Raw genomic sequence first — 115,343 nt, forward strand, 5'->3', positions numbered from 1 at the left:
TACTTGTCCCATAATGCTTCCTTCCATTTCAACGAATGGATCGCACCATCAAACCTTGGGATCAAACACCTAGGCAACGATTTCGCCGCTGTTTGAATTGAAAACAATGTGTAACTTACGCCAAGGTTCCCTTGGATTCTTCAACTTGGGTTTCTTGTCGCAGCATATTTTCAAGTCAGTGCTGTCCATTTTCAGTGTGATTGAGCCATCTGAAAGACGCCTCGAAGCCGGAGGCTTTCGCCAAAATCCGCCCAGTTCGTGACACCCTATTTTGCTTCCTCGAACTTGCCTCGATGGGCATCGTTGTATTTGTACGGTATTGGTCGTTCCTGGCACCAGCGAAACATCGGCGCTATGGCACGTCGTCGATCTGTGCAACAAGGTCACGCACAGCCATTGAATTGTGATCAACCCGGTCTCTGAGGCGCTGCCGAATTAGGTGATTTCAATCCTATGGTTGAGCATCCTCGGCGGATCATCGCGTACTGGGCGATTGGTGTTGGTCTGTTTTCCCGCGACGAATTAGCCTTGTTCATGACGACTCGCTTCCCTGCAACGGAGTAGTTCCAGTCATGATCAAACATCGCATACGGGTCTTTTTTTCGGCGACTGCATTAATGGCCGGTTTCGCCGCACCATCTGCTGTGGTGTCTCAGGAAGGTGCTTCTTTTTTTGAACCCTTCGACCAGTTGAATCAAGGCAGGTGGTACGTTTCGAGTGGTTGGACCAACGGCAGCCATCAGAACTGCCTCTGGCACAAAAACCGGGTCAAAGTTGAAAACGGCAAGCTGCTATTATCACTGACCGGAAACGCAAAACAGGGGTTGGATTTCAGTTGCGGAGAGGTGCAGACCAACGACCACTTGGGATACGGCACCTTCGAGGCGCGTATGAAAGTCCCTTATGCGCAAGGGATGAATGCCAATATGTTCACGTTCGTCGGGTCCCCGCAAGATCGACCGCATAACGAGATCGACTTTGAGTTCATTGCACCGAAAACACCGACCTTGCAGACCAACTTTCATTTCAAAGGAGATAGCGACAACACGGGTATGAAGAAGATGCCGGACGATGATGCATTCCACGATTACGCATTCATCTGGGAACCGGGACGGATACGCTGGTTCATCGATGGTAAGCTGATCCGGGACCAAAGTGGCGATGATTTGCCGAACGAGCCGCAGAAAATGTATCTTAGCCTATGGTCCACCGACACACTTGTCAGTTGGATGGGAGCGTTTCAGGCAAAATCTGCGCCTCAGGTTCTCAAGGTTGAATGGGCGGCCTACACAAAGCTCGGAAGCGCCTGCGCGTTCGAGCAATCTGTGCTGTGCAAAGATGGGATCGATTCCCCCTGATGACTGCTCAGGCCCTGAAATTGAAGCTGGGTGACAATTGTCTGCACGCGGATTTCATGGGACGCCCAATTGCTGGCCATCAAGGGCTGGTGGGCGTTCTCAAACGTCAGAATTGCTTGTGTTTGCGCGACCAGCCTTGTCAGCCTATTATGTACAATACGATATCGGAGAGCTGTGGGGCACGCTCTGGGTATGATCATTGCCAGAGCATGACTGATCGGAAATCGCCACCAAGTCTGGACGCAGCAGAACCCGTATTCACCAGACGATGGGCAAGGCCCGGATGAATATCAAACTGGCATCAATCGTCGACCCCGAACACAACACTGCCTACGTTGTTCCCGCGGTAGTGCTGTCGATGATCGTGTTTGCTTATTCGGTGAATTTCGGACCAATTTCGATCCTGGCCTTCTATGGATGCTGGTTGTTGCCCTTTGCGCTAGCCCCGCAGAGTCTGATCGGGCGTCCGTGGCCTGTGATCCTGCTGTTGCTGACCCCTCTTTTTTTCGTATTCTCAACTGTCTGGAGTGATGCGCCGTCCACTACCTTACGTGCGTCGACACAATACACCATCACCGTCTTCGCCGGTCTGGTTGCGGCGCGGATTTGTTCGATCGGAAACCTCGTGCTTGGGGGTACTATTGGCGCGTTGATCGTGCTGCTTTATTCGGCGGCAAACGGGGGTTACTCATACGACTACATCGATGGTGATTTTGCCTTTAACGGCGCATTCTCATCCAAAAACCAACTGGGGTATTTCGCGACCCTCGCGATCATATTTTCATTTTCGCTTGCGGCTGCTTTCCGTATCCCAAGAGCACTCTTGCCGGTTTGCGCCGCGACTGCCGCGTTAGGACTCATCATGCTGTGGATGTCTGATTCCGCGACATCAGTGCTCTCGGCCATGGCCGCCTTTGCTGCAACTGTGTTTGTCGGTTTTATCATGCTTCTGGCGCCCTGGCTGCGGCGCGCTTCGGTTTTGCTGGCGGTAATGACCTTTGCGGCGCTGGCGCTGGCCGCATATCAGTTGGGGGCCTTTGATGCTGTACTTGCAGCGTTCGGGAAGGATACGACCCTGACCGGTCGGACATACTTATGGAGCACCGCCTTTGAATTTGCGGCCGAGCAGCCGGTTGTGGGACTTGGATACAACGCATTCTGGATACGCGGTCGCCCCGAAGCGGAAACCCTGTGGGAGGCATTCTACATAACCGGAAGGACTGGATTTCACTTCCACAATGCGCTGATCGAAACCTATGTCGGAACCGGTTTGATTGGATTAGGTCTGGTCACGGGACTTTGCGTGTTGCTGATCATCATGCCACTCAACGCCGCGTTGGGCCGAGGCGGTTTTGGATCGCTGACGTTTTTTGCCGGCCTTTCCATTCTGTTTGTTTTGCGTTCCGCCGCCGAGGTCGATTTCGTCACCCCGCATACTGTTGGTTCCTTTTTGGTGGCTTTCATTCTTTTGCGCTTGTTCGATCACAATCGCGATGCCCGGTGCGCGGCACGCCTGTCGATGCCCGCACGACAGGCGAGACATCCATCCATTGGCAGAAATTCCGGAGTCTTCGAATGAGTGCTCCGTTACACAGAATGCGCCAATGCACCGCAATGCAGATTCAGCTCGGCCTATCCGGGAAATCATGGAGATTCTGACATGAACGAACCCGTTAAAGAAAGGCGCATTACCTGGACGAAAGACAACGCCCATCTGCTTGCCGGATATCGGGACGAGCCGCGGCTCGATATGGGGGCAATGATACGTGCTGTGCGGCGGCAAGCCCCTTTGGTGATGACATGCGCAATTGCTGGTGTGGTGATTGCGATACTCATGATTTTGGGTTCTGTTCCTCGCTATACGGCTGTCGAGACGGTGCTACTGGATGAAGAGCGGGCTGAACTGCTTGACGAAGTTTCGCCGCTACCCAACGCGGTCCGCTCGGACACCGCGGTTCAAAGCGAGATCGAGATCATCAAGTCCCGCGCCCTCGCATATCAGGTTGTTGACCTGCTGAAGCTCGACCAGGACGCGGATTTTCTGTCACCACCACTTGGTGTGACCGAGAAATTGAACCGCATGGTTTCGTCGGTGACCCGCCCGATCGCGCAGCTGCTCACACCCGACCCGCCTGTGCGCGAAAACAGCGGGCCCACAGAGTCGGATGAAACCGGTGCAGCGGGGTCGCAAATTCCAATCTTCAACCTCGAGGTAACGGACCGTGATCGGGCCGTGCGAATATTGCGTGACAGGCTTTCGGTCTCAAGGTCTGGTCAAAGTCTGGTGATCGAAATCGGGTTTTCCGATTTTGACCCAACGCGCGCGGCGTTGGTCGCACGGGGCTACGGGGCGGCCTATGAAAGCTTTCAGCTTTTGACAACCAACGAAGTCGCCGCAAAAGCCGAGGCGTGGCTGCGCGAGCGTTTGGAGGTGCTGGAGCAAAAAAGCATCCAGGCCACCTCGGCCCTTCAGGAATTTCGCACCGAAAACGATCTTGTGCAGGTACGTGGCGATTTGCTGACCGAACAGCAACAATCTGAACTGGCCACTGAGCTTGTGAACGCCGCGGCGTCTTCTGCCGAGGCCGAAGCATACCTAAGCAGCTTGGAATCGCTTTTGGCCCGAGCCAATGGCAACGAAGACATCATCGCGGTCCCGTTTGTCGAAGGCCTCGTTGCCGGTGTCAGCGATGAATTGCGGCGTGAGTATCTGAACGCGGGTCAAAGCTACCGCCGGATCGTCGAGCAGTTTGGCGAAACCCATCCACAGGCTCAGCTATTGGATGAGAGAATTCAGGAATTAGCAGATACTTTGCTGGTCGAACTGGAGCAGGCGACCGAAGCCGCCCGTATTGCGTACAACATCGCACGGGGACGGGAACGGTCGCTGCGCGCGGACCTAGAGGCGACGACTGGAACAACCGACCTGAATGTTGCGCTCCGTGGCAGGCTGCAACAGCTGGAGGCTATCTCGGAAACCTATGCGCAGGTCTACCGGGATTATCTGGCCCGGCTCGAGGTCACAATGCAGCAACAGAATTTCCCGATCGCATCGGTAAAGATCATCTCGCCCGCAGAAATTCCCAAAGACCCGTCCAGCCCCCGTAAAAAAGCGATGTTGTTTATCGGCCTTTTGTTGGGCGGCCTATTGGGCACGTTGGCGGGGACGGCTCGCGAACTGATCCCGAAACCAGTGCGGACCGTATCGGAGCTACGACAAGAGGTGGGTTTGAGCTGCGCAGGAATGCTGCCCAACGCCGGGAGCCTCGGCAATTCGGGCGCGATAGATACATATACGCAGACCATCGAGCGCCTCGCGCAAGCCTGTGAGGCAAACGCGCTGAAATCAGATGGCTTGCTGATCGCAATCGCCCCGCTGACTCAGGGTTTGAAAAGGACATATGATCTGCCTTTGGAACTGGCCAACCGGTTGTCGCGCAACGGTACGCTGCGGGTTTTGGTTGTTTTTGAACACTCACCACCGCAGGCTTTGCCAGCCACCGCGCTGGCCGACATCGAAACCGTCAGCTTGCAGGATGCCCTTGGAGGCGTGCAGGCATCCGCTGCCGCAGGTTCCGTCGACAGCGATCAAACTGTGTTGACCAAGGAACTGCGTGCCAATTTCAGCTTCGTCCTGCTTGTCATGGACCCGCTGAGCCAGTCCGAGCAGTCGGACCCACACGCATGGGCCTATGATATGACCCTTCTGCGTATCCCTTGGGGAAAGGTCCTGCCAAGCTTTGTCTCGGACGCGCTGCTTGATCATCCCCGCTTCAGCGAGGCTTTGACAACAACGGTTCTCGAAGATGCCGATCTTGGCAAGGCACGGCGATACCTAAGCACCGGCAGTTATGAGGAGCTCAAGATCAATGGCTAGAGATATCCTTTTGAAAACCCTATCCGCCCTGCGCGGTATACCCAGAATTCTCGGGCTTTGCCTGCTGATCGCAGGCGGCAATTCGGTATCGGTGCAGGCGGAAACCAGCACTGCGGCGACCGAAACACTCGGACCGCAACAGACAATAAGTGTCCAGATTGGCCGTTGGGATTCGGTGGATGAGGTCTTTGTTCCGTTTAACGCAATTGCCGGGTCTTACCAGATCAATGCAAACGGCACAGTGTCGTTGCCCCTTATCGGAAGCGTGCAGGCAACCGGGCGAACTCCGGACGAACTGGGCACAGAGTTGTCGCAGCGTCTGCAGGATCGTATGGGGCTGCGCAGCGATGTGCAGACTATCGTTATCATCCTCGAATTCGCCCCGATTTACGTGCTGGGCGATGTGAAAGCGCCGGGTACTTACCCACATGTGCCGGGGATGACCGTGCTTCAGGCGCTCAGCCTATCGGGTGGCATTAATCGCGCCTCTTCTGCGCTTGTACGAGGCGAGCGCAACTCGGTGAACGCGCTTGGAAATTATCGTGTGATGGAGCTTGACCAGATACGGCGGCTGGCACGGCTGGCACGGCTCGAGGCAGAAGAGGAGGGCAAGGATATTGACGTTCCACCCGAACTGGCCGCTTCGCCTCTGGGTGCCGAACTGATTGAGCAAGAACGCGAGATCATGGTGTCTCAGCAATCGGCGTTTGCATCGAACCTTGCGCAGATTGAAGAGCTGGAGGCCTTGTTGCTGGAGCGCATTGCACGGTTGCAGCAACAGGCGGATCTACGTCAGCGGCAATTGAGTTTGCTGAACGAGGAACTTGAAAACGCCGCGAGTCTTGTCGAACGTGGCCTGTCCACCGTTTCCAGGGAGAGCGACCTTCAGCGCGCCGTCACGGACCAACAGGTGAGGTTGCTGGAAGTTGAAACTGCACAGCTAAGCGCCGAACAACAGCTTAGCGAAGCGCGACGGGACAGATTGGACCTTACCAACCAACGTGATCGCGAGCGGGTTCAGGGGTTGCAGGAACAACGCGCAGCTATCGCCGAACTTGGTGTAAAAATGGAGACCGAAGCCGCGCTTTTTGCCGAGGCAGAGCGCACTGGAAACGGACTGGTTGAGCTTTCAGCCCTGACGTCACTGACCCTGCAAATCACCAGAACCGGGCCGGACGGATCCATCACTTTTGTGGTTGGGCGCAACGATCAGATCACCGGCGGCGACGTTCTTGAAGTTGTCCTGACCCGTCCAGGGCCAAATGGCGCAATCCCAGTGCGCCGGCTGTCTCCCGAAACAGTCGGAACCGTGACACCAGACGAACCATCGTCCTCGACCAAGACCCAACCGGCCACCGGCCTTCCGCCTTCCTGACAGGTCCTTTAACTATTTATCCGGGCGGGCGGTTCAGGATCTCCAACAACCTGTCGACTTGACGGTCCGGAGCCATCTCTGGACGTCCAGCGTGTTCAAAGGCTGCAGCGGACAGCCGTTCATAGACTTGTTTGTCGTGCCATAAGGTTCGCACCGCCTCGACCCAGGTTTCGATCGGAGCGTCCCTGTCGACCAACACTCCGCCCGGACCGACAGCCTCGGGCAGGCCGCCAATCTTGGATGCCACAACCGGAATGCCGCTGATTTGCGCTTCGGCGGCGATCCGGCCAAAGGCCTCTTCCCACTGACTGGGTGCGAGAAGGATGCGGGCCTTAGAATAAACGCTGCGCATATCATCCGTTGACGGCTTCAACGCAACATTCGGTAGCCCGGAAAGAGCGGTCTGGAGGTGTGTTTCTTGCTCGGGAGTCAACCCCCAACCCCTTTGAAAAACAAAGGGGATATCCGGACACGCCTTTGCAATTTTCAGTGCAACGTCAACGCCTTTGTTCGGGTGGGGATTGATAAAGGTTACGTTCTCACGCGTGGTTGTGACACGGTATTTCTCGGCCTCGATCATCGGATAAATCACATCGGCCGCAACGCCTTGCGTCTCAGCATATCGTCGCGCAGTGAATGCCGAGTTTGCGATAAAGCCGGTATCCGACAATCCCACCAAGGGACCGCCAAGGTCTTTGTCTTCGACATTGCGCAAGTAGATAAAGGTCTTTGTCCTCGTGCGATTGATGGCCTGTGCCAGCTGTACTGGAAGCCGGGATTGGAACACCGCCACGTCGGCATTGAAATCCGACACAACCTGCCGCGCAACCTCCTGAGCGAACCAAGCGCGAAACACCGGATAACCAAGGCTAACATCACGAACGTAGCCACGTCGCCTCAGTTTCAAAAGCAGTCTGCTGCGCAGGCCCAGCCAGCCATCTCCAGTCAGGCCGGACAACACCGCCGCTGTATGACCACGCGCGCGCAATCTTGTGACCAATTCATGGGTGCTGGCCTGAGCGCCGCCGTACATTTGGGGCAAATAGGGATGGGCGCTTCCAAAGAGAATACGCATGCGCGGGACTACCTCATTGTCGACGCTGAACCACTCTCGCTTTGCGCGAGTCGCGCCTGGATTAATTTGGAAGATGCGGCGGAAAAAACGTCCGAAACTTGCCTACGATTCGGACATGCAAGCGGTTTGGTGTCAAAAGATAAGCACGGAACGCGCCCCAATGTGCGGAATTCGGGTCAAAGCTCTAGCAACCATAGGCGGTGCTTCGCTTGATTCAATATTGGGGTTTGTAATCGCAGCGTTTGTCGTACCCAACTGACCTGCGTGCATCAGAATGCACGTATTAGTGATGTTAACCAGGTACAGATCACTTTCGCACTCATCGTTTGATGCTTTGCGATGATCGTCTTTGAAACTTTAGGTGGCATGCGCGCTGTACAGCCGCGCAAGGCTCTTAAGACAAAAGGATGGACTGTGATGAAACCGATTGAGACAGAAACAGCCCCAGTCGAGGGTATGATTTCGTCAATCCCATCAGCGCGCCATGTCATTTGGACGCGCCCTGCGTTGCAGGAAGAACCTGTAGGCGGGCGGACCAAAAGAGCAATCGACATTGCGGTGGCGCTCGTCATGCTTGTCGTGCTGTCGCCGCTTATGGTCGGGCTGGCGCTGTTGATATGTGGTACATCACCCGGACGTGTCCTGTATCGCCATCGCAGGGTCGGCTATGGAAAGCAGTCCTTTTCCTGCCTTAAGTTCCGGACAATGGAAGTGAACAGCGCCGAAATTCTTCAACGGCATCTCCAACAGAGCCCGGAGGCGCGATGTGAATGGGAGCAGACGCAAAAATTGCGGGACGATCCCCGCGTGACGCCGGTGGGTCACGTGTTACGCAAATTCAGCCTTGATGAGTTGCCGCAGCTTTACAACGTGCTGCGCGGAGATATGAGCCTTGTTGGTCCTCGCCCTGTTCTCAGCGAAGAATTGCACCGATATGGGCCTTCCAGCCGTTATTACCTGAGGGCGCGACCGGGCATCACCGGACTGTGGCAGGTAAGTGGTCGCAGCACGACGTCCTACAGACGCAGGATTGCCTATGATCGCGCCTATGTCGCAAACATCAGCACGGCCAATGACATCGCAATACTCGTTCAGACCCTGCCAGCGGCGATGCGCTCGGACGAGACCTCTTGAACCATTGCATCAAGGTCGCCGTTGCAAAATGACAATCGGTGCGCTGAACGCATAGCGATGAACGACCAGATGAAGACTGAAGCTAAAACAAAGCGTTATGAAGCAACTACCGGACCACTGGTTTCGGTCGCCATGTCCAATTTCAATGGATCCGCCTATCTTGAAGCGGCGATCACGTCTATTCTCAACCAATCCCATACGGCGCTTGAACTGATCGTCGTTGACGACGCCTCGACTGATGACAGCCTTGAGATTTTGCACCAAATGGCCGCTCTCGACGACCGTCTCATACCAATTGCTCTGAATAAGAACCTGGGCCCCGCAGGCGCCCGCAATGTCGCGTTGGAGGCGGCGCACGGAGAGTGGGTCGCAATTATCGATGCCGACGACCTTATCCACTCACAGCGGATCGAACGTCTGCTTGCCGCGGCAGAGCAATTGGGGGCAGATGCGATTGCCGATGACCTGCTGAGTTTCGGATCTACGGATGTCGCAGGTCAGACCCTGTTGGGGCATGATCAGACTCAGGGCCCTCAGCGCCTGACGGCTGCAAGACTGATCCACAGCGACACAGTGGTCACTGGACTGGCCTCTCTCGGCTACCTGAAACCGATGGTTCGCCGCGACGCTCTGGGTTCGCTTCGATATGATGATACCCTGCGGATTGGCGAGGATTTTGATCTCTATTGCCGCCTGCTGCTCGGCGGCGCCAACTTTGTGATTCTGCCGGATCCGACCTATCTATATCGGCGGCACGCAGGATCGGCGTCGCATCGACTGTCTACCGGGTCGCTTAACCGGCTGATCGCAGCGCACGAGACATTGGCCGAAAGTGCTGCAACCAAACACCCAAACGACGATGAACTGCTGTTACAACTTGCCCAACGCAAGGCGCGTCTTGAGAGGGCACTGCGCTATCAACATCTTGTCGCCGAGCTCAAGACACATGGAGTGCTGACCACTGGGCGGCACCTCTGGCGCGATCCTGCTCTGCTGCGTAACATCCTCAACAGTCTGAATGACCGCAGACGACGCGTAACCCTGTCAGCCCGGCGCCAGCGCTCGGGCGACACTAAGACCATTGTACTAGCCGCCCCGGATCGACTGGATCATGTGTCCGCCCCGCCGGATGCTGTGCGCATTTCGGTGAGCGTTGCACCCACTCTGGATAACAATACTTGGCCCGCACGGGGCACAATGGCTCGCCAGCTTGTTGAACTGGCAAGCCGAGGACCAATCGACGTCATTGCAGAAGGCCTCGCGGGTGTGGACGCGTTGGGGTATCTGCCCACATGGCGCTCGACCCGCCTTTCGATAAGAAAGCAGGACACCGGCACCACCTTAATCCCCCGCAACGTGGTTTTGGAGCTTTCATAGAGGCAGTCATAACCCGTCTGGGGGCAACAGCAATCTTGATCCGTCTTTCGAGGCCGTATCCCCGGCCATCTGGTCCAGATTCAGTTTATCCCGCACGATTTGACGAACCACCGGCCAGGCACGATCCCCTGCACCGAACAAGTATTGAAGCGCCGCCACAATCCCCTGCCGTCGACGCAGATCAAGACAGACACGGTGGTCTCTCTTGTACCGAACGTCCCTGAGATGTGCTTGCATAGCTCGGGTCAAATTCGGAGATTGCCCCCCCGCGTCGAGATGGGATTCAAGCGCCGTCTGCAACGCCCCCAAATCCGCCGCGCTGTGCTGCGCGCTGATGGAGTCGGACCGTACCACTGCCGCATATCCGGGCCGGCAGGTCACGCGCATCCGCGCGCCAGCCAGCATCATCCGGACATAGAGATCATAGTCTTCGCCAAGCCTCAACGAGGGATCGTAGCGCAGCTTGTGTTTGTCCAGAAACGCGCGTGAAAGCACCGGTTTCAGAAAACCCAGCTCTCCGCGCGAAACGCCATTTTGGCGCAAGTTGCCCAAAACAAACTCGGTCGGTTCAAGCAGGGTGAAGTCGGGCGCAATCGTCGACCAGTCTTGCGAGATTGCCGTTGTCAGATACTCCGGGGTCACGAACGCGATGTTATCGGCGACCATCTCGCAATGCTGGCAAGATAAAAGTAGGTCTAGCCGCCCCGGTATGAACACATCGTCCGAGTCCAGTATTGCGACATATTCGGACATCGCTGCATCCAAGGCACGGTTACGCGCTGCCGCAGGTCCCTGATTGACGGCCTGCCGAATCAACCGCACGCGCAGGTCGCGTTCGGCTTCCTCGTTTGCGGCCGTACATGTGCCGTCGTCGGATGCGTCATCGACAACAATTACCTCGGCCGTTTGCGGCTGTTCCAAAGCGGAACGGATCGCCCGTGCCAAGGTGGACTGCGCATTGAATGCAGCAATTATGACTGTGACGCATGCAGACATTGGATTCAGTTCAGCCGGTGCAAAGTAAGAGGGCGGCCCCTAAGGACGCCAACGGGATAGAGTATCCCCAGCCGCTGTCCAAGCGCCTCTGGTAAAAGACATGCAGCGTCAGCATTCCTTTGCCTGCTTTGCGCCTGTATCATGCATTCCCGACGATCAGACCGCATTCGTGAAGCCGGTTGGATCATCTTGCTACCGTCAGACGTCAGTCTCCTGAGAGGCCCGCGCAGACGGTGCAGTTGGTGTTTCGTCTTCCGATGCGCGCATCTTGCGCTTTCGCTCAATCGCCAGCAGCGCAATGATCAAGACAAAAGCAAGCTGCAGTGCGATCGTGATGGCAACAACGAACAAAATCAGCTGGGGTGTCTCGAATCCGGCCAGTATGCCAATCACCGCCGAAAGGATGATGGACAGAAAGAGACCCGCGATGAATATCGGTAACTGCATCGATTTCCCCAAGGCCCAGACCCTTATTCGAGCCTCGTTGCCCACATCGTTTGAGCAAGCCTACAGCAAAAATACCGCAGGTCACCACTCAAATCTCGACCCAGCTCTCGCTGTCTGATGGATAATTCCAAGTGGCTACGAAACAAATCCAGAATTTTGTGGCCTCAGCGGCCCTGTCACCCGAGCTAACCCGCCACCAGGTCAGCCTGCGCGCGCCTTATCCCGAGGCGCGCCGTATACCGCCACCTCTCGAAACCCGATCAGAGCGGCGATTGTGCCGAGATGGAGCGCTCCGCGCAACAAGTTGGAATTGCGCCGGGCAGTGAAAGGCGCGTTAAGAAGTGCAAAAACAATGCAATAGAAAACCTTGGCAAATGCAAGCGGCAGCATCAGCAGACGTGCTTTGAATCCACGCCGGTTGCGCAACAGGCTTCCGTGCGTTTGACCCATCCGGAACCGCCGCTTCACCAACCAAGAGATCGTTGCTCGCTCTGGCGCAACTGGTTCTTCCACAGTGGCACATGGTGCAAAGGCAAGCCGTGCGCCGTCCTCCATTGCCTCTTGGAAGAACGCCGTATCTTCGCCGCCGGAAACGCCGCGTGCCAAGTCGAACCGTCGACCGGCGAGAGTCTGGCTGCCAAGGTCCATGATCACATTGCAGCTATGGCCGACAATCGGTCGACCGTCCTGAGTGCGCTCGGGGTTGGTGTCGTGAATACGCAGAGACCTCATCCAAACAGGCGCGTCCGGCCCATAGACTGCGCGGACGGGTCCGACGACCACCTCGGCATCTGTTTCGAACAATCTTGTGACAAGTGTGTTCAGCCAATTCGGCGGGGCCAGCTCATCATCATCGATAAAGGCGAACGCCCGCAACCCGCGTTGCTCGGCCTCCTCCAAAGCAGCATTGCGCGCGATTGAGATGTTGCCGCAAGGGGCGAAGCGGTAGACCACGTCATGCCGAGAACCATTGGCAAATCGATCCACGAGGCCACGCGCACTGGGGCCGTCGTCGTTGTCGACTACAATGATCGTAAGGCGCGTACCGTCTGGAAGGTTCTGAAGCTCCAGCGTGCCGAGCGTGTCGAACAAGCTGGCCCGCCGGTATGTGCAGATCCCCACCGCGATCTGATCAACGGGAAACGCTGTCTCTCGGGCGATGAATTGCGGTTCGGGAATGCCGCCAGCCCTGGCTGGGCGTTTCAACAGCTGTCGCCAGAATCCGGTCGACCATCCAAGGTGCATAACAGCCGCAATCGGCCCGCCCCACAGTGCCATTGGATCACGGCATGACAACGCCAGTGCAGCGCCGCCAGTCAGGCATGCAGAAATCCACATCAAAACGGGCAGCGCAAACAAAAGGAATAGCGGGGCCAGTACCACTGACACCAGCATGGGCGCGATGGATATCATCGCCAGTTGGCGCAAACGAGGCCTTTGACGATGTTTCAGCATGGTACGCGCCCGGCCAGCGCCAAAGTTGAAATACTGCCAAAAAAGCGCGGATATTGAGTTTCGCGGTAGGTACTCGAGCCGAGTGCGCGACGTCATCCAGATCCGATACCCCGACTGTGTCAGCCGCATATCCAACTCGGCATCTTCATTATGTGCAAACCCTGCGTCATAGCCACCAACAAATCGGAACGCATCAAGTCGCATCAAGGCGTGATGCCCATGATCAACAAACTGCTCGGAACCGCCACGCCGATGCGCCGCGCCGCCGTTCCCCAGCCGTGAATTCTGTGTCAGGGCTATGGCACGTTGTATTTGCGTCGTTCCAACCGCATGCATCGACACAACAACGCTGGCGGCTCCGGTCCTGCTGGCCTCTTCCAACAGAATGTCTGCGTAATCCTCTGGATAGCGGGCATGCGCATCCATTCGGATCAACCAATCCATACCTTCCCCGTGCAGGTCGCATGCGGCGTTCAACGCCGCACTTTGCAGACGGGCCGGGTTGTCCATCAGTCGTATGTCGAAATCCGGCAAAGCCGCAATCCGATCCCTGACGATATCTTGCGTGCCGTCATTTGAACCGCCATCCGCGATCACCAATCGCACTGGTGCGCCGAGGATTTTCTGGCGTTGAAAAAATCCGACCAGCCCGTCGATCACATCGGCAATATGAGGCGCTTCGTTCAAGGTTGGCACTACAATCAGCACGGCAGCTCGCGACATGTCACACGGCGCGCTGATCAAGCTGACACTTTTGCCAGTGATAGCATCAACAAGATTGCGAGCCTCGTTTGGTGTGGTCCTCCACACGTCGTCTGGCACGGCATTCTGTACCGATCTCAATCGATCCATGGCGGCAGGGGTTAACCTGTCGAACATGTCAATCACCGCTGCCTCATCGGCTGTGTCGAGTATCAGGCCAGTTCCAAGATCACTCAGACGTCGCGCGGTTTCTGTCCCCGCCAGCGCGATCGGCGGAACGCGGTTCAGACCGCTTTCGTATAGGCGGTTCGGCAACAGCCAGTCCGAATTCTGTCCCTTGTCGTACCGGTCAACCAACCACGCCAGATCGACGTCACCATAGATCGCTTTCAGGTCGGACGGATAGGAATAGGGACCATCGAACACCAGATCAGGGTTGCTCTCCACGACTCTGTGAAACTCGGGCATCTCGTCAAGCGCCGGTATTCCACGTAAAACCACCCTGAAACGCCCGGGCCTTGCGCGCGTCTGTGCATCAAGGCAATGCAGAGAAAATTGGCACCTGAGAATCCCGAACCAGCCGATCTGCAGCGGGTTATTTTCCGCAATTGCATGGCGCCTTTCACGTGATCCAGAGGGTTCCAGATCCACGGTCACCACTTTGTTTTCAACCAAATGCACGGGGGCATCGCATTGCTGATAGGCGTCAAAATGCTCTCGCTGAAAGGCCGGGGACGAAACTATGACAGTATCGACGTGACGACACAGTCGGCGTTCGACCGCACGCATGGTTTTTGCCTTGAACGATTGTCCGACCATGAGGCGATGAATGTCGAGAACCTCATATACCAGCCGTACGGGGTGGTTTGACCACATCATTCGCTTTAGCGGTGCAGCCAGCGCCAGCATCTCAAGATTGCGGCACAAGATCGTGTCCGGGGCTGGCAAGTCCTTGAATGTCGCACGCAATTTCAGGCGTTGCCGCAATACGGTCAGCGCACGCTGCATCATCCGGCCATTATGGGTTTGACCAAGTTCCATCGCGGTTTCCGGAAGGGCGCTAGATCGGCGCCGGAACCCGGCGACCGAGACATCCGCGCCACCCATGCGCAGAGTGTCCACCCGGCGCCAGATGGCCGCGTCATCAAGATCATGCGCGAGATAAAGAATGCGTATTTTAGACCTGAACGGTTCGCAGACCCGCCCGGTTTCGCTGTTTCTGACTGTCGCCATGGATCGTACATCCCGTCGCAGAAAAGCCCATGAACCGCAGCTAGAAGGTCGCGCTGGTCATTGTCAAAGCAGAGTCATGCAACCGGCGAAACCGAGCCGGTCCGGTGTCACTGAATGAGCAAGAAACCGTCCATCATGAGAGATTTTCGGCATGTTAACGAATTTACGCACGCAACTTGCAGATGAGTGATGTTCAGAGCCCCTGCACGGCACGCAGGCACTATTTTGTCACTGTCGGTGTCTAGTTTGGCAGGAAGTCGCTGAAAAAGATGCTGCGTCTGCAAAGGGCGGGCGAGTCCCGGCAGGCCATGCAATTCTCGGCGAGTCAGCACGACGGAAAGACCTAGTACATGGCTCAACGCGAATCTCATGAGGCGGTCGAAACGGCTGCTCAGGATACCTACGGCGGAACCGTCGTGCGAGGCAGCCTTTACACCGGACTCAGCCAATGCGTTGCAGTCGGGTGTCAGATCGGGTCGGTCCTTATTCTGTCGCGGCTGCTGATGCCCGCCGATTTCGGACTGATCGCGATGATTGGCCCGATCATTGCTTTTTTGTCTCTGTTCAAGGAAATGGGCCTTTTGCAGGCCGTCATACAAAAACAAACACTGACATACGGGCAGCTCAACGCGCTGTTCTGGATCAATTTGGGTGTCAGCCTCACTCTGACAGTTCTTTTGATTGCTTTGGCGCCGCTGGCCGCAGCATTCTACAACCAGCCCGACCTGACATGGTTGATCCGGGTCATGGCGCTGAACATGGTAATCACCGCCCTTGGCGCACAGCATTTCGCCTTGCTCAATCGTCGCATGATTTTTGGCAGGATCGCCATAACCGCAAGCGTCGCTTCGCTGTGCACCCTGTCGACATCGATCTTCTTTGCGCTTGTTTCACCCACGCCCTGGGCGCTGGTGGCAGGCACGCTGGTCGGCGGAACCGTCGGGGCAATGCTGGTTTGGATCTGGGTGCCATGGCGGCCATCGCGTCCGGCGCTGGCGCCCGGAACGGCTGAACTGCTGGGCTTTGGCGCCGGGGTAACAGGATTCAAACTGGCAAATTTTCTGTCGCGCAATCTCGACAACATCCTGATTGGCCGCGTCTGGGGCGGGGCTGCATTGGGGTTTTATGATAGGGCCTATAAGCTGATCCTGTTCCCGCTGGACCGTGTCGCGCAGCCGCTTTCACAGGTTATGGTGCCGGTTCTGTCTCGGATGCAGGACGAACCCTATCGATATGCGCATGCGTTTTTCCGCGTTTTCGGGCTTATGCAACTTGCTGTTCTGCCGGGTGTCGCGGCCATGACAGGGATGGCGGACACAGCCGTTCCCTTCCTGTTGGGCGCGCAATGGGCAGACAGCGCCCCGATCTTTGCGGCACTGGGCATCGCCGCGCTGGCGCAGCCGCTGGCGAATCCGACAGGCTGGCTGTTTGTTAGTCAGGGGCGCACGACCGAAATGGGCTGGTGGGGCCTGACCGCTGCTGTGGTCACTTGTGGCGCATTCGTTTGGGGTGTGCAGTACGGTGTTCAGGAACTGGCGATGGCCTATGCCGGGGTCACGATGTTAAAGCTGTTTCCACTATGGCTCCTTGTCAGTCGTAAGGGACCTATAGGCCGCGACAGCATTCGCAAGCGCATTCTGCCGATCTTTTGCGCGGGGCTTGCGGCTTATGTAATTGTTCTTACCGTTCAATCTTCGTTGCCGGGTCGCGCCGTTCTAAAACTGCTGTGCGGTGTTGCCATCAGCTACGCGGTTTTCGCGGGCGTACTGACCCTCAGCCAATATGGGCGGGAGATTTTGGTCGAGTTGAAAACCCTCATCTTCAAAGCGCCGCAAGAGATACGCAAACACCGCGCAAAGAGGCCAGCATGATCCGAACCGAAACCCTCCCTTCCGCTACGCTGCGTCCGCACGAGTGCCGCTGCATCCCAAGATCGGAGTTTCTGTCTTGATCGGAGTTTCTGTCTTGCCGGGCCTGACTCAGATTACAACCGAGCTTGGCTGGAGGGTCTCACCCGGTCGAATGATCGACCGGGCGCATCCCAGAGCCGATCCTCAGCTTGAGGACGTTTATCTCCGGCGAGGGCTTATTCTGATTCACATCCCCAAAAATGCGGGCACTTCGGTTGAGGGCGCACTGTTTGGATACCGGGTCCGTCATCGGACATGGCGAGAGATCAGCGCTATGTGCCCACGCGCCTGGCGGAGGCTTCCAAAAATAGCAATCTTGCGCGATCCAATTGATCGGTTTCTGTCTGCGTTCGATTATCTCAAGACCGGCGGACGCAATGAAACAGATCGCAGGTTCAGTGCCAGACTCATCGGCTCGCAGACCATCGATGCGTTCATCGACCGGCTGTCAACCAGCAGGACCTTTCGCAACACAACTATGCGCTATTTTCACTTCTGCCCTCAGGTAGATTATGTGTGCGACAGCAAAACCGTTATGGTCGATACATTGATCCCGTTTCCAGATATGGCCAGAGGACTGTCTGAATTCACGGGTGTCGATCCCGGCCTGTTGACCCATTCAAACAAAACGTCCGGCCCGCGCACGCTTAAATCTGATCTTACGCAATCGCGGATTGACCAACTCCTCACCTTCTATTCTGCGGATGCCGACCTATACGCTCAGGTTTGCAAAGAGTGGCCGGCGACCCCGCAACGAAGGGCTCATCGTGAAAGCGGGGTTGCCGGACAATGAAAAGCGCCACGTTTCGTAAACTGTCGATACGCGCAGCATGCCTGCGCCATAAAGCAAGGGTGTAAACATGCGAATTCTCTTTGCCGGTGGGAATGGCTGGTTGCCCGAAGCCAGCGGCGGCACTCAGAACAGCACCGATCATCTGATCCGACAAAGTATCGCGCAAGGGCACGATTGTGCAGTCTATTGCGGGTTCTCAGGCCGCGGCATGTTCGGGTTTCGTATGCGCGCGCAGCGCAAGGTAACGGGGCGACCGTTCAGTGTGGATCGCAGCCAGGGCTATGAGACGATGCGCACCTGGGAACCGATCGACCCCGTGCGGATCGCTGCCGCGGTAAAGCGGTTCCGACCCGATATCGTGGTGATACAGACCCGCCATTCAGCCCAATTGGGATTGGAGTTTTCGAAACTTGGTCTGCCTGTTGTGCTGTATCTTCGCAACGTTGAATTTGCAGAAAACGAAGGTGATGTCAGCGCGATCCCGGGGGCAAACTTCATCGCCAACTCTGACTTTACTGCCGGTGCGTATCGTGATGCGTATGGTATCGACTGCACAGTGATCACGCCGACGATCAACTTCGAAGAGTACAGGTGCGAAACCACCAAAGAATACGCAACGCTGATCAACATACATCCAAAGAAAGGCTACGAGGTGGTGCGCGAGATGGCCCGCGCGTGTCCCGACATCCCCTTTCTGATGGTCGAAGCCTGGACGTTGTGGGATGAATTGCTCAAACAGATCATGGCTGAAATAGACGCGCTGCCGAACGTCACCTTCATGAGCCGCACCTCGGACATGTCGAAGGTCTACGGGTGCACGCGGGTGCTGCTGGCGCCCAGCCAGTGGGAAGAAGCATGGGGGCGTGTCGCATCCGAGGCCCATTGCAGCGGTATCCCGGTAATTGGATCGAACCGGGGCGGCCTGAGCCAAGCGATCGGGCCGGGCGGAGTTGTCCTGTCCCATGACGCACCGATCGACGAATGGGTGGCCGCGTTGCGCACGCTGTGGTCGGATGAGGCCGCCTATACCGATCTGTCCCAAAAGGCGCTGGACTACGCAAGGCGCCCCGAGCTCGATTTCCATCGCCAGCACGCAGCGTTCTTGGCGGTATTGGACCGCGCCGTTTCACAACACAACGCCCGCCGTTCCGCTTGAGACAGGCCACACAAACAAATCGGAGCCAGCCGATGAAGATCTGCTTTTGCGTCTCAAGCTTTCCGGCCCTGTCTCAGACGTTTGTGACTTCTCAGGTGCTGCACGCAGTGCGGCAAGGGCATCAGGTGACAGTAGCGTGCAAATCCTTCGACCATGGAACACCGCTGGCACCTGACCAGGAACACGATCTTCACAACGTCCGCATCGTGATTTGGCCACCGAAACGGCCGGATTTTCTGCGGACGCTTCCGACCCGCCTGTCTGATCGCATGGCCGCCCGGCTTGACCGATCCGCATGGCGACGGCAGATCGATGCAGATATTGTCGTCGCGCATTTCGGATACCGTGGCGCGGCGGTCGAGCGCGCACAGCGGGGATGGAAACGCCGCCCGCGACTGGTGACAGTGTATCATGGGCGTGACGTCAGCGTTGAATACCAGCGCGACGCCATGTCCCGCTTTCGCAACCTGTTCGCCGAAGGAGATCTGCACGTGACCGTCAACGCCCAGTTCGGTGGGTGTCTTGTCGAATGCGGTGCCCCAAAGGCGCGGGTCGAAACACGGCATTTGGGAATCCCGGTGTCCAAGTACCCGTTCTCTACCCCCAGTTTTCACACGCCGATGCGGTTTCTCAGCGTTTGCCGGCTGGTTCAGAAAAAAGGGCTCGGGACCGCCATTGAAGCGCTCGCGCTGCTGCGAGACAGGCAACCCGACATTGATTGGCGCTATGACATTGGCGGCGACGGCCCTTTGTTAGATGAGTTGCGCGCAAAGGTTATGCGCAAGCATCTTCAGGATCGCATAACCTTCCTCGGGGCATTGCCACATCAGAACGTGTTGCGCCGCATGACGGACGCGGATGTGATGCTGGTTCCGAGCTGCACGGCGGATGATGGAGATCAGGAGGGCATCCCGGTCACGCTGATGGAAGCCATGGCACTGGGTACCCTGGTTTGCACAACGCGCCATTCCGGCATCCCGGAACTGGTCGAACACGGCGAAACCGGGTTGTTATCAGATGAGCGTGATGCGGAAGGGTTGTATCGGAACATCCTGTTTCTCGCGCAAGACTCTGATTGGGCGACTATTCTGGCAGATGCCGCACGTCATAAAATTCTGAGTGATTTCAATGAAGATCGACAAAATCTCCAGTTTTTGGAGCGGTGCCATGCCATTCTCTGAGACACCCATAGAAGAACCATCCGCCGTAACTTACCTGAGCATTCTTCGAGCCTGCAGGGCTCGGTTCCAGTACCGGAGGCGATCACGTTGACACTTCCGGATTTCATCATTGGGGGAGCTCCGAAATGCGGCACGACATCACTACATCAGGTGCTGGACCAGCACACGGACGTTTGGATGGCCAAAAACGAGCTTTATTTTTACGATGCGGATGATCCGGTCGCGCATGCTGACTTCCTCGGGGAAGACGGGAATGACCTTGCATGGCGGACGCCACAAGACCCTGCCTTGCAGGAATGGTATCAGTCCCGTTTCAAGGACGCTCCGGATGGATGCCTGATAGGTGAGGATACCACAACCTACCTGATGTCCGATGTCGCCCCATTTCGTATCAGTGCTGCAAACCCTAACGTAAAAATCTTGTTCATGCTGCGCGATCCGGTCCAGCGCGCCTTCTCGCAATACTGGCACCTTCTGCGCAGTGGGCGGACTTGCGTGTCGTTTGAAAAGGCACTGAGCAGCGAACCTTCTATCATTTCGGGATCAACCTACGCCCCCCGATTGCGGCAGTTCCAACACGCGCTTGGAAAGGACCAGATACACGTTGTGGTGTTCGAGGAGTTCCGGACCAACCAGCAGGCAGTGTTGGATGGTGTTACCACTTTTTTAGGAGCGCCAAACCTGCCATTGGCGCAAGTTGACACCTGGCACAATCGAACAATGTACCCGGCCCGCGCCGAAACTCTGCTGTTACTGAACCGGATCGGGCGGATACTGGTGCGCTATCGGTATGCACGGCATTTCGGTAGAGATCATGGAATCCTGTCGCGTGTTGCGCACAAGGCTTACCGCCACTGGTTCCGCCTGGTGGAAAAACACGTTCTGACCCAGCCCCGGCCACCATCCGAGATGCGCGATAAGACACGTACCTATCTTAACCGGCATCTGTCGGACCGAAACGCCGGGCTCTCGGTCCTGCTCGGGAAGGATCTGAGTGTGCATTGGCCCGGGTTCTCCCAGTAAACTGTGGCAGAGGATTGCAGGACCTGATCGTCTTTGCGCGCAATGGCAATGTCATCCGCAGATGGGGCTGATCATTAGCCTCCAACACGTACATTGCGCGATTCAATTCTTGAGATTTTCTGAATTAACCACTTTAGGTCTTGGGATATGAACAGCAGAACTGGCACCAGGAAGAGTGTGATCAATGTGGCAAACAACATACCATACGCAATAGAAACGGCCGCCGGGATCAGAAACTGCGCCTGTTCAGATGTTTCATACAGTAATGGGGCAAGACCAAAAAACGTCGTCATGCTGGTCAGCACTACAGCGCGGAACCGGTTTGTTCCGGTGTTCATAAGAGCGTCCATCGTACGCGATGTCTTATCGGTGGCGTTGTAGGTTACAACCAACAGCAGGCCGTTATTCACGATCACGCCGGCCAAGGCGACAATGCCATTGGCCGACAGAATGCTCAGCGGGAGATCGTGCAGCCAATGACCCCAGATTGCGCCAACCAAGCCAAATGGCACCACCATCAAGATTAAAGCAGACTGCAGGTAAGACCGCAGAGCAGCGGCCAATAGCCCGAAAATGATCAGTAGAGCCATACCAAAGGCTTGCAACAGACCAATGCTGGCGTCTTCTTCCGCTTCGGTTTCGCCAAAATAGGCGACCTGCACATCGGGGTAGGCACTCAGTATCGGTGGCAGGATACGGGAATTGAACGTTTCGCGCAGCGCGAAGCCGTTCGTTACGGCATGGTCCACCGACGCGGACAAAGTTACCACCCGCCCTTGTCCGTTGCGATTGATTTCCTGGGCAATGAACCCGGTGGACAGCTTCACAACCGATTTCAGCTTCACGCGCTGACCATTGGATGTCACAACCTCAAGTTGGCCGATGTCGCCGGCCGTTTGCCTGGATGTTTCGGGGGTCGTCAACGTGACTGATATCTCTTTGTTTTGGTGCATGAATGTTGTGATTTCTATGCCATCCAGCAGGCCTTCGATTTGCTGTGCAATGTCTTCAACTTCCAACCCCAGGGTTTCACCCAGAGGGGTCATGTGCAACTGTACTTGCGGCTGGCTTGCGTCCAGCGAGGACTCTGCCAGCGTCACGCCGGGCACGGCTTGTAACTGCTGGATGACATCTGACGAAATCTTTTGAAGCGCGGCGCGATCAGCGGTCGAAATCTCGACACTGAAATCGGGAAAGCTGCCAAAGCTGTCCGTAAACGACAGCTCACGCGCACCTTCAATTGCGCCGGTACGTTTCTGCCATTGGGCAAGGATCTGGCCTGCATTGGCGTCCGCAGAAAGCTCGGCCAGAATGGTCGCGCGACGATCCAGTGCATCCAGTTCCACAGCCGTGATCACGTCCTTGCCCGAAGCGGCTTTCAGTTCGCGCTGTAGCCTGGTGCCGATCCGGGCAATCCGGGAAACCTCATGCTGAAACAGGGTCTGTCCCAAATCGGGTTCCGCCACATAGGTCACGGTCAGGACACGCAAGGGTATATCGGGAAAGAATGCTTGTCGAACGACACCGTTCGACACCGCGAGAAGCGAGCCCGCGAGAATACCGAACATCAGTAAAAGGCTGATATATCTGAGTCGCAAAGCCTGTTGCAGACAGGGCCGGTATATCCGGGTTGCAACCCACCGCAGGGCCTGCGTGCAATGCTCCGAAACAGTCGTAAGACTACGCCATATGCGCCTGCTGCGCCCCAAGCCTGTGTCGACAAGATGTGCAGGCAGGATCAATTTGGTTTCAACCATGGAGAACAGAAGTGTAAAGATAACGATGGTGGAAAACTGGGCCAGCACGCGGGCCAGATCACCATCAATGACGGTTATCGGGTAAAAAGCAGCGATTGTGGTCAACATGCCAACGATCGTGGGCATGTTGACGGCCTTTACGCCCGCATACACGGCGCGGGTGCCCGGACCCCGAGCAGCGATCGTATCACTGACGCTTTCGCCAACAACAATGGCGTCATCCACCACAAGCCCGAGGGCCACAATGAAGCCAAAGGTGGTCAGGTCATTTAGTGTAAAGTCGAAGAACGCGGGTCCCATCAGGATCAAGGCCCCGGCAAAGCTTACCGGCAGACCTAAGGCGACCCAAAGCGCAACGCGGGGATGCAGAAACAAGGCAAGGATCAGCGCCACAAGCAAGGCGCCCTGTAGCCCATTCTTTTTCAACAAAGACAGGCGATCTTCAATAAATTGGCTCTGATCATTCCAGATATGGAGTGTCACCCCCTGTGGCATACCGGGACTGTTGGCAAAGGACTCAACCGTTTCGCGCGTAGCCCGCGCGGCGGCAATGATGTCAGACGCGGCCCCCATCTCGACCGTCAGTCGAAGGGCTGGTTCGTCGTCAAAGCGCTTCAACGCCTTTGGAGTTTCATAGTCCTTTCGAATTTCGGCAATCTGTCCCAGCGTGATGACCTGACCAGCGGTACCGGTCTTGACCGGCAGGGCCCGAAGGTCTTCCAGCGTGGGCGCGGTTTCGACTGTGCTGACAACAATCGGGCCTGTGGTGGTCTCAATACGGCCCTGCGGTGCATCCTGCAGATAGTTGCGCAGGGTAGCTGCCAGATCTGCCCGGGTCAGATCATATCGTTGCATTGCTTCGGGCGACACTTCGATAATCCGTTCGGGGTGCCACTCTCCGGCAGTTGACAGGCTGGTGATTTCAGGACGTGCCAGCAACGCCTGACGTAGCCGAAATGCAGTTTCCGAAAGGGTTTCGTGATCGACATCCCCAGCGATTTGGACGTTCAGGACGTCTTCTATCCAAACATCCCTTGTGATTTGGGCTCGCTCGGCCTCGGCGGGGAAGGTCAGGGCGTCGATCTCGGTTCTGATCTCAGCGATCAGGCGATCGATGTCGGTGCTTGTTTCCTTTTCAACCGAAAAGAAACTGCCAACCGCCGTGGAGCGGCTGCTGATGCGCCTTATGCCCTTCACCCGGCTAAGCGCGGCCTCAATCTTTATGGTGATTGCTTCTTCTGTTTCCTGTGCTGAACCGCTGTCGTAGATCAGTTCGATCTTCACTTGCGACGGGGGCAGTTTGGGAAAGCCTTCGCGACGAATTTCCGTCAGTGAAAACCACCCCAGAACCAAAATCGTCATCATCAGAAGGTTGGCCGCAATCGGGTTTCGTATGAACCACCCGATCAAACCCCGGCTTTTGGGATCAGCCATCAGAGCCGACCTTTACAGTCACACGCTCGCCCGCCGCGTATCTGGACAGCGGGTTGACCAGCACCTGCGCGTTTTCGGGCAGGGTGCCTTCGGGCAGGAAACTGTGCCCGTCCTGTTCGAAATTCACTGACACACTGGTGCTGCGCAGAAGATTTTCGTCTGACAGAACATACCAGATCCGGTTGTCCAGTGTCCGCGCGCTGGCGGGTGTTTTCTGGAGGCTGACCTGTGTCGGTCCTCGTAACACCACTTGTACAAATGCGCCCGGTAGCAGCGCGTGCAACTGGTCTTGCGGCAATTCGATTCCCAACCTCAGCACGGGTTGTTTCGTGATGTCGTCTGATGCGGCCAGAATGCGCTCAGAAAACACATCAAACCGTTGCCCGCGATCATTTTTCACCTGTCCGACTATCGTGTTTGCGGTGATTTGACCGAGGTTCCGGGGCACCAGTTGCGCCCATTCATCCTGTGTTAGTGGCAGATCAATAACCAGATCCCCGGCCGAAATGAGTTCAGCCACCGGGTCACCTGCTGTGACATAAGCTCCGGGGTACAGCTTGTGCGATGTAATCATCAGCGGGAAGGGCGCGCGGAGATCAAGCTTTTCCAGATCAGCCCGTGTCGCATCCAATGCCTCTTTGTCAGCATCTCTGCGCAGACGGGCGGAATGCAAATAGGGCTCACGCAGGACCAGCGGGGCGGCCTCTGAGACGGTGGTGCCCGCCCGTCGGGCCCGGGCCAGTTTGGCCGAGCGTTCTTCTTGCAAAAGGCTCAGCTCACTTGCCGCAAGTTGCGCTTCGGCCTCGGCCACAGCGCTGACAAACGGGCCGGCATCAATTTGGGCCAGAAGGCTTTCGGCACTGAAGTAATGCCCCGGTACGACATGTTCCGACACCCATCCGATCTGACCGGAAACCGGCGCAAACAGGCTTCGTTCAATGCGCGGGCGCACAGTTGCGTGCCGGGTGATTTCCGGGGTGAAACTGACGGCTTTCACCGGAACAACGGTTACAAGAGGATAAAGAGGCGGATCTGTGTAGGAGTCCGCAACGGCCGCTGAACTTAGGTGTGACAGCAAAAATAACGCTGCCCAAAACTGCCTCAGGCGGTGTGGCGCGCGCGGGTGTGAGCATACATTTGACAAAGATCGCATATTTGCATCCCACGTACAATGAAAGGGGCACGCATGATGCGTGCCCCGATTTTTCAGAAGCGCTTGGTCGCCGTCAGGAAAAAGCGACGCCCTTCAGTGTTAAAGTCGTCTCCAAAGTCGTCGTTTCTGCTGAGGGTGTTGTTAGTGACATTCAGGATGCCACCATTCAGCACGACACTGTCGCTAAGCTCATACTGGGCCAGGATATCCGCCGTCGCATAAGCGTCGACTTTGGTCGAAAGCCCGGTGTCGCCGGTGGAGTGAATCCAGGTGTATTGTTCAGAGACAAAGTTACCTGCCAGAGAAAGTCGCAACTGGTCGTTCACTTGCCAGTCAGCGCGGAGGTTGATTGTGTGGTCCGGCTGATAGGTTAGGGGCCGTTTGATTGACTCCGTTACCTGAGCGTCCATGTAGGTGTAGTTGCCCGAGACCGACAGCGTGTCACTCAGTTCGGTCGAGAAGGTCAGTTCAAGCCCGCGTGTCGTGACCTCTTCAAGGTTTTGATAGGTGAACGTCGGATTGCCGTCAGCGGCAAAGCCGACAAAGTTCGTGTAGGTCGGGGCCAGCGTCCTGTTCCAGGTCCGCGCAGGCGGGAACTGGATCATATCCTTGATACGGTTATTGAAGATTGTTACGTCGAAGCTGCTTCTGTTGCTTGCGTAAGAGAGGCCAATTTCCATGTTGATGCTGGTTTCAGGATCCAGATCACGCGACCCCAGCAGATAACAATCGCCGCCACATGAGACCTGTTGCCAGTTGGGACTGGTCTCCAGCAAGGTGGGGGATTTGAAGCCAGTGGACACACCACCTTTCACAATCCACGCGTCATTCAACTGATAGACGCCATAGATCCGCGGGCTCAAATGGCTTCCATAGATCTCGTGATGATCCAGACGCGCGCCGAATGTCACCTCAAGCCGGTCGTTGAACTCAATCCGGTCTTCAATAAAGACCGCAGTATCCCAGACAGACGTCGTGTTGTCGCCGGTCAGGTTGAACTCATCGTCTAGGTTCTGGGACTCCAACGATGTGCCGAACGTTATGTTGTGCAGTACAGTACCACCACGGACCGTGTTCACCTTGGCGTCCAGACCATAGCTGTAGGACGTGTTTGGCTGATCCATTCCGAGTGAGCTGCTGACGCCGATCTCGTTCTTGATGTGATCCCCCCACAGCCTGACTTCGCTGGTGCCAAAGGAGTGTTGACCCGAATAGGTGGCATTGGCTGCGTTTCGCGTCAAAGGCACTTCGGCATGTTGGCGTTTGGAATAGCCGTAGTTGAAATCTATGCGGTTGGCGCCATCGATTTCCCATGCGAGCGCGGTGTCAAGGTAGCGGTTTTTGCTTTCGGGAAAGCCGGGGCTTGGCTCTGTAGTAAAGCCTGTTCTTGGAGGGTTGATGTCCGGATCATCCGCTTCTCTTCGGGTGTAACCACCGCTCAGGCGGAATGACAGCTGTTCGTTGACCGGCCCGCTAAGCGTGAACCCGGTTCTATAGGAATCGCCAGCCTTTGAATTGTCCTGCAATGTGTACGAGCCGGTTATCGACCCGCTCAGCACGTTGTCGGGTTTCTTGGTGATAATATTGATCACACCGCCAATGGCGTCCGCACCATAGAGTGACGACATCGGGCCACGCACAACTTCGATACGTTCAATTGTCTCGATATCCACCCAGTCCAGATCAAAATCATTGCCCCGGAACAGGTTGGGATTGGAATTGACGCGCTGTCCGTCAATCAGGATCAAGGTGTAGCGATCACCAAGTCCGCGCAACTGAACCCGGTTCAGGTTGCCGCTGCGCACGACGGTCACACCGACAGACCGTTTCAACACATCCGTCAGATTGGTGACGCCGTATTCAGCAATCTCCTCTGGTGTGATGATGGATATGCTGGCGGGTGCCTTGCGGATTTCCGTCGCTGACCCTGAAGCGGTTACAACGATCGGGTCCAGCTCGATGACGTCTGCATCGGTCTCCAAGGCTGCGTCTTGCGCTGCAACCCCAGTGGCCGCGACGATCCCTGAGACAACCGTCCAGCAGAATCGGTTCACTGACCTGCTTTTGATCCTGCATCTTCCGTACGCTTTGCAGGTCTTTGTTTTGTCTATGTGCATTGTGGTGCTGTCCTCGTATTTGTCTCACATAGTCGTCAGGACGTGTGGGGCGCGGCTGGTGGTCCGACGTATTTGTCCAGGCAAAAAACAGCACCACACACATTCTTGACTTTTTTTGTTGGTTATGAGACATCCACGAAGCTAGCTCTACGGAAACCGCTATTGAAAAAGCGACAAAGATATTTGCACAGATACCGCTGTGATCGAAATCCCGGCAAGCGCCCATGCCCCTAGGATTGTGAGTGCGGGAAAGACAATGGCTATTGATTATTATCCCGGTGGACTGCGCATCGGTCACATCAATGAAAACGTTGAAGGTCCGCGAAGCTCGGATGCCTTTGCGATCGAGGCAAAGTTCATCGTTCTGGTCGTATTGAACGGTCGTCAGGTTTTTACCGTCAATGATCGGGCCTATGAACTGGAAGCGAACGAGAAGAGCGGCAAAGCGAGTGCGGTTACGATTGCCGTGCAATCCAGTGCTGTGGTGCACTATCTGGAATCGTCAGGCCATCCGTTGCGGAAACTGGCGATTGCCGGCGATCTGGACTGGTTTAATCAATTTCAGATCGAAGAGGATGCATCGGAAACCAAAGTGCAGTTGGTTGATGATCGTATGAACAGTAGCTTCAAAAACGACGGTGTGTCGGCTGCAATCTGGAACCCCAGCACCCGGGTTGCGCGTCTGGCAACGCAGATCATCCTGCCCCCGCCCGAAGACAACACGCAGCAGCTGGGGCTGTATCGGATGTCAAAAGGGATCGAAATCCTACGGTGTATGTCAGAGGAACGCGCCGAGCTGAGCCCGGACAAGTCAGAGCGTGTCGAAGGGCGGCGAAAGGCGGAAGACATCCGGTTGTATATTCTGGATAATCTCAACCACGATCTGACGACCAATCAGCTTGAAAATAGATTCTGTCGCAACCGGCGGTCGCTGCAGCGGCTTTTCAAGTCTGAATACGGCGTCGGTATTTCCGAGTTCGTGCGCGGTGAGCGGCTGAAACGCGCCAATACTGCCTTGCGCCATGATGGGATCTCGATTGCCGAAGCCGCTTTTCTGGCGGGCTATTCAAACACGGCAAACTTTTCGACGGCTTTCCGGCGGGAGTTCGGAATGCCTCCCGCCCAAGCCAAAAGCTGCGAAGTCTGAAACCTGTCAGGCGCGCAGTGTTGCGCCGCCGTCGACGTACAAATCGGCCATGGTGATGTGGCCAGCCTGCTCTGACAACAGGAACAGGGCGGCTGATGCGATATCGTCCGGTTCGGCAAGCTTGCCTAGCGGTATGCCCGTTCTATAGCTAGGCAAATCTCCGGCTATGACCCGGTCAGCCCCGTGTTCGTCGGACCACATCGCGGTTTGCATCGGGGTCAGCGTCGAACCCGGAGCCACAAGATTGCAGCGAATTCCGCTTTGCCCCAGTTCGAGCCCGAGACAGCGCACGTACATATGCGCTGCTGCTTTAGATGCTGCGTAAGCCGCCATCCGGTGGCGCGGTATCCCGGCAGCATTTGACCCGATAACCGCCATTGCCCCACTGTTGCGGGTCTGCATATGCCGCGCAACCGTTCCACAGACATTGAAGGTTCCGGTGGCATTGACTTTCATCACATGGGCCCAGTCCTGCGGCGTCGTTTCGTCCGCCCGCAGATAGGCGACAACCCCGGCTGCGTGAGCCAGCAAATCGATCGGGCCACATTCATGTTCAATCCAGTCGATGATGTCTGCCACCTGTTGGGCATCACTAACGTCCATCACCTTTTTGCAAACACCGGCTGGAACAGGTGTTTTTGCCATGGCGGCGGCCGTATCGGTGGCGACGACCACGGCCCCTGCATCATGCAATCTGGCACACAGGCTTTGGCCGATCCCGCCAGCGGCACCCGTTATCAGGGCGACGCGCCCTTCGAACCCGGTCAGCTTCATTTTGCGTCTCCGGTAAATGCACTCAGGACCGTCGATGTGGTTGCTACGCCACCACAGCATCCGGCAATCCAGTGCATCGCCATATCGTGACGCGCGCGATCAAAATCAGCCTGTGCATCAGCGATAGCGAACGGTTCGATATCCAGCTGAAAGGCCTCACTGGCCGTTGCCAGACATCCGATATGGGCAAAGACACCTACGATAACCAACTGATCGCGTTTCCGGGCCCGCATCAGGGTCTCAAGGTTTGAGCGTTGGAAGGCGCTGTAGCGATGTTTGACCAATACGATGTCGTCGGGTTGTGGCGCGATCTGATCCAGGACCTCTTCATGCTCTCCGATGGTTTGCATCCCCGGCCCCCAGAGATCGGCCTGCAATCCGCGATCTGCCCGGAATTGATTGCCCTTTTGCGCCGTATAGAACACCGGGATATCGCGGTTCCGGGCAGCTGTCAGAATTTTGGAGGTATTCGCGACAACCCCCCGGATCGGGTCAGCGTCAGGCGGGTACGGAGCGCAGAAATACTGCTGCATATCGTGAACCAGCAACGCTGCCCGATCCGGGTTCAGTTGGAAAGGCGCGCGCGGTGTCGGCAGGTCTGCCGCCTGGGGCAGAGTGTATGGAGCAATTTGAGGGAGGCCCATCGGCGTTGATCCTTGAGTCAGGCTTTTTCAGATAGGTGTTTGCTGCGCAATTGCTGACGCAAATCCTTGCGGGACAGCTTGCCGACAGCAGTTTTTTGCAACGAACTGACGATCTCGATTTCGTCGGGGATTTTGTACGGTGCGATTTCACGTTTGCGCAGAAACTTTCTGATCTCGACCGGTCGTATCGAAACGCCCGTACGGGGTTCGACAAAAGCGCAACTGCGCTCGCCCAGCGAGGCATCCGGGATGGAAACAATCGCGACATCCATGACTCTGTCCAAGGCCAGGATATGGTTTTCAACTTCTTCCGCCGAAAACTTCTCACCCGCGCGGTTAATGTGATCGCCTGCCCGGCCCTGAACCGTCAAATTGCCCATATCATCACGCGAGACGATATCGCCGGTGCAATAAAACCCGTCATCGGTGAAGGATCGGGCATTGGCCCCATCGTCGTTGTGATAGGTGCAGATCGTGTAGGGGCCGCGAACCTGCAAGTGACCGGGCAAGCCAACGGGCACCCGATCTCCTGTGTCATCTACAACCCGCACTTCATCCGCTTTGCTGATCGGACGGCCCTGAGTGTTGATGCGGATATCTTCCGGATCATCCAGCCGGGTGTAGTTCACAAGGCCCTCGGCCATGCCAAACACCTGTTGCAGACGGCATCCTAGGGCTGGCTCGATTTGCATTGCGATTTCGGGCTGCAGTTTGGCCCCGCCGACCTGCAACACTCGCAATGACGTCAGATCGTGCTGTTTGCCCTTTAAGGCATTCAGCCAGAGTTGCGCCAGAGGTGGCACCACGGCAGCGATGGTTACCCGGTAGTATTCGATAAGCGGCAGGCAATCCCCGGCAGAGGAACTGCGGGGCAGAACAACACACCCGCCTGACAGCAATGTGCCAAAACTACCGGGCGAGCTGAGCGTAAAGTTGTGTGATACCGGTAGGACGGCAAGGTATCGGGTGCTTGCGCTTAATCCACATATCCGGGCGCTTTCCCGAATTGAATAGAGGTAGTCGTCATGGGTGCGGGGGATCAGTTTTGGCAATCCTGTACTGCCGCCTGAGATCAGTAGAAACGCCACTGACGAAGGCGCAGGATCAGCGGGCAATCCGATTGGCTGAGCTTGAACAGTTTCGAATGCGGTAAACACATCAGCGTCCCCTTTGACGAACACATGGGACAGGTTCGAGCATTGCTTTTGCAGGCCCTGCGCCATCACGCGGCAATCGTAACCGTCATGTGTATCTTGTATGATCAGCGCCTCTGCCTCGGCTTTGGTCAAAAAATGCGCGATTTCCGTTTGACGGTGTGCAGGCAGGGCAAACACAGGCTGCATGCCGGCTGCAAACAGGCCAAACACGGCCACAAAAAATTCGACGCAGTTTGGCAGTTGCACGACAACCCGCGCACCGGGCTTCAGGCCTTGCGCCAACAGGCCCGCCCCAAACCGTTCCGCGCGATACTGCAATTCACCATAGGTCAGGACGCGTGGGTCTGTGCCTGACGCGTCGATAATTGCAGGGTGTGACGGATGATCTTCTGCCCATTTGCGTAGCAGCTGAGGAAAAGTTTCGCCGGTCCAATACCCTGCGTTTCGATATGCCCGGGCCCGTGCCTCGGGATAAGGTTGATCGAGCGGTAGCATGTAACCTCCATTTCAGATTTGCACGCGGCCATTCGGTGCGTGACTGAGTGGTGTTTGCGGGATCCGGTGGCTTTTTCGCTCAGATCGCCTGATCGTAGATCAGCAAGGGGCGCCCTTTTGAGCAGCGCTCAACACGACCCTGCACATTGTAGATTTCCGACAGCAGATCAGATGTGATGACCGTTTCCGGTGTGCCATGCGCGACAATCCTGCCCTGATGAAGCGCGACAACCTGATCGGCCCATGTCAGAGCCAGATTCAGATCATGGCAGACAAAAACTCCGATAACCTGCTGGCGGCGAGTGAAGCTGCGCACGCACTGCATGACCGAAAGCTGGTGGTGCGGATCCAGCGCACTCGTGGGCTCATCCAGCAAAAGCACACGCGGGTCCCGGATCATTGCCTGCGCCAGCGCCACCATTTGTCGTTGACCGCCGGACAGCGAACGCAGTTGCTGCATCGCCAGACTTTCGACGCCCAAAACGCTCAGAATCTGAATTGCGCGATCCTGTAATGCCACGTCAGGCCCCGCAAACGGGGACATTGAGACCTGAGCGGGCAGTAGTACGGTTTCCAGCACCGACAGGGCCAGCCCATCTGGCAAATGTTGCGGCATGTAGGCGACATGGCGCGCGCGTTCTGTCCATGAGCATTGCATCAGATCCACATCACCTAACCGGACAACGCCCTTGGCCATCTGAAGTCCGGAAATCGCCCGGATCAGAGTTGTCTTGCCAGCGGCGTTGGGCCCGATGACAGCGGTCAGGCTGCTTGGGCTTAGATCAGGCAGATTGACGCCCTGAAGGACATGGTTGGCCCCGTAATTGGCCCACAAATCGTTGACGGTCAGACCCTGCATCACAGTTTTCCCCTGCGCAGAATGAGGACCGCAAACACTGGAATACCAACCAGAGAAGTCACAACGCCGATTGGCAAAAGCACGCCGGGGATCAGGGTTTTGCTGAGCAATGATGCAAGAGACAGGATAAGTGCTCCGCACAGCAGACTGGCTGGCAGAAAGACGCGATGGTCTTCGCCAACAAGCAGGCGTGCGATATGCGGACCGACCAGTCCGACGAACCCGATGGTTCCGACAAAAGCCACCGCTATGGAAGCCAGAAGGCTGATCCGCAAAAGTGTGAAAAAGCGAAGCTTTTTGACGTCGACACCGAAGCTGGCGGCACGATCAACGCCAAAGGCAAGCGCTGTCATCGCGTTGCTCGCTGCCAACGAAAACGGCAGGCACAGCGCCAGAGCACACAAAAGAATGAACAGCTGCGTCCAACTGACCTGCGAAATACTGCCCATCGTCCAGAATACGAACTGCTGCAACGCCGCCTCGGACGCCACGAATTGCAACAGGGCAACAACGGCGTTCAGGGCAAACACCAGTGCAATGCCCAGCAGGATCAAGGTATCGGTTCCGGCCCCAAATCGATGTGACAGCAAGCTCAGCAACATCACTGCGGCAAACGCAAAGACAAAGGCATTGCCCGGCACCAGCCACATATGGGCAAGACCCGGCAATCCAATTCCGAAGACAAAGGCCAGCGCCGCCCCCAATGAGGCCGCAGCGGAAACACCAAGCGTAAACGGGCTGGCAAGCGGGTTACGCAGAATGCTCTGCATTTCCGCCCCGGCGAGTGCCAGTGCAGCACCGACAAGAACCGCAGCGATGGCCTGTGGCAACCTGATATAGTGAATAATGACAGTGTCGCCTTGGCTGGCGCTTTCCGCACCGATCAATGCGGCCAGGCTGCGCGACAGACCCAGTCCGGATGGTCCAATGGACAGATCAAGGATCACCGACAACACCAGCAGCAACGTCAGCGCAGACAGAATCCTTTTTCTGCGTTGCCGCAACCGGGCATAGGACAGCAGGATCGGCGAAGCGGGCATGTCGGTCATGGTTTGTCCTTTGCGGCGGTCCAGATCGCGCCGTCAAATTCGAAGGGCAGAAAGCGGGCATTGATCTCGTCCAGTGTTTGCTGAGGATCAAGGCCGGCAAATTCCTGAGGATGGATCCAGCGTGCCAGCAACTCCAACGCCACAATATTGAGGGGCGAGTTGTGAATGGAATGCCACAGGCCATAACTGCGCCCACCAGCGATTGCGTCCAGATCGCTCAGGATCGGTGTTTCCTGCAAGGACATAAGCGACGCATGTGCCAGATCGGCTGAAACGCCGGGGCCAACAATCAAACCTTCGTTCGATTCCAGCTGACGCCCGCCCGTTGCGATGTAAATATCCGGCTGGTGTGACAGCACGTATTCTGGCGATATTTGCGCAAAAGCCCCTGGAATAATGTCGGTCCCGATATTGCGACCGCCTGCGGCGGTTATGAACCGGCCCAGGCTGATCTCACCCAATGACATGCAGCATTGGCGCGTTGGGGTGGCTTGAAGATGCATCAGGACTGCCGGACGATCAGCCAATCCTGCCGCATGATCGACCACCCTGTCACGGTGCTGGCGGTAAAAGGCCAGAAACTCGGCGGCTTGTGGACCCGATCCCAGCACCTCGGCCGCGATGGTCAGGCTGGGTAGGGTATTTTCATAAGGATTAAGGCGAAAATCGATAAAGACCGTCGGGATGCCAGCCCTATCCAGCTGTGCCACTACCTGATTTATCGCAGGGCCCGGCGGGTCACTGAGAATGAGCAGATCGGGATTAAGGGCGATGACCTGTTCCGCTGAAATCACCGGAGAGTTTTCGGCCAGTTCGGGGACACTTGTGATCCCTGGAAACTGCTTTTCCAGTTCTGCGCGCAACTCTGGGCCAACGCGGGATTTGGATCCGGCACCTACGATCAGATTTCCGACGTTACGATCAATCAGGGACAGGCCGATGATCTGCCTGAAATCCGATATCACCAATCGTTTGACCGGCCCATCCACCGTCACCTGACGCCCGATGATATCGGTGACCTTCACGGATTGTGCAGATGCAAACGGCGCAGGCAATAGGACCAGAGTGCACATGAGAGTGCGGATCGCGGCAAGGGGCCTCATGAAAGCTCTTTCTGAATAGTCTTTTTAGGATTGGTTCGGTGGCGTCTCGGAGCTTGGTTTGCTGTAACCTGCTCGGGAACTCCGGCCAAGCCTGCGTCACGTGGTAATCCAAGTGCCGACAACATTGCCCCGAATTTTGCCCCGGTTTCTTCGGTTTCCGCGCGCGGATCTGACCCTGGTACGATGCCGGCACCGGCGTAAAGACGGGCTTGATTCCCACAAATCTCAGCGCAGCGAATGGCAACATACCAGGCACCGTCGCCGCTGCCATCACACCATCCGACAGCCCCGGCGTAGAAATCCCGATCCACCGGTTCCAGCTCCGAGATAAGTTCCATGGCTGGCTGAACCGGTACGCCACAAATCGCGGGCGTTGGATGAAGCTCTGCCGCAATTACCGCGCTGGGTGTATCGGGGTCACGCAAGCGCCCCTCGATCCATGTTCCCAGATGCCACATGGTTCGGGTGCTGGTCAGGCTGGTGCCGTCAGGTCGTTCCAACTGATCGCAATAGGGTGTCAGAGTGTCGAGGATGTATTCCACCAAAATTTGATGCTCGCGCCAGTCCTTGGATGAACGGGACAACAATGCGGCGGCTTTCGCATCCTGGGCTAGATCCGCCTGCCGTCTGGCTGATCCGGCCAACGGGTGCGAACAGATACTTCGCCCAACCTTCGAAATCAGCAGTTCGGGCGTGGCGCCGACCAGATTTCGTGCATGACCGTCGCGGGGGGGCAGCGGCATCTGAAAGGACGTGACAGCCGGATCGCCGGACAGAGCCGCGAAAAGTGCGCCGGGGTTAATCTCGCTTTGGCATTCGGCCAAAAACGACCTTGCCAACACAACTTTGCGCAGACCGTCTTCAGTCTCTGCTTCTGCCTCTAACCTGTCCAGCGCGTGTTGTACGCTTGACCAGAATTGTGTTGGGCAGGGATCAGCGCCGATGGGGCGGAAATTGCCGGGCATGGCGGGCAGTGTATCGACTTCGGGCGCAGGGCTGCCATTTGACATGCTGAGCATGTAATCGTCTTGACGGCGATCAAACGGCAACGCCCCTGCGACAATCGTCTGAGGTCCATAAACTGCAAAATGGCTGGCTAGCCGATCTGCAAGGGTATCGCTGGTTCCGCGTGGCAGAGGGCGCATGTCGCCCTTGCCGAGGATCAGGCCTTCTTTTCCGGCAAAACGAAACGCAGTGTCCTGCGTCAGGTCGGATGTCAGGAAATGTGCGTTCTGTGGAAGCAGGCTGCTCATGGTCGTGATCTTTCCGTTGATGGCAGAAAAGGGAACAAGGTGCCGATCAGGCGACCCCGGCGGTAGTGTCTTTTGTCTGATCGCTGTTGCGTGTTTTCCCGATCAGCAGATTCATCAGGGGGCCGAGCACTTCGAGCGACGCAGGTGAGACGATGTCTTCATGGGAAGCGTTGGGCAGATGGTGAACGTCCTGCGCCCCGACATGGCCTAGCCAGCTTGTATCCGGGTTGATTTCCGGCAAGTCCGATTTATCCGCCACGAACAAGGTGATCTTTCCAGAAAACTGTCCGGTTCGCGCACTCGACAAAAGGCGGACCGCATCTTTGTAATTCTCGAAGATATGGCTAAACATCTCGGTTTTCTCTTTTTGGAACTCGTCGTCGATGACGTCTGCCATTGCGTCATTGAGCAGTTGTTCCTGCTCACGTTCCGCACCGGCTTCGGCTTCGCCGCCATCCGGATCTGACCAGTCGTGATGTTCAGCCGGATAGGTGTCGAGCAGTCCCAGAAAGCGGACATCCTGACCAATGGCTTCAAGCCGTTCGGCGACTCCGAAAGCGATGTTACCGCCGAGCGAATACCCCAGCAGGTAGTAAGGCCCCTCGGGCTGCAGGCTGCGGATCAAGTCGAACTGGCGGTCACACAATGCGTCCAGATTTTCTGATGTCGCGATAGGTCCGTCCGGGCGCGGAGACTGCAACCCAACAATGGGCATATCGTTTTTGAGGTATCGCGCCAGAACGCTGTATTGCCAAGACACACCTGAAGCCGGGTAGAAACACAACAGGGCAGGGCCGCTGCCTTCGCGCAGCCGGATCACCTCGTCAAACCCGTCCTCTACCAGCGCACCGATCATGGCGCCTGCGGCCAGATGCTCGGCCAGCCGTTCGACGGTTGCCATGCTCATGATCTGTCCAACCTGGATGTGTCGTTTCATATCCTGACGGATCCGTGCCGCAAGACGCATTGCCAGCAGAGAGTGACCCCCGATTGCAAAAAAGTCATCACCGGCCTTGACGGTTTCCAACCCGAGGAGATCACAAAAGATCCGGGCAAGCTCCTGTTCCAGCTCGGGCGCCGGGTCACGCCCGGTGCTGGCGCTCTGCGTATCGGGCTTTGGCAGGGCCCTGCGGTCCAGCTTGCCGTTGGCGTTAAGGGGCAGGTGGTCAAGCCCGATGCAGAACCGGGGAACCATGTAGGCGGGCACTTGTGCGGTCAGCGCGGCCAGCGCCCGATCTGGGTCAAACGATGTGTCCTCTGGGACAACATAGGCGATCAGATCCGGGTCTGCCGTACCTTCGGGGGTGATGGCAAGCACCACTGCGTCAGAAATCTCTGGCTGTCGCATCAAACAGCTGGCGATTTCCTGCGGTTCTACGCGCTGGCCGCGAATTTTGATCTGGTGATCGGTTCGGCCCAGATAGATCACCTGACCCTCTTCATTCCAACAGGCAAGATCTCCGGTGCGGTACATGCGTTGCCCGTCTGAATACGGATCGGCCACGAAGCGTTCCGAGGTCAGGCCTGCGCGACCCAGATAACCCTGCGCTAACTGGACACCGGTCAGATACAGCTCTCCACCCACTCCGACGGGAACGGGGCGCAGCAGATGGTCCAGTATGCGCAACCCGGTGTTCCAAACCGGTTTGCCGATCGGGACGCCTGTTGTCGCACCAGCATGGGGCAGGGCGGGGCAATATGTGACGTCAATTGCGGCCTCGGTCGGACCATAAAGATTGTGCAGATCTGCCGCACAGTGGCGTGCAAAGCCCGAAACTGCCTGCCCGGTCAGTGCCTCGCCGCTGCAGAACACCTGTCGCAGACTGGGGCAGGGGTATCCGCCTGCTGCCGCCAGAACGTCGTTGAACACATTCAGAACCGACGGAACGAAATGCATCGTGGTGATCTGATGTTGTTGTGCCAACTCCAACAATTGTTGCGGGTCCCGGTGCGCCTCGGGCGGCGCCATTACCAGCCGTGCACCGACCAGATAAGACCAGAAGAACTCCCAGACCGAAACGTCAAATCCACAAGGAGTCTTTTGCAAAATGGCATCTGCCGCGGTTAACGGGTATTCCGCCTGCATCCAGAGCAGTCGGTTGACGATGGCCGCATGTGAAATCAATGCGCCTTTGGGACGTCCGGTGGTGCCAGAGGTGTAAAGCAGATAGGCGGCATCATGGCTGTCCAGATCCGGGGCATTGATGAGATCTTGAACCGGCTGACCGGGTCCGGAAAACGCATCAAAATACAGACGTGGGCAGGATGCTGCGCCAATATCGATCCCGGTTTGAGTGATCACGAGGCGAGGTTGCCCGTCTGCTTGCAGGAACTCCAGGCGTTCGAGTGGATAGCTCAGATCCAGTGGCAGAAACACGGCACCGATTTCGATCACGGCCAGAATGGCCACGGACAGCCGTGCGGAACGCGGCAGAGCGACTCCAATCACGTCCCCTTTCCGAGCGCCAGCTTGCCTGAGCCGGTCTGCCAGATGAAGGACCTGATGCCGGGTCTGGCGAAAGCTGAGCTGATGGTCCGAATCTTCCAGCGCGCAGGCATCTGGAGTGCGTCCGGCCTGTGCGCCGATCAGATCCCGCAGGGTCAGGTCCGGTAGATGAACCCCTGTATTGTTGCTGGCCGCGATCAACCGGGCATCTGCATCCGGCAAGATTGGTAAATGCGCCGCGCGGGCTTGCGGATTGCGCACCAGCCCGTCGATCAGGCCTTGCAGCATATCACCAAGCCTTTCGGCATTGGCAGCCTCGGTCCGGCTTTCGATCACAAGGCTGATTTCGTCACCTGGCAGAACCAGTACGGCGAGCGGATAGTGGCTGTAGCCGCGATTGTGGATGTCGCTGACCCGCAGCCCCGCCAGATCCTGATCCAGATAGCTGTTGTCGGGGTAGTTTTCGACAACCAGCAAAGTGTCGAACAATGCCTCAACCCCCGCCAGACGGTTCAAGGCAGCGAGGTTCAGATTGTCATGCCCCATCGCGGCTGCATGGGCTTGTTGCAATTGGCTGAGCTGCTCGCGGACCGGGCGGGAGGCATCCAGATCAACCCGAACAGGAATGGTATTCAGGAACATACCAATCTGATCGCCGATCCCATCCACTGGTGCGGCGCGTCCCGCGACGGCGGTCCCAAAGATCACATCCTGACGGCCCGACAGGGCGCTGATCGCATTCGCCCAGATCGCCTGCATGGTCACGTTCAGGGTAACACCTGCGTGTTGGGTGTACTCGCGTAACGACCGACTTTGTTCGGCACTGAGGGTTAAACAATATTCCGTCACAGGCGCGGTTGCACTGTCGGTGTCAAACAGACAGGTTGGCACACAGTCCTGCAGCTGATCGGCCCAGAATGACCGTGCGGCTTCTTCGTCCCGACCGGCCAAGGCGCGGACGACCTCGTCATAGTGGTGAACCGGCGCTGGTAGGGCGTTGCTGCCGTCGCGGTAGATCGTGAAAATATCCCGAAGCAGGATTGGGGTGGACCATCCGTCAATGATGGCATGGTGAATGTTCAACACCAGAACATGACGATCATGGCCCAATGAAATCAGCTCGGCCGAAATCATGCAAAGTGGGTTTTGGGTCAGGCGCAGGTTTTGCGCGGCCGCTGTCTCGATCTGTTGCAGTCGGCGCCGTTTTGTGTCTCCGTCTAAACCGCTGAGATCGTGGCGTTTCCATGGCCAGTGAAGGGTTTGTGCCTCAGGTACGGCCAGATACGGTTCACCCTTTATGTCCGGCACAAAGAACCCGGCAAGCTGCGGATGCCGACGCATAACAGTGTCCAGCGCGACGCGCAGTCTTTCGATATCCAGAGGGCCCGCAAGGTCGAGCCGTGTAAAGGCATTGTAGCTGCCGGCGCGATCATCCAGTTGCGCGTGAAACAGAATGCCCTTTTGCGCGGCCAACAATGGCAGGATTCTGTGCGTGTCCTCCAGCGGGTCATGCAGTTGGGGCGCTTCAAGCGGTACTGACGGAGCGTTTGGCCTGCTGGATTCAAGGGGCGTCAGCGTTGTGAGCAGATCGCCGACAACGGGTGTCGAGAACACATCGCGGGTTTGCAAGACCCAGCCGCACTTGCGCATTTCGTTGCACAGGACCATGGCGAGAATGCTGTCTCCGCCGCTGCCAAAGAAATCGTTGTCCAATCCGATCTCTTCGGTTCCAAGGACCGCCGCCATAACCGTGCAAAGGGTGTGTTCCAAAGCGGTCTCGGGCTTGCGCCCGGATGACAGTTGAGGGGATGGCAGCGCCGCGGTGTCGATCTTGCCATTGACGGTCAGAGGAAAGCTGTCCACTGCAACAATGGCTGCAGGCACCATATAGGCGGGCAGGATGTCGGACAGTTGCAGACGCACTGTTTCAACCTGCTGCTGTGTCAACTGGCCTGTGCAATAAGCAATCAGACGATGACTGCCATGAAACGGCTCAGCCACAATATGCGCGTCTGAGACCCCCTCAAGGCGGACCAGTGCCGATACGATCTCAGACGGTTCGACCCGGTGGCCCCGGATCTGCACCTGTGTGTCGGTCCGGCCCAGAATGTCGATCCGGCCATCGGTGCACCAGCGCACCCTGTCGCCCGTCCGGTACATGACTTCACCGGGCCGGAAAGGGTTCGGCACAAAGCGTTCAGCCGTTAGGCTGGGTTTTCCCATATAACCGCGTGCGATGCCCGGACCGGCCAGATACAATTCTCCCACCGCACCAATGACCTGAGGCCTGATGTATTCGTCCAGAATGTAGGCGTGCGTGTTGCCAATCGGCGTCCCAATTGCAGGTTGTGCCTTCGCTGAAATGGGGGTCATGCAGGCGTCGACAGTGAATTCGGTTGGACCGTAAACATTGTAGGCCAGCAAATCGGGGTAGGTTGACAATCTGGACCACAGGCTGGGTTGGATGGCCTCACCGCCAAGCAACAAAAGCGTCGGCACATGGGACCCATCGCTGAGCAGACCCGCCTCGAGCAGCTGTGTGCAGAAGGAAGGCGGAACATCAAGCGCGTCCAGCTCATACCGCTGGATCGCGTCTTGGAACCTGTGTACGTCACGGCGGTCATCATCGCCAAGGATGACCACCTCACGCCCCAGCAACATCCAGAACAATTGCTCCCACGCGGCATCGAAAGAGAATGAGTGCGAATGGGCTGCGCGAAAGGGCTGCCCCGGATGCTTCTGAGCGTGTTGCTCCAACACTCGCGCCATAAAACCTGATCGATGTACGGTAAACAGGTTCAGTAGCGCCCGATGTGAAACCATGACGCCCTTTGGTTTGCCCGTACTGCCCGAGGTGAAAATGACATAGGCGGTATCGTCCGGCTCAGGGCCGGCAAACCCCGTCTTGCCGTGCAGCGGCGCAGTTGGCTGACTGGACATCAGATCCCGCGTTTCCGGAGTATCCAGAGCAAGCGTAGCGCAATGATCCGGCAAGCGACTGGAGCCATCCAGATTTGTCAGAACAATGCTTGGCTCTGCTTCATCACAAATGGCGGCAATCCGCGTGTCTGGATAGGCGAGATCCACGGGAACATAGGTTGCCCCGGTGGCGAGGATCGCGAAAATGGCAACAACTGATATCTCTGAACGGGGCAAGGCCACGCAGACCGTATCACCCCGTCCAATTCCCCGGGCCTGCAACATATGGGCCAGCTGACAACTGCGTGCCACGAGACCCGAACCGGACAACGTCCGGTCACCACATCGCAAGACGGTTTCCTTGGAAGCTGCCAAAACGGGATCAAAGAACACATCCATCAGGGTTTGTTCGTGAGGCTGGCTAGGCATTGCGGGCCCGGTTTGCCATTCGGCCAGCTGCCGTTCTTCCTCAGGTGTCGTCAGTTGGTACTGCGCCAACATCTGTGTCGGAGAGACCAGAAATTGCTCCAATAGCTGCACAAGGCGCTGGGAATGAAGATTTAACTCTGCTGTCGTGAATTGACCGCCAGGCGCGCGCAGGTTCAGTTGAACACCCTTCGCATCGATGATCAGTCCGAATTCCGGCTCTTCCAGTGGGCCAACGGCCAATCGGCGCAGGTGCGTTTGTTGTCCGGCGATCGGCGGGACATTTTCATACAGGCGAAAATTCAGAGTCGCGCTCCAGAGCGCCTGTCCCGTTCCCGTAAGATTCAGGTCGCGTTGTATCTGTTCAACCGGATAGCGCTGCGCCTTGCGCATCGCGCGAAGGGCTTGTTTCACCTGTATGGCTGCGTGCAACAGAGAGCATGCACCCTTCAATTTCAGGCGCATTGGCAGTACATTCACAACCGGCGCGCTTGAGGTGATGGCGGCAGACCCCATCCGGCGCATCATCGGCACTCCCAACACCGCATCCTGCTGCCCGGTCAGGCGCGCCACATAGAATGTGATGGCAGCGGTCAGAATGTCGAAGGCCGTGCAGTTCTCGGCGTTGACCTTGGCTTCCAACTCTGCCAGACCATCCTGATCCAGAATACGCGTGTTGCATTCAATTTGCCGGTCATTGGTGGAAGTGGTGTGGGATGTCAGGCTTACGCTGGCTGGCAGTTCAAAGCGCTGCGACAGCCAGTAGTCGCGATCCCGCTTCCAGTCCTCGGACTTTCGATAGGTTTGCTGTTCTTTGAGAATTTCACCCACGGGTTCAAAGGCTGACGGCGCGACCGCGCGCTCATCAAGAGTTGCTTCGTATATCTCAATGATCCGTTTGGTCAGCGCATCCAGACTGTACCCGTCCAGCATGATGTGATGATACCGTTGGTACCAGATCCAGTTTATGGCGCCCGGTTCCGCTCTGATTTTCAGCAGACGATGACAAGGTGCGAACGGATCATCGCCCTGATCCAGGTCTGCCTGCATGAGCTGTCGGGCACTTCGCTGCGGATCAGGTTCGTGTTGGAGGTCTACGACCTTGATATCGAACGCAGCCGGTTCACTATCGAATTGTTGAACGGCTTTGCCATCTACTTCCAGATACTTGGCATGGACGGTGTCTGACTCAGACAATCCCTGTTTGATTGCGGATTTCAACATCGCAGGATCAATGAATCCGTATACGTCTATCGCGTGCGCAATCAGGTAATCCTGAGGGCGCCGTGCAATCTGGGACGCGGTCCAGATGCCTTGTTGTGTGTCCAGCAGTTCAAAACATGTGTTGGTCATCTACAGCTCTAACGTCAGATCGAGTGAATTGAGAAAGCCCGGCGTTCAGGGGCGTAAATCTGTCCAGGTTGTTTCGACGTAGCTGAGACATGCCTCGCGGTCTTCGGGTCCGTACATCACCTTCCAGCCGGTCGGGATGTCCCGGAAATCAGGCCAGATACTGAACTGACCCGATGCATTGCGCAGCGCAAAAAACTGATACCGGGTGTCGTCGAACGGGTTGGTCTGCGTGCTATCCATTTTGCAGCACCTCACCGGGTTCCAGCTGATCAGCCAACGCTGCCAGAATTGCGTTCAGGGTGGGGTTTCGGGCCAGAGTGTTGAAGTTTGCCTTCAGTCCAAGCGCCTCCCAACGGGTGATCAGAGTCATGAAGGTGATCGAATTCAACCCATAATCCAGCAGGTTGTCACCGCCTTCCGGGATGTCGTCGAGATGTTTCAAAATGTCCGATCGTATTGTAGTTGCGGTCGGAAGGTTCCGAGTTTCCGTCTCATGTTGCATCGTCAATTCGTCCAGTCGCGCATTATGTTTGTTTGGGTTCATGTGCAGAGGATCAGGCCGGGCCTGCATCAGCAGGGGCGGCCCCGCGTCCAAGGATCAGCCCGATCACGATCAGCAACAGCATCACCGCAAGGCTGGACAGACCCAATATCAAAACCGCATTGAGAGGCATCACCAGACTGGCCAAAGCTCCAAAGGTCAGGGCACCAACGATGTCCCCCAAGGCGTCCTGAGCCAGCCACAAACTGTTGACGCGCCCTAAAAAGGCGTCAGGCGTTTCACGCTGGACGATGCCATATTGCAGCAGCGATGCTGTCGAGATCAGATAGCCAAAAACCACCAGCAGGATCATTGCAGCCCAGATGCCCGGCGCCACACCAATCGCAGTGAACACCACCAGCCCAGACAGGCTGAGGCCGATCATCAGGCGAAAGGCGTCTTTCCGGTCGTGGACCCACCCGCTGAACACGGCGGCGAGGGTGGCGCCGACGGGGCCCATCGCGAACAAAAGCCCGGTCATACTGTTGCTGGTCGCGAAAACATCTGTAGCAAGCGCTGGGAACAATACTTTGATCCCGGTACAGGCCATCAACAGCGCGCCCAGCAGGAAAACAGTCAATACCCTTCGTCGCGTTATGACAAATTCAAGAGCTCCGACCAGCATCTTCAAGGGTGATTGGACTTCGAAACTCTGTGGGGGCAGGGGGTTCAGACCACGCAATACGCCGACGGTCGCAATGGTCGATACTGTCGCGATCACGTAGGCCCAGACAACGTGGGTTGCAGCCAGTAACAAACCGGCCAGTGCCGGGCTGGCAATGTTGATCACACGTGAGATCAGCATCCCAAGTGCACCCGCTTCGACGATGCGCTCCCGCCCGACAACTTGTGGTGCGGCGGCCATCAGGGCAGATACCCCGATAGCGCCAAAGAACCCGTCGATGAACGCCAAACCGATCAGTGCCAGAACAGAGGGTGTCGCAAACATGGCGTTGATGGCAAGGGCGGCAAACCCAACGCCACAGACGCTGCGCGCCAGCAGGATCAGTTTGCGTTGGTCATGTGTATCCGCGAGGACACCCCCAAACAGAAGCCCCAAAAACAAACCTGCCGCATCGCTTGCGCCAGCGGCTGCAACCCACAGGGTCGATCCGGTCAGCTGATAAATCTGGATCGGGACGGCAACGATCAGAAACCCAAGGCCCAGCAAAGACAAAGCCCGCGCAGCCAAGAGGCGCCGATATTGAGGGTTGTCATTTAACAACGAAAGCCGAATGAAAACTGTTTTTGACATGCTTCAGTTCCGTATGTGAACCGCGTGTTCCGGCGCGTGCTTTGATGCATTCGCCGGGCCAAACAATGTGATCAGCGCTTCGGTCAGGGCAGGTTGCCAGATCGCATAATCATGACCCCCGCAGTAGGTTTTCATCGCCGCACCAGCGCCGGCTTGATTCAGCCTGTTTGTAACGCTGCCTGTGGTTTCAAGAATACCAAGATCACCTTCATGGCGGGCGACCTCGTAGCTGCCTGCGGTAAGGACTGCGCGCACTGCCGGGTCCACAGGCAGCGTATTCATGAAAGGTGTCGGCTTGGTCCAACCGGTTGGTCCCCACCAAAACGAGCCGGACAAAGAGATAAAATTGCCGATCTTGCCGGAGGATGTCAGCGCTGCGTAAGCGGCGGCCAAACCCCCGAAACTTGACCCTGAAACGACAACGCGGTCCGCATCAAATTCCTGACCTATCCGGTCACAGGCAAACGGCAGAACCTTGTTCGTAAGGAACCGGGTGAACCGATCATTGCAAGTCAGGTCTTCGGACCGGCGGCCAGGCGATACGGCATCGACAAATACTGTGGCAACAGGCTGCAAATCCCCGCTTCGGACAAGCGCCTCGGTGCATTGTGGCAGGTCGAGTTGATGCAGATAAACCGCACCGTCAAACACAATCTGCAGGATATTTTCAGTTGCACCCGGTTTAAATCCGGACGGAACGTGAATCCAGATTTTGCGCCCCGACGCGAGTTTCGGATCATCGACACGGTGCTCGGTCACATTGCGTGTCACCTGGCCCATGATCTGGCGCTGCTCTTGCATGGTTTTTTCACCGAACAAGCTCCATTGCGCGAACGGATCCCGTTCGGACGGAAAGAGTGGTGATTTGTTGTTGGGATCTGCCTGAGCCACCGCAAGCAGAGCCATCCGGTTTTCACGCGGCGACGCATTGATGTTTGGTACGTCAGGCGCGACGCGATAACTCAGACGCAGGTCTTTTGGCACCCTAAATGAGGCGAACCACAGGTCTGTCTGTGCAAGCCTTTGCATCCAGACATGATCCGGGGCGGGCCCTCCGATCAATCGAGCGTTACGTACATCCTCACGCCAAAGAAAGGTCAGCAACATGTGATCCGAGGACCCTTCATGATCGGCTTCGACGATGGGCGTGCCCGTGCGGGTTACGTCCTGCCAGAACGTATCAATGGTCAGTTCACCTGTGGTAATTTGCTGCAAGCGCGGGCTGAGAGGAGTGTCGCTGACAACAGCAGTTTCGGCAACGCCTTGCTGTTCCGGGGTGACGGTGCGTGTGATGTTCAAAGTTGCGGTGCTGTTGGTGCCTTGCCCGATTTTCAGAATGCTGTTCGGGGCGCGTGAGACAAAGCGAAAACTGTGCGTCTCTTGAACATCCCGCAGCAGTATCCGGTCCGAATAGCCGTCCTCGCTCAGGACCAGATCCACAGACCCTTTTGCGCACTCTAGCATCCCTTCGACATAGGTGCCGGGCGGTGTCTGAATTCGTTTTTCCCGCGTGAGCGGCTGTACTGAAACCAGGGATGGCATGTAGTGCTCCAAAGGCTACCGTGCCGGTTGGTCCGGTGTGGTGCTTGTCCGGCGTGAGGTGGGAGCCCATCTCTGGCTGTTGGGGTACTCATGCCTGTACAACCATAAGGCGTCCAGAGCCGAGCCTTTTGTGAATGCGACAATTATGTTTGCCGAAAGCATCGGCGCAGCATTGAATGACCCCACCTCCAGTTGACAAACCTGTCTAATACGCTCTCCCGTAATCCGGGTATGAGGAAAGGATTCTTATGCTAAAAACTGCCGACCCCATTTGGTACGATCAGTCCGGATTCCTGCCGTATTTCAATAAGATCGATGTAGCGACAGATCAGGCAATAATGGTTCTCGGACCATACCGTTCAGGTGTATTTCGCAAGGAGTTGTTTGCGCATTTCAATGTGCCTTTCCCGGACTCGTTGCAAAATGCCGTCGACAAACGCCGTGCAGAATATCTGGCGGGCAGGCTGGCGGTAAAGTACGGGTTCCGCTTTTTAAACTTGCCGGATGTTCCTATTGCCCAAAGGACTGACCGTGCGCCGATTTGGCCTCACGGGATCTCTGGGTCCATCAGCCATACATGTGATCGGTGCGCATCGTTGATCTATAAAGACCCACTGGCGATGACAGGCGTTGATATCGAAAAGGTTGTGCCGGGTCCAAATATCGAAGCCATTCGCGGAACTGCTCTCAACAGTACAGAAGTACGTGTTCTTTCTGCAGCCCAAACACTTGGGGATGATCAAAAGGCGGTGCTGGTATTTTCTGCAAAAGAGAGCCTGTTCAAGGCGCTTTACCCGACCGTTGGTCGCTTCTTTGGATTCGATTCAGCCGAATTGGCATCCCCGCCATGCGATAGCCGGCTGCAACTTGTACTAACGGCCGATATTGGACCCTCACTACGTTCGGGAATGTGCTTTGAGATTTGCTACAAAGTTATCGAAGATCATATATTGACGTGGCTGTGTACAATGCCAGCTGACTAGGGCGTGTCCAGCGGGTTTTGAAGCGTCAGGCAAGACGAGCGGTTTGCGCGAGCCATGTGGGCGATTTCGTTTCAGTCGAGCGTCTCCGCTGTCAAAGCAGAGCCTGAACACAAGCATTGGACACGTTCGTTTCTTGATGAGATGAAACCAGAGACGCAGTTGAGGGTAGCGCTGGCCTCCTGATCTTCCAAGCTCACGCGTCGGACATGGAAAGTAAAAATCGGCAATCTCAATGAAAAGTTGATTTTTTGCGCGCGACAAGAAATTGTACCATTGCGTTAAGTTTAAACAGTGGCACAAAATGCGACGGAGCAATTGGCGATGACGGGTAACAAAATTCGAAACATGGAGGAATTTGCCCGCGTCAGCGGTATCTCTCGCCCGACGTTGTCGAAGTACTTTAATGATCCGAGCAGTGTCCGAACCAACACGCGCACTCGGATTGAGGCCGCGCTGGAGCTTCATGACTATCGCCCCAACATCTATGCGATGAACCAGAACCGGAAGTTGACGAAGAATGTTGGGGTTGTGGTGCCGCTATTGTCGGATCCCTATTTTGCAGAGATTGCGCGGAACCTTGAACAAAGATGTATCGCCGCAGGGTATCGCCCGACATTGTTCAGCTCACACGGGGATCCCGCGTTTGAGGTCGAGGTTCTGGAAACGCTCCGGTCTCTCAAACCCGCTGGCGTCCTGCTGGCTCCACTGGGGCGCGCGTCGGACCGGAAAGCGCTGGAAAGGTTCTGCGAAGACGTCCCCACTTTGATCTTCGACAGCAGCGTCGATGAGATCGGCCTTGCTTTTGTAGGCTCAGACAACTTTCAGTTCACAGCCCATATCACAGACTACTTGTGCAGGACGGGCGAACCGCCCTGCTTTTTTGAGATGAAAACCCCAGCAAACCCAAATGCGCACCGGCGTCGTCAAAGCTATCTGAATGCGATGAAGGAATTCGGCCATACTCCGGACGTCATTTCTGTTGAGGGTGAAGGCTGGGGGTTTGAGGAAATTGGTCGCTTGGGCGGGCATGAGGCACTGCAACAGGGGTACTTTTCGACCAATACGATCTTGTGCAGCAACGACCGTTTGGCAATTGGATTACTGACCGCCTGTTATGAAAAAAATATCCGCGTCGGGCGTGGCGACGACTGCGCGATTCGGGTCGCCGGACAAGACGGGCACCCGCACTCGCGCTATACTTGCCCGCCGCTTACGACGATTTCGCACAATTATGACGCGGTATCCCAGACCGCAGCCGAGGCGCTGTTCACCGCGATTGAGGGGCAGGTATCACCTTGGAAAAGCACGCGATTAGAGGGAAAGCTGATCTTGCGCGACTCTGCGTAGATTTCAATTAACTTTACGCGCGTAAAATTTATATTGACGCCGCGTCGCTTGTCCGGCTAGCCTTGGTGCACAACATCCAACCAGGGAGGAAACCGGATGTCCTTGAAGAGCACACTTTGTGCTGCAACTGCGCTATCGCTGATTACAGCAACTGGTGCTTTCGCAGCCGACCCTTCCGCAACGATCACAGTCGCCACCGTTAATAATGGCGACATGATCCGTATGCAGGGCTATACCGACAAATTTACCGAAGATACTGGCATCGCAGTCGAGTGGGTCACACTGGAAGAAAACGTACTGCGTCAGCGCGTCACGACCGACATCACCACCAAAGGTGGGGCGTTCGACATCATGACAATCGGCATGTACGAAACCCCGATCTGGGGCTCGAACGGCTGGCTGGTTCCGCTGGACGATCTGTCCGAAGACTACAACGTTGGTGACATTCTGCCCGCAATGGCAGGGGGCCTTTCCCATGACGGCACGCTGTATGCGGCACCGTTTTATGGTGAAAGCTCGATGATCATGTACCGCACCGATCTGATGGAAGCTGCGGGTCTCGAGATGCCGGACGCGCCGACATGGGACTTTATCGCTGAAGCTGCCGCTGCAATGACAGACCGCGACGCTGACATCAACGGCATCTGCCTGCGTGGTAAGGCTGGTTGGGGCGAAGGTGGAGCATTCATCACCGCTATGTCCAACTCGTTCGGCGCACGTTGGTTCGACATGGACTGGAACGCACAGTTCGACACGGAACAATGGGCCAACACGCTTAACTTCTACAAGAACATGATGGATGCCTCCGGTCCCACCGGATACGCGACCAATGGGTTCAACGAAAACCTGTCGCTGTTCAATCAGGGCAAGTGCGGCATGTGGATCGACGCGACCGTTGCGGCGTCTTTCGTAACCGGTGACGATTCTACAGTTGCTGACAGCGTTGGCTTTGCACTGGCCCCAGACACAGGTCTGGGCAAGCGGTCAAACTGGCTGTGGGCATGGGCATTGGCAATTCCGGCGGGCACCCAGCAAGAGGCAGAAGCCAAGCAGTTCATCGAATGGGCAACCTCGACCGGTTATATCGATCTGGTCGCCGAGAATGAAGGCTGGGCCAATGTCCCTCCGGGCGCGCGGACATCCCTGTATGAAAACCCAAACTATCAGGCCGTTCCGTTCGCTCAGATGACGCTCGACTCGATCCTGTCGGCTGATCCGAATGATTCCACTGTAGAACCAAGCCCTTATGTTGGCATCCAGTTCGCGGCAATCCCGGAATTTGCAGGCATCGCAACCGAAGTAAGTCAGGAGTTCTCAGCCGCTTATGCTGGTCAGCAGACCATCGAAGAAGCGCTTGAGAAAGCTCAGGCGATCACAAACGACGCAATGGAAGCCGCAGGCTACCGCTAAACGTCCCGATATCAGGGGGCACATCACGCTGCCCCCTGATCCACGACTTTCAAATTCACCTTTGTTACGATCCAGTTCGGTACACCCGTCCACAGGAGAGGACTATCCAATGGCCACCAAAGCCTCCAGATCCGCCGCCCGCTTTATGATGGCACCCGCAGTGGTCCTGCTTTTGGGCTGGATGCTGGTCCCCCTGATCATGACCTTGTGGTTCTCGTTCACCAAATACTTGCCCCTGCGCGGTGACAGCATTGACCGCGGGCTCGATTGGGTGGGGTTTGCGAACTATGCCCGGTTCCTGTCGTCCAGTTCCTTTTGGCCTTCTGTGCAAACAACGCTTGTGATGGTGGGCGGCGTGCTGCTGATCACACTGGTGCTTGGTATATTGCTGGCGATCCTTCTGGATCAGCCGATGTGGGGTCAGGGCGTTGTCCGCATTCTTGTGATTGCCCCGTTTTTTGTCATGCCAACCGTATCTGCGCTGGTTTGGAAAAACATGCTGATGGACCCGGTCAACGGCATCTTCGCGCATCTCTGGCGTTTCTTTGGGGCCGAACCGGTGGCCTGGCTGCAAGACGCATCGCTGAGCTCGATTATCATGATCGTGTCCTGGCAGTGGTTGCCATTTGCCACACTCATCCTTTTGACCGCCATCCAATCGCTGGACAGCGAACAGCTGGAGGCTGCTGAAATGGACGGCGCACCCGTGCTCAAACGGTTCTGGCACATTGTGCTACCGCATCTGGCCCGCGCCATCACCATCGTCATCCTGATCCAGACGATCTTTCTTTTGTCGATCTTCGCCGAGATTTTCGTGACCACAGGCGGCGCCTTCGGCACGCGAACCCTGACCTACCTGATTTTCCAGCGTGTCATCGACAGCCAGAATATCGGGTTGGGCTCTGCCGGCGGTGTTTACGCCATCATCCTTGCCAATATCGTTGCCATCTTTCTGATGCGCATCGTCGGCAAAAATCTGGACGCCTGAAGGGGTTGATCACATGTCACGCACTGTCACAAAACAACGCAAGATGATCACCACTGCTGCCGCCTGGACCATTGGCCTGATTATCTTCTTTCCGATCTACTGGACCATCCTGACCAGCTTCAAGACCGAGGCCCAGGCGATCAACGATCCACCGCTGTTCTTTGCCTTTGACTGGACGCTGGAAAACTACGCGCTGGTGCAGGAACGCTCTGATTATATGAAGTTCCTGTGGAATTCGGTGATCATTGCCGGGGGCTCCACGATCCTAGGCATCCTCGTGGCGATCCCTGCCGCCTGGTCTATGGCCTTTGTACCCTCCAAACGGACCAAAGACGTTCTGTTGTGGATGCTCTCGACCAAAATGCTGCCTGCAGTGGGTGTACTTTACCCAATTTCGTTGATTTTCGTCGAATTCAACCTGCTCGACACCCGTGGAGGTCTGGTGGTTGTGCTGATGCTCATCAACCTGCCGATTATCGTCTGGATGCTGTACACCTACTTCAAGGAAATCCCCGGCGAAATCCTGGAAGCCGCGCGTATGGACGGTGCGACACTGAAAGAGGAAATCCTCTATGTCCTGACGCCCATGGCAATCCCGGGCATCGCGTCCACGATCCTTCTGAACTTCATCCTCGCATGGAACGAGGCGTTCTGGACACTCAACCTGACGGCGGCCAATGCGGCCCCGCTGACAGCCTTCATTGCCAGCTACTCCAGCCCTGAAGGTTTGTTTTTCGCGAAACTCAGCGCGGCCTCGACCATGGCCATCACTCCGATCCTCATCCTTGGCTGGTTCAGCCAGAAACAACTGGTCCGCGGCCTGACGTTTGGCGCGGTGAAATAGGGAACCTGAACTATGGGACAAATCCAACTCAAACAAGTGACCAAAAGCTTTGGCGATGTACAAGTCATACCGCCCTTGGACCTGACCATTCAGGATGGAGAGTTCACCGTTTTCGTCGGCCCCTCGGGCTGTGGGAAATCAACGCTCCTGCGTCTGATTGCAGGACTTGAGGACATAACGACAGGTCATATCGAGATCGACGGTCAGGACGCAACAGATGTGGTGCCAGCCAAACGCGGCCTTGCCATGGTGTTCCAGTCTTACGCTCTGTACCCGCATATGTCAGTGCGCAAGAACATCGCCTTTCCGTTGCGGATGGCCAAACTGAATCAGGCCGAGATCACCAAGCGAGTCGAACGGGCCGCATCAGTCCTGAACCTAACCGACTATCTGGACCGTCGCCCGGGGCAGTTATCAGGGGGTCAGCGTCAGCGGGTCGCCATTGGTCGCGCCATTGTCCGTGATCCGGCAGCGTTCCTGTTTGATGAGCCTCTGTCAAACCTCGATGCCGCGCTGCGCGTTGGTATGCGCCTTGAGATCAGCGAGTTACATAAACGCTTAGAGACAACGATGGTCTATGTGACCCACGATCAGGTCGAAGCCATGACCATGGCCGACAAGATCGTTGTGTTACAAGCGGGCGTGATTGAGCAGGTCGGCACCCCGCTAGAGCTCTATCACACCCCGCGCAACACATTTGTTGCGGGCTTCATCGGCTCGCCCAAGATGAACCTGATGACCGGAGATGAGGCAGCAAAACACGACGCCCATACCATTGGTGTCCGTCCCGAGCATATAGATGTCGTCGAAAGTGGCGGTCAATGGCAGGGGACAGTGGGCGTGGCCGAGCACCTCGGCTCAGACACCTTCTTTCACATCCACAATACCGGGTTGGCCGAGACGATGACCGTGCGTGCCATCGGTGATGTGAACCTGAAACATGGCGATACAATCCATTTGGCCCCAAGGGTTGACGAAATTCATCGCTTTGATGCTGACGGGTTGCGGATCGCGTGATGCGGCTGGCTGGAAAATCAGCGCTAATCACCGGTGCGGCACGCGGTATCGGGCTGGCATTTGCCAAAGCCTATGTTGCCGAAGGCGCGCGGGTCGCGATTGCCGATATTGATCTGGATCGTGCCAAGACGGCCGCTGCAGACATTGGTCAAGCGGCGGTTGCGGTGCAGATGGATGTGACCAATCAGGCCAGCATTGATGCGGGCGTCGCGGCCACCATCGATGCGTTTGGTCGGATCGATATCCTGATCAACAACGCCGCGCTTTTTACCGCTGCGCCGGTAGATGAGATCACGCGCGCAGATTACGCTCGCACCTTTGACGTCAACGTCAGCGGCACACTTTTTACCCTGCAGGCCGTCGCCAGACATATGACCGAACGCGGCATCAACGGACGTATCATCAACATGGCCAGTCAAGCTGGGCGACGCGGCGAAAGCCTCGTGGCGGTTTATTGCGCCAGCAAAGCGGCCGTCATCTCGTTGACGCAATCGACCGGGCTGAACCTGATCCAACACGGCATCAACGTGAACGCCATCGCGCCCGGCGTTGTGGATGGCGAACACTGGGATGACGTCGATGCGTTCTTTGCCAAATACGAAGGCAAAGCCCCGGGTCAAAAGAAAAAGGAGGTAGCTGACGCAGTGCCTTTCGGGCGGATGGGTCAGGCCGAGGATCTTACCGGAATGGCGGTGTTTCTTGCCAGCGATGATGCCTCCTACGTTGTGGCCCAGACCTACAACGTCGACGGTGGGAACTGGATGAGCTGATGATGTATCAAACAGATGGTACGCCCGCCGTGAGGCTCTCTGATGCGACGCTGGGCGACCTGCCAGAGGGCGTCTCAACCCTAGTCTACGACCGCAAAAAACTCAGCCCGGGCATCGTCCATATCGGTTTGGGAAACTTCCACCGCGCGCATCAGGCATGGTATTTGCACCGTCTTATGCAGCAAGGTCTGGCCTTTGACTGGGCCATCATCGGCGCTGGAGTACGCCCCAGCGATGCAGCAATGCGCAAGCGCCTATTGCAGCAGGATTGCCTGACAACGCTGGTCGAGCTGGACCCTGACAGCGCCTCGGTCGAGGTCATCGGGTCGATGATTGATTTTGTTGAAGTCCACCCTGAAAACGCACCCCTGATCGCCGTGATGTCTAACCCACGCATCCGCATCGTGTCTTTGACCGTCACCGAAGGCGGTTATTATCAATCCGAAGCGGGTGGGCTTGACGTCGATCACCCTGACATCGCCCATGATATTGCCAATCCTGAGCGGCCCGTCACCGCGTTTGGTGCGATGATCGCGGCCTATCGCGCAAGGCGAGAGGCCGGATACCCGCCCTTTACCGGCCAAAGCTGCGATAATCTTCAGAATAATGGTGACGTTTTGCGGCGCACGGTCGTTGATCTGGCACGCTTGACGGACCCGGACCTTGCCCAATGGATCGACCAAGCCGCCCGATTTCCCAATGCAATGGTCGACTGCATTGTTCCCGCCACCGGTGATGCCGAGCTGTCCTCTGTTCGGGAATTGGGAATTCTGGACGCGGCACCTGTCACCCATGAAAACTATCGCGAATGGGTCATTGAAGATCAGTTTGGCGCGGGTCGCCCCCCGTGGGAGCGGGCAGGGGCCACAATAACTGACGATGTGCACGCTCATGAAAGCATGAAGATCCGCATTCTGAATGCGGGGCATCAAGTATTGGCCAACGCGGGTGAAATGCGGGGCATCAAAACGATCACCGATTGCATGGCTGATCCTCTGATGCGCGCGTTCTTCCACAAGGTCCAGACCAGGGAAATATTGCCCTATGTGGAAGCCGTGGATGGGACCACCCCGCAGGATTACCTTGCCTTGGTCGAAAAGAGATTTGCGAACCCCAAGATCCGCGACACCACGCGGCGAGTGGCCTTTGATGGCTCATCCCGGCATCCTGGTTTTGTTTTGCCGATATTGAGGGATGCGCTTGCCTCCGGAGGTCCCGTTGAAGGACTGGCCCTGGTCGAGGCGCTGTGGGCCCGCATGTGCGCAGGTGTTCGCGAAGACGGTACGGTTATTGATCCAAATGACCCGCATTGGGATCAGCTGAATAAGGCTGCCATACGCGCGAAATCGCGTCCCTCTGCCTGGTTGGAAATGCACCAGATTTACGGCAATCTGTCAGATCATACGCGTTTTCCCGACGCGTTTTCGCGCTGGTTGAACCTGATCTGGAGCGATGGCACCCATGCTGCCCTGAAAGCATATTCCGCCTAAACGAAAAATACCCTTGGATCAGGTCACATACACTATGCTGGACATCACATGACCCATCCGCAAAACACGGTTGTTCTGGAAGAGCTTGCCGCCGAAATTGCCGCGCGCGCAACGACATCACGTATCATCGTTGCCATAGCAGGCGCGCCCGGTAGCGGCAAATCCACCTCGGCAGAGTTGTTGCAAACCGATCTTCAGAAAGTTCACAATCAAGAAGTACAAATTGTCCCAATGGATGGGTTCCATTTTGACGATGCTATACTGGCCCAGTTGGGCCGTGGCCAAAGAAAAGGGGCACCCGATACATTTGATGTAGAGGGATTTGAAGTAACTTTGAACCGATTGGCAACGACCTATCTAACTGCAGACGTGGCAGTTCCGGTCTTTGACAGAACGATGGAACTATCCCGAGCCAGTGCCCGCCTCATCGATCGCAACACTCGAATCCTTCTGGCAGAAGGGAACTACCTTCTGCTAAACGACGCGCCATGGCGACGGCTTCACCAGTGTTTCGAACTGACTGCGATGATTGCTTGTGATGAGCCTACCCTAAGCGAACGGTTGCAGAAACGGTGGACCGACCTCGGGTTTAGCCAGCCGGACGCAATCAGAAAAGTTGAAGGCAATGATCTCCTCAATGCGCGGCGGGTCACCGATAACAGCGTTCAGGCTGAGTTCATCCTCGTGACAGCGTAGGTAGTGCTACGGTTTTGCATCAGGACATCCACAACAAACTATTCTGACCTTGCCACAGCCAATTGTGGGAACCATTACCCCTGTAAATCTAAGCCCAAAGTTTGTGACGCAACCTCATTACATTCGACGATCAGCTGATCGCGGTCATTATGCCATAACCTTACAAATTTTTAAGTTTCCTGAAAGGTTGGTTAAAACTCCCGACAATCTACCACCGGCTTGATTGGTTAGTCGCAAGTCGGGGTCTTAAGTTGAGTTTAGTTTTATCCGTATTGGCCAGCGTCATTTTCGAAATCGGACATCTGTGGCCCGCGTTCCTCTTAAGTCCCGAAAGTGCATTGGCTATCTCGGCTCAACATGCCCAATATTTGACCCTCGCCACTGTTACTGCACTGAAGTTTGCAGGCAGGGCCCGCAAGCGCTCTCAAGACTTAAACACACCGTTTTCAAAGGTGGCGCCAGACCTGGGGCGCCGCGCTGCCCAGAAAACGAGAATTCTCCCTGGCTTGGACGATGGACTGGTTGAGCAGCTCTTCCTTCGTGCTCAAGCGATCCGAACTGGCAAGCCCCCGGTTCGACACTCCCCTGCATCAGTCACAGCAAGAATTGGATAGCAAATGTCAAAGTCCAAGGGCGACGTTGCTTCTGTGATTGCCAGGTTCAGCGAAAGAGTTGGCCTGGTTCAAAGACACACCATCACCATTCCACCCGCAAACGACCTGACCCGTCCGGTCACTCAAACATCAGATTTGGGTCAGGTGAATAATTCCAAGGCAGAAAAGGAGCCAAACATGTCGTTAGACATTTCGAAACTAGGTGAAATCAAAGGCCTCTTGGGGGCGTGCCTCGTCGACAGTGATACGGGGCTTGTGCTTGGCACAGAGGGCGGCTCCAAGTTTGATCTCGAAACCGCAGGCGCGGCAAATGTTGAAGTCGTCCGCGCAAAACTGCAGGCTATCGAAACCTTGAAACTCAACGATTCCATCGAAGACATTCTGATCACACTAGGCAAGCAGTTTCACCTTATCCGACCCCTCGAGAAATCCCCTAATATCTTTGTGTATGTCGTATTGGACAAAAAAGCCGCCAACCTGGGCCTGGCGCGGCTTCAGGTTAAAGCGGTCGAAGAAACGCTGAGTCTTTAGTCTGCAGCCTTTTGCCAAATGGACTCAGCCACCTCGATGTGACTGGGTCTATTACATGGCAATTTCAGGTACTCTGCCCAAAGCAGACGATGGCTATTATGGAGGGGCGTAGAATGAAAATACTGGTCGCGGAAGACGACAAAAAGACTGCTGAGTTCGTCAATTCTGGCCTGCAAGCCAATGGCTTCAGTGTAGAGTGGTATGAAGACGGTCGAGATGCCTTGTCCTATTGCCTCTATAATGAGTGTGATGCGATCATCCTTGACCGGATGCTACCAGGAATGGACGGTCTTTCCGTTTTGAAGGCTCTGCGGGCGGCCAGAAGGCAAACGCCGGTTTTGTTTCTCACATCGATCGGAGATGTCCAGGACAGAGTTGAGGGGCTGACTGAAGGCGCAGACGACTATCTTGTTAAACCTTTTCACTTTTCGGAGCTCCTGGCGCGCTTGTATAGCATTATCAAGCGGCACTCTGCTGGTGTCGCAACGACCGAGCTTCACGTCCACGACCTGTCAATGAACCTGCTCAGCAGGGTCGTCAAACGACAAAATGAAACAATAGATCTGTTGCCACGCGAATTTGCGCTTTTGGAAGTTCTGATGCGGAACTCGGGGCGGATCGTGACGCGCACCATGCTTCTGGAACAAGTCTGGGATTACAACTTCGACCCGCATTCAACGGTGATTGAGACTTATATCAGCCGGCTGAGGACAAAGATCGATAAACCCTTTGATACGCCACTTCTGCATACATCCCGCAATGTTGGATACAGCGTCCATGGACCGCGCTAGTATTTTTTCCGGCGCTCCGTTCCGGACTGCATGCTATGCCGCGATGGTGGTTTGGGTCATAACGGCGGTATTTGGATATGCGGCCTATCTGGCGTTGCAAGACAGGCTCCGCTTTAACCTCGAACAACAGATACTCGAAGAAGAACTTCTGCTCCATGAGATACTGCTTGATGGCGGCGCGGACGCCGTTCAGCGGGCCGTCGAGCACTTGAACAGCCCAAACCGGACAGGGCTCCATATGATAGCACTGTTTAACAATCACAACTCTGCACTTGCTGGATCTGTCGCAAAAATACCCGACGCAAACGGCTGGCACGAGGTGGACCCGGACTTTGTGGAAGTTGGCGGATCGGCTCCTGTCTACTTGCTTCATGCGACCGACTATCTCGGCTATCGCACGGTTGTTGCGCGCAGTATGACATCACTCAACCAGGCCCTCACAACGCTTTGGGAAGGATTGTTGTTTTTGACCCTTGCGACGACGTCCACTGTTTTAGGCCTGGGTTATTATGTCAGTTCTCAAAGTTACAGAAAACTCAAACGGATCGAGCGCACCCTTGACCTGGTGTCACAAGGGGATACCGACATTCGCCTTCCCGTTTCAAAAATGAACGACCAGATTGATCGGGTTTCAGGGCTGATGAACCGCCACCTTGACCGACTGTCGAGCCTGCTCATCAGCACTCAAACGACGGCGGTTACAATTGCCCATGACTTGAAAACACCGCTTTCCCATGGATTTCTGGCCTTGCAGCAGGTTTACAGTGAGGTTGAGTACGGGGGCGACCCTCGACCAAGGCTTTATGAATTGGAAACAGAGCTGAAACGGCTCAGCTCTGTTTTCGATACTATCCTGAGGATTTCCCGGATTGAAGCTGGTGGGCCCAACAGCCAATTTACACCCGTTAATCTGAGCGCCTTGGTGGAAGACGTTGTAGAGACCTTCTCGCCGATCGCGTCTGACGAGGAAAAAGTCATAACCGCTGACTACAATGCAGACACTGTATTGATCCGCGGCGACGAACATATGCTGAAGCAGATGCTCGTCAATCTTGTGAACAACTCGCTCCGTTACTGCCCTTCCGGATCCTGGACAAGGATTTCTCTAACAGCGACTTCAGAGAGCGTTGAGTTGGTTGTTGAGGATAATGGCCCCGGGGTGCCAAAGGCACAAATCGGCAAGATATTTGACGCCTTTTACAGGGCAGCTGCAACCAGCAACGACAATGGGAACGGGCTGGGGCTGGCGCTTGTGAAGGCCGTAGCCGTACGGCACGGGGCAATGGTGTCTGCAGAGGACAACGACCCGGGTTTGAGAATTCGGTGCAGCTTTAGGAACACATAGGCGACCTCGCGGGGCCCCGTGAAATCGCTCCACCAAGACATATTGATCCTTTCTGGATCAACCACGTGACCGAATTGGTCGATACTTTGTTCAATTGAGGAAATGAGGAAGCCTAATGCTAAGAAATGTGATTGTTGTATTGTTCACGGTGGCAGCATCTTCAGCTTTTGCTGGCGAAAAAGAGTTTAGGTGCACGTCTGACGTGTCCGAGGACGAAATACAGATTTTTCAGGGCGATGACCCCACTAATGCGCGCTTGATTTATCAAGATACAGAGGGCACGGCATCGGTCGCACACGGCCTTGATGGAGTGACGTTCATTCACATTAAACCCGATGAAGTCTGGACGCTGGTGCTTCATTTTCCAACTATGACTTACGAGCTTTCGACACACGGGGCGACAACGCTGGAAGATCATGGTCATTGTACAACGGACGGGTAACATCGGCGTTTGCAGCAACCTGTGCACTGAAAAGTGAAAACCTTTCGAATTTTTAAACTTGGTGAAAACGCAGTGAAATAATTTCCAGCCAGATTGCACCCATTAGTTCGGCTCATACCGAAACACTCATCTAAGGAAGTATCTGCACCCCCCTCCAATAGGGTGTAAACCGGCACTGTGAAAACACGGGCCACTCACTCGTAAGCAAGCCTTCCTTAGCCAGCGTAGTGCTCCCCTCTAACCCCTCGGAGGGGGGCACTACCAGATGGCCGCAATGCCTGTGACAGCAATGCCGCACAGATCAATGCCTGTCAGAAGGAGAAGATGCCCCCCTTTGACGGAGGATGGCGCCAAGATGGTGGCGGATCAGAAACACAAAGAGGGTCGCAAAATCCTAGTGCGCGATTTGGCATGCTATGTCCGGTGGCATAACACTGGCGGTGATGACACGCGCCACACATGGCCATGCGGGTTAGGCCCTGACAGCGAATAACAGGACAGTATCCGTCTACCTGTCGCTAATCGGTTCCGTTCTGGCACGGCTTGGGACGGGCATCACGCCCGACTGGGCGCAGTCGCTTTATTCCCTGTCGGCTGGTTTGTAGCGCGCGGCGTTTTCGTTGGCCTATGGCCTACTTCTTATGCATCCGCATCGCTGAGATACAGGCCAGAAAACCTGACGATGCTCGCCTTACGGCGCCTCTTCTGGAAAGAAGCACGCCGCGACGTGGTTTCCAGCGTCGGCCAGCGGCAGCTCCGCGGCACAACGCGCCTTCGCTTTCCAGCACCTTGGCGCAAAGGCGCAACCCTTGGGAATTGACAGAGGCGACGGCAGCTCTCCGGACAGTTTTATCCTGACCTTGTCAGCCTCGGGGTTGGCGCGCGGCGTGGCGGACATGAGCGCTTTGGTATAGGGGTGTTTGGGCGCGTCGAATACGGATGATTTAGGCCCACTTTCAACCGCGCGGCCCAGATACATGACGATGACATCGTCTGCCACGTGGCGCACCACCGACAGGTCATGGCTGATAAAAAGATAGGCCAGTTTCAGGCGATCCTGCAATTCCGTCAGCAGGTTCAGGACTGCACTCTGGATCGACAGATCAAGCGCCGAGACCGGCTCATCCAGTACCAACACCTTGGGGTCCAGCATCAGCGCCCGCGCCACGGCGATCCGCTGGCGCTGACCGCCTGAGAACATGTGAGGGTAGCGGTCGTAATGCTCGGGGCGCAATCCGACAAGATCGATCATTTCGCGCGCTTTGGCTTCGCGGTCCGCTTTCGTCATATCGGGTCGGTTAATGACCAGTGGTTCCTGCAAGATAGTACCGATGCGCTGGCGCGGGTTGAGCGAGCCGTAAGGATCCTGAAATACAATCTGTACCAATTGGCGCAATTCGGCCCAGTCCGTGGCCAGTACCGGCTTACCATCCAGCGTCAACGAGCCCGCAGTCGGTTCTTCGATCATTGCCACCATGCGGGCCAATGTAGATTTGCCACAACCACTTTCGCCAACCACTGCGAGCGTCTTGCCGGCAGATAGTGAAAAATCAAGCCCCGCAACTGCCTTGAGTGTGCGAGCAGGTTTGAACAGGCCGCCACTTACGGAATAATGCCGTTGCAGGTCATTGGCTTGGATCACAGGGTCGGTCAAGACGCTATCCTTTCACTGGTGTTGAGCGGATAGTGACAGCGCGCATCGCCCAGATCGGCGCCACAAGGACTTGGCGGTGTCGATTTGCATTTCGCATTGGCGAACTTGCAGCGTGGAGAGAACAGGCACCCGGCGGGGCGGTCGAACTGTCCCGGAACGACGCCTGGAATTGTAGGCAACAACCGATCGGTTGCGCGTTCCGGTAACGCGTCGAGAAGAGCTGCTGTATAGGGATGGTGCGGTGTTGCGAAAAGTGGGCTGACAGGCTGTTCCTCGATCTTCTGACCGGCATATTGTACGCTGACCCGTTCGGCTGTTTCAGCCACCACGCCCATGTCATGGGTGATCAGCACCAGACCCATCCCGGTTTCTTCGCGCAGGCTGGTCAGCAGATCAAGTATCTGCGCCTGAATGGTCACATCAAGGGCCGTCGTCGGCTCATCCGCGATCAGTAGCTTAGGCTTACAGGCGATGGCCATGGCGATCATCACCCGCTGGTTCATGCCGCCCGACATCTGGTGCGGAAAGGCGGAAAGGCGTTTGGCGGGGTCGGGGATGCCCACTTGTTCAAACAACTCCACCGCACGCCTGCTGCGTTCCGCGCGACCAAGACCCAGATGAATGCGCAGGGCTTCCTTGATCTGCCAGCCAACGGTGAAACATGGGTTCAGAGATGACATCGGTTCCTGAAAGATCATCGCAAGATCGTTGCCGACAATATCGCGGCGCGCGCGCGCATCCATCGTCAACAGATCATGGCCATCAAAGGTCATCTCATCAGCGGTCACCGTCGCAGTCCAGGGCAATAGTCCCATCAGCGCCAGCATGGACACCGATTTGCCCGAGCCGCTTTCGCCGACGATGGCCAGAATTTCACCAGTATCGACGTCCTGGTCGACGGCGTCCACAGCGCGGAACGCGCCCGTTGCGGTCGCGAACTCGACGCTGAGGTTGCGGATGCGTAACAGGGACATGGGCCTAGCTCCGTTTCAGCTTGGGATCGAGCGCGTCGCGCAGCCCGTCGCCCATCAGGTTGATGGCCAGCACCGTGACAAGGATCGCCAGACCAGGAAACGTGACAACCCACCATGCGCGCAGAATGAACTCGCGTGCTTCGGCCAGCATGGTGCCCCATTCCGGTGTCGGCGGTTGCGCCCCCATGCCCAGAAAGCCAAGCGCTGCGGCGTCAAGAATGGCCGTCGAAAACGACAGGGCCGCCTGCACGATGATCGGTGCCAGGCAGTTTGGCAGCACGGTGACAAACATCAGCCGTACCAACCCTGCACCGGCCACCCGGGCGGAGGTGACGTAATCTTTCTGTTTTTCCGACAGCACACTGGCGCGGGTCAGGCGCACATAGTGGGGCTGCAGCACGATCGCGATGGCAATCATCGCATTGGTGAGTGACGGGCCAAGGATGGCCACCAGTACCAGCGCCAGCAGCAGCGACGGGAAGGCCAGGATGATATCCATGATCCGCATAATGATATTGTCGGCCCATTTGGGTGCAAACCCCGCCAGCAGGCCGATCAGAATACCACCCGAGGCGGCGATACTGACAACCACGACCCCGACAAAAAACGAATACCGCGCGCCGACGATCAATCGCGACAGCATGTCCCGGCCCAGCGGATCGGTGCCCAGCGGATAGGTCCAATTGCCGCCTTCCTGCCAAAACGGCGGTTGCAGAGTCGCATCGCGGAACTGAGCTGTCGGATCGTGGGGGGCGATCCACGGCCCGAAAAGGGCCAAAAAGGCAAAGACCACAAAGACCCAAAGACCAATCACGGCGCCGCGGTTTTCGCGGAAATAGAACCAGAACTCGCGCAGGCGCCCCGGGCGTTCAGTGGCCTGAGTGGCCTCGACTGACATGGTTTCAGACATCAGCGCTTCCTGATTTTGGGATTGATGACACCGTAGAGCATGTCGACGGTCAGGTTCACGACCATTACCATCACAGCGATCAGCAACAGACCGCCCTGAACCACCGGATAATCGCGACGGAAAATGCTGTCGACCATCCATTTTCCGATGCCCGGCCAACTAAAGATAGTCTCGGTCAGGATCGCACCCGCCAACAGCGTGCCGACAGACAGACCGATTACCGTGATGACCGGGATCAGCGCGTTGCGCAGTGCGTGAATGCCGTTGATCCGACCCGGTGACAATCCTTTGGCGCGGGCGGTGCGGATATAGTCCTCGCCCAGAACTTCAAGCATGGCCGAGCGTGTCTGACGCGCAATCACAGCCAGTGGAATAGTGCCCAGCACGATTGTCGGCAGAATAAGATGACGTACCGCCGAGGCAAACGCGCCCTTCTGCCCAGACGCCAGGCTGTCGATCAGCATGAACCCCGTGGGGTCGGGGAAGTAGTAGATCAGGTCAATCCGGCCCGAGACCGGCGTCCATTGCAGGTTGCCCGAGAAGACGATGATTAATAGCAGCGCCCACCAGAAGATCGGCATCGAATATCCCACCAAAGCGGTGGACATCAGCGTTCTGTCATACAACTTGCCGCGGTTCACCGCCGCAATCACCCCGGCGGGCAACCCCAGCGCGACCGCAAAGATCATCGCACAAATCGACAGCTCAAGCGTTGCCGGGAACAGCGCGAAGAACTCGTCCCATACCGGTTTCTTGGTAACAAATGAGTTCCCGAGATCGCCGTGCAGGACACCCGTCAGATACTCCCAGAACTGCACCACAATGGGGCGGTCGAATCCGAACTGCTGTTCAAGCTCGGCGTAACGCTCTTGGGTCAATCCACGTTCGCCGGCCATGACGATGATCGGATCGCCGGGCAGGACACGGATGAACGCAAAAGAAATCAACGTCACACCGATGAAGGTTGGCACGAAGGTCAACAGACGGCTCAGAACATAATTCAGCATTTCAACACCGTCATATCCTTTGGAAATTGGGTAAGCGAGGTGTATCCGTCATCAGTGATCAGGACATCATCCTCGATACGCACCCCGAAATTGTTGATGTCATAAAGACCGGGTTCGTTGGTATAAACGGTGCCGGCTGGCAACGTCATATGGTTTCCCCGGACGATATAGGGGGCCTCGTGAACATCTCGGCCCAGTCCATGACCGGTCTTGGTGCGGATGCGGTCAGCGAATGGGGACGCTTCGAGCACACCCGTCACCGCGTCGTCAATATCATGCGCGGTCACGCCAGCACGTGTCACATCAAGCCCTTTGAGATTGGCCCGCAGGACCGTGTCATAAACCGCTTGCGCCTCGTCGGTGGCGTGGCTCAGAAACACGGTGCGGGTGATGTCGGCGGCAAAGCCATGTTTCCGCGCACCAAAATCCAACAGCAAAGCATCGCCCGCTTTGACGGCATAGTCGGGGCGGGCTGTGGCGTGCGGGCGTGCCGAGCCATCACCGGCGGCGACAATCGGAGAAAACGCCAAATCCTCGGCGCCTTCGGCAAACAATGCCTGTATCAGTGTCTGCTCGATCTCTTTTTCCGTTTGGCCAAGCCGGACAGTTTCCAGCGTGCGTGCCAAAGCGCGCTCCGAGATGGCAATGGCGGTCTTCAGGGCGTCAATATCAGACGGTGTCTTGATCAAGCGCAGACCGGAAATTTCGCGCTCGGCATCAATAATCTGCAGATCGGGTTGTGCGATCATCATCGCATGATGGACAAAGACACGCATCACTTGCCCTTCGACGGCCAGCGATGTGATGTCCAGATAGGCCAACAGCGCAGCGAATGCCGCGTCATAGCCATCCTGATCGCGCCAGTCGAATACGGCCCCTTCAAAGCCGACCAGATCCCAGCTGCGTAATTCGAGATTGGGGACCAGTGCGGCAGCTGTGCCCTGCGCTGGGATCACCAGCACGAAGGGACGCTCGTGGCTCATGAATGCGTGTTGAACGGCACGGATAAAGTTCGGACCGGGCACAAGCGCCACGGCGTCCACGCCCAAGCCAGCGGCGACGTCCGCATAGGCGGTCAAACGATCGGAAAGGGAGTGCGACACCTGGGATAACCTTGGAACTGTCGGGGACGGCGATTGCGCGCCGCCCCTATTCTTAGGGATCGCTTACTGCGACAGGCCAACCTGGTTGAAGATATGGCCACCCAGCGGGTGCACGACATATCCTTCAACTTCGGGACGCATGGGCATGTAGACAACCGAATGCGCGATGGTCGCCCAAGGCGCCTGCTCTTTGAAGATCTTCTGTGCTTCTTCATAAAGCGGCTGGCGCTCTTCCTGGGTGGGCAGTACTTTGGCTTGCTGGATCAGGTCTTCGAACGGCTGGTGGCACCACTGAGCACGGTTCGACGCCTCGCGTCCATCACAACCCAGCAGAACCGCGAGGAAGTTGTCCGGATCGCCGTTGTCACCGGTCCAGCCCAACAGAACGGCACCGTCACGGTCCAGTTCTTTGGAGCGGGACAGATACTCGCCCCACTCATAAGACACAATCTCGACATTGACGCCGATTTTGGCGAAATCCGCCTGCATCAACTCGGCCATACGGCGCGCATTGGGGTTATACGGCCGTTGCACTGGCATCGCCCAGATCTTCATGTCGAGACCTTCAACACCTTCGGCGGCAAGCAGTTCCTTTGCCTGTTCGGGATTGTACTCGTCATCCACAGTGCTTTCGTCATAGGACCACATGGTTGGCGGGATCGGGTTCTTGGCAATCTGACCAGAGCCCTGGAAGACCACATCGATGATCGCCTGCTTGTCGATCGCCATGTTCAGCGCGCGGCGCACGTTGGCGTTGTCATACGGTGCAACGGTGGTGTTGTAGGCCAGATAGCCAACATTCAGACCTTCCTGCTCCATGACAACAACATCCGAGGCATCTTGCATTGCCTGAATATCTGCCGGGTTCGGATAGGCCATAACGTGACATTCACCCGCCTGTACCTTCTGATAGCGCACGGACGCATCCGGCGTGATCGCAAAGATCAGGCTTTCCACCTTGGCCGGATCCCCCCAGTAATCGTCGTTGCGCAGATAACGAATGACGGCGTCTTTCTGATAGGCTTGGAACGAAAATGGGCCAGTTCCGACCGGTGCCTGATTCAGCATTTCCGGCGTACCGGCTTCCAGCATCGCATCCGCATATTCCGCAGAGACGATCGACGCGAAATCCATCGCCATGTTGGCGATAATCGGGGCCTCGGGACGGGTCAGATTGAATTTGACGGTGTAGTCATCAACCTTTTCGATACTATCGATCAGATCGGGCATCGACATACTGTCGAAATACTCCCATGTGCCACCCGATACCTTGTTATAGGGATGGTCGTCGTTTTTTTGACGATCAAAGCTAAAAATCACATCATCCGCGTTGAAATCACGGCTGGGTGTGAACGAGTCATTGCTGTGAAACTTTACGCCCTTGCGCAGGTTGAACGTGACGGTCCGGCCATCGTCGGACACTTCCCAGCTTTCTGCCAGTCCCGGGATCACTTCGGTCGTGCCAACTTTGAATTCGGCGAGACGATTGTAAATCGGGTGGCTTGACGCGTCAAAAGTCGTACCTGCAGTAAAAAGCGCCGGATCGAAGCCTTCGGGTGAACCTTCGGAACAATAGACAAGCGATTGAGCAGATGCCATCGATGCGCCAAAGGCGGCGATCAGCAGCCCTGATGCGAGCATTCGTTTCTTAAACATTATTTTCTCCAACTGTCGGTATTGGCAGGTTTCCGTTCATGAATAAGAAGCATGTTCAGTATCGATACTGAATTGCGAACTACCCACGATCTGACCCGCGCGGTTGTTTTTCGGCGCAACTTCCAGCAGATGCGCGAATGCTGGGCATTCCAGCATGAATGGCAGACAATGCCAAGGCCAAGGTTCATAGGAAGAACGCAGGTTCCGTAGGGGCATGTTACCAGTATCGGCGGTCCCGATTAACTCTGACGCCTTTGCCATGGTGAGGAAAGATCACAAATCCATGTCCGCGTTTCCGTCTCAGCTTTGGGATGCGACTAGGGGATTGCCAGACAGACATCACTTCAACTGACTTGCCCAGAAATCTCTGACCCACCGAACTGGCGGGCCAGAAGCGTTGCTTTTGCCCTTAGTCGTACAGAACCGCCGCGATCTCTGGATCATCGATGTTGGACGCATCGTAGTAGTAGAAACCGGTGTCGATCAGCGCTGGTACCTCTTCCCCTTTCGAGGCGGCGACGGCTGCTTTGACGGTTTCATAACCGATGCCAACCGGGTTCTGAGTGATGGCACCCGCCATCAGGCCGCTTTTGATGGCATCTTTTTGCGCTTTGCCGCTGTCATAGCCAATAATGACCAGACCTTCGGTTCCCAGTTCCTGTACACCATTCACAACACCGATGGCCGAGCCTTCATTGGTGCCGAAAATGCCGCTTAGATCCGGGTTTGCAGTCAGGATCGCCTTGGTGACTTCGGTGGATTTCAGGTGGTCGCCCTGACCATACTGAACGGTGACAACTTCGATATCCGGATATTTCTCGGCGATGCGGTTGACGAAACCATCGCGGCGATCAATGCCGGTGCGGCTGGTTTGGTCATGTGCAACCACCGCAACCTTACCTTTGCCGCCAATCAATTCAGCCATCTTGTCCGCAGCCAGCCCCGCAGCGGCGGCATTGTCTGTCGTCGCCGTCGAGACCGGAATGTCGCTGTCCACACCACTGTCAAACGCGATGATCGGGATGCCCTTGTCATTGGCCTGTTTCAGCAACGGGATCGCGGCCTGACTGTCCAGTGCGGCAAAACCGATGGCCTTGGGGTTGTTGGCCAGCGCTGCGGCCAGCATGTCGATCTGACGATCGACCATCGTCTCATTGTCGGGGCCTTCAAATGTGATGGTCACGCCATATTCATCCGCCGCTTGTTCCGCACCGGATTTTACCGCCTGCCAGAACTGGTGCTGGAACCCTTTCGAGACCAACGGGATGTAGACGTCTTCAGCCATGGCCATGGAAGCCGGGGCTGCAAGGGTGGCCGCACTTAAGGCCCCCAGAATGAAGCGACGTGAAAACATGTTTTTTCCTCCTCTGAAATCGTCACGTTTGTTTTTGGTCGTTGGGTCAGCCAGCTTTCTTGCGCCGCGCCATGTCGGCATAGACAGCCAGGATGATGATTGCGCCGGTAACAACGGTCTGCCATTCCTGCGCCACGGACAGTACGCGCAGCCCGTTGGTCAGAACCGCCATGATGAGCGCGCCGATCAAGGTGCCAAGGATCGTGCCGCGCCCACCGGACAGGGATGTGCCCCCGATCACCACGGCGGCAATGGCCTCAAGCTCGTATCCCAGACCCAGGGCCGGTTGGGCCGAGTTCAGGCGCGAGGCGATCAAAATTCCGCCGATACCACAGATGCCTCCGGCAAGCGCATAAATCCGCATTTTCCAGGCATCGGTATTTACGCCCGACAGGCGCACGGCCTCTTCGTTTGAACCCAGCGCGAAGGTGTAGCGTCCTAAAACGGTACGCCCCAGAATATACGACGCGGCGAGTGCCACCAGAAACAGGATCAGCACGCCGTTCGGAATGGGCAGGGCGGGGAACACTTCGCCAATCAATGATCCGCGCGAGATCTGATCGAAACCCGGTGTGTCGTTGAAATAGATCGGCCGCGTCCCTGAAATCACCAGCGACAGGCCCTTCAGGATCAGCATCATGCCCAGCGTCGCAATGAAGGGCGGGATTTTCATCTTGGCCACAAAAGTGCCCGAGCACAGGCCGCACAATGCGCCCGCTGCAATGGCCGCAGCCACGCCCAATAGCAGGGGCATCCCCAGATAGGTCAACGCAACACCCGCGATCACCGCGCAAAATGTCATCAGTGTGCCAACTGACAAATCGATCCCGCCGGTGATAATGACCAGCGTCGCCGCCACGGCCAGCACGCCGTTGACCGAGGTCGCCTGCAAGATCGCAATCATGTTCGAGGTCTGCATGAAATTCGGCGACGCGATCGAAAACCCGATCAGTAAGGCGATCAGACTGGCGAAGGCTAACAACTTTTGGTAGGCGCCGCTTTCGGATAGCCCTGCCAGAGGCTTTTTCTTTTCGATATCCGTTGCCGTAATCATTGCAGTGTCCCTGTAACCTGCATCGCTGCCGCACGTTGCGTGGCCAGATGCATGATGTCTTCCTGAGTGGTGTTTTTTCCGCCGGGCAGAATTCCGGTCAGTCGGCCCTCGCACATTACCGCGATACGGTGGCTCAGGCGCATGATCTCGGGCAGTTCGGACGATATCACGATAATCGTCTTGCCCTGTCCGGCCAGTTCTTCGAGCAGCCTGTAGATCTCGGATTTTGCGCCCACGTCGATGCCGCGTGTCGGTTCATCAAAGATCAGGATGTCACAGTCGCGCAGCAACCATTTGGCGATGACGACCTTTTGCTGGTTGCCCCCGGATAACAGCCGCACCTCTTGCGTATCCGATGGGGTGCGGATGCCCAGCTGCTTGATGTAGCTTTGCGCCGCCTGCGCCATCCCGGCATCGTTCAGAACGCCACCCTTGCTCAGGAACAGGTCCATTGAGGCCAATGCAATATTGTCGCGCACGTTCATACCGGTGGCGAGGCCGAAATGCTTGCGATCCTCGGATAGGTATCCGATCCCGGCCCGCACCGCATCTTTGGGTGATTTGACCGAAACGTTCTGACCGTGCACCCGGATTTCACCGCTGTCCCGGGGGTCGGCCCCGAAAATGGCGCGCGCCACTTCGGTCCGGCCTGCACCCATCAAACCGGCAAAGCCCAGAATCTCGCCGCGCTGCACCGAGAAACTGACATCCTGAATCTCTTTCCCCCGGCTCAGACCCGAAACCTCAAGCGATACTTCCGCATCGCCCAGATCAGGCACATCCAGCGGTTCTTCGTTCACCTCGCGGCCCACCATCATGGCGATGATTCTGGTGATCGGCGTATCGGCGGCGTCAACTGTGCCGACATATTCGCCGTCGCGCATCACCGTCACTCGGTCGGCGATCTGCTTCAGCTCATCCATTTTGTGGCTGATGTAGACAATACCCACACCTTCGGCCTTGAGGCGGCGAATGATCACGAACAGTTCGGCAATCTCGGCATCATTCAGCGCGGCGGTCGGTTCGTCCATGACCAGAACCTTGGACCGATACGACAGCGCTTTGGCAATCTCGACCATCTGCTGCTTGGCGATGGTCAGGCTACCCACAGGCGCCCTTGGGTCAAGGTTCAGGTTCATCGAGGCGAAAATCCCGGCCGTCTGCGCATTCAGCGCAGCCTCGTCCAACCGGCCAAAGCTCTTGCGGGGTTCGCGACCGATAAAGATGTTCTGCGCAACATTCAGGTCGTTCATTAGGCTCAGTTCCTGATGGATGATGCCAACACCCAGATCCTGCGCCTCACGCGGGGTTTTGGGACTGACCTCTTGCCCTTCGATCCGCAGGGTGCCGCCATCACGTTGATAAATCCCGGACAGGATTTTCATCAGCGTGCTTTTCCCGGCGCCATTCTCGCCCATCAAAGCGTGAACCTCACCCGGCACCAGATCGAATTGCACGGACTTGAGCGCGTGCACACCGGGGAAGTATTTTTCGATCCCCGTCATATCGACCAGTTTTGACATTCTTCCTCCCATTTGCGCCTGCCCCCGCCCGCGCGTTACGCGGCCTACATGACCGCGCCGATTTGCCAGGGCACAAATTCGACCCCGCCAAAGCCAAGTTCTTCGCTTTTGGTTTTCTCGCCCGATGCCACACGGATCAGGATTTCGAACAACTCTTCACCCTTGGCTTCGATACTGACGCCATCGGTGACGATATCGCCGCAATTCAGATCCATGTCGTCGGCCATGCGCGCATACATTTCCGAATTGGTGGCCAGCTTGATGCAGGGTGTCGGCTGATAGCCCGAGACCGAGCCGCGCCCGGTGGTGAACACGATCAGATTCGCGCCAGAAGCCACCTGACCCGTCACTGAACAGGGATCGAACCCAGGGCTGTCCATGAAGACAAATCCGCTTTTGTCGATCATCTCGCCAAATTTGTAGACGTCGCGCAGGGGCGCCATTCCCCCTTTGGCGACAGCGCCCAGTGATTTTTCCAGGATAGTCGTCAAGCCGCCGCGCTTGTTGCCGGGGCTTGGGTTGTTGTCCATCTCTCCGCCATTACGCTCGGTGTAATCCTCCCACCAGCGGACACGCGCGATAAGTTTCTCTCCGATTTCAACGGTTTCGGCCCTGCGGGTCAAAAGATGCTCTGCGCCATAGATTTCAGATGTTTCCGACAAGATGGTCGTGCCGCCATGGCGCACCAGCAGGTCCGAGGCAAATCCCAGCGCCGGGTTGGCCGTGATCCCGGAATACCCATCCGATCCACCGCACTGCATTCCCACAGTGATCTGGCTGACCGGGGCTGGCTGCCGCGTGGCCTGATTGGCCAGTTGGGCAATCCCGCGCAGTTCTTCCAACCCACGCTCGATGGTGCGGCGTGTGCCGCCTTCGTTCTGGATCGTCATGTACCGCAATGCACCGTCTGGGCGGATCGGGCGGCCACCGACCAGATCGGCAACCTGCATCACTTCGCATCCCAGTCCGATCAAAAGGATACCGGCAAAGTTCGGATGCTGCGCATACCCTGCCAACGTGCGAAACAGCGTGGCATAGCCTTCGTCCTTGCCCGACATACCACACCCGGTGCCGTGGACGATCGGGACAACTCCGTCAATATTGGGATAGGCGTCCAGAAGCCCGGATTTTGTTGCGGCCTCGGCAATGAAACGCGCGACAGAGCCCGAGCAATTCACGGTGGTCAGGATACCGATATAATTGCGGGTTCCCACCTTGCCGTCGGCACGGTGAAAACCCAGAAATGTCCGGGCCATATTGATTTCGGGCAGAGGTACGTTGGCGCTGGCATGTGCATAGTCTTGCTGATGGTCACCCATACCGAGGTTTTGCACATGGATATGTTCGCCCGGCGCGATGTCCGATTTGGCCTGACCAATAATCTGACCATAACGGATCACGCTTTCACCTGCCGCGATTGGAGCCGTGGCAATCTTGTGGCCGCGGAAAACCGGTCCGGGCAACGGAGCCGGTACCCCAATCGGCTGGTCCCCCTGCGACAAATCCCGCAAAGCGATAACAACATTGTCATCCGGATTCAGCTTGACCACATCACGCGCCGTGCCTTTGGAGACCTTTATTTCTTGGTGTGCTTGCATTGTTTTCCTGCTTGCTTGCGCAAAGTGCTAAGCCTCAATCAGATACTTGTCAACTAACATGTTAGTATGATAGATCAACGCCATGACCAAATCCCAAGACATTGATGCCAACCTTCTGCAAGATATCACTACGACCGGGGGGTCGCTGGCGCAGCGCGTTTACGGTGTTGTCAAACAGGCCATTCTGGCGTTGGATTTTGCGCCCGGCGCAAACCTGAGAAAGGCACCTATATGTGACCGGCTGGGCGTTTCGCGTGCACCGGTGACCGAGGCCATCACCCGTCTTGCAGCCGATGGGCTGGTGGACGTTGTGCCCCAATCGGGGACGCGCGTGTCCTATTTCTCGATGGCAGAAATCCGCGAAGGTGTTTTTCTGCGCGAAGCGTTGGAGATGGCAACCGTAGCAAAGGTTGCGCGCGATCTGACCGATGACCAGGGCAAGAGGCTGAGCCGTAACATGCGCTTGCAAGGCCTGTTGATCGAGGACGAGGATATCGCGGGGTTTTATCAGGCCGACGAAGAATTCCACGCATTGTTGATGGAATTCACCGGATATTCCCGCCTGACGGATGTGGCGCAGACCGTTTCGCTGCAGGTCAACCGCGCGCGGATGCTGCTGTTGCCGACGCCGGGCCGCATTGCCGAAACACTGGCCGAGCACCGGGCGATTTTTGACGCAATCCTCGCCCGGAACGACGTGACGGCACAGCAGGCGATGCGCCGCCATATTGGGCAGTTGATGCCCCGTATCGAAGTTCTCCGTCAGGAGAAGCCATATCTGTTCAACAACACCTCCCAACCAACGCGCGAGGCAGGATGACCGTTTCCAGAACCAAGCTACTGAACAACCGCACATCAAGGCCCGTTCCCCTGACCCGGATGGGGTTTGGCGGCGCGCCCTTGGGCAATCTGTATCGAAAGGTATCGGACGAAGATGCACAGATGGCCCTGCAAGCCGCCTATGATGCGGGTATCCGGTTCTTTGACACCGCGCCGCAATATGGGCTGGGTCGATCCGAAAACCGCTTTGGCGAGGCCATCGCCCTGATCGGGCGCAGCAATATTCAGCTGTCCACCAAGATCGGCCGCCTGCTGCTGGATTGCGACCCGCATGAGGTCACGCCCGAGGCATTCGTGGACGTGCCACAAAAACGCATCGTATTCGATTATACCTATGACGGTGTGATGCGGTCTTATGAGGCCAGCCGCGAACGAATTGGTGTGCCCAATGCCGATATCCTGCTGGTCCATGACGTCTGTGTCTTCAGTCAGGGCAGCCAGGAAATGTCCGACGCCAAAGTGCGCGAGCTATTCGACGGCGGTGGCTACCGAGCTCTGACCGAGTTGCGCGATGCAGGCGAAGTTGCGGCCATCGGCGCTGGCGTCAACGAATGGCAGGTTTGTGAACGCCTGCTGGGACTGGGCGATTTCGACGGGTTCCTTCTGGCCGGACGTTACACATTGCTGGAGCAAGAGGCCTTGGACAGCTTTCTGCCGCTATGTGAGAAGCGCGATGTCGGAATCATTCTGGGCGGACCCTATAATTCCGGCATTTTAGCCACCGGTGCCGTTCCGGGTGCCAAATACAACTATGCCGACGCGCCCGAAGATATCCTCGACCGGGTTCGCAAGATCGAAGCGGTCTGTGCCGCCCATGACACGCCATTGATCGCCGCCGCCCTGCAATTTGTCCTGGGTCATCCCAGTGTCAAAACCGTTGTCCCCGGCGCGGTCAGCGCGTCCGAGGTGCAGTCCAACATAGCTCTGTTCGAGCGGGATATCCCCGCTGCCCTGTGGTCTGATCTGCGCAGCCAAGGTCTGATCCGTTCTGATGCGCCTTTGCCTGCGGAAACCGCCGATGTTGCGTAACATAGACCCGCTTCTGTCGCCTGATTTACTGCACGCGCTACGCGCCATGGGACATGGGGATGAGATCGTGATTGCCGATGCGAATTTTCCGGGCTCGAGCACCGGACCTGATTGTATTCGCGCCGACGGATCATCCGCCAGCGAGATTTTAAGAGCCGTCTTGTCGGTGATGCCTCTGGACACGTTTGTCCCGCACCCGGCCCTGACCATGCAAGTGGTCGGAGATCCTGACGCAACGCCCGAAGCAGTGAAGGATTTTCAACGCATCATCAATGAAACGGCGGATAATCCCGCGCAGATACAGGGGCTGGAGCGGTTCTCATTTTATGAACGCGCAGCCTCGGCCTATCTGATTGTTCAAACTGGCGAGCGCAGGCTTTACGGCAATATCATCCTCAAGAAAGGCGTGATCGGATGAGACTGGATGCGCATCAGCATTTCTGGTCGGTCGCGCGCGGTGACTATGGCTGGTTGACCGCTGATCTTGTGCCGCTCTATCGCGACTTTCTGCCGGATGATCTTTCGCCTTTGCTGCAACAGGCCGGGATCAAGGGTACCATTCTGGTTCAGGCCGCTCCTACCGTGGCGGAAACCGAATACATGCTGTCACTGGCCGACAAGGCCGCCTTCATCAAAGGCGTTGTCGGTTGGGTTGATTTCGAAGCACCTGATGCGACCGCGCAAATCGCTGCACTGGCCAGACACCCCGTGCTTGTAGGGCTGCGCCCGATGATTCAGGACATACCAGACCCGAACTGGATGCTGGGGGATGCGCTGACACCCGCGTTTGAGGCCATCCAGACCCATGACCTGACCTTTGATGCACTTACCCTGCCGCAACATCTTGGCCCTTTGCGCCAGTTGCTGGATCGCCATCCGCATATGCAGGTGGTCATTGACCATGGCTCAAAACCTCTGATCCGCGACGGTGTGACCGCAGGTTGGGCGGATGACATGGCCGTTTTGGCTGAGGAAACCCGCGCCTATTGCAAGCTATCGGGTCTGGTGACCGAGGCGGCCCCAGACTGGCAAACGGATGATCTGCGCCCCTATGTGCAGCATCTGTTGGATACGTTCGGTCCGTCCCGCCTGATCTGGGGCAGCGACTGGCCGGTGTGTACTCTGGCCAGCAGCTATGCGCGCTGGATAGAAACAACCGACGCACTTCTGGCTGATTTAGCCGAGGCGGAACGCGACGCCATCCTCGGGGGAAATGCCGTTTGCGCTTATCATCTTGGGGATCGAAATGACCTTTCCGAAACTTGATCCAACTGGGTTGTGGTTGGGGCGTATAGAGCGTCCCGGTATTGGTCCCTGTGTTGTCACCCTGCGCGACGGTCAGGTCATCGACATCACATCAAAAACCGCCCCCACCGTGCGGGACATTCTGGAACGCGACGATGCTGCCGATTATGTCCGCACCGTTCCGGGCGAAGCTTTGGGTGAGCCGGATCAGGGGCACCAATGGCTGGCACCCTGTGATCTGCAAGCCATCAAAGCTTGCGGCGTCACCTTTGCGGGTTCGATGGTCGAACGCGTGATCGAAGAGCAGGCCGCTGGCGACCCGGCCATGGCCAAGGCAATCCGGGGCCGGATTGGCGAACGGATCGGTGATAGCCTGTCGAATATCGTTCCGGGTTCTGAAGCGGCAGCGCAGGTCAAAGCGGCGCTGATTTCCGAAGGTCTCTGGAGCCAGTATCTTGAGGTTGGCATCGGCCCGGATGCCGAAGTGTTTTCAAAGGTGCAGGTGCTGTCGTCGGTCGGTTTTGGCGCGGATGTCGGCCTGCACCCGATCTCAACCTGGAACAACCCCGAACCCGAGGTGGTTCTGGCGGTGACATCGCGGGGCGAGACCAAAGGCGCTACTCTGGGCAATGACGTCAACCTGCGTGATGTCGAAGGACGCTCGGCCCTGCTGCTGAGCAAGGCCAAGGACAACAACGCCTCTTGCGCGATCGGACCGATGATCCGGCTGTTCGGTGACGGGTTCAATCTGGATGACGTGCGCAAGGCGGACCTGACGCTAACTGTGACAGGTCCGGACGGGTTTGTTCTGAATGGTAGCTCGTCTATGGCGCAGATCAGCCGCGATCCGATGGATCTGGTGAAACAGACCATTGGCCGTCACCACCAGTATCCCGACGGCTTCATGCTGTTTTTGGGAACGCTCTTTGCGCCCACGCAAGACCGCGAAACCTCGGGTGGTGGGTTTACCCACAAACTGGGCGATATCGTCACGATCGCAAATGACCAACTGGGCGCTTTGATCAACACGGTGCGCCTGTCAACCGAATGCCCTGAATGGCGGTTTGGGGCGTCTCATCTGATGCGCAACCTCGCCCGTCGCGGCCTGATTTAGGAAAGATCTGCACATGTTGACCGGAAAACACCTGATCGCAGGCGAATGGATTGGTTCGGCGACGACGTATGCGTCGGACCCAGCCCATGGACCCAGCCATGATTTTGCAGTCGGCACATCCGCGCATGTGGACGCGGCGGTCGAGGCCGCCGAAGAGGCGTTCGCCTCGTTCGGCTGGTCCACCCGCGCAGAACGCGCCGCCCTCCTGCGCCGGATTGCCGATGAAATCGATGCCCGTGGTGATGCCATCACGGAAATCGGCACTCAAGAAACCGGCTTGCCCGACGCACGCCTGCAAGGAGAGCGGGGCCGAACAATCGGACAGATGCGCCTGTTTGCCGAGTATATCGAAAAGGGCGACTATCTGGACTTGCGCCATGATCCGGCCCTGCCGGATCGCGCCCCGCTGCCGCGCCCTGATCTGCATATGATCCAGCGCCCGCTTGGGCCGGTTGCCGTGTTTGGGGCCTCGAACTTTCCACTGGCGTTTTCGGTTGCAGGGGGTGACACCGCCGCGGCCCTGGCTGCAGGCTGCCCGGTGGTGGTCAAAGGACATCCCGCCCATCCCGGCACCGGTGAGATCGTGGCACAGGCCATCGATGCGGCGATCAAGGCGACCGGCGTACATCCCGGCGTGTTCTCGGTGATCCAGAGCAGCGGGACCGAGGTCGGCACCGCACTGGCGCAACACCCGCTGATCCGCGCCGTAGGGTTTACCGGCTCACTGCGTGCGGGTCGCGCATTGTTCGATCTGTGCGCCGCGCGCCGCGAACCTATCCCGTTCTTTGGGGAATTGGGATCGATCAACCCGATGTTCATATTGCCACAGGCCGCAACGGCGCGCGGTGCGGACATCGCCGCTGGGTGGGCGGGGTCACTGACCATTGGAGCAGGCCAGTTCTGTACCAATCCCGGCATCGCAATCATCATTGATGGTTCCGACGCCGATGTCTTCCAGTCCGCCGCCGAGGCCGAGTTGTCGGGCATGGCCAGCCAGACCATGCTGACCGATGGCATCGCGGAGGCTTATCGTGAAGGTGTTGCTCGCGTGGCAGGCGGGACAGGTGCGACTCAGATCATGGGCACCAACTGCGACAGCCGCCATGCCGCACCCTGCCTGTTTGTGGTCTCTGGCGATGACTGGCTGGCTGACCACAGGCTGCAGGAAGAGGTGTTTGGCCCACTGGGCGTTGTCGTGCGTGCGCGCGACACCACACAGATGCAACAGATCGCCCGTTCCATCGAAGGTCAGCTGACCTGTACCCTGCATATGGATGACGCCGACCGTGACACCGCTCGGGCATTGCTGCCGTTGCTGGAACGCAAAGCAGGACGTCTGCTGGCCAACGGCTTTCCCACAGGGGTCGAGGTTTGCGACAGTATGGTCCACGGTGGCCCTTATCCCGCGTCTACCAACTTTGGTGCAACCTCTGTCGGAACCCTGTCCATCCGTCGCTTTCTGAGACCCGTCTGTTACCAGGATATCCCCCCAGATCTGTTACCTGAAAAAGAGTGATCCGATATGACCACAATCAAATCATCAAACCGGTTATCTGGCAAAAAGGCCCTGATCACCGCTGCCGGCCAAGGCATTGGGCGGGCCAGCGTTGAACATTTCGTCGCCGAAGGGGCACAGGTGATTGCCTGCGATATCAACGACACGACACTGGCTGAACTTGCCCGGATCGAAGGCGTTACCGCCCTTAAGCTGGACGTCACCGATGCCGATGCTGTCGCCGATGCCGTCGCCTCGGCAGGGACCTTAGATGTGTTGTTCAATTGTGCGGGTTTCGTGGGTGCCGGGTCCATTCTGGACTGCGACGATGCGCAATGGGATTTCAGCTTTGATCTGAACGTCAAAGCGATGTTCCGGCTGGCGAAACTGGTACTGCCCGACATGCTGGCCAACGGCGGCGGGTCGATCATCAACATGTCGTCGGTGGCCTCGTCAATGAAGGGTGTCCCGAACCGGTTCTCATATTGCGCCTCAAAGGCGGCGGTGATCGGCCTGACCAAGTCCATTTCCGCCGATTTCATCACGCAAGGCATCCGCTGCAACGCAATCTGCCCCGGCACCGTCGACAGCCCCAGCCTGCACGACCGGCTGCGTGCCACCGGCGATTACGAAAAGGCCCTGACAGATTTTGTCGCCCGGCAACCGATGGGTCGGATCGGTCACGCCGACGAGATCGCCGCGCTGGCCGTCTATCTGGCCAGCGACGAGACCGCTTTTACCACAGGACAGACCTTTGCCATCGATGGCGGCTGGACAGTCTGAACAGGGAGATTTGATATGAAACTGCTGCGATACGGCCCCGTAGGGCAAGAAAAACCCGGCCTGCTGGACGAGAATGGCGCAATCCGTGACCTGTCCGCCAAAGTGAGCGACATTGCGGGCGACGCGTTGTCAGATGCCAGCCTGAATAGGCTGCGCGCGCTTGATCCGAATGATCTGCCGGTGGTCGAAGGCGCGCCGCGCATCGGGGCCTGTGTCGGTCAGGTGGGCAAATTCATCTGTATTGGTCTGAACTATGCCGACCACGCCGCTGAATCCGGCATGGCACTGCCCGAAGAACCGGTGATTTTCTTCAAGGCGACCTCGGCCATCATGGGCCCGAATGATCGGGTCGAAATCCCGCGCGGATCAGTCAAGACCGACTGGGAGGTCGAATTGGGCGTCGTCATTGGCAAAGCGGCAAAATATGTCACTGAGGCCGAAGCCCTGAACCACGTTGCGGGCTATTGTGTGATCAACGATCTGTCCGAACGTGATTTTCAGCTGCACCGCTCGGGCCAATGGGTCAAAGGCAAATCCGCAGATACGTTCGGCCCGATCGGCCCTTGGCTGGTCACCCGGGATGAGGTTGCTGACCCTCAGAACCTGCCGATGTATCTTGAAGTCAACGATCATCGCTATCAGGACGGCTCGACCAAAACGATGCACTTTGGTGTCGCCACCGTAATTTCCCATCTATCGCAGTTCATGTCCTTGCAACCGGGTGACGTGATCTCGACCGGGACGCCTCCGGGTGTGGGAATGGGGCAGAACCCGCAAACCTACCTGAAAGCGGGTGACAGGATGGAACTGGGTATAGAAGGGCTGGGCATTCAGCGGCAGGATGTCGGGCAAGCCTGACACCGTTGGGTCTTAACCTCTAATTGGGACGGGGTGGTCCGGAGGCTGTGTGGAAATCGGTTGAGTTCGGGCCGGTATAAGCGTCAGCCTCCGCGTTATACGTAAATCAGCTTTGTCAAAGCTCTGTACCAGAATCCTGCAGCTGATGTGATCTGAACAGTTCACTGACCTTCTACGCATGGAATTCCAGATTGTCCGATGCGGATCTCAGCGTAATCGATACGGCGCCCGCCTGTCCGATTTCTGTTTCGAACCAGATGTAGGCAGTGTCTCCGGTGACATCCAAAACGTACCCTTTGTCGTGAATCGAAGCCTGATTCCGGTGCACCATACGTCTGAAGTGTTTCAGCTCTTCAGCATCATTGTTCAAGCAACACTTTTCCAGGATACGGGCCTGTCTGGACGCGGCAGCATGCTGTAGGCGGCGCATGCGAGCTCATTTTCATCCGGCCTCAACTCGATATTCATGGCGTTCTTGTCTTCCGAGCATTCAATCAAAAAGAATGAACGCGTTGTCGCGTACAGGCCGACCTGAATGGCAATAGAGTGGTCTTTGTGGTGCTTGGTCAAAAGCCTGCACACCACATCCAGATCAACGGAAGAAGCCGCACAGTGACTTGCGAGGTCATCAACGACGGACGTCGCCACATATTGGTGACCGCTGACCGTCGTGCGCACCCAGCCAGCAGCGACCAAATCATTCAATGCGCGATAGGCCGCCGAGCGTGATCGTTTGATTGCCGGGTATATTTCGTTCAGGGATGCCGGACCTTGTTTGACGACCGCCTGAAAGACATCAAGGATTCTCGGCATGGATTGGGTGTTTTGGTATGTGCACTGCATTTTATTATTCGACCATTAAACAAACGCCAGCAAATCTGGTGCTGTATGTCTTTTAAAAAACCTCTGTTATGCGCAACATCAATGACACGAAAAGTGGAAAATAGAACACGAATTGACGCCCGCAATTCGTGCTTCACGAACGGTAATCGCGGATTTAATCTCATTTTGAGAGCTCACATATAGACGTATTCATTTAATAACATCATTCCCTGAGAACCCCGGGGGCAGGACAGGCCATGCCGGGCAGTGGCGCCTTCGTCAGCGCCTTGCGGCAAACCTGACTGCGGGACCCGGATCAGTGACCCAATCACCCATATTTCAACCGATCAAGGGAAGTTGAGCACTGTTACCGGTTTCTGCGCGGTGTTGCGTTTTCGTCATCGGAGATCTCTTCCAGCGTCGATGCGATTTAAAAAAATCATTTATTAACTGCGAGTTAATGCAATGATCTGGATCTCCTTTAGATTTAGTGAAAGTTAAGTTTTCTACCTAGAGATTTGCGCACAATCTCAGTTCAAACTGTTTTCACGAAGTCCATTCCATTTTCCGGAATGGCGCGTTTGTGTGAAAATTTTCTTTTCCCTAAGAAATCCCGATCGAGTGGTGGGGGCAAGAATCCGCTCATGGAAAACAATCTGAATAGGTCGGGAAAACACATAATGTCGAAGAATCTTACCCACCCAGGTAAAAGCAACAAAAACGGGATTGAAGACGGCACAGCCGGTCAACAAGATACGCACCCCACCCATCATTACCTGACGTTGCGCGGTGGCCGCATGACCAAGGTTGCCGGTATCGCCGCCAGTTGCGCGCCGATGATCGGGGTGATTGGCACGGGTATCGTGGCGATGGTTTTGACCACGGCCTCTCCGGCATCAGCAGGTCAGTGTACCAATGGTATTGGCGGCCCGGAATGTGTCAACGGCGTCTCGCCGGACGATACACCGCAGTCTTTTTTGCTCGGCCTGAATGAAGTGGTGGATATCATCGACGATTTTGGTATTGCGACAACCGGAACGGCATTCACCCTTACCCAAAGCTCTGTTGGTGATCTGGTCGTTAACGGATCGGGTAGCCAGACGATCACAGACGCGGACAGAGCTTTCTTTCTGCAAAACTCGGCGAATAGCGTCAACCTGACGGCGACCATCGGCGGGCAGATTACCGGCACCGCATCGCATGGCGTTGAGGCCATCAATGACGGTACCGGGCAACTTTCGCTGACCCTACCGGGCACAGTCTCGGGTGGGGCTGCGGGCCATGGTGTTCTGGCGACAATCGCCTGGACGTCTTTGTCACTGAACCTTGGCACCGTAACCGGCGGATTAACCGAAATTACGGCCATCAACAACGGCGACGGAGCGCTGAACATCTCTGCCGGAACCGTGATAGGTAATGGCGGTGACGCGATCACCGCCGTCAATTCCACAAATGGCACCGGCCTGACCATCACGACAACCGGCGCCGTCAGCGGTACTGCCGATGGTATCGATGCCACCAATAACGGCACAGGTTCGCTCCACATCTCGACGCAGACTGTAGTTGCGCAAAATGGCGACGGAATCAAAGCCGAGAACTTCGGCACTGACCTGATAGTTGATGCGTCCAATTCCGTAGTTGAGGCAACGGGTCATGGGATCATTGCGCTGAACCGCGGGTCCGGCGATCTGATCGTCAATGCGCATGACGTTCGTCAGAGCACGGTGACAGATACAGCATTCGGCACGGGCATTCTGGCGATCAACGACGGACGTGATTTGTCTGTCACGACGACAGGTAGCATCAACGGCGACACCAATGGGATTGAAGCCGCGAACTTTGGCAGCGGCTCGCTCAGCGTCAACTCGGCGACCGTTGCTGGGCAGTCTCTGGACGGTATCCACGTTGAAAACACAGCCGGGAAACCTCTGTCACCAATACTGCGTCCGCGCAGGGCGGTCGGCACGGTATTTTTGTCACGCAAGACAACAACGACGACGTCACCATCAATGCCGCCGCAGTGACCGGCGACACTAACAACAATGACATCGGTGACGGTATCAAGGTTGATAGCCTTGGAACTGGCACCGTCTCGGTCACGGCGACCGGCGCTGTCAGCGGTGGTTTGAACGGTATCACAATCGACAGCGGAGGGGCGACAACGGTCAACGTGGCCTCGGTTGCCGGAGGTGTCGGTGAGGGGATCAACGTCACCTCTACGGGCGGGACCACCACAATTGTGGCAACCGACCATGTCGCAAGCGAGGACGATGGCATTTCCGTGGACTACACCGGCTCTGATCAGGTGGTCATCTCTGCAAATACCGTGTCAGGCGACACTGACAGCTCTGGCGCGGGCAACGGTATTCGGGTCGTGACCGGGGCAGACAGCACTGGCATCGACATCTCGGCCCAAGGTGCGGTCACAGGCGCGAGTGGTGTGAGTGTCAATCATGCCGGAACCGGCACAGTGAAGGTTGACGTTGCTGACATTTCCACCACCGTGCCCGCTGACTCTATCTCAAGTGGGGTTCTCATCTCTTCCCGTGATGCGAACGTGGATGTTGATGTCAAAGGCGACATCAACGACAGCTATTTCGGGGTGCTGTTGTTTCAGGGCAACTCTGCCAATAGTGGCGACAGCACCACCGTGGACATTACCGGTGATGTAACGACCGAAGGTCGGGGCATTGCTACATTCACAGCGACAAAGGATCTGTCCATTACGGCTGGCGGCAACATCACCAGCAACGACTTTGGAGTTTCGGTGGCACATAACGGGACAGGTGCCGTAAACATTGACCTGCAAGGGGATGAGGTTCGGGCAGCTGGGGGTACTGGTGTTTCGCTAAGTTCCTTAGCCGGTACAGATGTCAATCTGACCGTAGCTGGCGATGTTCACTCTCGCAGCTTTGGCGCTTTTGTTGCCAATCGCGGAAGCGGGGATACGACCGTGTCGCTGAACAACGTGACTGCAACCCAGCGTGGGGTCGTCGAGGTTGAAAACGCGGGCCGCAACCTGTCGGTGACTGCAACCGGTACTCTGGAAAGTGAGGCTGGTACAGGCCTTGTCGCAACGAATACGGGTTCCGAGGCAACAACGATTGATGTGAACAACGTCAGCGGAAATGGCATCGGGGTAGACGGTATCCGTGCATCCAATGCTGGCACCAGCCTGACGATTACGGCCCGCGGCGATGTCACTGGCGTTTCCAACGGCATATTGGCGACTAATACCGGAAGCGAAGATCTGAGCGTGAATGCTGTGAATGTCACTGCAACCACGGGGGCCGGTATTTCTGCAACCAATCACGGGACCGATCTGACGGTCCTGACCAGCGGCGCCGTTTCCGGTGCCACCGATGGCGTATTTGTGGATCAGTTTGGCACTGGCGATACAAATGTTGTCACCACCGGCACCGTGACCGGTGCGTCGCAAGCCGGTATTGTTGTGATCAGCGATGGGGAAAACCTGAACGTCACAACGCAGGCTGACGTAACAGGTGGCAGTGTTGGGGCCGAACTACTGCACTTGGGGGCAGGCAATGCCAATATCCAACTGGGCAACGTTTCCGGCACAAGCGGCGATGGCGCGAATGTCGTGATCGAAGGCACCGGTGGTCAGCTTGTATCAACCGGCCTTCTGACGGGTGGCGATGACAGTCTTGATGTGATCACGGGATCGTCCGGTCAGGTCACGCTGAACGTCAATGACGTGACGGGTTCAGGCGACAATGGTATCGTAACGCAATCGCTGGGCGCTGATCTGGACATTCAGGTGTCGGGCGATGTACGCGGCGCAGCCGGGGTCGGGATCTTTCTGGGCGCGACTTCGTCCGATGTTGTGTCTGAAGTACAGCTTGCTTCTGGCTCTTCGGTCGGGTCAAGCTCTGGTCAGGCCATTGCTGGCACTGCCGGTAGCAGCCAGATCACTGTCAATACCGGCGCACAGATCATCGGGTCCGTCACCCTTGGCGATGGAAGCGATACCGTGGTCATCGAGGACGGTGCCGACATCAGTCAGGCGACCTTGTTTGACGGTGGCGATGACAGCGATGCGGCGGACGGATTCTCGGATGTGCTGACGTTCAAAGGGTTTTCCGGCACAACGGATAACCTGAGCTTTGCCAACTGGGAGCAGCTGGTGTTCGACCGCTCGAACGTCACTTTCAACAGCGCCAGCAACGATTCGGGTGAAATCCGGCTGAAGGGAGGCTCAAGCTTTCAGGCCAGTGCCCAAAACCTTGCGCTCAACTCTTTGACGGTTGAACAGGGCAGCACGTTTGAAAGCACGTTCCAGGGCGATGCCACAATTAACCTGACCGGCAGTCTGCACACTGATGGTCTGGTGGATCTGGCCGATGGTGCAACAGGTGATGCACTGAACAGTCAAGGTGATCTGACCGGTCAGGGGCAGATCAGTCTGGATATTGACAGCAACACCGACACGTTCGATCAGATCACGGTTCAAGGTTCGGCCACTGACGCTAGTGTGGGTGTTGTGCTGAACAATATCGGAACTGGTGAAACACAGGTCCAATACACGCTGGTTGATGTCAACGATGCTAACGGGACAGTGAGCGACAGCTTTTTTCTGTCAGATGCAGATTCCGTAAACGCTTCGGGCAGGCGGTTTCAGTTTCTCGGGGCATATGGTTACCAGCTTGATCGCGCTTCGAACGGTGATTTCGTTCTGTCCAGCGCTTCAAGCACTGGCGACCGCTTCCTGAACCCGATTGTTCCGACCTACGCGGCCCTGCCACAGCAATTGCTGCAGCTCGGCACGATTTCGGGCACATTGAACCGGGCGGCCAGCACCGGCAACGGAGGATCTGAGACTGTATCGCGCAATATTCTGAACAGTCTGGATCAGGCCGAGCGCAGCACCGCAGCCACTTGGTTCGACATCACGGGTGATTATTCACGATATCAAAGTGATTCCACGCAATCCGATATCACCACACGCTCGACAACGTTCCGAGCTGGTGTTGATGTGCCCTTGTTGGATGCTGCCAATGGCACGCTGATCGGGAATGCCGAGTTGCGCTATGTCGATGCCTCGACCTCAGTGTCCGCCGAACTTGGCGGTGGTTCGGTTGATACCACGGGTTATGGTGTACGATTGGGGGCTTTGTGGCTGACCAACAGTTCTTTCTACGTTGACGGTCAATTCCAATACACACGGTTTGAGACTGATCTGACATCCGGCAGTTCGGTCACGTCATCCGGTACCGGCGATGCCAGCTTCGCGTCGCTCGAAATCGGCAAGGTTTTTGACATAGGTCACAATCTGAGCCTTATCCCACAGGCGCAGCTTGTAGTGGGCTCGATTGATGCGCCGGATCTGTCACCTTCGGATGGTAGTGTTTCAGGAACACAGAGCGATGGCAGTATCTTTGCTGGCCGAGTGGGCGCGTATCTGGAGAAAAGCCTTGCTTCGGGTAGCAGCATCTATGGTCTGGCCAACCTCTATTCTGAGTTCGACAATTCCACCAGTGTCACCGTGAATGGCGAAAACTTCTCGACCGTGCGCGGTCAGGAAGCGCTTGAAATTGGTGTTGGCGGGAACTTCAATTTCTCCAATGGCGGTCTTGTTTACGGTGAGGTCAGAACCAGAGGCGCGATTGACGGATTGGCCGATGACTACACGGTTTCCGGCCAGATCGGTTATCGCATCAACTTCTGATGACGTGTAAGAAGATACCCTGAGACAGTTCTGCGGGCCGCCCAATGGGTGGCCCGTGTTCATTCCCGCCCCGATAGGAGACGCCGCAATGAGGATCGCGCCCTTTTGAGGAAACCGGGAACTGGTCCTCATCTGGAAAACACCACCAGTCAGTGACGCGCAAACCTCACACGCCTCACGAGCTAAAACGTTGCACCAGAGTCCAATGCGGCTGGTTTGGTGAAGGCATGTTTGTATTTGATCAGGTCTGTTTCGCCCAGGCCAACCCCACCTCGGACAGATGCGGGCCAATCCGTTCCAGCACTGTGGCGTGATAGGCGGATAGCCAGCCGCGCTCGGGTGTGGTCAGCTTGTCATTCAGCAGCATGTCCGTCTGGATGGGCACCCATGTCAAGTTGCGGAACTCCATGAACCCATCGTCAGCCTGAATGATTTCGAACAGGTTTTCGATGCGGATACCGAATGCGTTGGCCCGATAAAACCCCGGCTCTATGGACAGGATCATTCCGGGAACCAGATCAATCGGGTTATAGGGTTTGCCAATACGTTGGGGGTGTTCATGTACGGACAGGCGATGGCCGATGCCATGCCCGGTGCCGTGGTCGTAATCCAACCCCAGATCCCATAGCGGACGGCGGCAGATCGCGTCGATATGATGGCCCTGTGTCCCGGGTGGGAAGCGGAGCGTGGCCAGCGCGTGGAAGGCCTTGAATACGGCCGTATAGGCGTGGTCATAGCCCTCGGGCCGGTGAGGGCCGAACGAAAAGCTGCGTGTCGCATCCGTTGTGCCGGTCTCATATTGCCCGCCTGAATCCAGCAGATAAGTGCCGTCGGGAGAGATAGTTCCGCTGGTCTCCGGATTGACGGCGTAATGGCACATCGCTGCGTTGCCACCTGCGGCCGAGATCGTACGAAAGCTCTCGCTTATGAAACCGGGCTGGGCGCGGCGATAGAACAGGACCTTTTCTTCGGCCTCATGCTCGCTGACCCGGCGGTTGTGCGTAGCGCGGGCGGGAACCTCGGCCGCCAGCCAGGCGCAGAATTCAGTCAAGGCCACGCCGTCGCGAATATGACAATTGCGCAGCCCCTCCAGTTCAGTCGGGTTCTTTCGCGCTTTGGCCAAGGTGATCGGACTTTTTACAGGCAGTTCTTTTGCGTCGGCCTTTTTCAGAACGAGCCGGGTGGCGGAGGGCGAAAAATCGGGGTCGAACATGACGCCTTGCCCGGGTTGCACGCGTTCTGTCAGCGCTGGCAGAAAGGCATTCAGGGAATGGACTTGAACCTCGGGCTGCAGGTGATCGCGCACATCAGTGGTCAACTTTTGATCCGCCACGAACCAGTGCACGTCGCCTGAACACTCGGCGAGGACAAAGGAATGCGCAAGCGGGTTGAACGCCACGTCCGAGCCGCGAATGTTGAGCAGCCATGCAATGTTATCGGGCTGGGTTTCGATCATCATCGCGGCACCACGCGTCTGCATCTCGGCAACCAGATCGGCGATCTTGTCGTTTGAGCTTTTGCCCGCAAATTGCAACGGAAAGGGTTCGATCAATCCCATGGGCGGTGCTGGCTGGTCAGGCCAGATCGCATCGACCGGGTTGCCTTCGACAGGGGCCAGCAGCGCGGTGCTTTCTGCCAGTTCATCAGCAAAGCGGTCATACCAGGCGGGCGGCAGGTGCATTGCATCAAAGCCAATGGACCAACCGTCCTGTGCGACCGAGGCTAGCCAGACCTCGGGGGGCTCGTCAAAAAGATGATGGTGCGAGAATACAGGTCCGGCGCATTGGCTCGCAGCCTGCACCACATAGCGCCCGTCGACAAACAGAGCCACGGTTTCTTGGGTCACAATCGCCATGCCTGCTGATCCGGTGAAGCCGGTCACATGGGCCAGCCGTTCGTCATGCGGGGCGACATACTCGGCCTGATGCGCGTCAAAGCGCGGCAGGATGAACGCATCCAGACCCCGCGCCTGCAACTCACTCCGTAGGGCGGATATGACAGGGTGCTGGTCGGTATTGGGGGCATCAAGCATGGGCGTTAATCTCTTCAACATGATGGCAGGCCACTTCGCCGCAGCCTTCGAAAGGTGTCAGGGCAGGGATCGTGGATTTGCAGATATCGCTGGCATGGGGGCAGCGGACATGGAACGGGCAGCCCGAGGGCATGTTCAGGGGGGACGGCAGTTCGCCTTCCAGGCGGGTTGCGTTGCCCCGGTTGTCGGGGTTTAGCGAGGGCGCGGCAGAAAGCAGCGCCTGACTATAGGGATGGGCGGGGGCCGAGAACAGCGTCTCGCTATCGCCGATCTCGACGATGCGGCCCAAATAGATCACAGCCACCCGGTTCGAGACATGCCGGACCAGACGCAGGTCATGCGCCACAAACAGAATGGTCAAGCCCAGATCGCGTTGCAAATCCAGCAGCAGATTGACCACTTGTGCCTGAACCGAGACGTCCAGCGCCGAAACCAGCTCATCCGCGATCAGCACTTCGGGTTCCACAGCCAGCGCACGGGCGATAGCGATACGTTGACGCTGACCGCCCGAAAACTCGTGCGGCAACCTGTGCTGCGCGTCCTGCGGCAGACGCACCAGTTCCAGCAATTCGGATACCCGGGCAGGGATCTCGGGTTCGGGGCGCATCTGGTGCACGCTCAGCGCCTCAGCCAGAATCTGGCCGGTGGTCATGCGCGGGTTGAGCGACGAATAGGGATCCTGAAACATCATCTGGACGCGCCGGTTGTAGCTGCGGTCCGCGCGGGCATCCCCGGCGAAAACATCCTGACCCTCGAACAGAATTGAACCCTCACTGGGGGGATACAGACGCACGATACAGCGCGCCAAAGTGGATTTTCCGCATCCTGATTCCCCGACAACGCCCAGCGTTTCACCTTGGATAAGATCCAGACTGACACCGTTAAGCGCCTGAACCACCCGTCCGGGGCGGCCTTTTACGTGGTCCATCAGGCTGCGGCCCAACGGAAAGCGCAAGTGCAGGTCGCGGATTTGCATCACGGTGGTCATGCGGCATTTCCCTCGGCTTTGGTGACCGGGTTAAAACATGCCACCTGCCGACCGTCGGCGATCAGGGACAATCCGGGGCGGTCTTGCTGACAGGGTTGGATACAGGCGGCGCAGCGCGGGGCAAAGGCACACCCCGGCGGCAGCGCATCCAGACCAGGTGGTGTACCGGGCACCGAATAAAGCGGCGTGCGCGGCGGCAGATTTTCGGGCACAGAGCGCATCAGCCCGACTGTGTAGGGATGACGCGGTTCCCTCAGGACGTCGCGTACAGGCCCCTGTTCAACGATCCGACCCGCGTACATCACCGCAACGTTGTCACAGGTCTGGGCCACAACGCCCAGATCATGGGTGACCAGCACAACGCCCATATCCATTTCATCCGCGAGCCGCAGGATCAGGTCAAGGATTTGCGCCTGAATGGTCACGTCCAGCGCCGTTGTCGGCTCATCCGCCAGCAGCAGTTTGGGGTTGGCGGCCAGCGCGATGGCGATCATCACCCGTTGCCGCATGCCACCCGAGAACTGGTGCGGATAGTCCTTAAGCCTTTGCGCGGCCGACGGGATGCCGACCAGATCCAGCATCTCAACCGCGCGATCCCGACGCGCGGCGCGCGGCAGATCGGTATGGGATTGAAGCGTTTCCTCAAGCTGCAACCCAACCGTCAGCAATGGGTTGAGCGAGGTCATCGGTTCCTGAAAGATCATTGCGATCTCGCGGCCCTGAACCTGCCGCAGTGCCCGGTCGGGCATGGGCAGTAAGTCGCGGCCCTGCCAGAGGATCTGACCCGTGACCTCGCCATATCGCCGCGCCAATCCGATAATCGAACGCAAGGTGACGCTTTTGCCCGATCCGCTTTCACCGACCAGCCCCAGAACCTCACCGCGTGCGACGCTGAAACTGACATCGCGCAAAGCGGGCAGGGGGCGCCCGTTGCGGTGGAAGGTGGTGTTGAGGCGGTCGACCTCGAGGATTGGTGATTGGTCCTGCATATCCTATCCCCGCGGTCTCAGCAGATCGGCCAACCCGTCACCCAGCAGCGAAAAGCCAAGGCCGGTCAGGACGATGGCGATACCGGGCATCAGGCTCAGCCACCAAGCGGTGGAAATGAAATTGCGCCCCTCGGCGATCAGCACACCCCATTCCGCCTGCGGCGGCTGCGCGCCAAGACCAAGATAGCCCAGCGATGACCCCAGCAGGATCACCAGCGCCATGTCGGTCATCCAGTAGACTACGACTGGCGTGATCGCATTGGGCAGCAGGTGACGGAAGATGATACGCCGGTCGGAATAGCCCATCACCACCCCGGCGGCAGCATAGTCGTTGCCCATCTGGGCGATGACCTCGGCCCGCATCAGGCGCGCGTAATAGACCCAGTACACGACCGAGATCGCGATATACATATTGATCAGCCCCGGTCCCAGCACCGCAACGACTGCGATAACCAGAACGAGGAAGGGGAAAGTGATCACCGCATCGACAATCCGGCCAAAAATCAGATCGGCAATGCCGCGGTAGTACCCGACCAGAGCGCCGACCACGACACCAGTCACCAAGGCAAACACCGTCCCGAAAACCGCCATCTGCATGTTGACCTGATAGGCCCAGATCACCCGCGACAGGCTGTCCCGTCCCAGCAGATCCGTTCCGAACGGATGCGCCCATGAGGGCGGTTGCCGGACCGCCAGATAATCAAGGGCATTTGGATCATAGGGGGCGAAAAACCCCGGAAATATCGCCAGCAGGACGGAAAACCCAATGATCAATATCCCGACCATAAATCCCGGTTTGCACAGAGCCATTCGCAGCAGGGAAGGGCGGTCAGTGGGAAAAGTTGCGTCACTCATTGCAGGCGCATCCTTGGGTCAAGGCGGCTCTGAAACAGGTCGGTCATCAGGAACACCAGCGAGACGAGAAGGGCGAAGGTCAACGTCAGTCCTTGGATCAGCGGATAGTCACGCGCAAAGATCGCTTCGAGCATCAACCGCCCCATGCCCGGGACGGCAAAGACGGTCTCGGTCACCAGCGTGCCGCTCATCAGATTGCCGATGGACAGGCCCAGCAGAGTGACGGTGGAAATCAGCGCGTTGCGCAGAACGTGCCGACCCAGGATCAGGCGCGGCGGCAAGCCTTTGGCGCGGGCAAATTGGACATATTCGGCGTCCAGCACCTCAATAATCGCGCTGCGCAGGTTCCGCATGATGATGGCTGATGTATAAAGCGCAACGGTGACCGAGGGCAGAAACAGATGATACAGCCGTTCGCCAAACGTGTCGCCATAACCGCCCACGGGAAACAGACGCAGTTGCGCGGCCAGAAAAGTCAGCAATACCAGTCCGATGTAGAAGACGGGCATCGACAGGCCGACCTGAAACACGGTGCGGATTACGGCATCCGGCCAGCGCCCGCGATTGAGTGCTGCGACAAAGGCCAGTGGCCCGGCGATCAGCAGCGATAGCACCACGGAATACACGGCCAGAAACACAGTGATCGGCAGGCGGTCAGCGATAACGCTGGCCACATCCGTCCGCATCAGGATCGACCGGCCCAGATCGCCCTGCACGGTATTGCTGAGAAACAGCCAGAACTGCACCAGCATTGGCTGGGTGAGGCCCAACCGCTCGCGAATGGCCTGAATATCGGCGTCCGAGGCGCGATCCCCGGCCATTGCAATGGCCGGATCACCCGGCAGCAGGCGCACCAGCATAAAGATGATGACCATGACCAGAAAGAAGGTCGGGATCATCAGCAAAAGCCGTTTGAATATATAGGACAAGCTGGACAATTCGATGCTCCGCAAAAGGCCCCGCCGCGTTTTGCGGCGAGGCAGGGGGTCAGTTCTTAACGGCTGACTGTTGCTTCATCGAAGATGTTATTGCCCAATGGGGTCTGAACATAGCCCTCAACCGATTTTCCAACGGCCACGGCAAAGGGGGTCTCATACATGAACAACAGCGGCGATGCATCGGCATACAGCTCCTGCATCCGGGCGAACTTGGCTTTGCGGGCCTCTGGGTCCATCTCGTTCGCGGCTTCTTCGAACAGTTTGTTGAACTCGGCATTCTCCCATCCAGTGCCGACAGCCTTGGCAGTCGGGGTGTAGCCCAACCAACCGACAACCTGACTGGGGTCGTTCACGTCATTGACCCAACCATAGGTATGGATGTCGAACTCGCCCGAGCGGTTCTTGGCGCCGCGTGTGGCGCCGTCTACCTGCTCGACCACCAGTTCGATGCCCAGTTCCCCCCACATCTGTTGCAATGCGGCAAAGATTGTTGCGTCATCCGCCGATCCGGCCAGCGTGGTTAGCGTGACCTGCGTGCCCGGTTCCACCCCGGCTTCGGCTATCAGTGATTTGGCTTTTTCCAGATCATAGGAATAGAGCGGGCTTAGATCCGCGGCGTATTGCGTCGCCTTCGCCATCAGGGGTGAGCTCATCGGTTGCCCGGCCCCGTGCAGAACCACGCCGATCAGCGCATCCTTGTTGGTGCCATAGTTCAGCGCCTGCCGAACACGGGCATCCGCCAGCGGATTGGGCGAGCCATCGGCGCGGCTTTCGCGGGTGTTGATCGGCGAATAGATGATCCGCGTCGATGGGTAGAGCTGCATGTTGATGTTTGGATCGGACTCCAGCTCTGCCACGCGGCTGAACGGGATGAATTCGGCCGCATCGACCTCGCCCGCCTGCAGACGCAGGATGCGCGTGGCGTCATCGGGGACAATTTCGAAATGCACACTGTCCAGGTAGGGCAGGGGTTCGCCATCCGCGCCAATGCGCCAGTAGTTTTCGTTAGCGCAGAAATCCATCGAAGCGCCCTGTTCGAACCCGCACAGATAGAACGGGCCGGACCCGACGCCTGCGGCTGTGACGGCAAAAATGGCGGCGGATTTGTCCTGATCGGTCTCACCCACGGCGGCATCGAATGCTGCCTTGGATACGATGGCGGTGTTGAATGTGGCCAGCATTGACAGAATGGTCGGGTCCGGGTCGTTCAGCGTGATAGTGATGGCGTTGCCATCTGCCGAAACCGAGTTGATCGACCCCAACAAACCAGCCCACGGGCTCAGGTCAGGATTACGTGCCCGGTCCAGAGAGAACACGACGTCTTCGCCGGACAGGCGCGATCCGTCAGCGAACTGGACGCCGTCGCGCAAAGTCAAGGTAACGGTCTTGCCGTCCTCGGACACCGTATAGCTTTCGGCCAGACCCGGATCGACCGAGTTGCCATCGGCACTGCCGCGCAGCAGCGTGTCGAACAGGCTGCCCACCATCCAGATATCCGGGTTGCGATCCGCATAGATCGGGTCGATCAGCCGTGACCCGTCATAGCGGGCAAAATTCAGCGTCCCGCCGCGTTCCTGCGCGGCCACAGGCAATGCCAGGGTCGCAGCTACGGTCACTCCCAATACCGTTTTCAGTTTCATCCTCTTCTCCTCCCGCAACGTTTTTACGTTATGCGAGTGGAGAATAAGCGATTCTTAGTATTACTAAAGAGTTTTTTAGTAATAGCTGAAATTTTGTTACCGTACATTCAATTTTTAGGGCCCGCCTCACTGATCGGGGATGTCGTCACCCAAAGCTCGACCGCCTCTGTTTCCCCCAGTACAACTGAATAGTGGCGCACCGACGTATCGTGGTGAATGACGTCGCCTGGCGACATCACAAAAACCTTGTCACCCAGTTGATATTCAAGCTGCCCCGACAGGAGATAACAAAACGCCTCGCCCACGTGGCACATCTTTTCCGACACATGGCCCGGCGGGCGATGCACGATCTGCGGGTGGAACAAGGCCCCGGCAAAACCCGGCCCGAGCTTTTCATAAAATCGCCCACGTGTACCAAGAGAATAGGTCTGTCTGTTTTCTTTTGCGACATATTCCGAGAACACCCGGGGCACGCTGAGCAACTGTTCGACACTGGTTTGCAACGCCGCCGCAATCGCCATCAAAGAGGTCAGCGAAGGTGAACTGATCCCGCGTTCGACCTGAGACAGAAAGCCCGTGGTCAGATCCGCCGCCTTGGCCACCTGATCCAACGTCATGGTCATGGCCTTGCGCCGCCGCCGGATCGCCTGACCCAATTCGGTCGGCTGCCCTTTGGCTTTGGTTTTGGCGCGCATATTCGGGGCCTGCATGCGGCTTCTCCTGCTGTTCAATTGGTTTGTGCCCATTGAACAGAAGAATGACAGGAAGATCAAAATTTATTTTAGTCATGCTAAAAATCCGGCTTGCGACCTTGCGGCTACCATCTTGTTCTGGCCGTAAGTCAATGAGCCGGGAACTTAGAATGTCGGTGGTGTGCAAGCGCTGACAATGACGCATTTCTCTGGCCCCACTTGCCTGAACCTATGTGGCATCCGGCTATCAAAATAGTATGCGTCCCCAACGCCCAGAATTTTGCGACGCTCACCAACTGTGATTTCTACACGTCCTTCAATCACAATCCCGCCTTCTTCAGCTTCGTGCCCATAGAGCACCCGGCCAGTGTCTGCCCCAACCTGATAAGTTTCTTTTAGGATCATCATGGCCCGTCCAAACAGGTTTGTTCCCACTTGTTTCAGTGAAACCCCGCCCTTTCCGATCTCAGGCAGGTCTTCTGCTGCGTAAAAGATGGTTTTTTCGGCCTCTGGCTGGTATGCAAAAAACTCGGACAGGCTGACGGAAAGCCCGTCGAGTATCCGTCTCAGCGCCCCGACTGACGGATTCATTTTTCCGGATTCTATCAAAGAAATAGTTGAGTTAGGGACGCCCGTATTCCTGGCAAGCGCGCGTTGTGACATTCCGACCCGCTCGCGCAAAAACCTGAGACGGTATCCTAGCTCCATTTCCTCTTTAGAACTGTTAGTCATGTTGGTTATCCTGAACACTGACACTGTGCTAGTCGATATTACAATATCTTACCGCAAGAAAGAAACAGACTATTTGGCTGTCCTGAACTACTGTAGATTTCCGCAGTCAATAAATTCGGACTTCGAAATCCGACATACCGCGAAAGGAAACGTCGTGTTGAACGCAGAAATATCAAAACGCCGGGATGCCGCCATCTCACAAGGTGTTGGCATGCAAACACAGGTTTACGTCGAGCGCGCGAAAAATTCCGAAGTGTGGGATGTCGAGGGTAAACGCTACATCGATTTTGCCGCTGGCATCGCGGTTGTGAACACCGGGCATTGCCACCCCAAGGTAATGGAAGCGGTGCAGAAACAAGCCGCCAATTTCACGCATACCTGCCATCAGGTTCTGCCGTATGAGAATTACATCCGGTTGGCTGAACGCCTTAACGAAAAAGTACCCGGTGATTTCGAGAAGAAAACCGTGTTTGTCACAACAGGCGCCGAGGCTGTTGAAAACGCGATAAAAATCGCCCGTGCGGCTACAGGGCGCCCGGCGATTATCGCATTTGGCGGCGGTTTTCACGGCCGGACTTTCATGGGCATGTCTCTGACCGGCAAGGTTCAGCCGTACAAAAAGGGCTTTGGTGCGATGATGCCTGACGTGTATCACGTCCCATTCCCGGTCGAGTTGCATGGCGGCACTGTGTCTGAAACCATCGGTGCGCTCACCAAGCTGTTCAAAGCTGATCTGGATCCCGAGCGCGTCGCCGCAATCATCATTGAGCCCATTCAGGGTGAAGGTGGTTTTTATCCCGCCCCGGCAGAGCTGATGCGTGACTTGCGTGGCCTGTGTGACACGCATGGCATCGTGCTGATCGCTGATGAAGTGCAAACTGGTTTTGCCCGCACCGGAAACTTGTTTGCGATGGATGACTACGACGTCAGTGCTGACATCACCACGATGGCCAAAGGTCTCGCAGGCGGATTGCCCTTGGCGGCGGTCACAGGACGGAAAGACCTGATGGATGCCGCGCAACCGGGTGGCCTGGGGGGGACTTATGGTGGCAACCCATTGAGCATAGCAGCGGCGAATGCCGTGCTTGACGTGATCGAAGAAGAAGATCTTTGTTCTCGTGCTAACGAATTGGGATCGCGCCTGAAGCAACGTCTGGAAGCCATGCGAGAGAACACTCCGGAAATCGTCGATATCCGAGGCAAAGGCATGATGATTGCCGCTGAGTTTAACACCGCCGATGGCAGCGCTCCCAACCCGGAAATGGCCAATGCTGTCCGTGCCGAGGCCCTGTCGCGTGGTTTGGTTTTGTTAACCTGCGGCGTCTACGGCAACGTCATTCGTTTTCTTGCACCACTGACCGTGCAGGATGATATTTTTGCCGAGGCCATGGACATTCTTGAAGCGTCGCTTGCCGCCGTGAAGGGAGCATAACATGTTGGATACCCATATAACAAAGTTGGCTCTCAAGGATCCGAAGCTACTGGAAACCTGCGCCTATGTTGATGGCAAGTGGGTTGCCAGCGAGAACACGTTCCCCGTCTATAACCCCGCCAATGGCAATTTGATCGCCCGAGTTGCCGACATGAATGTTGCCGACACATCGGATGCCATCGATGCAGCCTATGCCGCCAAAAAGGCGTGGGCCGAGTGGACCGGTAAAGAGCGCGCCGCCGTACTGCGTAAGTGGTATGACCTGATGGTCGAGCACGCCGATGATCTGGCCACGATCCTAACTGCTGAAATGGGAAAACCCTGGCCCGAAGCGCGAGGTGAAATCCTGTATGGTGCATCGTTCATTGAATGGTTCGCCGAGGAAGCCAAACGGATTTACGGCGATGTCATTCCTGGACACCAACGGGACAAACGCATCGTTGTGTTGAAGCAGCCTGTGGGGGTCGTGGGGTCGATTACACCGTGGAACTTTCCGAATGCGATGATTGCACGCAAAGTTGCCCCCGCGCTGGCCGTGGGATGTACCTTTGTTGCGCGCCCGGCTGAGCTGACCCCATTGTCGGCACTGGCGATGGCTGTATTGGGTGAACGGGCCGGCATCCCTGCAGGCGTGTTCAATGTGATCCCGTCCTCTGACAGCTCGGGTGTCGGCAAGGAACTCTGCAGGAATGAGAAAGTCGCAAAGATCACCTTCACGGGATCAACGCGCGTCGGCAAAATCCTGATGAGTCAGTGCAGCGACACCATCAAAAAAATGTCGCTTGAACTTGGTGGGAACGCACCATTCATCGTATTTGACGATGCCGATATCGACGCTGCAGTTGAAGGCGCAATGATCGCCAAATACCGCAACAACGGTCAGACCTGTGTGTGTGCAAACCGCATTTACGTACAGGCAGGCGTGTATGATGCCTTTGCCGAGAAATTGAAGGCCAGGGTGTCTGGTCTGAGCATTGGCGATGGCTTTGGCGATGGGGTGACCACTGGCCCGCTTATCAACGAGGCAGCGATGGATAAGGTCGAAGATCACATCGCCGATGCCGTTAACAAGGGTGCCAGCGTTATCGAAGGCGGCGGACGCTCGGAATTGGGTGGCACATTCTTTAACCCAACTGTTCTGACCGGCGTGACACGTGACATGAAAGTGGCCCGTGAAGAGACCTTTGGCCCCGTTGCGCCGTTGTTCCGATTTGAAGACGAAAATGATGTCATTGCGATGGCCAATGATAGCGAGTTTGGTCTCGCATCGTACTTCTACAGCCGCGATCTGGCGCGAGTTTGGCGCGTGGCCGAGGCGTTGGAGAGTGGGATGGTGGGGGTCAATACAGGCCTGATTTCGACCGAAGTCGCACCATTCGGCGGTATTAAGCAATCCGGCCTAGGTCGCGAAGGCTCCAAATATGGCACCGAGGACTATCTGGAGGTTAAATATCTCTGCATCGGCGAAATCGGCTGATCGCCCTCCGACGCCTGGTCGGAACTGCTTCAGCGCGAAGCACTGCGTTATGACCTTATTCATGGGATATGAGCCTCTCGACCGATTGGTACATTTTCCATCGGGTAAGGTCATGCAGCGTGCCACCGGCACAAACTGTATTTTCGATCACCGCGCTCACACCGTCTGGTCAACCCAGTACCGTTACAAGGTGTTGACGGGCAGGATGCGCGACCTGCAATATCTCGAAAGACGTATCTACGATCCTACCGATGCCATCCATCCCTTGAAGACACTGATCGGGAAACACTGATGAGGCCGTTATGCAGCGTCTGCGTGTCGTTTCACCCGCTATTGCAACACGTCTGGGCGGGCCAAAGGACGCGCAAGGCCGAGAGTTCCTCGAAGAGTTCTATGACCGGATCGCGATGGATTTTGATGTATCAGGAAACCGACTCAAAAACGGTGTCAAAACAGGCGGGCACATGATCGACGGTACAAAATACGTCGATGCCTACGTTTCGTACAAGACGGCAACCGGGAAGAACCTCAGCCTGGGTTGGTCATCACGCGCAATTGAATAATTTGCACGCGTTACGATCCGATGGTGAAGGACACTTGGTTCAGAAGCATTTTCCAGAAGACAGGCGTTGATGAAACGCGGGTTTGGCTCGATTGTCGCCGCGATCGAGATACTGCGTGATACGGAATCGGCTGCAACACAAAAGCTGCGTTGCAGCGTCAGTCAAAGCGGTTACATCTAACTCAATGTGCCAACACTGCGTTCCGCACTCGTCTATTGATTGTGAGACGCGTCAGAGCTTCACATTTTCCTGCAGACGATCTACCACACGATCCGCCATGTCAGCGCAGCGCTTGCCGCCAAACGGGAAGATCGACTCGAAGCCGCCTTGGATCTGTTGCTCGATTGTGGAACGTAACCGGCGGCGGGCGCGAAACAGGCGTGTTTTCACGGTTATCGGATTAATCCGCAGCTCTCTGGCGATGGCAATCACACTCATCCCTTCCACCTCGCGCAGCAGGAATGGCAGGCGCATCCTGGGTGGTAGTTCGGCAACTGCGGATTCCAGTAGCCCACGTAGCTGCGCCCGACCAAGTGCGGATTCAGGAAGCTCGGCCATTTGGCCCGGAAACACGAGAACTCTGGGCAGGTGGGTTTCGTCCACGGTGTTGTATTCTTCGTCTGGACGCGCTCGCCTTCGTTGCATTTGCGATGCGTTGATGACAATCCGCGTGATCCAGGTGGAAAAACGCGCGCGCTCGCGAAAACTCTCCAGCTTGCTGAACGCGGAAAGATAGGCCTCTTGTAGCGCCTCCTCCGCCTCGGAATCGCTGTCGACGATACCTCGCGCGACACGGAACAGCCGGGGATTCAGACGGCGAATAAGTTCCCGAACGGCCAGTTCGCTTCCTCTCCGAGCGGCTGCAACAAGGTCCGCTTCGGATTTCGCTGCATCGGCTTGTGCTTCTTGCCTGAGGTTTGCTTTGACCTTCACAACCCGTCCTCCCGTCTGAGGGCACCTTCCGAGATGATCTTCTCTACCAATGGCAAGGCTGAGAGAACTTCCTCGGACACGTCGTCTTGATCCTCGGAGCTTCCTTCCCAAGCCGCATCGATGGCCCCCCCCACCACAATACGACCAACCATCGCTGTCATCTCATGCGGCAGGCAATAGTAATCATACACCCCAGGAACGGTTAGCGTGACTTCGAAATACTCGTCAGGAAGCAGAAAGTCGCTGTCCCAAGGTTCGGCTGCCGCGGGAATACGCCGTTTACGATCATAGATATCCGGGTGATAGGCGGTCGCCGTATGGCTGTTGCCGGGATCGCGATTGGTGAAACGAATGGTTGTGCCGGGAGCAACAAAAAGACCGAAGGGATCATACCAAACACGTTCTCCACGGGCACTGCCACGCATTTCAACTTCAGCAACCGTTTGAGCGATCGGGCGTCGTGAATCCGCGAGGGAGGCCATCACGCCACCCCCGAGCCATATGACATTGCGACGCGTCCAGATCATTCGGCGAGCCGCTCCTTTGCGCCTTCATCGTGAAACAGCACGACATGTGCGTGCGGTTTTTCTACGCCTGGGTGACCTGCATTGTAGTAGATATCGGTGGAACTGACAGAGTGCGATCCGATGCCGAGGCTGTCAAAGGATACACCGTTCTGCAGATCTTCAAGCGGTGTCATGTACACACTCGCTGATAGCTGACCGTCGCGGTCATAAGCCAGAAATGGGCCGGCAGGTAGTGTGGCCGGGTCTACGAAGAGTGTACCGAGGCCCGGAATGAACTCGGGCAAAGGCAATACATCGCTCACTTTCACATAGGGATCGCCTGCAGGCGCCTTCATGAGTGCCTTCTCATCATGAGCATTGGCGATTGTTGTAGCAGCGACGAAAAACCCCGCACCAAATATGAATTTGCGCAGCATGGTTATGTCCTTTTCAAAGGTTACATCCGGTGCGTTTTGATAAGCACCTATTTCTTGGATGCAGAGCGGTCCAAAAAGTTCCCGTGTTTCTTGTTTTTTGGACCGATAAGATGTGAAAGCTCAGCCTGAGTGTCGCCAGCGACATTTTTACATGCTGCAGAATGCGCAAAGGCCCGTTTTGAAGAACACTCTGAAGCGCGCAAAATCAGGAACAGGCACCATGGCCAATAGATGACGGTTGCGGCGTTTGTATCTGTGCTTGTCGTATCGCACCGGGTTGGTTCGAGCGTTGCAACCGGAGATGCATGCTAGCTTGATAAAATCAATGAGTGCTAAGCTAAATGCGTTAATGGTTGTTGCTATTAAACACCATAAAACGGATTATGCGCTTCATCTCACGCCTTCAAAAATGATTGGGGAAAAAGCTTTTGGCCGAACGCAACAAAGCTAACATCGCACGATCAGGGTTGAATGTATCAGAATGCAGGTGGAAATCTGTCCAGAACCCTTCCAGAAGTGCCGTGAATGTCAGGGCCGCGAGGTCGGACTCACCCTCGGGGTAGCCGCCTTCTTTGCTCAATTCGGCGCATAGGGATTTGAATTTTCGATGAGTCCCCTGATCCCCTTTGTCAATCAAGGCTCGAAAATTGTACGTCTTTGGCACCTCGGCGCGAAATGAAAACCAGATTGCGACGCATTGCGGATTCAAAACCGTTTCAGACAAATCGGCCTTGAACATAGCCCTGATCTTGTCGGCCGTACTCAGCTCAGGATGTTCAATCGCAGACTGCCAATTGCGCAGATAGTCCTGCATCAATTGTTCGGCCACTGCCCACAGCAGGCCTTCCATATTGTCAAAGTACTGATTGACCATTCCACGTGAGAGGCCCGAAATCTCCTGAATGCGGTCAATGGTCGTGGCCTTGAAACCGTATTTGTGAATCGCTTGTGCCCCTGCATCGAGCAGTTTTTGCCGATTCCGTTGCTTGTTTAAAGCGCGTGCACTGATTTCTTGCGTGGCTTCCATGGCGGCTTTCTTCCATCTGACCTTTGGAAAACACCTATACATTAACAGGTTATGGCGTGGTATGTAAAAAAGTTGAACAAACGTATTTTTTGTGAATATTGTTGCGAAAGTCTTACCCACTCAGACAGGAGGCGTCATGTCGCTCACCGATCCAAGGTATTCCGTACTGTTTGAACCGGTCAAAATCGGACCTGTGACAGCTCCAAACCGGTTCTATCAGGTGCCTCACTGCAACGGCATGGCGCACGCCCGCCCCAAGTCGCTGGCGGCAATGCGCGGAGTGAAAGCCGAAGGGGGATGGGGCGTCGTATCCACCGAAGAGGTCGAGATTCACCCAAGCGCCGACCTCAACCCCGTGATCGAGGGGCGATTGTGGAGCGACGACGACATTCCCTATCACGCCAAAACGGTTGAGGCGATCCACGAACATGGGTCACTGGCGGCTATTCAGTTGGCCTATAATGGCATGGCGGCGGCAAACCTGTTCACGCGCATTCCGCCGATGGGTCCGTCCAACATGTCGGTCGTTTGGGATTTCGGCGATCCGGTACAGGCCCGGGCCATGGATAAGGACGATATCCGTAATCTGCGTCAGTGGTACCGTGATGCGGCACGGCGTGCCCAGATTGCTGGGTATGACATCGTGTATATGTATGCAGGCCACAACATGGTCACGCCGATGCATTTCCTGTCCCGACGCTACAACGACCGGTCAGACGAATATGGCGGCAGTGTTGAAAATCGCGCGCGTCTGATTGGGGAGCTGCTAGAAGACATCAAGGAAGAGGTCGGCCAGACTTGCGGCATCGCCTTCCGCTTTGCGGTGGATGAGATGCGCGGCCCTGAGGGCATCACTTGGGAGGAAGAAGGTCGTGCCGTGGTCGAAATGTACGCTGAACTGCCCGATCTTTGGGACGTGAATGTCGCGGATTGGAGCAACGACAGCCAGACCGCTCGCTTTGCCCCGCAGGAAGGGTATCAGACCAAATACACCAAAGAGGTCAAGAAACTGACCACCAAACCCGTGGTGGGTGTGGGCCGCTTTACTTCGGCTGATGGCATGGTGAGCCAGCTGAAAAACGGCTATCTGGATATGATTGGCGCGGCGCGTCCGTCTATTGCCGATCCGTTCCTGCCCAACAAGATCCGTGACAATCGGATTGAGGAAATCCGCGAATGCATCGGCTGCAATATCTGCGTGTCCGGTGACAATATGTCGGTGCCGATCCGTTGTACGCAGAACCCCACCATGGGTGAGGAATGGCGGCGTGGCTGGCATCCTGAGAAAATCGAAAAGGCGGAAAACCCCGACCCTGTTCTGGTCGTGGGCTCCGGCCCGGCGGGGATGGAGGCAGCACTTCAGCTCTCAAACCGCGGTCATCCTGTGACCCTCGCCGAGGCCGGCACTGAACTGGGCGGGCGCGTAGCACGCGAAAGCCGTCTGCCGGGATTGGCCAGCTATATCCGGGTGCGCGATTACCGTGAGCATTACTTGCTAACACGCCCTGATGTGGACATCTATTTTGACAGCAAGCTCAGCGGGGATGACATCCTGGAGTTCGGGTTCGAACACGTGATCGTGGCAACCGGATCGAAATGGAAACGCACCGGTCAGGGTCGTGACAACCGCAACGTCATTAAGGGTCTGGACAAAATCAAAGTGGTCACGCCGGATGACATCATGGATGGGGTCGAGGTTACTGGCCGCGTCGTCGTCTATGATCTGGACTACTACTATATGGCCAGCACATTAGCGGAAAAACTGCGCGCGGCAGGGCATGAAGTGGCCTATGTCAGCGATGCCAGCACCGCCGCCAGTTGGACGGCGATGACACTGGAACAGGAACGTGTGCAGGCCAGTCTAGTCGAAAACGGCGTGAGTCTGCATCTGAACAGCGTGATCACTGAGGCCGCCGTCGACGGGGTTGCATTGGAAAATATCTATTCCGAAGAAGAGGAGAAACTCGCTTGCGATACTTTGCTTCTGGTGACAGAACGCGCGCCGCTGGATGGGATCTACCTCGACCTCAAAGCTCGACCGGACGAGTTGAAGGAGGCAGGGATCAAGACGCTGGAGCTGATCGGGGATGCCTATGCCCCCGGCACCATCGCGGCGTCGGTCTATTCCGGGCACAAGGCAGCCCGCCTGTTCCCCAACTGCCAAGATGACCCGGATATGTTCAAATGGGAAAGGCCCGCTGTAGTATGACGCTTGCCGACTGGGTGGAACAAAACCCGCAGATCGAAAACCTGATCCTGTGCGCGCCCGATGTGAATGGCATCATGCGTGGTAAGGCTGTGCCCGCAGCGCAGGCCGTCAAACTGGAAGAAGGCAGCGCGCGCATGGCGCTGTCTACCGCGACGGTCGATATCTGGGACGACGAAATCCCCGATTGCAGCCAGGTACAGGAAACCGGTGATTGCGATGTAGTGATGCGTCCCACCGGGCGACTGCCGATGCCATCGGTTTTGAACAGCCACAACGCCTTTGTCGCGATGGATTTCTGGATGGAGGATGGCAGCCCCATGCAGACCAGTTGCCGCCACGCTCTGATCGCCCTGCTTGAGCGTTTCAAGGCCCGTGGCTGGCGCCCGGTTGTTGCCTTGGAGTTTGAATTCTACCTTTATGATGGGCGTGATGGTCGGTTGAGCCATCCTTTGTCGCCCCGGACCGGGCAGCAACTAAAGGGTCGCGAGACCGCGCAGGTTAATGACCTTGAACATTTTGCGGATTGGCTGGCGGATATACGAGCCAATTGCACGGCGGCAACCACAAGGCCCGCCGGATCGAGCACCGCCTCGCTGGTGCGGACGCCAACCCATATCTGGTGACATTGGCGATTTTAGCAGCGGCGCTGGACGGGATGGACCAAAAACTGGAGCCACCATCGCCCGTCAAAGGGTCATGTTACGATCAGGGCTATCCCAATGTAGTGGCCAATCTTCAGGACGCTTTGCGTCTGTTTGAGACCAGTGATTGGATCACAACAATCCTGCCGCTACTGTTTCGTGAAGCCTTCATCAACTGCAAACGGCAAGAGCTCAGCGTGTTTCAAAACCAGATAACGGATCTGGAAATCGAGACATACAGAGACCGGATCTGAACGGATTCAGAATGCCAAACATTTGCCCGGGCAAATGAGTCTATTCAGAAACGATGATTTTTATCTGCCTCAGGTCAGGTACGAAGACAAAGCACCAAAGGAATCTGGTATTCCAAAGAAAGGAACGAAATGTCGAAGCTTCGCAAAATGGATACAAACAGCGAACTGACTCCAGTTGAATTCGTTGATCCAGCAACCGTCATCGAAGGTACCGCCATTGAAAAAGGTGTCGGATATATGGGCGACGACGGCGAAGCTCTGACCGTTGGGATCTGGGAAACCACCGCCTATGCTGAGGTGTTTTCTGGCGAAGGCTACCCGGAAGATGAATACTGTCATGTAGTGGCGGGTACGTTGACGATGACAGATGACAAAGGGGATGTCGAAACATTTGAAGCCGGCGAAAATTTTGTTGTTCGCAGGGGCTGGTGCGGTGAATTCCGCGTCACCGATGGCTTTAAGAAAATCTATGTAATGGCGGCCGCGTAAAGGCCACTAAGGGAGGAAACAAATGAAAAAACTAATGACAACGGCGGTTCTGGGTGTAGCACTTGCAACGCCTCTGGCTGCAGAAGAACTGAAAGTGTTCAACTGGGCGGAATATATCGGCCCAGAGACAATCGCAAATTTTGAGGCCGAAACCGGAATTGATGTCACCTATGACACGTATGATTCCATCGAAACGCTGGAAACACGCATTCTGGCGGGTGGTTCGGGCTTTGACGTGGTTTTCGCCGCAGGCCCAACAGCACAACGTTTTATCGGTGCAGGCCTGATCGCGCCGTTGGATAAAGCAGCCCTTGCCAATCACGGCAATCTGAACCCCGCTGTAATTGAACGTATTCAGGGATTCGATCCCGGTGCCGAGCATTTGGCTCCGTACATGTGGGGCACGATTGGATTAGGCTTTAACCCGGCCAAGGTCGAAGAAGTTCTGCCCGGTGCGGACATGTCTGATCTGGCGATGATCTTTGATCCGGCAAATGCTGAAAAGCTGGCACAATGTGGCCTCGCGATGATCGACTCTCCGAACGAAGTTCTGGGCCTGATCCTGAACTATCTGGGTGAAGATCCGCAAACGGCTGACAAGGCGGTCATGAAAAAGGCCGAGGACGTGTTGACTGCGATCCGGCCCCATATTCGCTATTTCGACAGCATCAAGCCGATCGACGATCTGGCAACCGGAGAAACCTGCGTGTCGCTGATTTACAGTGGTGATGCTGGGATTGCCTCTTATGCCGCCAGCGAAGCGGACAACGGTGTCGAGGTCTTCTACTCGATTCCGAAACAAGGCAGCCTTGTCTGGGTTGATTCAATGATCACCCTGGCAGACGCGGAAAATAAAGACGCCGCCGCCAAGTTCATTGACTACATGCTGCGCCCGGAGGTTGCAGCGGAAGCAACCAACTTCCTGTACTATGCCAATGCGAATGCAGCCGCGAACGATCTGGTTGATGCCGAGATCACAGGAGATCCAAACATCTATCCGACCCCGGAAGTGATGGAGCGCCTTTATCCTGAGGTAGCATTGGGGAACAAGGCACAGCGCCTGCGCACCCGCACCTGGACCCGGATCAAGACCGGTCAATAATCAAAAAAATATAGCGGCACGGGAAATCCCCGTGCCGTTTGACTATTAGGGAGAATGTGATGACCGTCGGCAATCAATCCGAATTTATCCGCATTGAAAACATCGTCAAAAAATTCGGTGAGGTTACCGCCGTTAACAATGTGTCGCTCAATATCAGTCAGGGCGAAGTCTTTTGCCTGCTCGGGGGATCGGGCAGCGGTAAGTCGACCCTGTTGCGCATGCTGGCTGGGTTTGATGATCCGACCGAAGGGCGCGTGATCATTGATGGGGATGATATTTCCGGCAAGCCGCCGGAAAGATTGCCGGTCAACATGATGTTCCAGTCTTATGCCTTGTTCCCGCATATGACAGTTGAAAAGAACATCGGCTATGGCTTGCGTCGCGATGGCATTTCCAAGGCTGAAACCAAGCAGCGCGTTGATGAGATTATGGAGATGGTCAAACTCTCCCCGTTTGCGACGCGTAAACCAAGCCAATTATCCGGCGGTCAAAGACAGCGTGTGGCGCTCGCCCGCTGTATCGTCAAACGCCCCAAGGTTCTGATGCTGGATGAACCGCTGGGCGCATTGGACAAGAAGCTGCGCGAGGAAACCCAGCAAGAACTGTTGAAAATCCAACGGGATCTGGGCCTGACATTCATCGTCGTGACCCACGACCAGGAAGAAGCCATGACCATGGCCGACCGTATCGGCATCATGGATATGGGCCAGATCGTTCAGGTTGGTCCGCCACGTGAGCTGTATGAGAACCCTAACAGCATGTTCATCGCCGATTTCGTCGGATCTTTGAACAAATTCAAAGGTGTCATCAAAGGCCAAGACGGCGACGATACCATCGTTGGCCTGTCAGAAAACATCACTGTCAAAGTTGATACCGGATTTGAACATAATGACGGCGACAAGGTTATGCTGACCAATCGCCCTGAGAAGCTTGAGATTTTCTCAGCGGATTCAGCTGAGCAGCCCACCACAAAGAACGTGCTGGACGGGACTGTCAAATTCGTCAGCTATATGGGTGAGCAAACCAATTATGCGGTGGAATTAGGCGATGATGTCGTCGTTCGCATTGCTGAACAAAACCATCACATGTCCACCAAGGCGTCGATTTCGATGGGTGATAAGGTGAAAGTTGCCTGGCCCGCACGCTCCACTCATCTGTTTTCGGCTTAAGGGGGCGCGTCATGTCAGCTGTGTTGCACCAGATTCAGGGCAGGATGGGCAAACTCTTTGTCCTGCTGCCCCCGTATCTTTGGATGATCCTGTTCTTCTTGCTACCCTTTGGCTTTGTGCTGAAGATCAGCTTCTCCGAAGCCATTATCGCCAGCCCACCGTTTGCCCCACTGTTCGAATTTGACCCGGACGAAGGCATTCTGAACGGCATCTTCAGGATCTTTAATTATCAGTACATTTTTGAAGATAGCCTGTATCTGAACGCATATCTCGGCTCGGCCAAAATTGCGACTGTGTCGACGATCATCTGTCTTATCATCGGCTATCCCTTTGCCTTGGCAATTGCGCGGTCACCCAAATCCAAGCAGGGTTTTTTGCTCATGGCCCTGATGCTGCCATTCTGGACCAGCCTTTTGATCCGCGTATACGCCTGGATCGGAATCCTGCGTCAGGACGGGGTGCTCAACAACATCCTGCTTTGGGTGGGGGTCATTGATGAGCCGCTGATCCTGTTGCAGACAACCTTTGCTACCTATGTCGGTGTGGTTTACGCCTATCTGCCATTCATGGTGCTGCCGCTTTACGCAACGCTGGAAAAACAGGACCTGACTCTACTCGAAGCTTCGCGCGATCTGGGCGCCTCCCCGATCCGCAGCTTCTTTGATATCACTTTGCCATTGTCCATTCCCGGCGTCATCTCTGGCTGTATGCTGGTGTTCATTCCGGTCATCGGTGAATTTGTGATCCCAACCCTGCTCAGCGGTGAAAGCACCCTGATGATTGGCCGGGTTCTGTGGACCGAATTCTTCAACAACCGCGACTGGCCGGTGGCAAGTGCGGTGGCGATCATCATGCTGCTGGTGCTGATCATTCCGATCATCATCTTCCAGAACCAACAAGCCAAGCAGGAGGGATAAGCCATGCCGCGTTTTCTGAAATTCTCGCTTTGGGCCGGGTTTGCCTTTCTCTATGCACCAATCTTCGTTCTCATCGGATACAGCTTTAACGCATCGCGGCGCGGGAGTGTGTGGGGCGGATTTTCCACCCATTGGTATGGCGAGTTGTTCCGGGATGAACAGATCCTGAATGCGGCCTGGATCAGCCTTAAGATCGGCGTACTCAGCGCGACAGGCGCGACGATTCTGGGCCTGCTCGGGGCCGTCGCCATGGTGCGGTTCGGCAAATTCCGCGGACGCACCTTGTTCGCGGGCTTGATGTCGGCCCCTCTGGTCATGCCAGAGGTGATCACAGGTATCTCACTGTTGTTGTTGTTCATCTCGGCTGAACAGCTGATCGGTTGGCCTGCGGGTCGTGGATTACTGACCATCACCATCGCCCACATCACCTTTTGTACGGCCTTTGTACTGGTTGTCCTGCAACCGCGCATGGCCTCGATGGAACGCAGCCTGGAGGAGGCCTCGCGCGATCTGGGCGCCGGACCGGTGACAACCTTTTTCCTCGTCACTTTACCGGTCATAGCCCCTGCTATCGTCTCTGGCTGGTTGCTGGCGTTTATTCTGTCCTTCGATGATCTGGTAATCGCCAGCTTTACCGCTGGGCCGGGTTCGACAACATTGCCTATGCTGATTTTCTCCAAGATCAAGATCGCGGTCTCGCCGGATATCAATGCCTTGGCAACGATCATCATTCTCGTAGCGGCATTGGGGCTGGTCGCCGCGATGTTCTTCTCGCGCAGACAATCAGATTGAGCAGAAGCGCGCGTCCTCTGCAACTTGTGACCCGTGTTGGAATGTGCGATGCATTCTAACGCGGGGCGCTACGATGATCTCAGATTTGTAGTTTTCGCCGCAGATGGGGGATTGCCGTTCCTTGCCGATGTAACATTCGCACAGGGGTACTGGGAAGCAAGTCAAGGGCAACGTTAACATTTGCCCCGGCAAATCTATTTATAGCTCATACTGTGATTTCACCAGTTCTCTGAACAATTCAACAATTTTTGGTTGAGGCGAGTTCCGTGTAACCAATTGCATCGGACAACTGAAGTTGTCGGAAGCCGGTGGTAAACTGGTTAACCGCCCGGATGAGATGTGCACTTGCGCTGCATGATCCGGCAACAACCCCAGATACTGCCCACTGAGGACCATAATGATCTGAGCCTCAATGTCGCCCACCACTCTGTCATGCTCGTGTGATCGTATCTGGCGCTGTCTTTGACGGTTCCAGTATCCGCGATGCACCCAGGGGTATTCATAGATGGTTTCCGAAATATCCCGGATTCCGACATCAGGCAAAATCGAATGTGTGGAGCCACAGTACAATGAGTGAGACTCTGTATAGAGATCTTCATACCGAAGCCCGCTGATCTTGTTGTCAAAGCTGCCGATGCCAATCTGATAGGTCCCAGCCGCGATGCCGCTCAGGATATCCTGCGGCTGCTTGATTTCAATGTTCAGGCTGACATGAGGCGCCTGAATGGCCATCGCCTTGATCGCTTCTGGAAGTCTGAGGTTCGTGTCTGTTGCCGAACTGTCCACCACGGCTACCGACAATCTACCAATGAAACTGCCCTTAAGCGCACTCAGCAATCCGGATTGCTCTTCCAAAGCGCCCATCAGAGACTGCGCAACTTCATGAACGATGTGACCTTTGTCAGTCAGCAGAAATCCACGGCGACCACGCTGGCACAATTTGACCCCGAGACGTTCTTCAAGCGCTGTGATGTGATTTGAAATCGTCGGCTGGCTCAAGCCAAGTTCAGGTTGCGCTGCACTGAACCCGTTGTTGCGCACAACACAGTCAAAAACGGTCAGCAGGTGAATATCAGAACCAGAGATTTGCATCCTTCCATTGAAACCATCAAATGTAAGAAATTGCAAAAGCAAATTTTCCTGTTCTGGCGTGTAAACTAACCTGATCCAAACTTCGCGTGGTCTGCCAGACTTTGTTGAACTCTTGTTGCGCACCCGAAAAGAAGGATGCGCTGCGCCCTACTCAATCCCAATCGTAATTTGGGATGAAGCCCTCGTTGAAAAAAAGGAAACGACCGATGAAACAACCTCAGAAACTTAACCCGAATGGTCCGGCTGGCGCGCTGGAAAGCATCACTGTTGTCGATCCGGCAACCGTGACTGACGGCAAGGCCGTTGAAACCGGCGCGTCCTATATGGGCGATGATGGCGACAGCTTGCTGGTCGGCATCTGGGATTGCACCCCCTACGCCGAAGTCTTTATGGCTGAAGCCGAAGGTTACCCGGCCGATGAATTCTGCCAAGTCCTGCAGGGCTCTGTTACGCTGACTGCCGCTGACGGCACTGCTCAGACATTTTCCGCCGGCGACAGCTATGTCCTGAACAAAGGCTGGTGTGGCGAATTCCGTGTGAACGAGCCGTTCCGCAAGTATTACGTCATGGCTGCCTAATAGCATTGTAAGCCATTGATGCAGCCCCGGCGCCGGGGCTGTTTCTTCCTCATTCTTAAAAGGAGATAAGGGATGTACAATCAACCTCTCGGTGGCAACGAGATGCCCCGTTTCGCAGGGCCCGGCACCTTCATGCGCCTGCCTGCCGCAGAAACAGCCGAAGGACTTGACGCGGCATTCATTGGCATCCCGATGGATATCGGCGCCAGCCTGCGCTCGGGCACACGTTTTGGCCCCCGCCAGATCCGTGCCGAAAGCACGCTGATGCGTCCCTATAACATGTGGACCAAAGCCGCGCCGTTTGATGGGCTGCAGGTTGCCGATATTGGCGATGTGCCAATCAATACCTTTGACCTGAAAGACAGCGTGAAACGCATTACGGCGTTCTACGACGAAGTACTGAAGAACGACGTGATTCCGATGACCATGGGTGGCGATCATACGCTGACCCTTCCGGTTTTGCGCTCAATCCACAAAAAACACGGGCCTGTTGCGCTGATCCATATCGACGCCCATGCCGACATCAACGAACATATGTTCGGTGAGGAGATCGCCCACGGCACCCCATTCCGCCGCGCGTATGAAGAAGGGCTGATCGTTCCCGAGAAGACATACCAGATCGGCCTTCGCGGGACCGGATACGAAGCGGACGATTTCGACACCGCCCGCAAGTGGGGCTTTACCGTCGTGCACGCCGAAGAGCTTTGGTACAAATCCTGCGCACCGTTGATGGAGAAAATCCGCGCCGAAATCGGCGATATGCCGGTTTACCTGACCTATGACATCGACAGCCTTGATCCTGCCTGTGCGCCGGGAACGGGTACGGTTGAAATGGGCGGTCTGATGACCAGCCAAGCGCTGGAGATCGTTCGCGGATGCAAGGGCCTGAACCTGGTCGGTTGCGATCTGGTCGAGGTCTCTCCTCCGTTCGACCCCTCGGGCAACACTGCCGTAATCGCTGGCAACCTGCTCTACGAAATGCTCTGCGTTCTGCCGGGCGTGCCGTATCGGGAAGACTGATCCATCAAGGGTTGATGCCGATCAAACCGGCATCAGCCCATTGCATGTACGGGGGCACCAGTAGAGGCCGTATTGCGTTACAGATAAGGCGGAGTACAGGCTGAGATCATCTCGGCAGGACGATCAGAGATATTGCGGAACCGATGAGGTTCGCGTGAATTGAACAGATAAGAATCCCCGGCCTTGAGAATACGGGTTTCCGAACCCACGGTGACTTCGATTTCACCCGCCGTTACAATCCCGCCTTCATTGGCTTCGTGCTCTAGCATGTCGTCCCCAGTGTCGGCACCGGGTTCGTACCGTTCCTGAAGAACCTGCAAGCCATGCAGCTTGGCATCTCCAACCTGCCTGATGGTGATTCGCTCTTGGGCGGTGTCGTTGGATTGGTACAACAGGGATGTGAGGTCTCGCAGTTCGGCAGGTGTAAAGAAAACTTGGCTGGAAGCAGCGGAATCCGGCTCAAAAAATTCGGACATGGTTACCCCCAATCCGCCCAATATCTTGCGCAAACTTGCCACCGAGGGGCTGCTACGATTGGTCTCAATCATGGAAATCTGACCATGCGGGACGTTGGCGGAGTCAGCTAACTGCCTTTGGGAAAAGCCGAATTGAAGTCTGAGTTGCCTTAGCCTGCTGCCAACATTGAAATCATCAACCATTTTTACGTCCCCTCTGCCTGGCTACTCCATTCTTATGGTATCAAGTTTATTTGCGCAACTTTTCCTCTAGCAATGCTCAAAAAAATGAGCAATATACTCTGTAAATTTACACAGCATTGACGGAGGCTGCACCCGTGAGCACCAATGAAATCCTGAAATCGCGCCGCGATGCTGCCGTAGCCAAGGGCGTCGGCACACGTGGAATTTACGCAACCCGCGCCCAGAACGCAGAGCTTTGGGACGCGAATGGCAAGCGTTACATCGACTTTGCCGCTGGTATTGCCGTGAACAATACCGGCCACCGTCACCCCAAGCTGATGGAGGCCGTCGCGCAGCAGGCAGAGCTGTTCACCCACACCTGTTTCCATGTTGCGCCTTATGAAGGGTATATCGCCTTGGCCGAACGTCTGAACACATCGACACCGGGTGATTTTGAAAAGAAAACCATGCTGGTCACCACCGGCGCTGAAGCCGTTGAAAACGCCGTGAAGATGGCACGCGCCTTTACGGGTCGCTCTGGCGTTATCGCGTTTTCGGGGGCCTTCCATGGCCGCACGCTGATGGGCATGGCACTGTGTGGTAAGGTAAACCCTTACAAAAAGGCCTTTGGCGCCATGCCGCCCGAAGTGCTGCACGCCCCGTTCCCGAACGAATTCCACGGTATCACGGTAGAACAATCCCTGTCCGTTCTGGACAACCTTCTCAAAAGCTCGATCGATCCGGAACGTGTCGCGGCCATGATCATCGAGCCGGTTCAGGGCGAAGGCGGCTTTAACGTGGCGCAGCCCGAATTCCTTCAAGCCCTGCGCAAGATTTGCGATGAACACGGCATCGTCCTGATTGCGGATGAAGTACAGACCGGCATTGCCCGGACTGGCAAGCTGTTTGCTTTTGAACACGCTGGCGTGGCTGCCGATCTGGTCACGATGGCAAAAGGTCTGGCTGGTGGGTTCCCGCTCTCAGCCGTTACTGGTCGGGCCGAAATTGTTGATGCGGCCCCTGTGGGCGGCATCGGCGGCACCTATGCCGGGAACCCGCTGGCCGTAGCTGCGGCCAACGCCGTGTTTGATGTCATCGAAGAAGAAGACCTCTGCGCGCGTGCGACCCAGATTGGTGAAACCATCAAAGCCCGCCTGAACGACATCGCGTCCCGCCCCGGCATGGAGGCGATCGGCAATGTCCGTGGTCTGGGTGCTATGGTCGCCTTTGAACTGGTCACGAATCGTCAGACCAACAGCCCCAATCCGGCCCTGATGGGTACGATCATTGCCGAGGCCGAGGCCCGTGGCCTGATCATCCTGCCCTGCGGCACCCGCGCCAATGCCGTGCGCCTGCTGCCGCCGCTGACCACCCCAGCCGAACAGGTCACCGAAGCGCTGGATATTCTCGAAGCCTCGATCGATGCGGCGTTCAACGCTGTCGCAATCGCTGCGGAATAAGGAACCTGATCATGCCCAAAGACATCACACCGCAAAGCCGGCCCGAGCTTGCCTCGTTCAACTGGGAAGATCCGTTTCTGCTGGAGGCCCAGCTGGAAGAAGACGAACGGATGATCCGCGATTCTGCCTATGCCTATGCGCAGGAAAAACTGCAGCCGCGCGTCTTGAAGGCCTATGAGACCGAAACCACCGATCCCGAAATCTTCCGCGAGATGGGTGAAATGGGCCTGCTGGGCACCACCATCCCCGAGGAATATGGCGGGTTGGGCGGCAATTACGTCAGCTATGGCCTGGTCGCCCGCGAAGTGGAGCGGGTCGACAGCGGTTATCGGTCGATGATGTCGGTGCAATCCAGTCTGGTGATGTATCCGATCTACGCCTATGGCACCGAGGAACAGCGTCAGAAATACCTGCCCAAGCTGGCCAGCGGCGAATGGATCGGTTGCTTTGGCCTGACCGAACCGGATGCGGGCTCGGACCCGGGCAGCATGAAGACCACGGCGAAAAAGACCGATGGCGGCTATGTTCTGAACGGCTCGAAGATGTGGATTTCGAACGCGCCGATTGCGGATGTGTTCGTGGTCTGGGCTAAATCGGATGCCCATGACGGCAAGATCAAGGGCTTTGTGCTGGACAAGGGCACCAAAGGCCTGAGCGCGCCGAAGATCGAAAACAAGGCCTCCCTCCGCGCGTCCATCACCGGCGAAATCGTATTGGACAATGTTGAGGTCAGCGAAGAGGCGCTGTTGCCCAATGTTGCAGGCCTGAAAGGCCCGTTTGGCTGTCTGAACCGGGCACGCTATGGCATCGCTTGGGGCGTCATGGGTGCAGCCGAAGCCTGTTGGCATGGTGCGCGCCAGTACGGTCTGGACCGCAAACAGTTCAACAGGCCACTGGCACAAACGCAGCTGTTCCAACTGAAGCTGGCGAATATGCAGACCGAGATCACGCTGGGCCTACAAGCGGCGCTGCGGGTTGGTCGCCTGATGGACGAAGCGAACGCCGCCCCGGAAATGGTATCGCTGATCAAACGCAACAACTGCGGCAAAGCGCTGGAGATCGCGCGTCACGCCCGCGACATGCATGGCGGCAACGGCATCAGTCTGGAATTCCAGGTGATCCGTCACATGGTCAATCTGGAAACGGTAAACACCTATGAAGGCACCCATGATGTGCACGCCCTGATCCTGGGCCGCGCACAGACCGGGCTTCAAGCGTTTGCATGATCTGAAACCATAAGAATAAGAACTCA

General features: G+C 56.5%; 96 protein-coding genes and 1 pseudogene. 51 read left to right on the plus strand and 46 right to left on the minus strand.

Features of this window, described 5'->3' with window-relative positions; all coding sequences use genetic code 11:
- The first annotated feature begins 572 nt into the window (after nt 1-572).
- The 4 genes from HW561_RS16150 (at nt 573) to HW561_RS16165 (ending at nt 6,610) form a co-directional block, all read left to right on the plus strand.
- The gene (locus HW561_RS16150; RefSeq protein ID WP_176866382.1) at nt 573-1,358 is read left to right on the plus strand and encodes a family 16 glycosylhydrolase; all 786 of its coding nucleotides are present in this window, start codon (nt 573-575) and stop codon (nt 1,356-1,358) included.
- Nucleotides 1,359-1,641: 283 nt separating this feature from the next.
- Nucleotides 1,642-2,937, plus strand: coding sequence for an O-antigen ligase family protein (locus HW561_RS16155; RefSeq protein ID WP_176866383.1), 1,296 nt, complete (start codon nt 1,642-1,644; stop codon nt 2,935-2,937).
- 81 nt (nt 2,938-3,018) lie between these two features.
- A complete protein-coding gene (locus HW561_RS16160) occupies nt 3,019-5,235 on the plus strand; it encodes a GumC family protein (RefSeq protein WP_176866384.1) in 2,217 nt (738 codons plus the stop codon).
- A complete protein-coding gene (locus HW561_RS16165; protein WP_176866385.1) occupies nt 5,228-6,610 on the plus strand; it encodes a polysaccharide biosynthesis/export family protein in 1,383 nt (460 codons plus the stop codon). Before HW561_RS16160 ends, HW561_RS16165 begins: the two co-directional genes overlap by 8 nt.
- Before the next feature lie 16 nt (nt 6,611-6,626).
- Here the strand turns inward: HW561_RS16165 and HW561_RS16170 are convergent, their stop codons facing one another.
- Nucleotides 6,627-7,685 (minus strand): glycosyltransferase, encoded by a 1,059-nt coding sequence (locus tag HW561_RS16170; RefSeq protein ID WP_176866386.1) that lies wholly within the window; start codon nt 7,683-7,685, stop codon nt 6,627-6,629.
- A gap of 417 nt (nt 7,686-8,102) precedes the next feature.
- On the opposite strand from HW561_RS16170, the gene HW561_RS16175 reads away from it, so the two are divergent.
- Both HW561_RS16175 and HW561_RS16180 read left to right on the plus strand, forming a co-directional pair.
- Entirely contained in the window at nt 8,103-8,819 is a 717-nt protein-coding gene (locus tag HW561_RS16175; RefSeq protein ID WP_235962944.1) for a sugar transferase, read from the plus strand.
- 69 nt (nt 8,820-8,888) lie between these two features.
- A complete protein-coding gene (locus HW561_RS16180) occupies nt 8,889-10,196 on the plus strand; it encodes a glycosyltransferase family 2 protein (RefSeq protein ID WP_176866387.1) in 1,308 nt (435 codons plus the stop codon).
- A 6-nt stretch (nt 10,197-10,202) separates the two neighbouring features.
- Here the strand turns inward: HW561_RS16180 and HW561_RS16185 are convergent, their stop codons facing one another.
- The 3 genes from HW561_RS16185 to HW561_RS16195 form a co-directional block, all read right to left on the minus strand.
- Nucleotides 10,203-11,192 (minus strand): glycosyltransferase family 2 protein, encoded by a 990-nt coding sequence (locus tag HW561_RS16185; protein ID WP_176866388.1) that lies wholly within the window; start codon nt 11,190-11,192, stop codon nt 10,203-10,205.
- A 198-nt stretch (nt 11,193-11,390) separates the two neighbouring features.
- Nucleotides 11,391-11,639, minus strand: a complete 249-nt coding sequence (locus HW561_RS16190; RefSeq protein ID WP_176866389.1) for a hypothetical protein — start codon at nt 11,637-11,639, stop codon at nt 11,391-11,393.
- Nucleotides 11,640-11,840: 201 nt separating this feature from the next.
- Nucleotides 11,841-15,029, minus strand: a complete 3,189-nt coding sequence (locus HW561_RS16195) for a glycosyltransferase (RefSeq protein WP_176866390.1) — start codon at nt 15,027-15,029, stop codon at nt 11,841-11,843.
- Nucleotides 15,030-15,379: 350 nt separating this feature from the next.
- On the opposite strand from HW561_RS16195, the gene HW561_RS16200 reads away from it, so the two are divergent.
- The 5 genes from HW561_RS16200 (at nt 15,380) to HW561_RS16220 (ending at nt 21,092) form a co-directional block, all read left to right on the plus strand.
- Nucleotides 15,380-16,900: a lipopolysaccharide biosynthesis protein gene (locus HW561_RS16200; RefSeq protein ID WP_176866391.1), complete on the plus strand. Its 1,521-nt coding sequence runs from the start codon at nt 15,380-15,382 to the stop codon at nt 16,898-16,900.
- 76 nt (nt 16,901-16,976) lie between these two features.
- Nucleotides 16,977-17,732, plus strand: coding sequence for a sulfotransferase family 2 domain-containing protein (locus HW561_RS16205; protein ID WP_176866392.1), 756 nt, complete (start codon nt 16,977-16,979; stop codon nt 17,730-17,732).
- Nucleotides 17,733-17,799: 67 nt separating this feature from the next.
- Nucleotides 17,800-18,888: a glycosyltransferase gene (locus HW561_RS16210; protein ID WP_176866393.1), complete on the plus strand. Its 1,089-nt coding sequence runs from the start codon at nt 17,800-17,802 to the stop codon at nt 18,886-18,888.
- Between the two features lie 32 nt (nt 18,889-18,920).
- Nucleotides 18,921-20,069 (plus strand): glycosyltransferase, encoded by a 1,149-nt coding sequence (locus HW561_RS16215; RefSeq protein ID WP_176866394.1) that lies wholly within the window; start codon nt 18,921-18,923, stop codon nt 20,067-20,069.
- A gap of 87 nt (nt 20,070-20,156) precedes the next feature.
- On the plus strand, nt 20,157-21,092 hold the full coding sequence (locus HW561_RS16220; protein WP_176866395.1) for a sulfotransferase family protein: 936 nt from the start codon (nt 20,157-20,159) through the stop codon (nt 21,090-21,092).
- Between the two features lie 74 nt (nt 21,093-21,166).
- On the opposite strand, the gene HW561_RS16225 is transcribed toward HW561_RS16220, so the two are convergent.
- The 3 genes from HW561_RS16225 to HW561_RS16235 all read right to left on the minus strand — a co-directional run bounded on the left by HW561_RS16225 (nt 21,167) and on the right by HW561_RS16235 (nt 27,490).
- Nucleotides 21,167-24,283, minus strand: a complete 3,117-nt coding sequence (locus HW561_RS16225) for an efflux RND transporter permease subunit (protein ID WP_176866396.1) — start codon at nt 24,281-24,283, stop codon at nt 21,167-21,169.
- A complete protein-coding gene (locus HW561_RS24140; RefSeq protein ID WP_176866397.1) occupies nt 24,276-25,280 on the minus strand; it encodes an efflux RND transporter periplasmic adaptor subunit in 1,005 nt (334 codons plus the stop codon). Before HW561_RS24140 ends, HW561_RS16225 begins: the two co-directional genes overlap by 8 nt.
- Nucleotides 25,281-25,489: 209 nt before the next feature.
- Nucleotides 25,490-27,490 (minus strand): TonB-dependent receptor domain-containing protein, encoded by a 2,001-nt coding sequence (locus HW561_RS16235; RefSeq protein ID WP_176866398.1) that lies wholly within the window; start codon nt 27,488-27,490, stop codon nt 25,490-25,492.
- A 319-nt stretch (nt 27,491-27,809) separates the two neighbouring features.
- On the opposite strand from HW561_RS16235, the gene HW561_RS16240 reads away from it, so the two are divergent.
- Entirely contained in the window at nt 27,810-28,700 is an 891-nt protein-coding gene (locus tag HW561_RS16240; protein ID WP_176866399.1) for a helix-turn-helix domain-containing protein, read from the plus strand.
- 6 nt (nt 28,701-28,706) lie between these two features.
- On the opposite strand, the gene HW561_RS16245 is transcribed toward HW561_RS16240, so the two are convergent.
- The 12 genes from HW561_RS16245 to HW561_RS16300 form a co-directional block, all read right to left on the minus strand.
- Nucleotides 28,707-29,474: a 2,3-dihydro-2,3-dihydroxybenzoate dehydrogenase gene (locus HW561_RS16245; protein WP_176866400.1), complete on the minus strand. Its 768-nt coding sequence runs from the start codon at nt 29,472-29,474 to the stop codon at nt 28,707-28,709.
- On the minus strand, nt 29,471-30,118 hold the full coding sequence (locus HW561_RS16250; RefSeq protein ID WP_176866401.1) for an isochorismatase family protein: 648 nt from the start codon (nt 30,116-30,118) through the stop codon (nt 29,471-29,473). The genes HW561_RS16245 and HW561_RS16250 overlap by 4 nt, the downstream gene beginning before the upstream one ends.
- Nucleotides 30,119-30,135: 17 nt before the next feature.
- Nucleotides 30,136-31,770 (minus strand): (2,3-dihydroxybenzoyl)adenylate synthase, encoded by a 1,635-nt coding sequence (locus tag HW561_RS16255; RefSeq protein WP_176866402.1) that lies wholly within the window; start codon nt 31,768-31,770, stop codon nt 30,136-30,138.
- Between the two features lie 79 nt (nt 31,771-31,849).
- On the minus strand, nt 31,850-32,629 hold the full coding sequence (locus HW561_RS16260; protein WP_176866403.1) for an ABC transporter ATP-binding protein: 780 nt from the start codon (nt 32,627-32,629) through the stop codon (nt 31,850-31,852).
- Complete coding sequence (locus HW561_RS16265; RefSeq protein ID WP_176866404.1) at nt 32,629-33,678, minus strand: FecCD family ABC transporter permease; 1,050 nt, start codon at nt 33,676-33,678, stop codon at nt 32,629-32,631. The genes HW561_RS16260 and HW561_RS16265 overlap by 1 nt, the downstream gene beginning before the upstream one ends.
- Nucleotides 33,675-34,781 (minus strand): ABC transporter substrate-binding protein, encoded by a 1,107-nt coding sequence (locus HW561_RS16270; RefSeq protein WP_176866405.1) that lies wholly within the window; start codon nt 34,779-34,781, stop codon nt 33,675-33,677. The genes HW561_RS16265 and HW561_RS16270 overlap by 4 nt, the downstream gene beginning before the upstream one ends.
- Nucleotides 34,778-36,034 carry an isochorismate synthase gene (locus HW561_RS16275; RefSeq protein WP_176866406.1) on the minus strand — a complete coding sequence of 419 codons (1,257 nt, stop codon included), beginning with the start codon at nt 36,032-36,034 and terminating at the stop codon, nt 34,778-34,780. The genes HW561_RS16270 and HW561_RS16275 overlap by 4 nt, the downstream gene beginning before the upstream one ends.
- Before the next feature lie 46 nt (nt 36,035-36,080).
- A complete protein-coding gene (locus tag HW561_RS16280) occupies nt 36,081-43,178 on the minus strand; it encodes a non-ribosomal peptide synthetase (protein WP_176866407.1) in 7,098 nt (2,365 codons plus the stop codon).
- Nucleotides 43,179-43,223: 45 nt separating this feature from the next.
- On the minus strand, nt 43,224-43,418 hold the full coding sequence (locus HW561_RS16285; protein ID WP_176866408.1) for an MbtH family protein: 195 nt from the start codon (nt 43,416-43,418) through the stop codon (nt 43,224-43,226).
- Nucleotides 43,411-43,620: a phosphopantetheine-binding protein gene (locus HW561_RS16290; RefSeq protein ID WP_176866409.1), complete on the minus strand. Its 210-nt coding sequence runs from the start codon at nt 43,618-43,620 to the stop codon at nt 43,411-43,413. The genes HW561_RS16285 and HW561_RS16290 overlap by 8 nt, the downstream gene beginning before the upstream one ends.
- A 112-nt stretch (nt 43,621-43,732) precedes the next feature.
- Entirely contained in the window at nt 43,733-44,974 is a 1,242-nt protein-coding gene (entS, locus tag HW561_RS16295; protein ID WP_176866410.1) for an enterobactin transporter EntS, read from the minus strand.
- Between the two features lie 3 nt (nt 44,975-44,977).
- Nucleotides 44,978-46,516 (minus strand): alpha/beta hydrolase-fold protein, encoded by a 1,539-nt coding sequence (locus HW561_RS16300; protein WP_176866411.1) that lies wholly within the window; start codon nt 46,514-46,516, stop codon nt 44,978-44,980.
- 248 nt (nt 46,517-46,764) lie between these two features.
- Between HW561_RS16300 and HW561_RS16305 the strand changes: the two genes are divergently transcribed.
- The 13 genes from HW561_RS16305 (at nt 46,765) to HW561_RS16365 (ending at nt 59,784) form a co-directional block, all read left to right on the plus strand.
- Entirely contained in the window at nt 46,765-47,499 is a 735-nt protein-coding gene (locus tag HW561_RS16305; protein ID WP_176866412.1) for a 4'-phosphopantetheinyl transferase family protein, read from the plus strand.
- Nucleotides 47,500-47,820: 321 nt separating this feature from the next.
- Entirely contained in the window at nt 47,821-48,846 is a 1,026-nt protein-coding gene (locus tag HW561_RS16310) for a LacI family DNA-binding transcriptional regulator (RefSeq protein ID WP_176866413.1), read from the plus strand.
- Between the two features lie 96 nt (nt 48,847-48,942).
- Nucleotides 48,943-50,256, plus strand: coding sequence for an ABC transporter substrate-binding protein (locus tag HW561_RS16315; RefSeq protein WP_176866414.1), 1,314 nt, complete (start codon nt 48,943-48,945; stop codon nt 50,254-50,256).
- 109 nt (nt 50,257-50,365) lie between these two features.
- Complete coding sequence (locus tag HW561_RS16320; protein ID WP_176866415.1) at nt 50,366-51,244, plus strand: carbohydrate ABC transporter permease; 879 nt, start codon at nt 50,366-50,368, stop codon at nt 51,242-51,244.
- A 13-nt stretch (nt 51,245-51,257) separates the two neighbouring features.
- Nucleotides 51,258-52,088, plus strand: a complete 831-nt coding sequence (locus HW561_RS16325; protein WP_176866416.1) for a carbohydrate ABC transporter permease — start codon at nt 51,258-51,260, stop codon at nt 52,086-52,088.
- Nucleotides 52,089-52,100: 12 nt separating this feature from the next.
- Entirely contained in the window at nt 52,101-53,105 is a 1,005-nt protein-coding gene (locus HW561_RS16330) for an ABC transporter ATP-binding protein (RefSeq protein ID WP_176866417.1), read from the plus strand.
- On the plus strand, nt 53,102-53,875 hold the full coding sequence (locus HW561_RS16335) for an L-iditol 2-dehydrogenase (protein WP_328803299.1): 774 nt from the start codon (nt 53,102-53,104) through the stop codon (nt 53,873-53,875). The genes HW561_RS16330 and HW561_RS16335 overlap by 4 nt, the downstream gene beginning before the upstream one ends.
- Nucleotides 53,875-55,365, plus strand: a complete 1,491-nt coding sequence (locus tag HW561_RS16340; protein WP_235962946.1) for a mannitol dehydrogenase family protein — start codon at nt 53,875-53,877, stop codon at nt 55,363-55,365. Before HW561_RS16335 ends, HW561_RS16340 begins: the two co-directional genes overlap by 1 nt.
- 48 nt (nt 55,366-55,413) lie before the next feature.
- Nucleotides 55,414-56,061 carry a nucleoside/nucleotide kinase family protein gene (locus tag HW561_RS16345; RefSeq protein WP_176866420.1) on the plus strand — a complete coding sequence of 216 codons (648 nt, stop codon included), beginning with the start codon at nt 55,414-55,416 and terminating at the stop codon, nt 56,059-56,061.
- A gap of 617 nt (nt 56,062-56,678) precedes the next feature.
- Complete coding sequence (locus HW561_RS16350) at nt 56,679-57,206, plus strand: roadblock/LC7 domain-containing protein (RefSeq protein WP_235962947.1); 528 nt, start codon at nt 56,679-56,681, stop codon at nt 57,204-57,206.
- 113 nt (nt 57,207-57,319) lie between these two features.
- Complete coding sequence (locus HW561_RS16355) at nt 57,320-57,997, plus strand: response regulator (protein ID WP_176866421.1); 678 nt, start codon at nt 57,320-57,322, stop codon at nt 57,995-57,997.
- Nucleotides 57,984-59,342, plus strand: a complete 1,359-nt coding sequence (locus tag HW561_RS16360; protein ID WP_176866423.1) for a HAMP domain-containing sensor histidine kinase — start codon at nt 57,984-57,986, stop codon at nt 59,340-59,342. Before HW561_RS16355 ends, HW561_RS16360 begins: the two co-directional genes overlap by 14 nt.
- A 115-nt stretch (nt 59,343-59,457) precedes the next feature.
- Nucleotides 59,458-59,784, plus strand: coding sequence for a hypothetical protein (locus tag HW561_RS16365; RefSeq protein ID WP_176866424.1), 327 nt, complete (start codon nt 59,458-59,460; stop codon nt 59,782-59,784).
- Between the two features lie 691 nt (nt 59,785-60,475).
- Here the strand turns inward: HW561_RS16365 and HW561_RS16370 are convergent.
- The 10 genes from HW561_RS16370 to HW561_RS16415 form a co-directional block, all read right to left on the minus strand.
- Nucleotides 60,476-61,438, minus strand: coding sequence for a dipeptide ABC transporter ATP-binding protein (locus HW561_RS16370; protein ID WP_176866426.1), 963 nt, complete (start codon nt 61,436-61,438; stop codon nt 60,476-60,478).
- Nucleotides 61,435-62,412, minus strand: a complete 978-nt coding sequence (locus tag HW561_RS16375; RefSeq protein WP_176866428.1) for an ABC transporter ATP-binding protein — start codon at nt 62,410-62,412, stop codon at nt 61,435-61,437. The genes HW561_RS16370 and HW561_RS16375 overlap by 4 nt, the downstream gene beginning before the upstream one ends.
- Nucleotides 62,413-62,416: 4 nt before the next feature.
- On the minus strand, nt 62,417-63,322 hold the full coding sequence (locus HW561_RS16380; protein ID WP_176866430.1) for an ABC transporter permease subunit: 906 nt from the start codon (nt 63,320-63,322) through the stop codon (nt 62,417-62,419).
- Nucleotides 63,322-64,329 (minus strand): ABC transporter permease subunit, encoded by a 1,008-nt coding sequence (locus HW561_RS16385; protein ID WP_176866431.1) that lies wholly within the window; start codon nt 64,327-64,329, stop codon nt 63,322-63,324. Before HW561_RS16385 ends, HW561_RS16380 begins: the two co-directional genes overlap by 1 nt.
- Complete coding sequence (locus tag HW561_RS16390; protein ID WP_176866432.1) at nt 64,323-65,432, minus strand: M24 family metallopeptidase; 1,110 nt, start codon at nt 65,430-65,432, stop codon at nt 64,323-64,325. Before HW561_RS16390 ends, HW561_RS16385 begins: the two co-directional genes overlap by 7 nt.
- Before the next feature lie 63 nt (nt 65,433-65,495).
- Nucleotides 65,496-67,088 (minus strand): ABC transporter substrate-binding protein, encoded by a 1,593-nt coding sequence (locus HW561_RS16395; protein ID WP_176866434.1) that lies wholly within the window; start codon nt 67,086-67,088, stop codon nt 65,496-65,498.
- Between the two features lie 409 nt (nt 67,089-67,497).
- Nucleotides 67,498-68,442, minus strand: coding sequence for an ABC transporter substrate-binding protein (locus tag HW561_RS16400; protein WP_176866436.1), 945 nt, complete (start codon nt 68,440-68,442; stop codon nt 67,498-67,500).
- Nucleotides 68,443-68,488: 46 nt separating this feature from the next.
- A complete protein-coding gene (locus HW561_RS16405) occupies nt 68,489-69,496 on the minus strand; it encodes an ABC transporter permease (RefSeq protein WP_176866437.1) in 1,008 nt (335 codons plus the stop codon).
- Nucleotides 69,493-71,019: a sugar ABC transporter ATP-binding protein gene (locus HW561_RS16410; protein WP_176866438.1), complete on the minus strand. Its 1,527-nt coding sequence runs from the start codon at nt 71,017-71,019 to the stop codon at nt 69,493-69,495. Before HW561_RS16410 ends, HW561_RS16405 begins: the two co-directional genes overlap by 4 nt.
- A 44-nt stretch (nt 71,020-71,063) precedes the next feature.
- The gene (locus HW561_RS16415) at nt 71,064-72,617 is read right to left on the minus strand and encodes a UxaA family hydrolase (RefSeq protein ID WP_176866440.1); all 1,554 of its coding nucleotides are present in this window, start codon (nt 72,615-72,617) and stop codon (nt 71,064-71,066) included.
- 82 nt (nt 72,618-72,699) lie between these two features.
- On the opposite strand from HW561_RS16415, the gene HW561_RS16420 reads away from it, so the two are divergent.
- The 8 genes from HW561_RS16420 to HW561_RS16455 are packed head-to-tail and all read left to right on the plus strand — an operon-like array spanning nt 72,700 to nt 79,981.
- Nucleotides 72,700-73,437 carry a GntR family transcriptional regulator gene (locus HW561_RS16420; protein ID WP_235962948.1) on the plus strand — a complete coding sequence of 246 codons (738 nt, stop codon included), beginning with the start codon at nt 72,700-72,702 and terminating at the stop codon, nt 73,435-73,437.
- Complete coding sequence (locus HW561_RS16425; RefSeq protein WP_176866442.1) at nt 73,434-74,486, plus strand: aldo/keto reductase; 1,053 nt, start codon at nt 73,434-73,436, stop codon at nt 74,484-74,486. The genes HW561_RS16420 and HW561_RS16425 overlap by 4 nt, the downstream gene beginning before the upstream one ends.
- Complete coding sequence (locus HW561_RS16430) at nt 74,476-74,904, plus strand: RbsD/FucU family protein (RefSeq protein WP_176866444.1); 429 nt, start codon at nt 74,476-74,478, stop codon at nt 74,902-74,904. Before HW561_RS16425 ends, HW561_RS16430 begins: the two co-directional genes overlap by 11 nt.
- Entirely contained in the window at nt 74,901-75,752 is an 852-nt protein-coding gene (locus HW561_RS16435) for an amidohydrolase family protein (protein ID WP_176866445.1), read from the plus strand. The genes HW561_RS16430 and HW561_RS16435 overlap by 4 nt, the downstream gene beginning before the upstream one ends.
- A complete protein-coding gene (locus HW561_RS16440) occupies nt 75,733-76,845 on the plus strand; it encodes a fumarylacetoacetate hydrolase family protein (RefSeq protein ID WP_176866446.1) in 1,113 nt (370 codons plus the stop codon). Before HW561_RS16435 ends, HW561_RS16440 begins: the two co-directional genes overlap by 20 nt.
- Nucleotides 76,846-76,858: 13 nt before the next feature.
- Entirely contained in the window at nt 76,859-78,361 is a 1,503-nt protein-coding gene (locus HW561_RS16445) for an aldehyde dehydrogenase (NADP(+)) (RefSeq protein ID WP_176866448.1), read from the plus strand.
- Between the two features lie 6 nt (nt 78,362-78,367).
- Nucleotides 78,368-79,123, plus strand: a complete 756-nt coding sequence (locus HW561_RS16450; protein ID WP_176866449.1) for an SDR family oxidoreductase — start codon at nt 78,368-78,370, stop codon at nt 79,121-79,123.
- Between the two features lie 15 nt (nt 79,124-79,138).
- A complete protein-coding gene (locus tag HW561_RS16455; RefSeq protein WP_176866451.1) occupies nt 79,139-79,981 on the plus strand; it encodes a fumarylacetoacetate hydrolase family protein in 843 nt (280 codons plus the stop codon).
- Nucleotides 79,982-80,153: 172 nt separating this feature from the next.
- On the opposite strand, the gene HW561_RS16460 is transcribed toward HW561_RS16455, so the two are convergent.
- The gene (locus HW561_RS16460; protein ID WP_176866453.1) at nt 80,154-80,351 is read right to left on the minus strand and encodes a hypothetical protein; all 198 of its coding nucleotides are present in this window, start codon (nt 80,349-80,351) and stop codon (nt 80,154-80,156) included.
- Nucleotides 80,348-80,794: a helix-turn-helix domain-containing protein gene (locus tag HW561_RS16465; RefSeq protein WP_176866455.1), complete on the minus strand. Its 447-nt coding sequence runs from the start codon at nt 80,792-80,794 to the stop codon at nt 80,348-80,350. Before HW561_RS16465 ends, HW561_RS16460 begins: the two co-directional genes overlap by 4 nt.
- Before the next feature lie 689 nt (nt 80,795-81,483).
- Here HW561_RS16465 and HW561_RS16470 point away from each other — a divergent pair.
- Together HW561_RS16470 and HW561_RS24205 are read left to right on the plus strand one after the other, a co-directional pair.
- Nucleotides 81,484-82,827, plus strand: a complete 1,344-nt coding sequence (locus tag HW561_RS16470) for a hypothetical protein (RefSeq protein ID WP_176866457.1) — start codon at nt 81,484-81,486, stop codon at nt 82,825-82,827.
- Nucleotides 82,824-86,489: an autotransporter outer membrane beta-barrel domain-containing protein gene (locus tag HW561_RS24205; protein ID WP_176866459.1), complete on the plus strand. Its 3,666-nt coding sequence runs from the start codon at nt 82,824-82,826 to the stop codon at nt 86,487-86,489. Before HW561_RS16470 ends, HW561_RS24205 begins: the two co-directional genes overlap by 4 nt.
- Nucleotides 86,490-86,730: 241 nt before the next feature.
- Here the strand turns inward: HW561_RS24205 and HW561_RS16480 are convergent, their stop codons facing one another.
- From HW561_RS16480 to HW561_RS16515, 8 genes are all read right to left on the minus strand, one after another.
- Nucleotides 86,731-88,521, minus strand: coding sequence for an aminopeptidase P family protein (locus tag HW561_RS16480; RefSeq protein ID WP_176866461.1), 1,791 nt, complete (start codon nt 88,519-88,521; stop codon nt 86,731-86,733).
- Complete coding sequence (locus HW561_RS16485; RefSeq protein WP_176866462.1) at nt 88,514-89,509, minus strand: ABC transporter ATP-binding protein; 996 nt, start codon at nt 89,507-89,509, stop codon at nt 88,514-88,516. The genes HW561_RS16480 and HW561_RS16485 overlap by 8 nt, the downstream gene beginning before the upstream one ends.
- Nucleotides 89,506-90,498 carry an ABC transporter ATP-binding protein gene (locus HW561_RS16490; protein ID WP_176866464.1) on the minus strand — a complete coding sequence of 331 codons (993 nt, stop codon included), beginning with the start codon at nt 90,496-90,498 and terminating at the stop codon, nt 89,506-89,508. The genes HW561_RS16485 and HW561_RS16490 overlap by 4 nt, the downstream gene beginning before the upstream one ends.
- A 3-nt stretch (nt 90,499-90,501) precedes the next feature.
- On the minus strand, nt 90,502-91,353 hold the full coding sequence (locus HW561_RS16495) for an ABC transporter permease (RefSeq protein WP_176866466.1): 852 nt from the start codon (nt 91,351-91,353) through the stop codon (nt 90,502-90,504).
- Nucleotides 91,350-92,291 carry an ABC transporter permease gene (locus HW561_RS16500; protein ID WP_176866468.1) on the minus strand — a complete coding sequence of 314 codons (942 nt, stop codon included), beginning with the start codon at nt 92,289-92,291 and terminating at the stop codon, nt 91,350-91,352. Before HW561_RS16500 ends, HW561_RS16495 begins: the two co-directional genes overlap by 4 nt.
- Nucleotides 92,292-92,347: 56 nt before the next feature.
- Nucleotides 92,348-93,931: an ABC transporter substrate-binding protein gene (locus tag HW561_RS16505; RefSeq protein ID WP_176866469.1), complete on the minus strand. Its 1,584-nt coding sequence runs from the start codon at nt 93,929-93,931 to the stop codon at nt 92,348-92,350.
- A gap of 107 nt (nt 93,932-94,038) precedes the next feature.
- A complete protein-coding gene (locus HW561_RS16510; protein ID WP_176866470.1) occupies nt 94,039-94,641 on the minus strand; it encodes a helix-turn-helix domain-containing protein in 603 nt (200 codons plus the stop codon).
- Nucleotides 94,642-94,788: 147 nt separating this feature from the next.
- A complete protein-coding gene (locus tag HW561_RS16515) occupies nt 94,789-95,355 on the minus strand; it encodes a cupin domain-containing protein (protein ID WP_176866471.1) in 567 nt (188 codons plus the stop codon).
- A 154-nt stretch (nt 95,356-95,509) separates the two neighbouring features.
- On the opposite strand from HW561_RS16515, the gene HW561_RS16520 reads away from it, so the two are divergent.
- From HW561_RS16520 to HW561_RS16535, 4 genes are all read left to right on the plus strand, one after another.
- A complete protein-coding gene (locus HW561_RS16520) occupies nt 95,510-96,787 on the plus strand; it encodes a 4-aminobutyrate--2-oxoglutarate transaminase (protein WP_176866472.1) in 1,278 nt (425 codons plus the stop codon).
- Between the two features lies 1 nt (nt 96,788).
- Complete coding sequence (locus tag HW561_RS16525) at nt 96,789-98,264, plus strand: NAD-dependent succinate-semialdehyde dehydrogenase (RefSeq protein WP_176866473.1); 1,476 nt, start codon at nt 96,789-96,791, stop codon at nt 98,262-98,264.
- A 61-nt stretch (nt 98,265-98,325) separates the two neighbouring features.
- Nucleotides 98,326-98,556 (plus strand): hypothetical protein, encoded by a 231-nt coding sequence (locus HW561_RS16530; protein ID WP_176866474.1) that lies wholly within the window; start codon nt 98,326-98,328, stop codon nt 98,554-98,556.
- Between the two features lie 10 nt (nt 98,557-98,566).
- Nucleotides 98,567-98,827 carry a hypothetical protein gene (locus HW561_RS16535; RefSeq protein ID WP_176866475.1) on the plus strand — a complete coding sequence of 87 codons (261 nt, stop codon included), beginning with the start codon at nt 98,567-98,569 and terminating at the stop codon, nt 98,825-98,827.
- Nucleotides 98,828-99,058: 231 nt separating this feature from the next.
- Here HW561_RS16535 and HW561_RS16540 read toward each other — a convergent pair whose 3' ends face one another.
- The 4 genes from HW561_RS16540 to HW561_RS16555 form a co-directional block, all read right to left on the minus strand.
- A complete protein-coding gene (locus tag HW561_RS16540) occupies nt 99,059-99,760 on the minus strand; it encodes an RNA polymerase sigma factor (protein ID WP_176866476.1) in 702 nt (233 codons plus the stop codon).
- Complete coding sequence (locus tag HW561_RS16545; protein WP_176866477.1) at nt 99,757-100,287, minus strand: cupredoxin domain-containing protein; 531 nt, start codon at nt 100,285-100,287, stop codon at nt 99,757-99,759. The genes HW561_RS16540 and HW561_RS16545 overlap by 4 nt, the downstream gene beginning before the upstream one ends.
- A complete protein-coding gene (locus HW561_RS16550) occupies nt 100,284-100,703 on the minus strand; it encodes a hypothetical protein (protein ID WP_176866478.1) in 420 nt (139 codons plus the stop codon). Before HW561_RS16550 ends, HW561_RS16545 begins: the two co-directional genes overlap by 4 nt.
- A 403-nt stretch (nt 100,704-101,106) precedes the next feature.
- A complete protein-coding gene (locus tag HW561_RS16555; RefSeq protein WP_176866479.1) occupies nt 101,107-101,730 on the minus strand; it encodes a TetR/AcrR family transcriptional regulator in 624 nt (207 codons plus the stop codon).
- Between the two features lie 136 nt (nt 101,731-101,866).
- Between HW561_RS16555 and HW561_RS16560 the strand changes: the two genes are divergently transcribed.
- The 8 genes from HW561_RS16560 (at nt 101,867) to HW561_RS16595 (ending at nt 109,303) form a co-directional block, all read left to right on the plus strand.
- A complete protein-coding gene (locus HW561_RS16560; RefSeq protein WP_176866480.1) occupies nt 101,867-103,939 on the plus strand; it encodes an oxidoreductase in 2,073 nt (690 codons plus the stop codon).
- Nucleotides 103,936-104,562: a type I glutamate--ammonia ligase gene (locus tag HW561_RS16565; protein ID WP_176866481.1), complete on the plus strand. Its 627-nt coding sequence runs from the start codon at nt 103,936-103,938 to the stop codon at nt 104,560-104,562. The genes HW561_RS16560 and HW561_RS16565 overlap by 4 nt, the downstream gene beginning before the upstream one ends.
- Nucleotides 104,487-104,834 (plus strand): type I glutamate--ammonia ligase, encoded by a 348-nt coding sequence (locus HW561_RS16570; protein ID WP_176866482.1) that lies wholly within the window; start codon nt 104,487-104,489, stop codon nt 104,832-104,834. Before HW561_RS16565 ends, HW561_RS16570 begins: the two co-directional genes overlap by 76 nt.
- 129 nt (nt 104,835-104,963) lie before the next feature.
- Nucleotides 104,964-105,323, plus strand: a complete 360-nt coding sequence (locus HW561_RS16575; RefSeq protein ID WP_176866483.1) for a cupin domain-containing protein — start codon at nt 104,964-104,966, stop codon at nt 105,321-105,323.
- 22 nt (nt 105,324-105,345) lie between these two features.
- A complete protein-coding gene (locus HW561_RS16580; RefSeq protein ID WP_176866484.1) occupies nt 105,346-106,425 on the plus strand; it encodes an extracellular solute-binding protein in 1,080 nt (359 codons plus the stop codon).
- Between the two features lie 59 nt (nt 106,426-106,484).
- Nucleotides 106,485-107,594, plus strand: coding sequence for an ABC transporter ATP-binding protein (locus HW561_RS16585; protein ID WP_176866485.1), 1,110 nt, complete (start codon nt 106,485-106,487; stop codon nt 107,592-107,594).
- An 11-nt stretch (nt 107,595-107,605) separates the two neighbouring features.
- Nucleotides 107,606-108,511 carry an ABC transporter permease subunit gene (locus HW561_RS16590; RefSeq protein WP_176866486.1) on the plus strand — a complete coding sequence of 302 codons (906 nt, stop codon included), beginning with the start codon at nt 107,606-107,608 and terminating at the stop codon, nt 108,509-108,511.
- A gap of 3 nt (nt 108,512-108,514) precedes the next feature.
- Nucleotides 108,515-109,303 (plus strand): ABC transporter permease subunit, encoded by a 789-nt coding sequence (locus tag HW561_RS16595; RefSeq protein ID WP_176866487.1) that lies wholly within the window; start codon nt 108,515-108,517, stop codon nt 109,301-109,303.
- 198 nt (nt 109,304-109,501) lie between these two features.
- On the opposite strand, the gene HW561_RS16600 is transcribed toward HW561_RS16595, so the two are convergent.
- Entirely contained in the window at nt 109,502-110,518 is a 1,017-nt protein-coding gene (locus tag HW561_RS16600; RefSeq protein ID WP_176866488.1) for a LysR family transcriptional regulator, read from the minus strand.
- A gap of 83 nt (nt 110,519-110,601) precedes the next feature.
- On the opposite strand from HW561_RS16600, the gene HW561_RS16605 reads away from it, so the two are divergent.
- Nucleotides 110,602-110,973 carry a cupin domain-containing protein gene (locus HW561_RS16605; protein WP_211198671.1) on the plus strand — a complete coding sequence of 124 codons (372 nt, stop codon included), beginning with the start codon at nt 110,602-110,604 and terminating at the stop codon, nt 110,971-110,973.
- A 72-nt stretch (nt 110,974-111,045) separates the two neighbouring features.
- Entirely contained in the window at nt 111,046-111,993 is a 948-nt protein-coding gene (gene speB, locus HW561_RS16610) for an agmatinase (RefSeq protein WP_176866489.1), read from the plus strand.
- Nucleotides 111,994-112,070: 77 nt separating this feature from the next.
- Here the strand turns inward: speB and HW561_RS16615 are convergent, their stop codons facing one another.
- Together HW561_RS16615 and HW561_RS23990 are read right to left on the minus strand one after the other, a co-directional pair.
- Nucleotides 112,071-112,469, minus strand: a complete 399-nt coding sequence (locus HW561_RS16615; protein WP_235962954.1) for a cupin domain-containing protein — start codon at nt 112,467-112,469, stop codon at nt 112,071-112,073.
- Nucleotides 112,470-112,652, minus strand: a pseudogene (locus tag HW561_RS23990) (helix-turn-helix domain-containing protein); the annotation flags it as partial. It lies immediately after the preceding gene.
- 134 nt (nt 112,653-112,786) lie between these two features.
- On the opposite strand from HW561_RS23990, the gene gabT reads away from it, so the two are divergent.
- Together gabT and HW561_RS16625 are read left to right on the plus strand one after the other, a co-directional pair.
- Nucleotides 112,787-114,091 (plus strand): 4-aminobutyrate--2-oxoglutarate transaminase, encoded by a 1,305-nt coding sequence (gene gabT, locus HW561_RS16620; RefSeq protein ID WP_176866491.1) that lies wholly within the window; start codon nt 112,787-112,789, stop codon nt 114,089-114,091.
- 11 nt (nt 114,092-114,102) lie between these two features.
- The gene (locus tag HW561_RS16625; protein ID WP_176866492.1) at nt 114,103-115,317 is read left to right on the plus strand and encodes an acyl-CoA dehydrogenase; all 1,215 of its coding nucleotides are present in this window, start codon (nt 114,103-114,105) and stop codon (nt 115,315-115,317) included.
- Nucleotides 115,318-115,343 lie beyond the last annotated feature (26 nt).

Origin of the sequence: Ruegeria haliotis, from assembly GCF_013377785.1 — a bacterium.
Classification (GTDB): Bacteria; Pseudomonadota; Alphaproteobacteria; order Rhodobacterales; family Rhodobacteraceae; genus Ruegeria; species Ruegeria haliotis.

Coding starts and splice junctions, on each gene's coding strand:
- HW561_RS16150 (WP_176866382.1), top strand. CDS start 573: ATGATCAAACATCGCATACGGGTCTTTTTTTCGGCGACTGCATTAATG.
- HW561_RS16155 (WP_176866383.1), top strand. CDS start 1,642: ATGAATATCAAACTGGCATCAATCGTCGACCCCGAACACAACACTGCC.
- HW561_RS16160 (WP_176866384.1), top strand. CDS start 3,019: ATGAACGAACCCGTTAAAGAAAGGCGCATTACCTGGACGAAAGACAAC.
- HW561_RS16165 (WP_176866385.1), top strand. CDS start 5,228: ATGGCTAGAGATATCCTTTTGAAAACCCTATCCGCCCTGCGCGGTATA.
- HW561_RS16170 (WP_176866386.1), bottom strand. CDS start 7,685: ATGCGTATTCTCTTTGGAAGCGCCCATCCCTATTTGCCCCAAATGTAC.
- HW561_RS16175 (WP_235962944.1), top strand. CDS start 8,103: ATGAAACCGATTGAGACAGAAACAGCCCCAGTCGAGGGTATGATTTCG.
- HW561_RS16180 (WP_176866387.1), top strand. CDS start 8,889: ATGAAGACTGAAGCTAAAACAAAGCGTTATGAAGCAACTACCGGACCA.
- HW561_RS16185 (WP_176866388.1), bottom strand. CDS start 11,192: ATGTCTGCATGCGTCACAGTCATAATTGCTGCATTCAATGCGCAGTCC.
- HW561_RS16190 (WP_176866389.1), bottom strand. CDS start 11,639: ATGCAGTTACCGATATTCATCGCGGGTCTCTTTCTGTCCATCATCCTT.
- HW561_RS16195 (WP_176866390.1), bottom strand. CDS start 15,029: ATGGCGACAGTCAGAAACAGCGAAACCGGGCGGGTCTGCGAACCGTTC.
- HW561_RS16200 (WP_176866391.1), top strand. CDS start 15,380: ATGGCTCAACGCGAATCTCATGAGGCGGTCGAAACGGCTGCTCAGGAT.
- HW561_RS16210 (WP_176866393.1), top strand. CDS start 17,800: ATGCGAATTCTCTTTGCCGGTGGGAATGGCTGGTTGCCCGAAGCCAGC.
- HW561_RS16215 (WP_176866394.1), top strand. CDS start 18,921: ATGAAGATCTGCTTTTGCGTCTCAAGCTTTCCGGCCCTGTCTCAGACG.
- HW561_RS16225 (WP_176866396.1), bottom strand. CDS start 24,283: ATGGCTGATCCCAAAAGCCGGGGTTTGATCGGGTGGTTCATACGAAAC.
- HW561_RS16240 (WP_176866399.1), top strand. CDS start 27,810: ATGGCTATTGATTATTATCCCGGTGGACTGCGCATCGGTCACATCAAT.
- HW561_RS16245 (WP_176866400.1), bottom strand. CDS start 29,474: ATGAAGCTGACCGGGTTCGAAGGGCGCGTCGCCCTGATAACGGGTGCC.
- HW561_RS16250 (WP_176866401.1), bottom strand. CDS start 30,118: ATGGGCCTCCCTCAAATTGCTCCATACACTCTGCCCCAGGCGGCAGAC.
- HW561_RS16255 (WP_176866402.1), bottom strand. CDS start 31,770: ATGCTACCGCTCGATCAACCTTATCCCGAGGCACGGGCCCGGGCATAT.
- HW561_RS16260 (WP_176866403.1), bottom strand. CDS start 32,629: ATGCAGGGTCTGACCGTCAACGATTTGTGGGCCAATTACGGGGCCAAC.
- HW561_RS16265 (WP_176866404.1), bottom strand. CDS start 33,678: ATGACCGACATGCCCGCTTCGCCGATCCTGCTGTCCTATGCCCGGTTG.
- HW561_RS16270 (WP_176866405.1), bottom strand. CDS start 34,781: ATGAGGCCCCTTGCCGCGATCCGCACTCTCATGTGCACTCTGGTCCTA.
- HW561_RS16275 (WP_176866406.1), bottom strand. CDS start 36,034: ATGAGCAGCCTGCTTCCACAGAACGCACATTTCCTGACATCCGACCTG.
- HW561_RS16280 (WP_176866407.1), bottom strand. CDS start 43,178: ATGACCAACACATGTTTTGAACTGCTGGACACACAACAAGGCATCTGG.
- HW561_RS16285 (WP_176866408.1), bottom strand. CDS start 43,418: ATGGATAGCACGCAGACCAACCCGTTCGACGACACCCGGTATCAGTTT.
- entS (WP_176866410.1), bottom strand. CDS start 44,974: ATGTCAAAAACAGTTTTCATTCGGCTTTCGTTGTTAAATGACAACCCT.
- HW561_RS16300 (WP_176866411.1), bottom strand. CDS start 46,516: ATGCCATCCCTGGTTTCAGTACAGCCGCTCACGCGGGAAAAACGAATT.
- HW561_RS16305 (WP_176866412.1), top strand. CDS start 46,765: ATGCTAAAAACTGCCGACCCCATTTGGTACGATCAGTCCGGATTCCTG.
- HW561_RS16310 (WP_176866413.1), top strand. CDS start 47,821: ATGACGGGTAACAAAATTCGAAACATGGAGGAATTTGCCCGCGTCAGC.
- HW561_RS16315 (WP_176866414.1), top strand. CDS start 48,943: ATGTCCTTGAAGAGCACACTTTGTGCTGCAACTGCGCTATCGCTGATT.
- HW561_RS16320 (WP_176866415.1), top strand. CDS start 50,366: ATGGCCACCAAAGCCTCCAGATCCGCCGCCCGCTTTATGATGGCACCC.
- HW561_RS16325 (WP_176866416.1), top strand. CDS start 51,258: ATGTCACGCACTGTCACAAAACAACGCAAGATGATCACCACTGCTGCC.
- HW561_RS16330 (WP_176866417.1), top strand. CDS start 52,101: ATGGGACAAATCCAACTCAAACAAGTGACCAAAAGCTTTGGCGATGTA.
- HW561_RS16340 (WP_235962946.1), top strand. CDS start 53,875: ATGATGTATCAAACAGATGGTACGCCCGCCGTGAGGCTCTCTGATGCG.
- HW561_RS16345 (WP_176866420.1), top strand. CDS start 55,414: ATGACCCATCCGCAAAACACGGTTGTTCTGGAAGAGCTTGCCGCCGAA.
- HW561_RS16350 (WP_235962947.1), top strand. CDS start 56,679: ATGTCAAAGTCCAAGGGCGACGTTGCTTCTGTGATTGCCAGGTTCAGC.
- HW561_RS16355 (WP_176866421.1), top strand. CDS start 57,320: ATGAAAATACTGGTCGCGGAAGACGACAAAAAGACTGCTGAGTTCGTC.
- HW561_RS16360 (WP_176866423.1), top strand. CDS start 57,984: ATGGACCGCGCTAGTATTTTTTCCGGCGCTCCGTTCCGGACTGCATGC.
- HW561_RS16365 (WP_176866424.1), top strand. CDS start 59,458: ATGCTAAGAAATGTGATTGTTGTATTGTTCACGGTGGCAGCATCTTCA.
- HW561_RS16375 (WP_176866428.1), bottom strand. CDS start 62,412: ATGTCCCTGTTACGCATCCGCAACCTCAGCGTCGAGTTCGCGACCGCA.
- HW561_RS16380 (WP_176866430.1), bottom strand. CDS start 63,322: ATGTCTGAAACCATGTCAGTCGAGGCCACTCAGGCCACTGAACGCCCG.
- HW561_RS16385 (WP_176866431.1), bottom strand. CDS start 64,329: ATGCTGAATTATGTTCTGAGCCGTCTGTTGACCTTCGTGCCAACCTTC.
- HW561_RS16395 (WP_176866434.1), bottom strand. CDS start 67,088: ATGTTTAAGAAACGAATGCTCGCATCAGGGCTGCTGATCGCCGCCTTT.
- HW561_RS16400 (WP_176866436.1), bottom strand. CDS start 68,442: ATGTTTTCACGTCGCTTCATTCTGGGGGCCTTAAGTGCGGCCACCCTT.
- HW561_RS16405 (WP_176866437.1), bottom strand. CDS start 69,496: ATGATTACGGCAACGGATATCGAAAAGAAAAAGCCTCTGGCAGGGCTA.
- HW561_RS16410 (WP_176866438.1), bottom strand. CDS start 71,019: ATGTCAAAACTGGTCGATATGACGGGGATCGAAAAATACTTCCCCGGT.
- HW561_RS16415 (WP_176866440.1), bottom strand. CDS start 72,617: ATGCAAGCACACCAAGAAATAAAGGTCTCCAAAGGCACGGCGCGTGAT.
- HW561_RS16420 (WP_235962948.1), top strand. CDS start 72,700: ATGACCAAATCCCAAGACATTGATGCCAACCTTCTGCAAGATATCACT.
- HW561_RS16425 (WP_176866442.1), top strand. CDS start 73,434: ATGACCGTTTCCAGAACCAAGCTACTGAACAACCGCACATCAAGGCCC.
- HW561_RS16430 (WP_176866444.1), top strand. CDS start 74,476: ATGTTGCGTAACATAGACCCGCTTCTGTCGCCTGATTTACTGCACGCG.
- HW561_RS16435 (WP_176866445.1), top strand. CDS start 74,901: ATGAGACTGGATGCGCATCAGCATTTCTGGTCGGTCGCGCGCGGTGAC.
- HW561_RS16440 (WP_176866446.1), top strand. CDS start 75,733: ATGACCTTTCCGAAACTTGATCCAACTGGGTTGTGGTTGGGGCGTATA.
- HW561_RS16445 (WP_176866448.1), top strand. CDS start 76,859: ATGTTGACCGGAAAACACCTGATCGCAGGCGAATGGATTGGTTCGGCG.
- HW561_RS16450 (WP_176866449.1), top strand. CDS start 78,368: ATGACCACAATCAAATCATCAAACCGGTTATCTGGCAAAAAGGCCCTG.
- HW561_RS16455 (WP_176866451.1), top strand. CDS start 79,139: ATGAAACTGCTGCGATACGGCCCCGTAGGGCAAGAAAAACCCGGCCTG.
- HW561_RS16465 (WP_176866455.1), bottom strand. CDS start 80,794: ATGCCGAGAATCCTTGATGTCTTTCAGGCGGTCGTCAAACAAGGTCCG.
- HW561_RS16470 (WP_176866457.1), top strand. CDS start 81,484: ATGTCGAAGAATCTTACCCACCCAGGTAAAAGCAACAAAAACGGGATT.
- HW561_RS16480 (WP_176866461.1), bottom strand. CDS start 88,521: ATGCTTGATGCCCCCAATACCGACCAGCACCCTGTCATATCCGCCCTA.
- HW561_RS16485 (WP_176866462.1), bottom strand. CDS start 89,509: ATGACCACCGTGATGCAAATCCGCGACCTGCACTTGCGCTTTCCGTTG.
- HW561_RS16490 (WP_176866464.1), bottom strand. CDS start 90,498: ATGCAGGACCAATCACCAATCCTCGAGGTCGACCGCCTCAACACCACC.
- HW561_RS16495 (WP_176866466.1), bottom strand. CDS start 91,353: ATGAGTGACGCAACTTTTCCCACTGACCGCCCTTCCCTGCTGCGAATG.
- HW561_RS16505 (WP_176866469.1), bottom strand. CDS start 93,931: ATGAAACTGAAAACGGTATTGGGAGTGACCGTAGCTGCGACCCTGGCA.
- HW561_RS16510 (WP_176866470.1), bottom strand. CDS start 94,641: ATGCAGGCCCCGAATATGCGCGCCAAAACCAAAGCCAAAGGGCAGCCG.
- HW561_RS16515 (WP_176866471.1), bottom strand. CDS start 95,355: ATGACTAACAGTTCTAAAGAGGAAATGGAGCTAGGATACCGTCTCAGG.
- HW561_RS16525 (WP_176866473.1), top strand. CDS start 96,789: ATGTTGGATACCCATATAACAAAGTTGGCTCTCAAGGATCCGAAGCTA.
- HW561_RS16530 (WP_176866474.1), top strand. CDS start 98,326: ATGGGATATGAGCCTCTCGACCGATTGGTACATTTTCCATCGGGTAAG.
- HW561_RS16535 (WP_176866475.1), top strand. CDS start 98,567: ATGCAGCGTCTGCGTGTCGTTTCACCCGCTATTGCAACACGTCTGGGC.
- HW561_RS16545 (WP_176866477.1), bottom strand. CDS start 100,287: ATGATCTGGACGCGTCGCAATGTCATATGGCTCGGGGGTGGCGTGATG.
- HW561_RS16550 (WP_176866478.1), bottom strand. CDS start 100,703: ATGCTGCGCAAATTCATATTTGGTGCGGGGTTTTTCGTCGCTGCTACA.
- HW561_RS16555 (WP_176866479.1), bottom strand. CDS start 101,730: ATGGAAGCCACGCAAGAAATCAGTGCACGCGCTTTAAACAAGCAACGG.
- HW561_RS16560 (WP_176866480.1), top strand. CDS start 101,867: ATGTCGCTCACCGATCCAAGGTATTCCGTACTGTTTGAACCGGTCAAA.
- HW561_RS16565 (WP_176866481.1), top strand. CDS start 103,936: ATGACGCTTGCCGACTGGGTGGAACAAAACCCGCAGATCGAAAACCTG.
- HW561_RS16575 (WP_176866483.1), top strand. CDS start 104,964: ATGTCGAAGCTTCGCAAAATGGATACAAACAGCGAACTGACTCCAGTT.
- HW561_RS16580 (WP_176866484.1), top strand. CDS start 105,346: ATGAAAAAACTAATGACAACGGCGGTTCTGGGTGTAGCACTTGCAACG.
- HW561_RS16585 (WP_176866485.1), top strand. CDS start 106,485: ATGACCGTCGGCAATCAATCCGAATTTATCCGCATTGAAAACATCGTC.
- HW561_RS16590 (WP_176866486.1), top strand. CDS start 107,606: ATGTCAGCTGTGTTGCACCAGATTCAGGGCAGGATGGGCAAACTCTTT.
- HW561_RS16595 (WP_176866487.1), top strand. CDS start 108,515: ATGCCGCGTTTTCTGAAATTCTCGCTTTGGGCCGGGTTTGCCTTTCTC.
- HW561_RS16605 (WP_211198671.1), top strand. CDS start 110,602: ATGAAACAACCTCAGAAACTTAACCCGAATGGTCCGGCTGGCGCGCTG.
- speB (WP_176866489.1), top strand. CDS start 111,046: ATGTACAATCAACCTCTCGGTGGCAACGAGATGCCCCGTTTCGCAGGG.
- HW561_RS16615 (WP_235962954.1), bottom strand. CDS start 112,469: ATGTCCGAATTTTTTGAGCCGGATTCCGCTGCTTCCAGCCAAGTTTTC.
- HW561_RS16625 (WP_176866492.1), top strand. CDS start 114,103: ATGCCCAAAGACATCACACCGCAAAGCCGGCCCGAGCTTGCCTCGTTC.